The organism is Janthinobacterium sp. NKUCC08_JDC (assembly GCF_019345575.1).
GTDB lineage: Bacteria > Pseudomonadota > Gammaproteobacteria > Burkholderiales > Burkholderiaceae_D > Janthinobacterium > Janthinobacterium aestuarii.
Map to the genome: position 1 here is coordinate 1 of NZ_JAHKQW010000005.1, position 115343 is coordinate 115343.

The window sequence follows — 115343 nt, forward strand, 5'->3', positions numbered from 1 at the left end:
CCCTGGCGCCGGCGCCGCGCCATGCCGCCGGCCGCCGGCGCGCCCTGCAACTGCTGGGGCTGATCGCGGCGGGCGGGGGCACGGCCCTGCTGGCGCACGAAACGGACTTGTGGCAGAGCGCCGCCAGCGACTACCGCACGTCGGTCGGCGAGACGCGCACCATCGTGCTGGCCGACGGCACGCAAGTGGTGCTCGACACGGCCAGCGCCATCGACGTGCGCTACGGCGCTGGCGAACGGCGCATCGTGCTGCGCGCGGGCGCCATCCTCGTCACCAGCGCGCATGAAACAGCGCCCGTCTACCGTCCGCTGCTGGTGCAAACGCCGCAAGGCACGGCCACGGCGCTGGGCACGCGCTTCAGTGTGCGCCTCGATGATGGCGAGAGCCGTGTCGCCGTGTTCCAGGGTACAGTCGCCCTGCAGCCGCTGCAGCCGATGCAGGACGGCGCCCCCTCGCTGCACCTGCAGGCGGGCCAGCAGGCTGGCTACACGCGCCTGGAAGTACAAGATGTGACGAACGTCGAAAACAGCGCCGCCGCCTGGACCGATGGCAGCCTGGTGGCAGAGCGCATGCGCCTGGACGAGCTGTTGGCCGAGCTGGGGCGCTACCGCCACGGCGTGCTGCGCTGCGACGAATCGATCGCCAGCCTGCGCGTGACGGGCGTGTATTCGCTGCGCGACACGGACCGCTCGCTGGCCAACCTGGCCGCCAGCCTGCCCGTGCAGCTGGTTTACCGCACGCGCTACTGGGTCAGCGTGGGGCCGCGCCAGGCCAGCTGAAAAAATAAGTGAAAAAACGTTGAGGGTTTTGGCTTTTCGTTCGGAATACGGGAAGAACCGATTTTTTCCCGCCACTTTCCAAGGATTTGCACCATGCCCCCTCGCCTGACCGCACCTGCGCACAAACTGCGTCCGTTCCCCCTCGCCGCCGCCATCCAGGCCCTGTTCCTCGCAGGCGCCGCCGTGGGCGCCGTCGCCGTCACGGCCCCTGCCGCCTGCGCGCAGACGGCCGACGCGACGCAAGCGAAGCGCCAGTACGCGGTCCCCGCCGGACCGCTGGAACGGGCCTTGACCACGTTCGCCAGCGCGGCCGGCGTGGAACTGTCGGCCGACGCGGCCCTGTTGCAGGGCAAGCGCAGCGGCGGCCTGGCGGGCAGCTACACGGTGCGTCAGGGTTTCGAGGAACTGCTGCGCGGCCAGGGCGTGCGCGTGGTGGCGGGCGCCAACGGCGCGTACGCGCTGCGGGCGGAGACTGCACCGGCAGCCACGCCGGCCCAGGCCAGCACCACCCTGCCGGCCATCACCATCAATGCCAGCAGCGAACGCGAAACGGCGACGGGCCCCGTGCGCGGCTACGTGGCGCGGCGCGCCGGCTCGGCCACCAAGACGGATACGGCGCTCAATGAAAACCCGCAATCCGTGTCGGTGGTCACGGCCGATGAAATCAGCGACCGCAATGCCGAATCGCTCGACGAAACCCTGCGCTACACGGCCGGCGTGACGCCGAACCAGCGCCCGCTGGGCAGCGACGATTCCTCGCTGCTGCGCGGCTTCACCATCGAGACGAACGGCATCCTGCAAGATGGCTTGCGCAACTCGGGCCGCACTTTTGGCGCCTCGATCGAACCGTATGGCCTGGAACGCCTGGAAGTGCTGCGCGGCCCCGCATCCGTGCTGTACGGGCAGATTCCGCCGGGCGGCATGGTCAACGCCGTCAGCAAGCGTCCCAGCGCGGACGCCGTGCGCGAAGTGGGAATTGAGTACGGCAGCTACCAGCGCCGCCAGCTGAAAGCCGACGTGGGCGGCACCATCGACACGCCGGGCGCCTGGACCTTCCGGGTCGTCATGCTGGGCCGCGAAGCCCATACGCGGCTGGACCGCGACCGCGACAACCGCCTGTACTTCGCCCCCTCGCTCACCTGGCAGGCAGGCCCCTCCACGCGGTTGACTTTGCTGGCCCGCTACGAGCAGGACAACCAGCAGTACGCGTTCCCGAACCAGCTGCTGCAGCCTGGCCCGCGCGGCCAGGTCGACCCAAGTGTGAACCTGATGGGCGACGACAACCGCTTCAAGCGCCGCAATACCATGCTGGGCTACGAGTTCGAGCACACATTCAACGATACCTGGTCGCTGCGCCAGAACCTGCGCTATACGCGCCTGAAGAACGACCGCACGGACATGTTCCCCGGCGGTCTGAACGACGACGGTACCGTTGATCGATATTTCTGGCCCGTCGACACGGACTCGAAAAGCCTGTTCGCCGACACGCAGCTGCAGGCGCGGTTTGCCACGGGCGGCCTGACGCACCAGGTGCTGCTGGGCGTCGATTACGCGAACATCCGCAACACGGACGACTACCGCCACCAGCGGGGCTTCATCGAGCCGCTCGACCTGTACCAGCCCGTGTACGGCAAGCAGCCCCTGGTCCCGTCCAAGGCGCCCACGCGCGCCGATGCCCCTTCGCGCCAGCTGGGCCTGTACGCGCAGGATCAATTGAAATGGGACCGCTGGGTCGTCACGGCCGGCCTACGCCGCGACAAGGCCACGCAGTCGCGCGACGTCACGGACCTCAATACCGGCGCCGTCAAACCCGACTACCGCCAGTCGCCATCGGCCACCACGGGCCGCCTGGGCGCCGTCTACCTGTTCGATGACGGCTGGGCGCCGTATGTCAGCTATGCCACCTCGTTCTCGCCCGAACTGGGCACGATGATGGGCGGCGGCGCCTTGAAACCGTCGCGCGGCAAGCAGTTTGAAGCCGGAGTCCGCTACGAACCCGTGGGCCAGCGCGCCAGCTATACGGCAGCCGTGTTCGACCTGGTGCGCGACAATGTCTCCACGTCCGACATCGGCAATCCGGGTTTCCTGCTGCAGACGGGCCAGGTCAAGTCGCGCGGCGTCGAACTGGAAGCGCGCACGGAGTTCGCCAGCCGTCTGAGCCTGATCGCCCAATACACCTACCTCGATACGGAGGTCACAAAGAGCAACAATGGCGACCTGGGTTTGCAGCAAGCGGGCGCGCCGCGCCATAGCGCCTCGGCCTGGGCCCGCCAATCGTTCACGCTGGCCGGCAGCCTGCCCGCGTATGCGGCGCTGGGCATGCGTTTTCTCGGCGCCATGCGCTCGAATTCCGATGGCGAAAACCTGAACATCCGCAATGGCGGCATCACGCAGTGGGATGCGGCGCTGGGCGTGTCGCGCGGGCCGTGGCAGTTTGCCCTCAACGTCAACAATGTGCTGAACAAGCAGACCCTGTATGACTGCGGCTACCTGCCTAACCTGTGCTACCGCAATGCCGAACGCACGGCCAACGTCAGCGCGATGTACCGCTTCTGATGCCATCGCTGCACATGCGCCCCGTCCTGGCGGCGCTGCACCGCTATGCCGGCCTGCTGATGGCCGGCTTCCTCATCGTGACCGGCGTGACGGGCAGCGCGCTCGCGTGGAAGGATGAACTGGAGGCGGCCATGCTGCCCGCCGTCTTCCGCGTAGCGCCGCCAATGCACGACGCCGCGCCGCTCGACGCCCTGCAGCTGCGCGAGACGATCGCCGCGCGCTTTCCCCAGGCGCAGGTCAGCTACGCGCCGCTGTCTGCGCCACAAGGCCACAGCATGGTGTTCTACCTGCGCCAGTCCGGCAATGCACCGCTGGCCAGCGACGAAGTGTTCGTCGATCCCTACACGGGTGCCGTGTTGGGCCAGCGTCGCTGGGGCCAGATCAGCGAGGGTGCCATCAACCTGCTGCCCTTCATCGAGCGCCTGCATTACGCGCTGGCGCTGGGCGACACGGGCTTGCTGATGTTCGGCCTGATCGCCATCGTGTGGACGCTCGACTGCTTCATCGGCGCCGCCCTGACCTTCCCCGCGCGTCTGAAAAAACGCTCGCCGGGAACGAAACCGTGGCTGCTGCGCTGGCGCCCGTCATGGCTGCTGCGCCGCCATGGCGGCAGCTATAAACTGGTGTTCGACCTGCACCGCGCGGGCGGCCTGTGGCTGTGGGCCATGCTGCTGGTGTTTGCGTGGAGCGGCGTCGCCTTCAATCTGTACGGCGCCTATGCGGCCGTCATGCATCCGCTGTTTGCCCACCAGGGTGCCGAGGAAATCGTCGCGCGGCACACGCCGTCGCCGGGGCCGCAGCTGGACTGGCCTGCCGCGCGCACGCAGGGCCGCCAGTTGATGGACGCGCTGGCGCGCCAGCACGCATTCACCATCATCGAGGAAAACGCGCTGGCCTACGAACGCGCGCTGGGCGTGTACAGCTACAACGTGCGCAGCAGCCGCGACGTGCGCGCCCACAAGGGCCTGACCACCGTCTTTTTCGATGCGGCCAGCGGCCGGCAGCTGGCCACCTGGCTACCCACGGGTGCAGCGAGCGGCGACACCATCCGCAGCTGGATCAGCGCCCTGCACATGGCCTCGATGTGGGGCTGGCCTTTCAAACTGTTCATTTGCGCCATGGGCGTGCTGGTGGCGGGCCTGAGCGTGACGGGCGTGCTGATCTGGCGCCGCAAGCGCCAGGGACAAGCCAGGGCCAAAGCGCTAAGCCATTAATCAGGGGAAGCCGAGGAAGGTCACCGGCACGGTCTGCGTCAGCCACACCCCATTGTCGGACACGTAAAACACGTAGCCCTGCGCCTGCATGGCGGCCGCATCCACCGTCAGCACGACGGGCTTGCCGTGGCGCGCACCGACCGCCACGGCCGTTTCGCGGTTGCTGGACAGGTGCACGTGGTTGCGCGATCCCGCCAGCAAACCGCCGGCGCGGATCGCGTCGACAAAGCGGCTGGCCGTGCCGTGGAACAGCATGGCGGGCGGCGTGGACGCCGGCAAGGCGATATCGACGGCCGCCAGCGAATGGCCCTGGTTGGCACGGATGCGCAAGCCGTCGGCACTGATGGCGTAGCGCGTCTTGCTGTCGCGCATCACCACGTCATCCAATTGTTCACGGGAAAGGCTGCGGCCATGTTGGGCCGCCAGCGCCAGCAGCTGGCCGATGTCGGCCCAACCCTGGGGATCGAGCGCGAGGCCGATTTTTTCGGGCGCGTGGCGCAGTATGAGGGAAAGGAATTTACTGGTATTTACCAAATGATCTGTCATGCCCCAGTGTAGCCTTGTCAGAACGCATATGCCAAGGTCAAACGCACGGAACGCGGCTCCACCGGATGGAAATGCCGGTCATTCACCCCTTCCGCTGCTTCCCCAGGCAGGCGCGACGCATAGTAATAATCGATGTCGCTGGCGCGCTTGTCGAAGAGGTTGAATACGTCGAGCGAGACGCGCGTCTTGCGGTTGAGCTGGTAAGCCACTCTTGCATACGCAAGGGTGGTCGAGGCCGAGCGCACGCTGTTGTCCTCAATCAGGGGACGAGGGCCGAAGTAACGTAGCTGGAAGGCGCCCGACCAAGGCCCCTGGTCCGTCATGGTCACGCCGAACGACGCCACCTTGTCGATCGAACCGGGTATATAGTTGCCGGCGGGGTCGTTTTCCGTGTAGCGCGAGCGCGAAGCGGCCAGGTCCAGGTCGAACAGCAGCCACGGTGCGGCAATATAATGGTTGTTCCATTCGATGCCGTGGCGGCGGCTGGCGCGGCTGGCCTCCGTTTCGCCCGCGTCGCCGACGAACAGCAATTCCGACGCGATATCGAGGCGCCACAGGGCCAGCGAACTTTGCAGGCCCGGCAGCCATTCCGTGCGCGCACCCAGTTCCATGCCTTTCGTCGGCACCAGCGGCGTGACGGGCGTGGATGGCGTGCCGTCGGGCAAGCGCGTCTGCGTCGTGCCGCGCGCATCGTTGCTGTGGAATCCCTTGCCGTAGTTGACGAAAAATTCCGTCTTGCTCCACGGCCCAAGTATCAAGGACAGCTTCGGCGACACCACGTGATCGTTCGCCGCGCCACTGTTGCCGTCTATGCTGCTGTCCACTTTGAAACGGTAAGCGTCATAGCGCACGCCCGCCACGGAACGCAGCCACGGCAGCCATTGCACCGTGTTTTCGCCGTAGAGGCCGATGCTGCTTTCGCGCACCCGGTCTTCGCGCACCGTGCTCTGCCGCACGCGCTCCACCGTGTTGTACAAGCCCACGGGCGACAGCCGGTCAAAACGCGCCTGCACGCCCAGCTTGTTGCGCAGGGGAAGGCCGAACAGCTCCATGGTCCAGCTTTCGCTGGCGTTCACGCCGGCCACCGTGCGCCGCTCGCTTTGCTGGAACTGGTCGTCCTGTTCCGGATCGGCAAGGAAATACGTGAAGTCGCTGTTGAGTTCCAGCTGCGAGCGGATCAGGTAGGCGTCGAGCTCGAACAGCCGGTTGTCCGTGCGCTTGCGCATCGCGTAAGACAGGCTGTAGCGCGAGGTGTCGCCGCCATCGCTGGGCGCGAGACTGCCAAAACGGCCGATCTGGCCCGATTCCACGGCGCGCAGCGGCACTTGGTCGGTGGCGTTCCAGCTGTTTTTATAGGCCATGCCCGTCACGCTGAAGCCGTCGTCCGGCGTGCCCTGGCTGTAGCGCAGCACGCCGCTGTATTTACGCACGCGCTCCGGCACGTCCCAGGGACCGTTATTGCGGTGCACTTCCAGGCCGACCAGCAAGGTGCCTGGCCCGGCAGACAACGAATCGGCGACGACGCCGCGCACATAACCGTGCTGGCCGACGGAGACGCTGGCCTGCCCCTGCGGCAATTTGTCGGCCAGGCGGATGCGCGCCGCGCCCGCCGAGGCGAAATCGCCTTCGCCGGCGAAATACGGTCCCTTCTTGTAATCGATGCGCTGCACCAGTTCGGGAATGAGGAAATTGAGGTCGGAATAGCCTTGCCCGTGCGCATGCGTGCGCATATTGACGGGCATGCCGTCGACGTAAGTGGCGAAATCCGTGCCATGGTCAAGGTTAAAGCCGCGCAAGAAATACTGGTTGGCCTTGCCGTCGCCGCTGTGCTGGGTGACGATCAGCCCGGGCACGAATTCCAGCAATTCGCCCGTACGCAAGGCGGGCCGGTTGACAATCAATTCAGTAGTGATGACGCCCTGGCTGGCCGCATCCGACGTGCCGACGGCGTTGTCGTAATGGCCAGTCACGCGCACGGTGCGTGTTTCATCGGCAACTGGCGCCGCATCGGACTGGGCCTGGGCCGCCGCCTGGCGCCCCAAGCCCAGCAATGCCAGCGCACAAGCTGCTACCAGTTTGCGTTTTCTCAATCGCATCGCGTCTCCAGTTTTTATGATGTCAGTATGGGTCCAGGGCTGGATTTAGCCTACCGTATATATACGCGGCCGGCTGCTTGTTTGGATTCAGCATTTTTCAAGGAGCGACCGTGGACCTGAGCGACAGTGCCGGCAAGGCAACAAAAACCGCCGCCGCGGCCGTGCGCAAACGCGATGTGTTGCCCTACATCCTGTTGTTCATCCTGCTGGCAGGCTTGCTGGCTGTGATGGCGGGCGCCCTGCTGCCGCCCTACTACCAGGCCGTGCCGGCCCTGCTGTGGAGCCTGGGCTTTTGCGTCAGCGGCATGCTGCTGGGCTTTTTGTTCGGCATCCCGCGCAGCCTGCCCTCGGGCACCGTCAGCGCCGCACCGCCCGATGAGCGGAACAATGGCAAGAGCCGTCCCACGGACGAACCACCGGCCGCAGGGACCGACACGGCGGCCGCCGCCCCCAGCAATACGCTGTTCCTGGGCACGCCCACGCCCATGGAGATCAATTCGAATCTGGTGGAAGTGTCGGACTGGCTGACGAAAATCATCGTCGGCGTGGGCTTGATCGAACTCAAAAGCCTGCCCGGCAGCGCACGCAGCATGGCCGCCTTTATCGCGCCCAGCCTGGCCACGGATACGGCCACGGCGATGGCGGTGGTCGGCGGCATCATGCTGTTCTTTTCCGTGCATGGTTTCCTGATCGGCTACCTGCTCACGCGCATCTACCTGTCCATCATGATCAAGCGGGCCGACAGCATGGTCAAGAACGAATCCGTGCGCCTGGAGAGCGGCAAGGAAATCGAGGTGACGGAACTGAGCCGCTTGCAGCAAAAGTCGCTCGATGACATGCAGGAAGCCGTCACGCAGTTGCTGCTGGCCTACCCGCCCGATGGCGGCGCGCCAGTCACGGCCCTGGCCGGCGTGCCAACGGGGCAAAAGCCGGCCAGCCTGGTGCTGTGGCTGGACGACCATCCGCGCAACAATACCTTGCTGGTGGAACAGCTGGAACGGGAAAACATCAAGGTGGACCAGGCCGTGTCGACGCGGCAGGCGCTGGCCATGCTGCAACAGAAACCGTATGCGCTGCTGATCACGGACATGGCACGGGTGGAAAACCGCCGGCGCATCAAGGATGCGGGCGTGCGCACGGTGCGCGAAGTGCGCCAGACCTTGCCGGAACTGCCCATCGTCGTATATTGCAGCAAGGATACGGTCGCCAGCTACGGCACGGAAGCGCAGGCGGCAGGCGCCCGTTTCATCACCACGTCGGGCACCAGCCTGCTGGCGGCAATCAACAAGTTACTGCATGAGCAACGCGAGGATGGCGCTCAGCCACCGGCGTAGGCGTAGCTGCCCACGTAATGCAGCGAACTGCGGTGGGGGTGCGCCAGCTGGTTCGGCGCAAACACGCAGACGGCCGTGTCGGCCAGCACGCCCTGCCCATCCGCGTCCGCGCACGCCTGCGCCAGCCAGCTGTCGGGGTACGACACGCCATCGAGCAACTGCGCCAGCGGCACTGGCGACGCCAGCATGGCGCTTTCAAAACAGGCCGGCTCGTAGCACGTGAGGCCCGTTTCCAGGATGAATGGCGATGGCATGGCATCGCCATCCTCCGTGTACGTGGGCGACAGGTAGGCCTGCAGCGCCTCCCAGCTGGGGAAACGGCCGCTGCAGGCAAATACGTGGACGATGGGCAAAGTAGTGGCCAACTACAGTTTCTCCATCTTTTGCCGCACGGCCGGCGCCGTGGCCGCCGTCGGCGCCAGTTCCAGATAGGTTTTATAGGCGGCTTTCGCCTTGGCCGCATCGCCGGCCTTGGCATACGCGTCGCCCAGATTCAGATAGGCGATGGCGCGCGACGGGTCCATCTTGACCGTGTTTTCAAACCAGCGGGCCGCTTCGCGGTATTTTTCCTGCTTGTAGAACACAAAGCCCAGGTTGTTGGCCGCCAGCGCGAAATCGGGACGCAGTTTCAGCGCTTCCGTAAATTGCGCTTCCGCCGCCGCATACTGTTTCTCCTTGTACAGCTGCAAGCCGCGGTCGTTGGCCCGCTGCGCCAGCTGACGCGTCGAGCTCGGCACGGCGCCCGGCGTGACGATCTTCTGTTCGCCGCCTTGCAAATCCTTGACCGTCACGCTGGCCGCCGCCGGCTTGGCGTCGAGCTTGCTGTTCAGGGCGATGGCTTCCGTCGACAGCTGTGTCGTGTTCGGGCTGAGGAATTCCGTCTCGCCTGGCAGTTCAAAGACGAAGTCGCCCCCTTCCGATCCCGGCAAGCTGCCAAACGCGGGCGTCTGGTTTGACACGCTGGACACGGCCGGCGCCACGTAGGCCGCCAGTTCCGTCGCCGTGATCAGGCCGTCGCCGTTCAGGTCGCCCTTGCCCGCCAAACCTTGCAGCAGGGTCCACGTGAACACGGAGTGGCCGTTCGGCCCGCCATCGGCCACCAGCTGGTCGCCGCCGCCGGCCGTCAGCATTTGCCGGCCGATGCGCTTGGCGTTGTCGCGCAGGAAGGAACTGGAACCGGCGCCGCGCGTCAGGCCCAGGCCGCTATAGCAGGCGTCCATGACGAAGAACGCATGCTTGGCCGTGAGGCTTTCCGCGATATTCTGGATTTCCGTCATCGGGATCGCATCCGTGGCGAACTGCGCCGGGTCGGAATCGACGGGCACGATATAGCCGAGGTCGCGCCCCGAGCTCAACTTGCGCGTGGCGCCGTGGCCGGCGAAGAAGACGAAGATGCGGTCATTCTTTTGCACGCCGCCATGGGCCAGCTTGTCATGGAAGGCGGCCAGGATGTTGTTGCGCGTCGCTTCGCCATTCTTCAGGGTGACGACACGCTCGGGCGCGAACGCAAACTTTTCGATCAGGGTTTCGCGAATGCCTTGCGCGTCGCGCACCGCATATTGCAATTTCGGCCATTTCGCATAATCGTCGATGCCGATCACGACGGCCCAGGAATTGGCGTAACCGGTGGTGACGGGCACTTTTTCCGGCGCGGGCGCCGAGCTTTTCGCTACCTGGAAACTCGTGCCATCCCAGCCGGCGAATTGATAGCCTTCGGCGATCAGCTTGTCGAGCACGGCCGGCAAGGCTTTGACCGTGCGTTCGTGGATGTCGTGGAACAACACGATGCCGCGTCCCGCCTTGTCGACGGACGCCAGCACCCGGTTCGTGATCGAGCTGGGCACGGGATCGGCCCAATCCAGCGAATCGATATTCCACATCACGGATTTCAAATGCGCATCGGCCAGCGCGGCCATGCCTTCGCTGTTGCGCGCGCCATACGGAAAGCGGAACAGCGCGGCCCGCTCGGGGCTGATGGCTTTCAATAAAGTGTCGGTGCCGAGGATTTCGCCTTTCAGCTTGTCGCCAGTCTGCTTGGATAACTGTGCGTGGCTGAAACTGTGGTTGCCCACGGCATAGCCATCTTTCATCAGCTTGCGGCTCACTTCCGCGCCCGCGTTCAGCTTGGCGTGACCGTCCGCATCGAGCGAACCGAGATTGCGGCCCACGTTGAAGAACACGGCGGGCACGCCATATTGTTTCAAAATGGCGCTGATTTCTTCCGTATAGCGGCGGTGCGGGCCGTCGTCAAAGGTCAGCACGATGGTTTTCTTCGGCAAACCCAGGCCGAAGATTTCCGCCTCATCTTTTTTTGGCGCCGGCTTGGCTTCCGGAATGGAACCGGCCGGTGGCACGGTGTAAGGCACGACGATGCCGTTTTCCTTCAAAATCTGTTCGCGGCTGTAGAGCTTTTTCAGCTGCGCCACGTAATCGTCCCACCGTTCGCGCTTGAGCTCGATGGCGCGCTGGCCCAGGTTGCCGAAGATTTGCCGGATTTCCTTCTCGTAATTGCGCTCGATCTCGCCCAGCGCATCGAGGTCTTCGGAAATGCGTTTGTGCAGCTTGATCGCCGGCAAGGACGAATCCTTGGCCACGTCGGCCAGCATGCTTTGCAGCAGCTCGCGGAACGCCAGGTGATCCGCATCGTACAGACCGGGATCGGACTCGATATACGTCAACAGGCTGTCGAGCGCCTCGAAGCGGCCCGGATTGGTGGGCGCCGTCAGCTGATCGAGCGCCGCATCGAGCTTGGCGATGCGTTCCTGGTTTTCATGGAACAGCGCCTGCCCCACTTTGCGGGCTTCGTCGCGCGCGCCTTCGGGCAAGCTTTGCTCGTCGGCCAGCAGCACGATAATCTTGCGAAAATTGCCCAGCAAGTCGCGGAACTGGCTGGCTACGGCGGCCGTATCGACAGTGGACTGGGGCGCGGCGGCCGGGCTGCCCGAGGCCGGGGCGCCTGGCGTGGCGGTGGCTGCGGGACGGGTGTACGTATAAATGCCGGCCCCAGCGGCGAGAGCCACGACGACGGTGGCGGCGATTTTGATCGGCTTGGAAGTCACAGGCTTGTCATTCCCTTCACATACTATGCATAGAATTCGGATGGCGCGGATGCGCACGATGCATAATTGTAAAGCACGCCCGGCACTTGCTCAGCCCGCACGGTGAATTTCGGCAATAATATCGCTGAGCACCTCCATAGATAGTGAAAACGGAAAAGACGATGCACAAGAAACTCTGCGCCGCGGCGCTGATGCTGGGCGTGGCCCTGATGCTGCTGCAACTGCGCGCGCATGCGGGCGACGACGTGGTCAATGTGGCCGGGCGCGTGTGCTTGCCGCACTGAGCCACGCCCCAACCTAGCACTACACCTTGGCCGGCTCCCAGTAATTGGCCAGCCCCAGCTTTTTCAAGCCTGCCGCGACAAAACGCGGTTCCAGCAATTCCTCCGCCGTCAAAGGCTGGCGGATCAGCTTTTGTTCCTGCGCAAACGCCAGCACCCGGCGGTAATGGCGGTAGACGGCGTCGTCGTACAGGGGCGACCAGCGTTCTTTCCACTGCAAGCCCGGATCGTCATAGCTGCGCCGCACCACACTGTCGGGCGTGCCGTTGCGCGTGCCATCCTTGATGATCGCTTCGCGGTTGCCATCGAGCGCCGCCCAGTGCTGGGCCCGCAGCCAAGCCGTGGCCACCAGTTCGGCGATGTCGGGATGGGCTTGCGTAAAGTCGCGCCGCGCCCACAGTTCCGCCCGCATCTTGCGTTCCGGCTGCCCCTTGCTGGACCAGATGATGCGGCCGATACCCTTGTCTTCCAGCGGATAGCCATTGATCATGAACAAGGCGTCGACGGCGCCCGTGGCCAGCGCGGCCGTGCCAGGCTTCAAATCCATATTGATCAAACGAAAATCCGTGGGCGACATGCGCTGGTCGGCGATCAGCTGGCGCAAGCCCAGTTCCCACGGCCGGCCCCGGTGCACACTGATGCGCTTGCCCTTCAGCTCGGCCAGGGACGTCGCGCGCGAACCGCTGGGCACCAGCAGGAACTGGTCCGTGCCCCGCCCCGCCGGCACGATCACCTGCGTGCGCACGCCGCCCGCGTTGAGGATGACGGACGGCAAGTCGCCGTACGCCGCCATGTCGATGCGCCCGCTGGCGAACGCCTCATTCATGGTCGCGCCCGTGTCGCCCGTGACGGGCAGCCATTCCAGCCGCACGCCCCGCTGCTTCAGTTCGCGCGCCAGCCAGCCTTCCTGCTGCACCCGGTAAGCGATGCCGCCCAGTTCCGCCTTGCCGTTTTCCGCAAAGCCCGTCGAGGCGATGCGCAGGGCCGCAGGCGGCGCCCCCGCCCCTTTCGCTGCCGACACTGCCGACACCGCCTGTCCCGCCAGGGGCAGCAAGGCCAGCCCGCCCATCACCGTGCGTCGCCGCATCGCATTCTCCTCATCATCGAACATGGCCACTGTTGACGTGCTTCCCGCTCAAGCCGCCCGGCGCGTCTGCGCCAGCGCCGCCTCGAAAGGACGGGGGTCGATCCATGCGCGCACGTCGACCTTGCTGGGCAAAAAATTCCAGCGGAACAAAAAGTCGCTGAAATCCTGCAAGCCGGCGACCGACGTTTCCGCCAGGTCCGTGTCCAGCCGCAGATGGGCATCCTTGCCGTACGCCACTTGCACCCAGTGCTCGCTGGCATTCGATTCGCGCGCGAGGAAACGCCGCGTCTCGTCCGCATGGCCGCGCGCCCACGCTTCAGCCCGCAACACCTGGTCGACCAGGGTCACGGCGGAATTGAAATGATTGTCGAGCAGGTGCGCATCGACGCTCAAGGTGCGCGGCGTGCCGTTGTTGGCGCGGATCAAGGGTTCCGGATGAATGCCCGTGTCGATCACCGTGTGCAAGCCGAATTGCTGCGCCAGCAGGGCCGCCGACGCGCCTTTCAGGAAGATGGCGTCCACCTCGCCCCGCAGCAGTCCCAGCAGTTCGGGGCTTTGGCCGCCGCGCCGCGCGCCGCTGAACAGATTCGTCGCCGCACTTTTCTCCGGCGCCGCTTCGCTCTGGCCGGTGTTGACCACATAATCGACCAGTTCCACGTCGGACACAGCCAGCCCTTCCAGGCTCAGCGCGTTTTCCAGCCCGCGCAAGGCTTGCGCGCGCGCAAAGTCGATCTGCGCCTTGGCCCATAAGGGCAAGCCGAAGCGCCGCCCTTTCAAGTCGCGCACGGTCTGGATGCCGCTGTCGGGCAGGGTCAATATCAGCTGCGTCTCGTCCGACCACGACAGGCCGATCACGCGCGTCTCGCGCCCCGCCGCGCGCGCCCACAGGGCAGGAATATTGCCGCCGTGACGCACGGAATTTTGCAAGGTATGGTCGAAATGCGATTCGCGCACGGCTTCCTGGTCCGATTCGCGCAGCGAGCGCAAGCTGGTGCCGTCGGCGCGCAACGCTTCTTCCAGCCAGCCTTGCTGCAGGGCTATCCCCAGGCCCGTCGGAACGGGGCAGCGCGTGTACCACAGGGTGTCGAGAGTGTCATTGCTCATGGTGTATCTCCAGAGTGGGTGGACCAGTCAAAAAGGAAACTACAGCGCCATCCTGCGCGCCCATTCATTGCCATCCCACAAGCTGCTGGGGTGTTCTTCCTGCGTCACGGGCGCATGCGATTCGTCAAGGTCGCTGAAATCCGCATGCAAGCCATCGCGGATGGCGACAAAACCTGGCGAACCGCGCTGGCGCGGGTGGGCCAGCGGCACGTCCTGCACCCGGCACACCTTGCCGGGACGCGCGTCGAGCACGACGATACGGTCGGCCAGATAGACGGCTTCATCGATGTCATGCGTGACCATCACCATGGTGATGCCTTCGTCTTGCCACAATCGGCGCAGTTCCTGCTGCAAGCGCAAGCGGGTCAGCGCGTCGAGCGCACCGAGCGGCTCGTCCAGCAGCAGCACGTCGGGCCGCCCCACCAGGGCGCGGGCAATGGCGGCGCGCTGCGACATGCCGCCCGATAACTGATGCGGGTAGGCATCCGCATAGCCATCGAGGCCCACGCGCGCAATTTCCGCCGCCACACGCGCTTCGCGCTCGGCCAGCGGCACCCTGGTATTGCTGAAGGCCACGGCCACGTTCTGCTGCACCGTCAGCCAGGGAAACAGGCGGTGGTCCTGGAACACGAGGCCCCGATGCAGATCCGTGCCCCGAATCGGCACGCCATCGTGCAGCAGCAAGCCCGTGTAATCGGTGTCCAGGCCCGCCAGCAGGCGCAGCAAGGTGGACTTGCCGCAACCGGACGCGCCCACGATGGCGACGAATTCGCCAGGAGCAATCGTCAGGGAAATATCGTCGAGCACCAGCAGCGGCGCGCCTTTCAGCGAAAACGACTTGCTCACGTGCTGCACTTGCAAGCCGCCGCTCAGGTGCTGCTGTTGCGGCGACAAGGCCGAAGGGGAAACGAAATCATTCATGGCGCACTCTCTGCGGTGGGGGCGATGGAAGGAATGGCGGCGGGCGGCGCCCGGCGCAGCCAGCGGCTGCCGTGGAAAACCAGCCAGGCGGCCAGCCACGGAGCCAGCCAGATCAGGAACACATTGCGCAAGCCCGTCAGGTCGGCCAGGCGGCCCGCCGCCAGCGCGCCAGCCGTGCCGCCCACCATGCCGAACAGGGTCAAATGGGCCGAGACCCTGGCCTTGTCGACGGGCGCGCGGGCGATATTGTCCGTGTTGACGAGGTTATTCACGCCCAAGCCCAGGCCCAGCAGCACGGAGGCCGCCAGGTAGGCGATGCTGTCCGGCCACAGGCCGAGGATCAGCAAGGCGGCCATGATGGCCAGGTGGGCGCCACCATACAGTTGCTCGCGATGACGGCTGGCCAGCACGAATCGCCCCAGGAACAGCAGCACGAGCACGCAGCTGAGTCCCTGCACGGCCATCAGCCAGACGGAGTGATGTGCAGGCCAGTGCAAGACGCGGATGGCCAGCAAGATGGAAAACACGCCCACGCTGGACGCCGTGAAGCTGGCGAGGATCTCGAACAGGTACGTCACGCGCACGACGCGCAGGCGCAGCAGTTCGCGCAGGCTGGCCGCGCCGGGCACGGCAACGTGCCCCTCCTGCTTGCGCGGTGCCGTATTGCTTGGCAACACTTGCCAGCCCAGCACGGCCAGGATGGCGAACATCAGGGCGGAAATCAAGAAGCCTGCCTTCAACCCCAGCTGCGCGATCAGGTAATTGCCGCACAAGGGTCCGAGGAACTGCATGCCCAGGATCAATGTCCCCTTGTACCAGCCCGCCTTGCCCTGCCCCAGTTCCGGCAGGCGCACAAGGAAGACCGTACTCATGGCAACAATGCGCAGCGAGATGCACAGGCCCACCAGAAACATCAGCAAGGCCACCCATTGCCAGCCGGGCAGCCACGGCAGCACGCAAAAAGCCAGCGCCAGGCTCAGGCTGACTCCCGCATACAGATGCTTGGGGTTGCCGCGCGACAAAATATAGCCGGCCGGTATGGTACCGAGCGCCATGGCCAGGGTTTCCGCGCTGCTGATCGCGGCCAGCTGGAAATTGCTCACGTGCAGATGTAACCCCAGCAAGGTGGCCAGCACTTTGTTCATGCCGATGGTCACGCCCGACAGCAGGGTCAAGCCGATAAAGCGCAGCAAGAAGGCGCGCAGCTCGTCTTCGCGCGCGCTGACGGCCGCGTCTGGCTGGAATGGCAACGATTCACTCACTGCTGCGCCCCTTCACCAGCAAACGCGCGAGGCGCGCAAACGCCACGTTCATCGCTTGCGCCAGCAAGGCGATCACGAGCACGGCCAGCAGGACGACGTCCATGCGGCCCGACACTTCGCCGTTGAGCAGCAAGGAACCCATGCCGGGGCCAGCCGAAAACAGCAGTTCGCCGCCCAGGCAAGCGAGCCAGGCAAACGCCAGCGCATGCGTAACGCCCGTGACGATGGCCGGCATGGCGCCCGGCAGCAAAATCTGGCGCAGGGTCTGCCAGCGCGTCAGGGTCAGCACCTGCCCCACTTCGCGCAAGCGCCCTTCCACCTGCCGCATGCCCGCATACGTGTTGAGCACGGTCGGGTAAAAGGCGGCGATGGCGATCACCAGCAGCTTGGCGCCATCGCCATTGCCTACCCACAAGCCCAACAAGGGGATCAGACCCAGCAGCGGGACTTGGCGGATGCTGTGGAACAGCGGACCGATCAGCCGGTCCGCCAGCGGCGACTGCGCCATCAGCGCGCCCGTGACGATGCCGGCGCTGCCGCCCAGCAGCAGGCCGGCCAACGTCCTGCCCAGGCTGGCGCGCAAATGCACCCACAGTTCGCCCGTCAAGACCAGATCGCGCAAGCTATGCGCCAGGTCACCCAGCGACACGAAAATGTAGGCGGCCGCCGCACCCTGGCCGGACGCCCATTGCCAGGCGCCCAGCAAGGCCAGCGGCAACAGCGCGCCCTTGATGATCAGTATCAAACGCTGCTTCATGCTGCGCCTCCCTTACCATCTCCGCTACGTTTCCAGCGCATCAGCCGTGCTTCCAGCGCGTGGCAGAGCCGGTCCAGGCCAAAGCCGATCACGCCCGTCAGCACCACGCCCACCATCACTACGTCGAGGCGGAACATTTGCCGGCCCATTTCCATCATCTGGCCCAGGCCGCTGTCGGCGGCCAGCAATTCCGCGCCCACCAGCACCATCCACGAGCGCGACAGGGCGATGCGCATGCCCGTCAGCGCGGCCGGCACGATGGCGGGCAAGACGATCAGGCGGATGCGCTGCCAGCGCGAGAAGCAATACACTTGCGCCACTTCAAAATAGCGCGCAGACAGGTTGCGGATGGCGTCATGCACGGCCAGCGCGACGATAAAGAAGCTGGCCTTGGCGACGATAAACACCTTGAAACTCTCGCCTATGCCGAACAGTAAGATAAACAGGGGAATCAAGGCCACCGTGGGCAGCTGGCGCAAGACATTGAAGGTCGGGTCGACATAGCTGCGCAAGCCAGGCGACAGGCCCAGCACGACGCCAAACGCCAGGCCCGCGCTGGCGCCCAGGCCGAAACCGGCCAGCAGGCGGAACAGGCTGATGCCCAGGTGCTGTCCCAGTTCGCCGCTCTCGGCCAGGTCGCGGGCCGTCAGCAGTACTTGCCATGGCGACATCAAGATGTGCGCAGGCATCCATTCGAAGGTGGTGGCCGCCGTCCACAGCAGCAGCAAGGCCAGCGGCGAGGCCCACACGGACCAGGGCGAGCGCACGAAGCGCTGCAGCCGGGGAACAGAGGCCGCACGCGCTGGCGCAGGGGCGCGCGGTAAGGCGATAGTCAAGGAAGTCATGGCGCCCAGTAAGTTTGCAATTTCAGCTGCGCCAGCGCCTGGTTGACGAACTGGGGCGCGAACAGGCTGTCGACCTGCAAGGGCCGCGCTATCAGGCCCGCGCTCTTCGCATACGCCGCCTCGCCCACGTAATGCTGGCGCAGGCTGGCCGTAAACAGGGGCGACCAGCGCGCCTGCCACGGCGTATGGTCGCCCGCCAGTTCGCGCCGCACGACGCTTTCCACCTGGCCCGCAGCCGCCTCGGCGCGCACATACTCATCTTCGCCGCCCGCGCCGGCGGCCCGGTGGTGCTCGCGCACATAGGCCGTCACCACGAGCTGGGCCAGCTGCGGATAGCGTTGCAGGAAACCGCTGTCGGCCCACAGCTCGGCGCGCATCTTCCAGTCCTGCGGCGGCGCCTTGCTGGACCAGATGATCTTTCCGACCTTTTTATCCTCGAGCAAAAAGGCGTCGCTGAGGGTGAAGAAGGCATCCGCGCCACCGGTCGCCACGGCCGCCGCGCCCGCCTGCGGATTGAGATTGAGGATTTTCACATCGCGCAAGCTCATGCCGTTCGCTTCCAGCAAGCGCGCGAACGGATATTCCCACGGCCGGCCACGGTGTAGCGCGATCTTCTTGCCCTTCAAGTCCTTGATCGACTTGGCCGTGGAGCCGTTCGGCACCACCAGATAGGTGTTATTGGCGCTGCCGCCGGGCAGGATCAGCCGCGTCTGCAAGCCCGAGGCATTGGCGATAATCGATGGCAGATCGCCGTACTGGGCCAGGTCGATCGAGTGGTTGGCAAACGCTTCGTTGACCTGCGTTGCCACGGAATTGGTCGTGACGGGCACCCATTCCAGCTTCACGCCCAGCTTGCCCAGCTCGGCCGCCAGCCAGCCTTGGGATGCCACCTGGGCGGCCGAGCCGGCAAATACGGTCTTGCCGGACGGCGCCGTGCGGGCCACGACGGCGATGCGCACGGCGGCCGGCAGCGGATCGGCGGCAGCCGCAATCGAGGGCGCCAGCAGGCTGGCCGCCAGGGCGGTAGCGAGTACTTTGCGCCAGTTCAAACGTAAGAATTGCAATGACATCGGGGGCCTGTTCTTGAAAGGGTTACACGAGGTCGGTGGCAGGCAGCAGAGAGAGAGCGCGCGCCGTGTCGATCAGCTTGCTCATCTTCCATTGCTGCAGCAGCACGCCGGGGCCGAAGTCGCGCGAACCGCCGATGGCTTCGGCGGCGATCTGGATTTGCGCACCCTCTTCCAGCAGCAGGATGAACTCGGCCAGCTTCAGCAAGCCCTGCTTGCCCCACACGGTGGCGCCGCCATTCGCTTCCAGGATGGCCGTCGCATGCGTATTGCGCGCGATTTCGTCGAGGATGAAATCGACTTCCGGCTGGCGGCGGTCGATATAGATGGGAATTTCGCGGATCAGCTGAAAGCGCTGCACGGGCACGTAACGAATCGGCAGGGTGCGGTGCGTCTGCGCCCACGCGCCCAGGGACGGCGAATGCACATGCGAGATCGACGTCACCTCGGGCCGTTCGCGGAACAGTTTTAAGTAACGCGCGCCGCCGTTGTTCGCATCGCCCACGATCACCGTGCCATCGAGCGCCAGCACGGCCGCCTTCAATGCCTGGCCGCGGCGGAACGGACCCGGATCGTTGACCACCACGACCTTGTCGCCGCCAGGGGTGCGCTCGACAAAGCCCACCGTACCGTTGGCCGTCAGGCTGCCTGTCTCGCGCAAGCCGTCGAAGGCGATCTGCGCGTCGCGCCGCACCTGCTCCACGAAGGCCAGTTCGGCCGCCGTCAACTCCTGCACCTGTACTTGTTGTGCTTCCGCTTGTGCCACGTCCGTCATGTCATGCTCCATTTGGTTGGGTTGGAATACGGGTCAGTCATGCCTCTACTTTCGCAAGACGCGTGCCAGCGCCGGGGCCGCGAAAATGGTGGGGCGCTGCTGCCTGCGCAACAGCGGTTGCTGGCGTGGCAGCAGCGTTGTGGAAGCGCGCTGTCGGCAAGCCAGCAAGCGGCGCGGGCACGTTTCCTGCACGGTTCAAGGCTCCACCCATCACCAAGGAATCCCATGACTACCGCACCATCTCCCGCTGCCGATACCGTCTGGTTCACCCGCTGTCCCGTGCCCACGGCCACGGGCCTGGCCTATAAACTGGGCTGGCTGGACGAGGAATTCTCCCGCGACGGCATCGCCTTGAAAACCCTGCAGGAAGTGGGCGGCGAACTGGCGCGCCACCATTACGACCACGGCTTGTCCACGCTCGTGCGCGAAGGCGGCAACCTGCTGGCCCTGCCCGCGCGCGCGCAAGGGGCGCCCACGCGCCTGATCGGCCTGACGTGGATCGATGAATGGCAAGCCATCCTCGTGCGCCCCGGTTCCGGCATCACGACACCGGCGCAGCTGCAGGACAAGCGTCTGGCGCTGCCAGCGTTTCGCGCCGAAGACTTGCGCGAAAACCGGCGCGGGCGCAGCATCGCGCGCGGCATGAGCCTGGCCGGCTACAAGGGCGTGCTGGCGTCGGCCGGCCTCACCTTGGACGATGTACGGCTGGTGGAAGTGGGAGGCGACGCCCAGGCATCGGCCAATCTCGGCGCGGGACTGTGGCAAGGCATCGCGCCGCTGCTGCGCGGCGAAGTCGATGCCGTCTACGTCAAAGGCGCGGCGGCGGCCGAAGCGGCCCGCGCGGCGGGACTGGAAGTGGGGATCGACATCGACGCCCTGCCGGACCGGCGCTTCCGCGTGAATAACGGCACGCCGCGGCCGATCACCGTGCATGAAACAATGCTGGAGCAGCATTTCGAACTGGTCGTGCGCTTTTTGACGCAGACACTGCGCGCCGCGCACTGGGCCCGCAGCCACCAGGCCGACGTGCTGGCCATCCTGCAGGGCGAGACGCGGGCCGGCGCCGACGCCGTGGCGGAAGCCTACCGCGACGGTTTTCATCTGACCCTGGCGCCCGACCTGTCCGATGACAAGGTGGCGCTGTTCCGCCAGCAAAAGGATTTTCAGCTGCAGCACGGTTTTCTTGACCGCGACGTGGATATCGAGAGTTGGATCGACCGGCGGCCGCTGGAGGAAGCGCAGCGGCGGCTGGAGGCGCTGCTGCGGGTGGCGGCCTAGTTTGGTGTTGTCGGCTTACGCTGCGCTAAGCCGACCTACGGGAAAACGCAAAGGCCGGCGAATTCGCCGGCCTTTCTACATCAGGCAGTCAAGGTCAGAACTGGATCGTGTAGGACGCACCCACCGTGCGGCCCTGGCCGATGATGACGGTGTCGCCGTTGACGGCGCCCGGCACGAAGCTGGTCAAGGTGTGGTTGCGGTAGACCTTGTCGGCCAGGTTGTTCGCATACGCCGTGATGCGGTGCTTGCCGCCCGGGAGCACATACGACAGGCGCGCATTGGCCAGCGCGAAGCCGCCCTGGTTCAGCAGGTCGCGCGCGGCGTTTTGCGGGTCGACATAATAGTATTGCTTGGACGTGTAGCGCACGTCGCCGCTGAAGACCAGCTGCGCGCCATTGCCCAGCGGGTAGCGGTATTCGGCCGCCAGCAAGGCCGTCACATGGGGCGAGCGCACGAATTCATTGCCGGAGCGGTCGCCGCCATTGTTCTGGATGGCGAAATCGTCGAATTCCGTGCGCAGCAGGCCGATATTGGCGTTGATGTGCAAGTTGTCCGTCGGCTGCGCCTCGATCTCGAATTCCGCGCCGTTCACGTGAGCCTTGCGCACGTTTTGCAGGTAATTGACGCTTTGCGTGGGGTCGCCGTTGTACACGCCCGTGATATTGACCTGCACGTTCTTGTAGTCATAGTGAAAAACGTTGGCGTTGAAATTCAAACGTCCATCCAGCCATTCCGACTTGATGCCCGCCTCGAACGAGTTCAGGGTTTCGGGCTTGACCGTGTTCAGGGCCCGCACGTCCGTGGCGCTCGTGTTGTAGCCGCCCGACTTGATGCCATGCGCGTATTTCAGATAACCGCGCAAGGTGCGGCTGAAGCGGTATTCGGGTGTCACGTCGTAGGTCAGCGCGTTCCACGTGGTCGAGGGATTCGACGTGAAGTTGTTGTTGGCGACTGAGGCGGCAGCGTAATTGCCGCCCCGGACCGTGTTCCACCAGTTGGCTGCGTCGCCAAACGTCACCGTATTCGATGCGGCCTGCACGCGCTGCAAATCGAGGTCCTTGGTTTCCGTCGTCCAGCGCAGGCCAAAGGTGGACAGGAACTGTTCGCTGAAGTTGACGGTCGTGCTGCCGAAGATGGCCGCGCTGCGCGCCTTGTGCTGGTAGATGGTGCGGTTGTAGCCGACGGGCTGCGTGCTGCCCGCCAGCGCCGGCACGGTGCCGTTGGGCAGGCGGGCGCCGGCCGAATCGGAATCGATCTTTTCATTGAAGTAGAACAGGCCCGCCACCCAGCTCACGGCGCCGTTTTGCGGCGACGTCAGGCGCAGCTCCTGCGACACTTGCCGGCTGCTGGCCTTGGAGCGGCTGCGGCCCACTTCCAGCGGCGTGTTGTCGCTGTCGCCCGTCGCTTCGTTCCTGAAATTTTCATAGCCGGTGATCGACGTCAGTGTCAGCTCGCCCAGCGCATATTCCAGGTTCAGCTGCGCGCCGCCCTGTTTCACGTCGCTGTCGGCCGGTGCGTTCGTGCTCACGTCATCGGGATTGGTGCTGGGGATATAGCCATTGCGATAGACGCCATTCGCGCCATAGCTGGCCACCGTCGTCGTGGCGCCCTTGGTCGTGTAGTCGCGGTAATGCAGGTTCAGATTGGCCGTCAGGTCGCGCCCGATCAGGGCCTTGAGCTGGCCGCGGATGGCGCTGTCCTTGAGTTTTCCATCGCGCTCGCCCGTAAACTGGTTGTGGAAGCGGCCCTTGTCCTGCTGCTCCGTGTGGAAAGACAAGCGCCCCGCCAGCACCTCGTCGACCAGCGCGCCGCCAATGGCGCCTTCGGCCAGCTTGGTGTCGTAGCTGCTGTAGTCAAGCTTGGCGTAGCCGCTGGACTTGAACGAGGGCTTGCGCGAAATGACGTTGATGGCGCCACCCGTGGTGTTCTTGCCCCACAAGGTGCCTTGCGGGCCGCGCAGCACTTCCACCCGGTCCAGGTCGAACAGGGGAAAGCCCGTGGCGCTGGAATTGCTGATGTAGACGTCGTCGAGGTAAAAGCCGACGGGATTCGGGAAATCGATCTGCTGCTGGCCCGCGCCGACGCCGCGTATCCACCAGCGGGGGCGGCCATGCTGCTGCGTGCCGGCCGAGGCGTTCGGCACATAATTGAGGATTTCGCTGGCCGAGCGGCCGATGCCCGTGTCGAGCAGCTCCTTGCCGCCCAATACCGTGATCGCGCTCGGCACTTTTTGCGCCGATTCCTCGCGCTTTTGCGCCGTCACCGTCACCGATTGCAGGGAGGCGCCCTCGCCCCCGCCATTCGCGTCGACGGCGGCAATGGCATCGGCGGTCGGCGCTTCGGCATGGGCCATGCTGGAAGCGAGCATCAGGCCGCCGATGGCGAAGGCCGAGCGCAGCGCGCGGCGCACCGGCGTCAAATGAAAGGGGAAAGAAGAAACGGCGGTGGGGGCAGTCGAACGGCGCATGGGTGATTATCCTTGAGTAAAGTCAAAACGCGAGATGGTGATGACCTGCATTGCAAGGCGCATGCCCGCTGCCGCAGCGCAGCAAAATCGTGCTCAAGTGATTGATTTAAAAGGAAGACTATCATCATGATAGTGCTGTTGATTTGGCAGCAGCGGCGCCGCCGCGTGCTGCCTGCGCGACAGCAGGCGGTGATGCTGCTGTCGCGGCAACAGGTGATACTCAGGCGGCGCGCAATAGTGCCGACGTGTGTCCGCGCACGAGCGGCAGCACTTCCTCGCCCACCCGGTACGCTTCTTCCAGGTGCGGCGTGCTGGCCAGGATGAAGGCGTCGGCACCCAGCTGCACCAGTTCGTCCAGGCGCTCGGCCACCTGCTGGTAGCTGCCGACGATGCCCTGCGTCTGCCCGCCGCGCAGCAAGTTGAAACCGGACCAGATGTTCGGCGCCGTGATCAAATCCTTGTAGCTGTTCAGGGTGCTCGGACGGTTGCCCCGCTGGCGCGCCGCGCCCACGGAATCGCCGCCATCGGCACCGAGGAACTGGCGCAAGGTGGCGGGGTCCACGGCGTCAAAGCCCTTGCGCACTTCGTCCCACGCTTCTTCTTCCGTGGCGCGGGCCACGATGTCGACGCGCACGGCGCATTTGATCTTGCGGCCCAGCAGCGCCGTCTTTTCATGCACGCGGGCGAATTTCTCGCGCAGCTGCTCGAACGGTTCCAACCACGTCAGGTAGTAATCGGCGTGTTTCGAGGCCGACCCGAGGGCCGCGTCCGAAGATCCCGAAAAATAAATCTCGGGGAAGTCCTGCTCCGACAGCGGCGTGGCCAGGCCAGCATCTTCCACCTGGTAGAACTTGCCCTGGTAGGAAAACGGCCCGCCACGCCACACGCCGCGCACCACGTCGAGAAATTCCGTCGTGCGCGTGTAGCGGTCGTCGTGGCCGGCCGAATCGCCCCACCACAGCTGCGCCGGACCGCCGCCGCCCGTGATCACGTTGTACAGGGCGCGGCCGCCCGTGGCCCGCTGCAGGCTGGCCGTCATGCGCGCGGCTACCACGGGGTTCAGGAAGCCGGGCTGGAACGGGATCATGAAGCGGAAGGTGCTCGTCTCGCGCGCCAGCAGCGCGGAGATGGCCCACGGTTCGTCCGTCATGGGAAACGAAGGAATCAGGCCGCCCTGAAAGCCCGACAGCTCGGCCGCGCGGGCGATTTCCGCCAGATAGTCGATATACGTAAAACCGTCGGCACCGCCTCCACCGAGGCCGGCCTGGCGCAGGTTGTCATTGCCGGGAAACCAGTCGCCGCGAAACGGCGTGCGGGCGCGGTGCGAACTCGGTTCGCCATGCGTGGGAATGCGCCAGAAAAAATCGATTGCCATATAGTGGTACTCCTTCAAATAAGGGGATTCAGGCTGCTTGCCGTTGCGTGTATAAAGCTGCCCGCACGCGGGGCAGCACGTGTTCACCGATGCGGTAGGCTTCCTCGAAATGGGGGATGGCTGCCAGCACGAAGCTGGAGACCCCCGCCTGCGCATACGCTTCAAGCGCGGCGCTGACCTGCTCGTAGCTGCCGACCAGGGCGCCGTGGGCGCCCGTCTGCGCTTGCGCAAAGCCGGGCCAGAAGGCAGCGGTGCCGCCATCAAACGCACTATCGTCGGGCAGCCCCGCGCCACTGCGGTAGCGGCGCGCATCGCGCAGTGCTTCCTCGGACGTTTCGCGGGCCAGCACGTCGATGCGCACGCCTGCCGCCACCGTGCGGCCCAGCTGGCGCGCCTGCGCTTGCAGGCTGGCGATAGCCGGCTGCAAATCCGCGAGCGGCGCCGCATCGAACACGTGCACGTCGGCCTGGCGCGCCGACAGGGCCAGCGCCTCCGGGCTGTCCCCATTCAGGTAGATGGTGTTAATGGGATGGTTCGCCAGCGGCCCCTTGAAGCCGCCGTCCTGCACCTCGAAGAACTTGCCCTTGAAGTTGAACGGTGATGTGCTTTGCACGCCGCGCGCCACCGTGATGAATTCATCGATGCGCGGCAAGATATCCGCGTCCGGCACTGCGTCGCCCTGGCGCCGGCGCGCTGCCGCATCGCCGCCGTGGCCGATCTGCCAGGCGAAACGCCCGCCCGTAAAGCGCTGGAAGCTGACGGCGTTCTTCGCCGCATACACGGCCGAACCCCAGGCCGCGTCGAATTCGGCGATCAGTTTCAGATGCCGCGTGCTGCGCGCCAAATACCCCGCGACGATCCAGCTTTCATCACCCTGCGTATCGTGGCGTATCTGGATGCCGTCGAAGCCGGAAAGGTCGGCCGCGCGGGCGATCTGGTGCAGGTAATCGAAATAATTGAAGGGCGGACGCACGCCGCGCGGGTCACTCACGCCCGCCTGTAAGGGACTGGGCGCGCCAGCGGCTCGCTCGCCCCGGCGAGAAATGCCGGGCGCCGCGTAACGGCCATCGCCGCTGGTGGGCAATTGCCAGATGAATTCGATGGTCATGCATGGACTCCTGTCGTGGGTCAAAGAAAAGGTCGCGGCGCATCGTGCGTGGCGATCTGCCCTTCCCTCCTCGCAGAAAACATGCCATGCGCTGGCTACCCATCGGCGCCCGAAACTGCTGCTTGCGCAGCAATCGGCTGCAGCCACGGCAGCAATGTGTTGCGCGCGCAGCAGCCATGAAAAAAGCCGGAGCCGCATCACTGCGGGGCCGGCTCCGGGAAGTCCATCGAGCGCCTAGTCGATGGCGCCCGCCTTTTTCAAAAAGGTGCGCAAGATGTTGCGGCTCAGGTTCAAGTGCCTGGCCGTGCGTACCTGGTTGCGCTCGTTGCGCTCCCACGCGGCGCGCACCAGTTCCTGCTGCATGGCTTCGAACTCCACGGCTTCGCCCGAGTCGAGCAAGGCTTGCCAGGCGCGGGCAAAACGCTCGGCGGCCAACAAGTCGTCCTGGCCGGCCGCGCCATGGGCCGCATACGCGATATCGGCGCCGCCGGCCCACGCATCTGGAACAGGTACAGAGACAGGTGCGGCGGCAGGCGCGCGGTGCCAGCCAGACAAACTCAAGTCCTCGTCCCGCACGACGCCGCTGCGGCAGACGAGCAGCGCGCGGTGGATGACATTTTCCAGTTCGCGGATATTGCCCGGCCATGGATAAGCGAGCAAGGCCTGCTGCGCATCGGGGCCCAGTTCCACCTCGCCCAGGTGCAATCGCTGCGCATAGATGGCCATAAAATGGCGCGTCAGCGGCATGATGTCGCCCGGACGCTCGCGCAAGGGGCGCAGCGGCAGGCCGATCACCTGCAGCCGGTAATACAGGTCTTCGCGGAAGCGCCCTGCCCGCACGGCTTCGGCCAGGTCCACGTTGGTGGCCGCGATCAGGCGCACGTCGATGGGGATGGCGCGCCGCGCGCCCAGGCGCACCACTTCGCGCTCCTGCAGCACGCGCAGCAGCTTCACCTGCATCGCCAGCGGCAAGTCGCCGATTTCATCGAGGAACAGGGTGCCGCCGCTGGCCGTCTCGAACCAGCCCGGCTTGCCCTGCTGCGCGCCCGTAAACGCGCCTTTTTCATAGCCAAACAGTTCGCTCTCGACGAGGGTTTCGGAAAACGCGCCGCAGTTGATCGCCACAAAGGTCTGCTCGGCGCGCCCGCTCAAGCCGTGCACGTGGCGCGCGATCAGTTCCTTGCCGGTGCCCGTTTCGCCCGTGATCAGCACCGTCGCCTCGCTGGGGGCGATGCGCTCGATCAGCTCGTGCAACTGGCGCGAGCGGGGATCGGCAAAGACAAAGGCCGTGGCGCGCACCAGCAAGCTCATTTGCTGCGGGTCGCGGAAGGCGACCAGCGCCTCGCTGTCGCCGTCATCGCCGGCGCCACGGGCAAGGTGGGCGCTGCGCGCGAAATCGCTGCTGAAGTTGTGGGCTAAGAGTTCCATGGGCCGACTATACCGCGCTCCATCCGCAGGCGTGAACGAATGGTGCCGCGCTAGCTTATCCGGATTTTGCATATGCGGCGTGGGCCCGAACCTTGCTGCGGCAAGGAAGCAGGCAATGCGGCCTGCCCAGCAACCCGCACACGCTGGCGCGGGCCGCTTGAGCGCCGTTTGACTATGCCTGGTCGGGATCGAAATGCTTGCGCAAGCCTTGCCAGCACTCGAAATAGTCATTCTGCAGCAGTTCGCCGTTCAAGGCGAATGGCGTCGGCTTGAGGATGGTGCGCGTCTCGAACATGAAGGCCATGGTATCGGCCACCTTCACGGGCGTGCTCGTGTCGCTGTGCGAGGCCTTTTCAAACGTCTGCGCATCGGGACCGTGGCCGGACATACAGTTGTGCAGGCTGGCGCCGCCCGGCACGAAACCGGCCGCCTTGGCGTCGTACACGCCGTGGATCAGGCCCATGAATTCGCTGGCCACGTTGCGGTGGAACCAGGGCGGCCGGAACGTATGTTCGGCCGCCAGCCAGCGCGGCGGGAAGATGGCGAAGTCGATCGCGCCCAGCAGCGGATTTTCGCTCGGTGCCTGCAGCACGAGGAAGATCGACGGGTCGGGATGATCGTAGCTGATGGAACCGATGACGTTAAACCGGCGCAAATCGTATTTGTAGGGCGCGTAATTGCCATGCCAGGCCACCACGTCCAGCGGCGAATGGTCGAGGGTCGTGCGCCACAGATGGCCGCCGAACTTGGCCACCAGTTCGCACTCGCCATCGATGTCTTCGTAGGCCGCGTGCGGCGTGAGGAAGTCGCGGCTGTTGGCCAGGCCGTTCGAGCCGATGGGCCCCATGTCGGGCAGGCGGAAGGCCGTGCCGAAGTTTTCGCACACATAGCCGCGCGCGGTGCCGTCCGGAAGGGTCACGCGGAAACGCACGCCGCGCGGGATCACGGCGATTTCCTGCGGTTCCAGCTCGATCAAGCCCAGTTCCGTGGCGATCGCCAGCCGGCCTTCCTGTGGCACGACCAGCAATTCGCCATCGGCCGAGTAAAAGAAACGCTGCATGGAGCGGTTGGCCGCATACACGTGGACGGCGCAGCCGCTCATCGTTTCGGCGCTGCCATTGCCGGCCATCGTTTGCCAGCCGTCGATGAAGTCCGTTGGCGTCGCGCTGTCGGGCAGCGGCAGCGGATCCCAGCGCAGCTGGTTGGGTGGCGTGGGCGGCATCGCATGGAAATCGCTGACGATGCGGGTGTTTTCCACCAAGGTGAATGGCGGATGCTGGCTGGCGGGACGGATGCGGTACAGCCACGAGCGCCGGTTCTGCGCGCGCGGCGCAGTGAAGGCCGTGCCCGACAATTGCTCCGCGTACAGGCCCAGTGGTGCCCGCTGCGGCGAATTCTGCCCCTGTGGCAAGGCGCCGGGTACGGCTTCCGTGGCAAATTCGTTGCCGAAGCCGCTCTGGTAGCCGGCGCCTATCATGCCGGCTCCGCCAGGCCATCGGCCGCGTCGCGCAGCAAGCCTTGCACCACGTCGGCATTGCCGATGGCGCCCATGGCCAGCAAGGCAAAGCGTGCCAGGAACAGGGGTGAGCGCTGTTCGCCCAGGCCACCCATGGTGTGGCATAGCTCGGTGTAAAGATTGTCCAGTTCGATGTCGGTCATGCTATCTCCTTAATAACTTTTACTGACCCGCTGCGCAAAGTGCTGGGGTCAGACCCGGCGGGGGTGCACGCCCCAATGGGGCGCGTACCGCTCCCGAAGGGACTGACCCCGGATTTAGCCAGCGCTGCTGCCACCTGCTCCGCCTGCACTTGCCGCCAGCGCCCCAGCACATGCCCATCCGGCCGCACGAGGTAAAAACTGCCTGGCAAGGCATCGAACAGCGGGAATACCTGCGCCGTGTGGTCCCACGCGTCCCCTTGCGCCCCGCTACGGGCGATCGCCACGGTCGTCAAGGGCAATGTATCGCACAGCGCCAGCAGTTCGGCAGGCATGGCGCCATCGTCGCTGAAATACAGGCCCGTAAAATTGCCATCAGTGCGGTTCACCAAATCGGTAATATACCCCGCTTTTTGCCCACCGTTGTGCCGCAGCGCCAGCGGACACTCGGGCAAGACTGTGCCCGGCGCGGGGCCGGCTGCAAACACATCCGATTCCAGCGCATTCAAGGGCGACTGCGCATACGCGATGGCGCTCGTCTGGCGCGGATTGATCAAGGAGCGCACGTGCGCGTGCTTGCCCGCCAGTCCCAGCACGGCTGTGCGCATGAGATCGAAGGCGAACGTGGGCGGCGCCATGAATTCCGTGCTTTTCGTGCCGTGGCGCAGGTTTTCATGGGCGGCGTACACGCGCTCGTCCGAATAGCTGTCGAGCAAGGCCTGCGGCGCCTGGCCCTTGACGACGTAGGCCAGCTTCCAGGCCAGGTTATCCGCATCATCGATGCCGGAATTGGCTCCGCGCACGCCAAAGATGGGCACCAAATGGGCCGCATCGCCCGCGAACAGCACGGGGCCGTGCCGGTATTTTTCCAGGGTCAGTGCATTGGCTTTATAGATGGTGATCCACACGGGATGCCACGGCGCGGTTTCTCCCATCATGGCCAGCAGGCTGTCCACGCGGGGCGCCACGTTTTCCAGCAGCACGGCCGCCTGCGCATCCTCGTCGTCGCGCAACTGGTAGTCGATGCGCCAGATATCGTCGGGCTGCTTGTGCACGAGCACGGTGGAGCCAGGATTCGACGGCGGATCGAAATACGCGAGGCGCTCCGTCGGGCGGTCGCTCTTCAGGTGGATATCGACGATCACATAGCGCCCTTCATAGCTGGTGCCCTGCAATTTCAAGCCCAGCGCCTCGCGCACGACACTGCGCCCGCCATCGGCCGCCACCAGCCAGTCCGTGTCGATCCGGTAAGTGTCGTCGGGCGTGGCCACAGTGACCGTGGCGCCATCGACGCGCCGATCCACGCCAGTGACCCGCGTTTGCCAGCGGATATCGATCAGCTCCGGCAGGCGTTCGGCCGCATCGAGCAGGAATTGCTCGATATGGTATTGCGCCAGGTTGACCATGGGCGGCAGCTTCTGGTTCGCGTCTTGCGGCATCGTGAAGTGCAGCACTTCCTCGTCGCGGTAAAAACTGCGCCCACCGGCCCACGGCAATCCTTTGCTGATAAAGCCGTCGAGCGCGCCCAGGCGTTCGATGATTTCCAGGCTGCGCCGCGAGATGCAGATGGCGCGGCTGCCCGTGCAGACGCCATCGTCCGCTTCGATCAGCACACTGCGTACGCCGTGGCGGGCCAGGCCCAGCGCCGTGGCCAGGCCGACGGGGCCGCCGCCGACGATCAGGACAGGGACGTGCTGGATGCCAGTGCCCGCCGGCTTGCCGGGTGGATACACCTTCGGCACATGGGGATAAGGGTGGAACGTGTCGCTCATGATGGCGTCCTCTTCAATCAAGATTGTTCTTTGCCGCCACGGGCGATGGGCAGGGTCAGCACGATGGCCGCGCCCGCCACCAGCAGCACGCTGGCGTACAGCAAGCCCGTGGCAAAGCTGTGCGTGAAATCCTTCAGCCAGCCCACGACGACGGGATTCAGGGCCGAGCCGATATTGCCCGTCGCATTGATGACGGCGATGCCGATGGCGCGCGCCCCCAGGCTCAGGGCACGGTCCGGCGTGGTCCAGAAGACGGACATGGCCGTGTACGCGCCCGTCGATGCCATGCATACGCCCAGCAACTGCACGATGGGATTGGCCGAATACGCGGTGAAGAGCCAGCCGGCGGCCGACAGCAGCATGGGCCAGACGATGTGCCAGCGGCGTTCCTGCAAGCGGTCCGAGCGGCGGCCCCAGGCAATCATGCCGATGACGGTGCATACTTGCGGAATGGCGGCCAGCAGACCGATCTGCGTGTTGCTGGCATTGCTGTTAAAACTTTTCACGATCAGCGGTGTCCACACGGCCACCATGGCCAAAGTATTCACCAGGCAAAAATAAGCGACGCCGAATTTCAATACCGTGGGCGACAGCATTTCCGCCAGCACCGAGGTGTTCTGCCGCGGCGCCACCGGTTTGTGCTCGGCCGCCAGCATGCGCTCCAGCACCTGCTGTTCCAGCTTGCTCAGCCAGTTCGCCCTGTTGGGCGAGTCGTCGAGGTAACCATACACGGCCAGCCCCAGGAATACGGATGGCATGCCTTCGAGCAAGAACAGCCATTGCCAGCCCTTCAAGCCCCAGTGACCGTCGAGCCCCAGGATCAGGCCCGACAAGGCCGAACCGATGGCGGCCGTGACGGGCATGGCGATCATGAACAGGGCATTGGCGCGCGCCCGGTAGGCGCTGGGAAACCAGTACGTCAGGTACAGCAGCATGCCGGGCAGAAAGCCAGCCTCCGTCACGCCCACTAAAAAGCGCAGCGCATACAGGCTGACAGGGCCGCTGGCGAACAGGGTCGCCGTCGAGGCCAGCCCCCACGCGATCATCATGCTGCCTATCCATTTACGCGCGCCGATGCGGGCCAGCACGATGTTGCTGGGGATGCTGCAGGCGATATAGGCGATGTAAAACAGGGTGGTGGCAAAGCCGAACTGGGTGCCGGACAGGCCCAGGTCCTGCATCATGGTCAGGCCGGCAAAGCCGATATTGATGCGGTCCAGAAAGGAAAACACGAACAGCAGGAACAGAAATCCCAGCAGGTGGCGCGATACCTTGCGCATCACCTGCTGTTCCAGTTGATTGGCGGCCACGTCAGGAACGGGCGCGGTGGCGGCGGGGGTGGCGATGGTCATGCTTGTCTCCATAAGGTGTCGCCCTCCCCTTGTTATTGTTCTTGGGTGAGAGCGGCCGGGTGATCCCGGCTTGAAACACAGTATGCAGACGGCGATGCCGCCGGCTGTCCCCATTTTGGGGACATTTTGCGGCCAAAACAGTCAGAAAGGCGGAGCCATTGCTACATCGAAGGAACTAGACAGGCGCTGGCGCCATGCACAGGGCGAACAACTGGCGCTGGCTGGAAATGCCCAGGCGTTTATAGGCGCGCTTCTGGTAAGTCGTCACGCTGGACGGCTGCACGCCCATGATCTCGGCGATTTCCACGGCCGTGAGACCTTCGAGCACGCAGCGCAGCACATCGAGTTCACGCTTGCTCAAGGCCGGGCAATGTTGGCGCAGCCTTGCCAGCATCATGGGCGCGACGCCTTGCGTATTCTGGCCGTTCAGGCTGTAGTGATGCTTGACGGCATGGGCAAACAGCGGTGACAGGGTTTCGATGCCGGCCACTTCACCGGCCTGGAACTGGCCCTGGCTGCTGTCGCGGTAGAAATTGACGGATAGCCAGATATCGCCGGCCGGCTGCACCAGCAGGGATAGCCGGTCCGACACATTCGGTTTTTGATAGCAGGCGGCGCGGTAGCCGGGATGGTCGATCTCGTCGCTGGCCTGCTGGTGCAGCACGATGGAGGGATCGATTTTCCGCCCCGGCGCCGGCGCGATCACGCGCTGGTTGCCGTCGAGCGCGTAGTAATGGCGCGCGTAGCTGTCGGCAATATCTTGCAGGAACCGTCCACCGCGCCGGTCAGCCACGGCGACAGTCCGTGGCCGGTTGCCGAATTCATAGGCAAAGATCGTGCACTGGGCAATCGGCGCGACCGTGCTGACCGTCTTCAGGATAGCCCCGGCGACCGCATTCACGTCGGCATGGCCGAGGGCAGCCATCAGCTCCAGGGTACGCCCGAAGTCCAGCTGCCCTTCCGCCTGCCGCCGCTCGACGCGCCAGTAACGCATATCTGCGTCCTTACTGCCCGCGCTGCGGCAAGACCCAGTCCGGCCGGATGTAATGACAGGTGTAGCCGTGCGGCAAGCGCTGCAGGTAATCCTGGTGCTCGGGTTCCGCTTCCCAGAACGGGCCGGCCGGCGCCACTTCCGTCACCACCTTGCCGGGCCACAGGCCGGAGGCGTCGACGTCGCGGATGGTGTCTTCGGCCACCTTTTTCTGCTCGTCGTTCGTGTAATAGATGGCTGAGCGGTAGCTGGTGCCGCGGTCATTGCCCTGGCGGTTTTCCGTGCTGGGGTCGTGGATCTGGAAGAAGAATTCCAGGATCTTGCGGTAGCTGATGGTGTTCGGGTCGAAAATGATCTCGATCGCTTCCGCATGCGTGCCATGGTTGCGGTAGGTGGCGTTGGCCACGTCGCCGCCGCTGTAGCCCACACGTGTTGCGATCACGCCCGGATAGCGGCGCAGCAAGTCTTGCACGCCCCAGAAGCAGCCGCCGGCCAGGATTGCCGTTTCATTGTCTTGTGCCATGGTGTCTTTCCCGTTCTAGTCAGAAGCAGCTATCTTACCCTGTCACGCGACTTTCTTCAGCGGGCCAGCAAGCGTTTGAGCTGCGCCGCCTGGTAGGCGCCGATGGCGTCGTTGAACAGGCAGCGGATCAGCGGGTCGTCGACGATGTCGGCCTCGTCCAGCTCCACCCGCGCCTCGGCATCGAAAGGGCCATCGTTGATGCGCATGTACATCGACGTCAGCGATTCACCGAGCACCAGCGCCGCATGGCATTTCACCAGCGGCACCTCGGTCGTCCAGCCGGGGGCCTCGTCCGTCTCCGGTACGAGGTCGATCAAGTCGCCGTGCGTGCGGTAATGCAGGACGGTGGCCGCACCGTTATGGCCGTACAGCGACAATCGCCACAAACGCGGTTGCTGGAAGTAGCTGTCCTCGGACAGCTCCATGTCACGGTAGCGTTCAAGCAAACCGTGGCGGCAGAAATCGAACACCAGCGCCGCGTCGGCATCGCTCAAGGGCGCGAAGTGGCGCGCGATGTCCGCCGTGGCGGGCGGCGGCGCCTCGGGGCGGTAGTCGAAATCCACGTCTTGCGGCCCCGCGGGGATGACCCAGGGCAGCGGCGTGGCTGGCGTCACGCCGTGCGCGTCGAGCAGCACCGAGGTGGACGGATCAAGGCGGAAGATGTGCGCCTCGGGCAGCGCGGCGCCGATTTCATCGGCAAAGCGGCGGTAGGTAATCGGGAACATCGCGTGGTTGTACCAGGACCAGTCTTCCTGCACGAACTGGCAAGAGCTGGGCACGATGTACCGTGGCGCCAGCGCGCGCAGCTGCGGCACCCAGTCGTCGGGAAGCTCGACGGGGCCAGGCTGCGCCTGCGATGGCGCGATGACGGCGATTTCGCGCATGGTCTGGAATGGCCACAGCACCATGTCCCACGGCGCAAAGGCGGCCAACTGTGCCAAAGTCTCGGGGCCGATCCAGGAATCGACGACGTTCAGCACGTTCAGCCCGTCCGCGCGCACCTGGAACAGCGAGTCGACATCGTCGTCCAGCGCCCGACGCGGGATCACCTCGATGCTGCCCACCTGCACGGGCACGTCCACGTGCAGGCGCCGCACCTGCGTAAACCCCAGCGCGCGCAGCATCGCGAACAGTTCGTCGAAGACGCAGTACAGATAGATGGGCGTGGCGCGGTCGAGCACATCGAGGCTGTCGAGCGAGCAGTGGTCATCGTGGAAGTGCGAGATGAAGACGGCATCCCAGCGCAGCCGGCGCACGGCATCGAGGTCGAAGCGTACGGGCGGAAACGCGTGGCAGTTGCGGCTGAACGGGTTTTCGACGATGGGATCGAAGGCGATGGCCGTGCCTTCACATTCGAAGACATAGCCGGCGTGCAGGATGCGGGAGATTTTCAGGGGCATGGGAGGCGGGGAATGCAGAAAGAACCCCAACAGCGTAAATGCTGGGGTCAGACCCGCCGGGTCTGACCCCGGAATTTGCTTTCGGGGTGAGAAAAACGCCGGGTATGCTCAATTCGGATTATTCAGCACATCCATCGCAAAATACGTAAAGATCATGTCCGCGCCCGCGCGCTTGATGGCGCCCAGGGTTTCCTGCACCACGCGGCGCTCGTCGATGGCGCCGGCTTGCGCGGCGAACTTGATCATCGCGTATTCTCCGCTGACCTGGTAGGCGCCAATCGGCAAGCGCGTCACTTCGCGCAGGTCGCGGATGATGTCCAGGTAGGCGCCTGCCGGTTTGACCATCAGCGCATCGGCGCCTTCGGCTTCGTCGATCAGGGACTCGCGCACGGCTTCGCGGCGGTTCATCGGGTCCATCTGATAGGTCTTGCGGTCGCCCTTCAGGGTGCTGCCGGCCGCGTCGCGGAACGGGCCGTACAGGCCGGAGGCGAACTTGGTCGAATACGCCATCACGGGCGTGTCGTGGAAACCGGCCGCATCTAACGCGCTGCGGATGGCCGCCACCTGGCCATCCATGGCGGCCGATGGCGCGATGATGTCGGCGCCCGCCTGGGCCGCGATGACGGCTTGCTTGCCCAGGTTCAGCACCGTGCTGTCATTGTCGACCGTGTCGCCATGCAGGATGCCGCAATGGCCGTGGTCCGTGTATTCGCAGAAGCAGGTGTCGGACATGACCACCATTTCCGGCACGGCGTCCTTAATGATGCGCGACATACGCGCCACCAGGCCGTCCGGGTTCAGGGTGTCCGTGCCGTGGCTATCCTTGTGGTGCGAAATGCCGAAGGTCATGACGGAGCGCAGGCCGGCGCGCGCGTAGCGCTCCACTTCCTGCGCCAGCTTTGCTTCGGGAATGCGGCGCACGCCGGGCATGGACTTGATATCGATGAAATCGCTGCTGCCTTCGTCGACGAAGATCGGCAGGACCAGGTCGCGCGGATTGATCTCGGTTTCGCGGAACAGCTCGCGCAGTTGCGGGGTCGCGCGCAGGCGGCGCATGCGCGAAGTGGGGAATTGTGCTGGCATGGGGTGACTGGCTTCAGGTTAACAACGCCGGTAAGTATACGCCGATCACGCCAGTTGCGCCGGACCGCCCGGCAAAAAAGCCGCACAGGTCAAAAAACCCGCCCCGCGCCGTCATTGTGCGTGCAGCAGGGCCGCCACTTGCCAGCGCATGTCGGCCGCCAGTTGCACCAGCATGGCGCTGCGGCGGCGCGCATCGGCCCGCTTTTTCGACGGCACCAGGGCCAGGTCCGGCATCCGGCAGGGGCCGCATGGCAGGCGGAAATTGCCGTCGCTGACGGGCTGCGCATGCAGTTCACGCCACGCCAGGTCGTAGTCGCACAAGATATGGCGGCGCCGGCGCCAGTTCAGCGCGATGCGGTTGGCGTTGCTGACCAGTTCCAGATGGCCGCAGCCGAAGAAATCACCGAAGTCGCGCAAGGCGGCCACCAGCAGGTTTTTCGGCCGGCAGCCATGCAGCGCCCGCGTGGCCTCTTTCACCGCCTGCGCGCCAGCGGGGGAACGCAAGCCCTGCAAGGCGCCCAGCTGGATGACGGCGCCGCCAAGCTGGGGGCGGAACAGGAAACTGGCCAGGTACAGCGGCACGCCGTCGCGTGTCAGGCGCAGGCACAGTTCCCCTTCGCGGTGGCTGTCGCGGATGGCCGTCAATTTCAGGCGGTAGGTGGCGCCATCCTTGCCTTCGATGGCGGCCAGCACCAGCGCGCGCCGAGCCGCGTACTCCACCAGCGGCCGCGCGCCCGCCTGCCACAGGAAGCGGTAATGCCCGCGCAGCAGGTCCACCCGCGCCGCGCAGCCGAAATGGCGGTTGGCGTAGGGACGATAGATCTTGTACAGCAGGCTGGGATGGGCTTGCGCCAGCGCCGGCAGTCCCGGCGTCGCGGCGATGAACGCTTGCCAGCGCGCGCGCTGCCGGGGAAAGACGATGGCCCCCAGCGCGGCCTTGATGCGGTGGCCATGCTGGCGCAGTGGCGCCTGCTGTGGCGCGGCGTTGTCGCCGGTGGCGATAAAAGTACGCATGCGAACGGCTCTATGACGGGTCTGATGAACGGGACACGGCGACGGCCGCAGGCAGCCCGGAACAGGCGGCTGCACGCTGGCAGCCGCTCCACGCCGGGTAGAGCGGATGATAGGGGGAGGTGAAAATGAAGGGGGTTACAAGTTGGTAATGTCAGCTCGGCGCCTCGCGCGCAATTACCTCACCGGATCGAGCCCGCTGCGGGCCCCATGACGTCGCGTTTGAGCCGTTTCAGCAGCCAGCGCCGTGCCGGTACTTCCAGCAAGCGATAACTCATGCTGCTGACAAAGAGCAGAATGGTGGTGAAAATCACTGCCTTCATCATGTAAGCCGATATGCCCGTTCCCGGAAACATCAGGCGCAGCGGCTTTTGCAGCATCATGGCCAGCGGCACGTGCAGCAGGTAGATGGCATACGAACAGTCACCCAGAAAGGCCGCTGTACGGCCTTCGAGCATCGCAGGCCGCAGCTTGGCGGCAAGCCATACCGTCGCCGGCATTACGCCCATCACGAAGAGACCCAGCGGTATGACATCTGCGGTATCACCACCAGCGACAAAGGATGCCAACACGCCAAGCGCCAGGACCGCAAAATAGGCCAATATCCAGGCATGCATCCGGCATTGGAACAACAGCAAACCACCTGCAAATCCCAGCAGACCACGCAGCAATCCTTCATGTACATCATCGGACTCATGCCCGGTCAGGTAGCGGTTCACCCATACGGCGAATCCCCAAAGCATCAGCGCTGAGAAAAAGTGCAGCGCGAGCTTCCAGCGCAAAGTGTGCATGCCCACGCGAACGGCGAAGAACCAGATCAGGTTGATGGCTACCTCTACGAAAATAGACCAGCTTGGTCCATTCAATGGGAAGGAAGGGCCCTCATCCTGCAAGCAGGGCAGCATCAGTGCATTGGGCAAGAAGCACGCGATGTTTGCCGACGTGGTACCAATGCGGCTCTTGATCAGGGTGGCGCCAAGAGCCAGCAACAGCGCTACGGCGTATAGCGGATACAGCCTGGCAAAACGGTTGTGCAGAAATTCCCTGAATGGCATGCCAAGCCGGATGCGCTCTTCGTAACTATACGCCATGACCCAGCCGGAAAGGATGAAAAAAAAGTCGACCGCCAGGTAGGCGTGCGTGATCTTGAAACCGAATATGGCCGGCAGATGATAAACGGCGACCAGCATCGCGGCCACGCCACGCAAACCATCGAGGGAAACAATACGGCCACTGAAATGACCACTCTTCATGCCAGCACCAGCCATATTTACTCCGGGTATCGGTCTGTCGAACTGACGCACCGCGCCAGCAATGAGAACCAGGCAGATATGGCGATCACTCGATGCGACCAGCCGGCAACGGGCACGAGCTGCCGCGTATGGGCTTGCCACAAAAAGTGTAAAAATTATATCATGATGTTTTATTAAGAAGCAAATAAGACAATATTACGCCTTCAATAAGCTGGCAGCTGGTAAAGCAGGTTTAGCGGGCCGCAAGTCCGGCGAGCCTGAATCGCAGCCGCAAGCCCGGCGCCGCATCCTCGATCTCCAGGCTGCCCCCGTGCAGCGCCGCGATGGCCGCGACGATGGACAGGCCCAGGCCATTGCCAGGCAGGTGGCGGCTCTTGTCCAGGCGATAGAAGCGCTGCGTCAGTTTTGGCAGTTCTTCCTTTGGTACACCGGGGCCGTTGTCGCGCACGGCCAGCCAGCAGCCGCGCTCATCGCTGCCGGCCGACACTTCCACCGTGGCGCCCGGCCCCGCATATTTGATGGCGTTGTCGACCAGGCTGGCCAGCGCGCTGCCCAGCAGGTTGCGGTCGCCGCGCGCCGGTACGCCCTCGCCATACATCTGCACCAGCAGCACCTCCTGCTCGTCGGCCGTGGCCTCGTACATTTCCACGATATCGGCGCCGATCTGGTGCAGGTCGATATCGTCGAAATTCTCGGGACGCATGCCCGATTCGGCTGCGGCGATCTGCAGCAGCTTGTCGAACACGCGCGTGAGGTCGTCGATGTCGTCGATGGCCGCCTGCGCCGCGCTCTCGTAGCCTGCCACGCCCTGCTGCTGGCGCAAGGCGCCATCGAGCTTGTTGCGGATGCGGCCCAGCGGCGTGCGCAGGTCGTGCGCGATGGCGTTCGACACGTGGCGCACGCCTTCCATCAGGTGTTCGATGCGGTCGAGCATGCGGTTGATGTCGCGGCTCAGCAAGCCGAATTCATCTTCGCTGAAGACGGGAATGCGCCGGCTCAGGTCACCCGCCTCGATTTCGCCCGCCGTGCGGCGGATCTGCCCGATGCGCGCCTCGAGCTGGCGGCGGAACAGCCAGGCCCCGGCCACCACGAGAAGGATGGCTGCCCCGCCGCCATAGGCCAGCGAGCGCAGCACGAGGGCGCGGATCGACCTGCCCTCCTCCATGTCGCGCCCGACGAACAGGCGCGCGCCGCCATCGAGATCGCGGATCAGCATGCGCGCCGGCACCCTGCGCCCTTCGCGCGTGACGTCGCGGTGCAGCAGGTGGCCCACGGGGCTGCCCACGTCGGGCCAGGACGTCAGATTGCCCGCCACGCGGCGGCCATCGGCATCCACCAGCAAAAAAATCTCCGTGTCGCTGTCGGTGCGGTCGGTCAGCAAATGGGCGATTTCCGCCGTCGTGCGGCTGCTGCCGCCCTGTTCGTACAGCGCGGCGAGGCGCTCCGAGAGCAGGGTCAGCTTGCGGTCCACGCTGCGATCGAGCACACCGATGGTGCCGAAATAGAACACGGCGCAGACGATGCTGATCGACACGACCACCAGCACGCCATAGCCGAGCGCCAGGCGGGCCGCGATCGAACGGTGCAAATTACGCACTGTCGATCACGCCCAAGGTGTAGCCGACGCCGCGCACCGTATGGATCAGCGGCGGCGAAAATTCCTTGTCCACCTTGGTGCGCAAGCGGCTCACCTGCACGTCGATGACGTTCGTCTGCGGGTCGAAATGGTAGTCCCACACGGCTTCGAGCAGCATGGCGCGCGTGACGGACTGGCCCTGGTGGCGCATCAGGTATTCGAGCAAGCGGAATTCGCGCGGCTGCAGTGCGATCTGCCGGTTGGCGCGCGTCACGCGCATGGTGCGCATGTCGAGTACCAGGTCGGCCACCTGCAGCTGCGTCGATTCGGGCACGGGCGCGGCGCGCCGCAGCAGCGCCTCGATGCGCGCCAGCAGTTCGTCGATGGCGAACGGTTTTGACAGGTAATCGTCGCCGCCGCTGCGCAGGCCACGCACGCGCTCGTCGACGCTGGACAGGGCCGACAGCACCAGCACGGGCGTGTTGCGGCCCATGCCGCGCAGGCGCGCGACGATGGCCAGGCCATCGATCTCGCCGGGCAGCAGGCGGTCGAGCACCAGCGCATCCCAGTCTTCGCCGCAGGCCAGGCGCATGCCGTCGATGCCATTGTCGCATGCGGTAACGTCGTGGCCCGCCTCGCGCAGGCCGGCACAGATATAGCGGGAAGTTTCGGCTTCGTCTTCGATGACCAGGCAGCGCACGGGGAATTCCTTGTAAAGATCAGGCAGCAAATAGGCGCAGCATACGCCAGGCGCGCGCCACTTGCCAGCCCCGCCGCGTGCGACGCGCGATCACAGGGTCGGGTACAATACAGCCTCGACAATGTTTGGCCGCGCCCGCGCGCGCATTTTTTATCGGCGCCTCCCGGCTTGCCGCGGCCTGCAAACCATCACTGCCACTAACGAACATCAGGCGCGCCTGGCGCGCGCCACAAACCGATACAGCCATGAAATCGACCCACTCTCTCGCACTGGCGCTGGCCATGGCCATCACTTGCGGCAGCGCCGCCGCAGCAGATACCAAACAAAGCATGCTGTTCGATGAAATCCCCATCGGCAGCTGGAGCACTTCCGCCGAACTGGGCGCCATCACCACCTCGGGCAACACAGTCGGCACTTCCGTCACGGGCAAGATCGACGCGCGCCAGGAACTCGATGACTGGAGCAACCAGTACATCTTCAGCGGCTATTTCAAGGAAGACGAAACGACGAACGACGATGGCGAGAAAGTGCGCGAACGCTCGGCCGAACGCTTTTCCGCCTCCGCCAAGGCGGCCTACAAGCTGATGGCCGACCATGAAAAACTGTTCGTGCTGGCCTCGCACGTGAACGACAAGTTCGGCGCCTACACCAAGTACTCGACCCTGGCCGTCGGTCATGGCTCGCGCTGGTACCAGTCGACAGACAAAAGCGTCGACGTGGAATTCGGTCCTGGCTACTTCAGCGGTACCAACGACGCGGGTGAATCGGAACACGGCCTGACGGTGCGCGGTGCGGCCGCCATGAAGTGGAAGATCAGCCAGTCGGCCATGTTCACGCAGACGGTCAGCGTGGAACGGGGCACCTCGAACACCCACTCGATCGCCGAAACAGCCCTCAGCACGAAAATCAACGGCACCATGCAGATGAAGGCCGCCTTCAGCGCCCGCAACGACACGCGCGTGCCGGACGATAAGAAGAACACGGATACGCAAACCTCGCTGACCCTGGTCTACTCGTTCTGACATGCGGGCCACGCTGATGCGGCGCCTGCGCCTGGGCGCCCTGCTGTGCGCGGCGGCGCTGCTGAGCGGCTGCGCCGCCGTCACCGTCAGCTCCATTTCACCGGCCGACTATCTGCAGCAGCGGCGCGGCGACATCCTCACCACGGGCAAACTCAGCGCCTCGGCCAGCGAGGTGCTGCGCATCATCGGCAGCGACATCGCCGCCTGCGAAGCCAATACGGGCAGCTGCCGCGCCGACCTGGCCCGCTCCGAACTGCTCAGCGACGAACAGCGCCTGGCCACCCTGTCCGAATTGTGGCTGGAAAGCGCGCTGGCGGAAGAAAAACAGGGCGGCCATCCGAGCGCCGAAACGCTGGCCGCATGGCTCGAATCGGCCCGCTACGCGTATGCCTACCTGTTCTACACGACGCGCACGCCGGGCCAGCGCGCCTTCGAGGAACGTCAGACGCAAATCCGCGACTACTACAACTATGCCGTGCAAAAGGCCGTCGGCAATCTGTTCCGCCACCGTGGCGAGTACCGCCCCGACGGCAATGTGATCCGCGTCGCCGGCTGGCAGATCGACAGCGAACTGTCTGCCCTGCGCCTGCCCGATGACGGCACCCTGCCCGACGAACTGCTGCCGGCCACCTCGCTGTCGTTTTCCGGCCTGCGCAATGTGTACCGGCGCGACGGCTTCGGCGCCGACCTGGTGGCCGTCATGCCCAAGCCCCGGGCGCCGAAAGGCGAGTATGTGCCATACCAGGAGACGCGTTTCCCCGTCGTCACGGCGCTGATCCGCTTCGACGGCAACAGCCTGCAGGAGGTATTGGCCACGCAGCAGCTGCTGGTGATGCTGGTCGATCCGACGCGCAGCGAATCGACGCGCATGGCGGGACAGGAACTGCCGGTGGCGGCCAACTTCACGGCCGGCTATGGCCTGTGGCTGGCCCGCTCCGGCTTCGGCGTGCAGGCGCTGCGCACCCTGTTCGGCAGCGCCGACGGCATTTCGCGCCCGCAGGTGCATCTGATGCAGCCCTACGATCCGAACAAGCGCACCATCGTCATGCTGCACGGCCTGGCCAGCAGCCCGGAAGCGTGGATCAACGTGGCGAATGAACTGATGGGCGACGAACAGCTGCGCCGCCGCTACCAGATCTGGCAGGTGTACTACCCGAGCAATGCGCCGCTGGCCGCCAACAACGCCGCCATCCGCAAGGCGCTGAACGCGACCCTGGCGCAGTTCGACCCTGCCGCCAAGGCCGACGCGGCCAACGACATGGTCTTGATCGGCCACAGCATGGGTGGCGTGCTGGCGCGCTTGATGGTCTCCGACGCCAGCAACACCCTGCTCGACGCCATCACGGAAGAATACAATTTGAAGGGCAAGAAGGCGGAAAAAGTCCGTGCGGGACTGGCCCCCTATCTGAATTTCACGGCCATGCCGCAGGTAAACCGCGCCATCTTCATCGCCGCGCCGCACCGCGGCACCTCGTTCGCCAACCACAAGGTGGCGCGCTGGATCGCCAACCTCGTCACGCTGCCCATCACCATGCTCGACCAGTTGTCCGACGCGGCCGGCAGCCTGGCGCAGCTCGACACGGGCAGCAGCGAGCCGCTGCGCATCCCTAACAGCATCGATAACCTCAGCGACAAGGACCCGTTCGTGCGCCTGGTGGCCGACCTGCCCATCAGCCCGAACGTGCGCTACTACTCCATCATGGGCAACGACACGCCGGACCTGCCGCTGGCGGAATCGAGCGACGGCGTCGTGCCCTACGCCAGCGCCCACCTCGACGGCGCCCTGTCGGAAAAAGTCATCCCCTCGTGGCACAGCGTGCAGGAAAGCCCGCAGGCGATTCTGGAGATACGGCGGATTTTGCGGCTGGCGGATTAACAACCGTAGGTCGGATTAGGCGAAGCCGTAATCCGACAACATTATCAGCTTCACTTTGGGCAGCGCCAACAGCGTTGTCGGATTACGCGGGGCTTTGCCCCGCTAATCCGACCTGCCAGCCTGCCGTGCTGCCAGCATCACACCGGCTCGCGCCACTTGTCCTTGATCTCCAGCATGGCCGAGGCCGCAGGCGGTAATCCGACAACATTATTGGCCACGCCCATGGTGATGTCGGCTTACGCGCTCCGCGCTAAGCCGACCTACCCGACTGGTGCCCATGGCTGGGCTGGCAATCGTAGGTCGGATTAGGCGAAGCCGTAATCCGACAACATTGTTAGCTTCACTTTGGACAGCGCCAACAGCGTTGTCGGATTACGCGGGGCTTTGCCCCGCTAATCCGACCTACCAGCCTGCCGTGCTGCCAGCATCACACCGGCTCGCGCCACTTGTCCTTGATCTCCAGCATGGCCGGCAGCTGCTCGATGAACAGCGCCAGCAAGTCCGGGTCGAAGTGGGTGCCGCTGTCGCGCTGCATGGTGGCGATGGCTTCGTCGATCGTCCAGGCGCGCTTGTACGGGCGTTCGCTGGTGAGGGCGTCGAAGACGTCGGCGATGGCGACGATGCGGCCTTCATGCGGGATTTCCTCGCCCTTCAAGCCTTGCGGATAGCCGCTGCCGTCCCATTTTTCGTGGTGCGTCAGGGCGATGGTGCGCGCCATTTTCAGCAAGCCGCTCGCGTGCTCGCCGATGATGGCCGCGCCGATTTCCGCGTGGCGGCGCATGACTTGCCACTCGTCCGCATCGAGCTTGCCCGGCTTTTGCAGGATGGCATCGGGGATGCCGATCTTGCCGACATCGTGCATGGGCGCCGCATTCAATAGATCTTCCGCCCTGGCCGCGCTGTAGCCGGCCGCCAGCGCCAGCTGGCGCGCGTAATAGCTCATGCGGATGACGTGCATGCCCGTCTCGTTATCCTTGTATTCGGCGGCCTGGCCCAGGGTCTGGATCACCTGCAGGCGCGAGCGGCGCAATTCCTCGGCGTCCACCAGCGACAGATGCGTGCGCACGCGGGCGCGCACGATGGGCGGGCTGACGGGTTTCGTGATGTAATCGACGGCACCCGCGTCAAAACCGTCCGCCTCGTCCTTCACGTCGCACAGGGCGGTAACAAAGATGACGGGAATGGGCGCGGTGGCCGGCATGGCCTTCAACTGGCGGCACACTTCATAGCCTGTCATCGCGGGCATCATGATGTCGAGCAGGATCAGTTCGACGGGGTTGTTTTGCGCCAGCTCCAGCGCCTTCTCGCCATCCTTGGCGTACAGCAGGCGGTAATCGTCCTGCAGGATCTGGCGCAGCACCTGCAGATTCGTCGCTTCATCGTCGACCAGCAGCAGGATCGGTTTGTCTTCGTGTAAGGTCATCGTAAGCCCAATATCAGGAAAGGTCGGCCGGCATAGGCGTTTCCAGCCACGCCAGCAGCTGGCGCAGCACGCCCGCGGCACGCGCAAATTCAAAGTCGTCGATGGCGCTGGCCAGCGCCTGCAGTCGCTGCTGCTGGCCGTGCGGCGCCAGCATGGCGGCGATCTGCGCCATCAGGGCGTCGTCGAGCTGCCCGCCTTCCAGGCTGGCGATGGCTTGCCGCAGCAAGGCACCGGCGGCGTCGGCATCGAGTGGCGCGCCGGCAGCCGGTGTACCCACTGCCACGGCCGGCATGCCCGATTCTTCCAGCTCGCCGGCCAGCGCCATGAAGGCGGCGGCCAGCTGCACCAGCAATTCAGTCGCCGGCAGCTGGCGCGCGATCGCCTGTTCGATGCGGCCCAGCAGGCTTTCGACCTGCACCAGGCACAGGTTGCCAGCCGCACCCTTGATACGGTGCAGCAGATGGCCCGCCACGCTGCTGCCGCCGCGTTCCAGTTCGGCCGCCAGCATGGCGGCGCAGTCGCCATTGGCCTGCACGAAGCGGCCAATCGCCCGCTGCAAGGCTTCGCGGCCGCCCCACAGGGCGATGCCGCGCTGCCAGTCGACCTGGCCGGCGGCCGCACGCGCCGCCGCGCCGGCCGCCGCCGGCGGCATGGACACGGCGATATCGAGCAGGCGGGCGATTTCCGCCGTCAGCTTGTGCATTTCCAGCGGCTTCGAAGCAAAACCGTTCATGCCTGCCGTCTGCGCGGCGCGCCGGTCCTGTTCCAGCACGCTGGCCGTCAGGGCGATGATGGGCGTCGCCTTCAGACCCTGTTCGCGCTCATGCACGCGGATCAGACGCGTCGCTTCCAGGCCATCCATGCGCGGCATCTGCACGTCCATCAGGACGACATCGAAGCTGCCCTTGCTGAACTCGCGCACGGCGCTCTCGCCATCGCTGGCGGCGATCACCTGGTGGCCGGCCGCGCCCAGGCTGATCAGGAGCAGCTCGACGTTCTGCGGCACGTCGTCGGCCGCCAGGATGCGCAGCGGCGGCAAGGCAACCACGGGCTGCTCGCTGCGGCGCGACACGGCCTTGCCCGGCGCCAGCGGCAGTAGCACGTGAAACACGCTGCCCACGCCCAGGGTGCTTTCCACCGTGATGGTGCCGCCCATCAGTTCGACCAGCTGCAGCGAAATCGTCGTGCCCAGGCCCGTGCCGCCAAAGCGGCGGCTCATCGAGGAATCGGCTTGCGTAAAGGGCGCGAAGATCTTGTCCAGGCGGTCGGCCGGGATGCCGATGCCCGTGTCGTGCACGGCGATATGCACCTGCTCGCCCTGCATGCCGACGGCCACGCGCACATGGCCCACTTCCGTGAACTTGACGGCGTTGCCGATCAAATTCGTCAGCACCTGCTGCACCCGGCGCGCGTCGCCCAGGAAGAACTGGCCCATGCCGGGATCGACGTCGACATGCAGCACCAGGTCGCGCGCATGCGCCGTGATGCGCAGGGACGCGGCCACGTGGTCGACCAGGTCCGGCAGCGAAAAGTCCACCAGTTCCAGCTCGGTGGCGCCTTTTTCCAGCTTGGCCATGTCGAGGATGTCGTTGAGCAGCTCGAGCAGCGAACGGGCCGACTGGCGCACCGTGCCCAGGTGGCGGCGCTGCAGGCTGTCCAGGGCAGTCCCCAGCAGCACTTCCGTAAAGCCGATGATGGCGTTCATCGGCGTGCGGATTTCATGGCTCATGTTGGCCAGGAAGCTGGTCTTCGATTCGGCGGCCAGCTCGGCGCGGTCTTTTGCCGCGCGCAGGTTTTCCTGCATGGCGCGCCGCTCGCTCACGTCGGTGGCCAGCTTGACCACCTTGAACGGCTTGCCGTCCGTGTTGAAGATCGGGTTGTACGAAGCCTGTATCCACACTTCCTTGCCATGCTTGCCGATGCGCTTGTATTCGCCCGTATTGAATTCACCCTGCGCCAGCTGCTGCCAGAACGCGCTGTAGTCGGGCGAGGTCACGTAGCCCGGCTCGCAGAAGATGCTGTGGTGCAGGCCCAGCACGTCGTCGAGCTGGTAGCCGACCAGGTCGAGGAAGTTCTGGTTGGCCGCCAGGATGCGTCCCTGCAGGTCGAACTCCGCGACGGCCGTCGCGCGCGAGATCGCCGTCACCTTGCCCTCGTATTCCGCGTTGCGCAATTCGCTTTCCGTGATATCGAGGATGACGCCGTCGATCCAGCGCACCACGCCGTCGTTATCGAGCACGGGACCGCTGCTTTCGCGTACCCAGCGCTCGCGCCCGTCGCGGTGGATCATGCGGTAGACGTTCTCGAAATCGCGCCGTTCGCCGGCCGCCTGCACGCAGGTGTCGTTGACGCGCTGGCGGTCGTCTGGATGCACGAGGTCGAACAGCCTGACCCGCCCTTCGGCGAAGTCCTGCGGCAGCCAGCCCGTCAGGTTGAAGACGGCGTCGCTGATGAAGATCATCTTCCATTCGGGCGCGAAGCTGCAGTGGAAGGACACGCCTGGGATATTGCGGATCAGGGTGCGGTACTGGCGCTCGCTGTCCTTGAGCGCCTGCTCCATGCTGCGCGACGAGCGCATGTCCGTGACAAACGCCACAAACAGGGGCTGGCCCGGCGTATCGATCTTGCCGATCGCCACGCGCATGGGCAGCACGGCGCCATCCTTGTGGCGGCCATCGAGTTCGCGTCCGCTGTCGAGGATGCGCGAGGCGCCCGTTTCCAGGTAGTCGCGCAGATAGCCTTCGTATTCGGCCGCATCGGCCGGCTGCAGCAGCACGCTGGCGTCGCGCCCCACGATTTCCGCTTCGCGCCAGCCGAACAGGCTTTCCGCGGCGGGATTGAAGGAGCGCACCTTGCCCTGGCCATCGATGGTGATCAAGCCATCGGCCGCCGTATCGACGATGGCGCGCAGGCGCGATTCGCTGACGCTGGCGTGGCGCAACAGCTGGCGGTAGCGCAACAAGCCGTTCGCGGCCGCCACGAAGACGGTCAGGGTGACAGTGATCAGGGCCACGGCCAGGGCCACGAACGAAGCTTGCACCGTAATCGTGTTCTCGCCTGCCGTGGGCGTGCCGGAAAAACGCGCGGCCAGCATGCCTGTGTAGTGCATTCCGGAAATGGCCAGGCCCATCACCACGCTGCTGAGCAGCAAGGAGGCCAATGGGCTCAAGCGCTGGCGCATGGCGCTCAGGCCGAAGCGTACCCACAGCGCCAGCATGGCCAAGGTCACGGCCACCAGCAGCGACAGGGCGAACAGCCAGGGTTCGTAGCGCAGGGCCAGCGACATCTGCATGGCGGCCATGCCGCTGTAATGCATGGAGCCGATGCCCACGCCGACGAGCACACCGCCCACCACCAGTTGCCGCCAGTTGATGCTCGGACGCGCCAGCAAGTGCAGCGCCACCCACGAAGCGGCCATGCCGGGCAGCATCGACAGCAGGGTCAGGCCCGGATCGAAGGACACGCGCGTGCAGATATCGAAGGCCAGCATGCCGATGAAGTGCATCGACCAGATGCCGCCGCCGAGCGCGATCGCGCCCGTGATGATGGCCGTCTGGCGCTGGAAGCCGCGCTCGCTGCTGCGCGCCATGCCGGCGATCTGCAAGGCCATGAACGAGGCAAAGATGGCGATACCGATGGAAAACAGCACCAGCCACGCATTGTGCGTGCCATAGATGTACTGCATGGTATCGGTTGATACGGCGAAGATGGAACTAAACATACTGTCGTGGCATAAGAGAGTGAAACCTAACGTCGCAAAACATGACGGCACACCGCGCGCCGTCGCCAGGCTTTTTACTAAAGCGGCAATACAGCGGAAATGACAACGGTAGCAGTCGACCAGGGCAAGGCTCGGTCATCACGCCCGCGCCTGCCGCGCGGGGGAAAGGTGCCCGTTCAGAGAGAACAGGCGGAATGCGTACGAACTCTGGCGCGGATGTCTGGCCGCCAGCGTGACGATGATTTTTTAAAGAGCCATGAGTATAGTTGCTTTGCGAAAATATTCATAGGACTTCAGCAATATAGTTGCCAAAAGAAAACTATTCTGCGGCCGCGATGCGACAGGCTCAGTAAAGCAGGCGCTCGGCCATCATCTCGCCATCGCCGTCGAGCCCTGTTTCGACGAAACCGGACTGCGCATACAGTTGCCGGGCACGCGCGTTGGCGGGCACGTAGTAGAGCACCACCCTGCCCGCCCCGCGCGAACGCATCTCGTCCAGCAGCAGGGCCAGGGCCGCCCTGGCAAATCCCTGCCCCTGCCACGGCGCCGCGATCATCAAGCGGTACAGCACGTGCGTATCCTGCCGCCCCGTACTGCCCGGCAGCGCATACATGGCAAAGCCGATCAGTTCGTCGCCGGCATAGATGGCGCGCGGGTCCATGTTGGCGTGGCTGGCGGCCAGCGCCAGCGACTCGGCATTGCTGGCAATAAAATCGCGTTGCGCCGCATGCAGCGGCAGCCCGATGACGGCCTCGGCGTTGGCGGTGCACACGGGACGCAGGGTCAAGGCAGCGTTGACGGTCATGCTTTTTTTATTGCGCTCAGGCGTTCTGCCCCAGCATGCGGCGGAACCATGCCAGTTGCTCGCGCGTCAGGTAATTGGCGCCATCGCCGTGCAGGATCACGATTTCGATCTCGGCGGGAATCGAGGCGACCAGTTGCGCGCCCGTCACGGGAATCTTCGGAAACGCGATGCCGGCCAGGAAGGCCAGGTCTTCCGCCACCGTCACGCACTGGCGCTCGGGATTGGGCGACGGCACGAGGAACAGGTCGATCTGCTCGCTCTGCCCACCGATAACGACGTGCAATTGCGCGGCCAGCAGTTCGGGCAGGATCAGCTCGATGTTATTCTCGGTGCGCGATTGCTGGAAAGCGCTTTTCAGGGGGGTGAGGACAGGAGTAGCGGTCATGGCAAAGTGAAAAGATAAAGACGGCGGCAGTGTAGCAGAGGCGCCGCAAGGGACGCGCTCTGCTGGCGCAGCGGCTACATCTTGTAGTGCAAGGACAGCAGCACGCTGCGCGGCGCGCCGTAGCGCTCCAGCCCGCCCGACCACGCATAGCCGAGCGCCTGGTAGTAGCGTCGGTCGAGCACGTTGTCGATATTCAGGCGCAGCTGCAGCTGCTCGCTGATCCGGTAGCCGGCCGTCAGCCCGACGATGGCGTAGCCGCCCTGCCGCGTCAGGTAAGCCGCGTCACGGCGCTCAATCTTGTCTTGCGCATACACGGAAGCGCCCACATTCCATTGCGCCAGGCTGCCGCTCAGCTGTACGTTCGTCATCAGCTTGAACAGCTGCTTCGGTTCGTCCGTGGCGATGCGCTGGCCGATGTTGGCGGCCACGCTGTCCTTGGTGTACTTGGCCAGTACATAGGTGTAGCCGCCCGCGATCTGCCAGCCCGGCAATGGCGAGCCCGACAATTGCAGATCGATGCCTTCGCTCCGCACCTGCCCGGCCGCGCGGGCGCAGTAGATGGTGCCGCCCGTGGGACAGTTGAGCTCATCGGCCATGGCGCGATTATTCTGCTTGATGCGGAACAGCGCGCCGCTGGCATTGAGGCGGCCGCCGAAATACTCGCCCTTGACGCCCACCTCCAGGTTGGTGCCGCTCAACGGCGGCAAGGTGTTGCCATCCACATCGAGTGAACTTTGCGGCTCGAAAATCTGCGTGCCGCTCGCATACACGGAGTGATGCCGGTCCACATCGTAGACGAGGCCCGCGTAGGGCGTGAATTTCGCATTTTCCGTCAGGCCGCGGCGCCAGGTCGGATTGATGGAATACCAGCCCGTGACATCCTGCGCATACCAGCCGAAGCGCCCGCCCAGCACCAGGCGCAGCGGATCGGCCAGGCTGAAGTTGCCGGCCGCATACACACCCTTCTCGTCCGTCTTGCGGCCCCAGTTGTAGGGCTCGAACGGCGCGCCGCGCATCGGGTAGGCGTAGGGATTCCACTGGCGGATATCGATCACGCGCGTGGCAGCGCCTTCCCAGCTCTGGCCCGCGTCCGAATCGTCGTGGCGGTAGCTGGCGCCGACGATCACGTCATGCTGGCGGCCGAACCAGGTGACGGGGCCGCTCAGGCGCCAGTCGGCCACGACTTGCTCCGTGTTGTACTTCCACCCCGTTTCCGACTGGTTCAGCTTGTATATTTCACCATCGATGCGGCTATTGGTGGTATTGCGCGTGCTGGAAGAAGCGTCGATACGCGTGATGGCGAAGCGGCTGCGCCAGCCCTGCTCCAGCTTTGTTTCCAGGTCGGCGAAGACGACGTTGTTGTCGCGCTTCTGGAACGAGTCGGCATTGTTCAGGAAGGTCGAGCGGGGCAATTCCATGTGACGGCCGTCAAGCATGGTCGGCAAGCCGACAAACACGCCGTCCGTGCGGCTGTGCTGGCGCGAAAAGCCGATACCGGCCGTGGTCGACGGCGTCAAGTCCGCCTCGACGATCGCATACACGGTGCTGTTCTTGTTGTTGACCACATCGACGAAGCTGTCACTGTCGCGCCAGCTGGCCGCCACCCGCCCCCGCACGCTGCCCGATGCGTTCAGGGCATTGCTGGCGTCGACCGTCAATTGCTTGTCCTTCCAGCTGCCCAGGTGTGCCGAGGCGTTCAGCAAGGGCGTGGCCGTGGGCCGCTTGCGTATCATATTGATGCTGCCCGAGGGCGCGCCCGCCCCTTCCATCAGGCCCGTGGCGCCGCGCACCACTTCCACCCTGTCATACATCAGCATGTCGGCCGAGACGTTGCGTTCATTGAAACCCGTGACGTCCAGCGGCAAGCCATCGACGTTGACGTGGCTCAAGGCAAAGCCGCGCGCGAAATACGTGGTTTCCTGGTCGGACACGCCTTGCGTCTTGCCATAGATGCCAGGCGTGGCGCGCGCCACGTCCTGCAAGGTGGTCAGATCGAAATCTTCCATTTGCTGGCGCGAAATGACGCTGACCGTTTGCGGCGTGTGGCGCTGCGACAAATTCAGTCCCGTGGCCGTCGACATATTCCTCGACGTGTATAAACCCGTGCCTTCCGTGGCGCGGTCCGCCTCGGCGCTGACGACGACGGCCGGCATGCTGGCCAGGCCGCCATCGGCCATGTTGGCATTGATCTTGCGCAGCAGGTAATTGCCATTGCCGCCATCCGCCGCTTCCAGGCCACTGCCCTGCAGCAGTTTTTGCAAGCCGGCCGTGACGCCATGGCGGCCTTGCAAACCCGGCGTGGCCAGACTTTCGAGCGCCACGCCCTGGGTGGACAGGTTGATTCCGGCGGCGATGGCAAACGCGGCCAACGCATCGCGCAAGCTGCCGGCGGGAATGCTGTACTCGCGCACGGTGGCGGCCGGGCTGGCCTCGGCGGCCACCGCCATGTGCGGCAAGACGGCGCCGGCCGCGCCCACGGCAAGCAACAGGACCAGCGCGGCGCGCACGGCGCCGGTGGTGGGATGGAGCGTCATGCGTGCTGCGGTAAAGTTACGGTGCTGCAAAGCCATGTGGACCCTTTCGATGGTTCGGATTGTTCGTTCTCTACCTTGTATGACGAAGCAATCCGGAAAAAGGGACAGGGGAAATGCAAAATAAGCGGCGCGCGTCGGCTTGGCGGAACATCGTAGGTCGGCTTAACGGGGCGCAGCCGCGCGTAAGCCGACAAGGCCAGCCAACGTTGCCTGTCGGCTTACGCCCTGCGGGCTAAGCCGACCTACACAAGCACGCCAACCAGGCAACTTGGCATATCCGCACAAACCGTAGGTCGGCTTAGCGGGGCACAGCCGCGCGTAAGCCGACAAGGCCAGCCAACGTTGCCTGTCGGCTTACGCCCTGCGGGCCAAGTCGATCTACACAAGCACGCCAAACTGCCCATATCCGCACAAACCGTAGGTCGGCTTAGCGGGGCGCAGCCACGCGTAAGCCGACAAGCTCAAGCCGCCTCGACACTGATCCAGTAACGCGTGCGGTACGCCAGCCGGATCGGCAAGGAGCGCTGCAGCAACAGCAGGATGTTGTCGGGGTCGCTCAACTGGAAGATGCCGTCCACGGGCAGGGCCGCCAGCGCGGGATCGCAGCGCAGCACCCCATAGCGATAGCGCGCCACCTGTTCCAGCAGCTCGCCCAGCGGCATGCGTTCGGCGATCAGCACGCCCCGCAGCCAAGCGTCCGCATGCGGCGCCAGCGGCGTCAAGGCAGAAACGGCACCGTCATCGAAACTGCCCTGCCGGCCCGCATCGATCCTGCGCAAGGCGTCGCGAGCTTCGCCGGGCTGGATTTCGACGGCACCCTCGCTGACGCTCACCTGCGTGCGTGGCGCCAGCATGTTGCCAAGGTGGCGCACGCTGAAGTGCGTACCCAGCGCACGCACGGCGCCATTGCTACTGCGCACGAGGAACGGGCGCGCGGGCACGGCTGCGTCGTGCGCCGTGGCGACGTGGATTTCCCCGGCATGCAAGTCCACCAGCCGCGCCGCGCCGTCAAAACGCACGTCGATGGCCGTGTCCGTATTGAGCACCAGTTGCGTACCGTCGGGTAATGTCATGTGGCGGATTTCCCCCCTGGCCGTGCGGATGCCGGCGCGCCACGCTTGCCACGGTGCCGACTGGCTGGCCAGCCACAGGGCCGGTCCGGCCGCAATCAGCCCGGCCAGGCCGTAAAGCACGGCGCGCCGCTGCGGCGAATGCGGCGCCGCGTCCGCCGTCTGGCGCAGAGCGGGCGGCACGCTGGCCAGGGTGCTGCACACCAGCTCGGCCCGCTGCCACGCCAGTTCATGCGTGGGATCGCTGGCGCGCCAGGCCTGGAACGCTTGCTGCTCGTCGGAAGTCAAAGCGCCCCCGTGCAGGCGCACCAGCCATTGCGCCGCCGCCCGGGCCGCGCGGGGATCGATGGCCACGTTCACAGGATCAACAGAATGCAGCGCTCGAACGCCTGCACCATATAGCGCTTGATGCTACGCTCGCTCACGGCCAGGCGCCGGGCGATTTCCCCGTAGCCGAGGCCATCGACATGCGCCAGCAGGAAGGCGCTGCGCACGAGCGGCGGCAAGCCGTCGAGCATGGCATCGATGCGCTGCAAGGTTTCGCGCACGAGCAGCCGCTCTTCCGGCGACTGCATCAGCAATTCAGGCTGTTGCGCCAGCGTTTCCAGCCAGGCCTGCTCCAGCGAGAGGCGCCGGTAATGGTCGATCAGCAGGCGCTGCGCCACGGTCGTCAGGTAGGCGCGCGGCTCGCGCAAGCTTTGCCGGTTCTCCGGCGGCGCCATCAGCAGGCGCACGAAGGTATCGTGCGCCAGGTCGGCCGCATGGTCGGCGCACTGCAGCTTGGCGCGCAGCCAGCGCATCAGCCAGCCGTGGTGGCTGCTGTAGATGCCGGCTATCGACTCGCTGGACTGCGCAATGTTCACTGGGACTCCGATGCGCGCAAGGCAAGGCGCGGCTAATTGATAATAATTCTCATTATCACAAATCATTGCCTCCGGCGTCAATGCCGGCGCCCGCCTATCCCTGGAAACTGTTGTTTCAGCGTGGCTGCGCTCTTCTAGCGGTCGGTATACAAGCTCTTCATCACCATGCCGCCGCGCATTTTCTTCGCGCCCGGCGCCAGCCCCGCCGGACAAGCGCCCTGGAACACGGCAGCCAATTCCGTGCGCTGCACTTCGCTCTTGCCATTGACTTGCACGGTGGTGTCGGCGCTCAGGGTATATGCCTTGGCCAGGTCTCCCTTGAAGGTGCCGGCCAACCTGGCGTCCGGGCAGCTGGACGCGAATTGGTAACTGTCGCCCTGACGGCTTTGCGACTCGATCTTGCATTCCTGCTCGAAGCCGGACCACAGGTCGTCGTCGATCAGGCGGTCGCGCGCGTGGTCAACGCAGATTTCCCAGGAAAATGGCGAGGTGGCAGGCGTCACCTTCCACAGCCCCGTGGCGCGCTGCAAGCGCTGCGCAGGCTCGGCCGCCGAAGCGAACGTGGCCGCGCACAGGGAAAAAATAGTCATCAGGAGCAAGGTCGCGCTGCGCTTCATGGGCATTCCTCTAACTAAAAGTTTGAATATAGCAAAGAGGAATGCGCGCAGGCCACACGCTTAGGCGTACATCCCGGGCTTTGCCGCCAGCGCGAAGGGAATGGCAAACGGCCCCAGGAAAGTCACCAGGATGGCACGGATGGCCGTTATTCGTAAGGCGCGGCGTTTGGCAATGAAGAGGCAGGCGAAGGCCGACAGCGACCAGATCAAGGCAGGCAGGTACTCGGTCATCATGAACTCCGGAGGTGCCCTGGAAGGACAGAAAACCATGCTGACACGGAAATGCGGCCACCGCAATGGCAGATTGGACATCTGCCTTGCGGTGGATAGGGTCGTAATACGATCAGTGCTGGCCGATCTTCATGATTTTCAGCGCGTTCGTGCCGCCGACCTTGCCCATCGGCTCGCCCCAGGTCAGCACGACGGTGTCGCCCTTGGCCACGACTTTATGTTCGACCAACAAATCTTCCGCCTGCTGCAAGACCTTGTCGCGGTCCGTGCCGGACGTCAGTTCCAGGGTACTGACGTTGCGGTACAGGGCCAGCTTGCGGCGCGTGCCCACGCTCGGGGTCAGGGCGACGATCGGGATGTCGATGTTGCAGCGGCTCATCCACAAGGCTGTGGAGCCCGATTCCGTCAGGGTGGCGATGGCTTTCACGCGCAGGTGATGGGCCGTAAACAGGGCGCCATACGCGATCGACTGGTCGATGCGCGAGAACGTGGCGTTGAGGAAATCGGCGTCCAGCTTGCAGGTATCCCACTTTTCCGCGTCCAGGCAGATGGCGGCCATCGCTTCCACCGTTTCGATCGGGTAGCGGCCCGACGCCGTTTCCGCCGACGTCATGACGGCATCCGTGCCATCGAGCACGGCATTGGCCACGTCGGACACTTCCGCGCGGGTCGGCACGGCGTTGACGATCATCGATTCCATCATCTGCGTGGCCGTGATCGCCAGCTTGTTCGATGCGCGCGCCATCTTGATCATGCGCTTTTGCAAGGCCGGCACGGCCGCATTGCCCACTTCCACGGCCAGGTCGCCACGCGCCACCATGATGCCGTCCGATGCGTCGAGAATTTCTTGCAGTGCAGGAATGGCTTCCGCGCGTTCGATCTTGGCGATCATCATCGGCTTGTGATCCCACGCTTCGCCGGCGATATTGGCCAACTGGCGCGCCATGACCATGTCGGTGGCGTTTTTGGGGAAAGACACGGCCACGTAATCGGCCTGGAAGCTCATCGCCGTTTTCACGTCTTCCATGTCTTTCGCCGTCAGCGCGGGCGCCGACAAGCCGCCGCCCTGGCGGTTGATGCCCTTGTTGTTCGACAACTCCCCGCCAATCTTGACGGTCGTATGGATTTCGCTGCCGACGACTTTGTCGACCGTCAGCACGATCAGGCCATCGTTGAGCAGCAGCACATCGGCCGTGCGCAAGTCGCGCGGCAATTCCTTGTAGTCGAGGCCGCAGCGCTCGATGTTGCCCAGTTCGCCGTTCTCGCCCCATTTCGCGTCGAGGATGAACTTGGCGCCGTTTTCCAGGAAAATCTTGCCTTCTTCAAACTTGCCGACGCGAATTTTCGGGCCTTGCAAGTCGGCCATGATGGCCACTTCGCGGCCGCACAGGGCTGCCGCTTCGCGCACCATGCGGGCGCGGTCGATATGGTCTTGCGCCTTGCCATGCGAAAAGTTCAGGCGCACGACGTCGACGCCGGCCTTGAACATGCGGACGAGGGTATCGATATCGTTCGAAGCGGGGCCGATGGTGGAAACGATCTTGGTGGCGCGTTGCTGTACTTGCATGGTCATGGTTGCTGCTTTCTAAAATAAGTTGCTACAAGGGCCAGCCTTGTGGGCCGGCCGTCCTGGTGCGCTGGATCAGCGGTACTACGTTCTTACTTGGCCGCCATCAGGGCGACCGTCGTATCGAGCATGCGGTTCGAGAAGCCCCACTCGTTGTCGTACCACGACGACACTTTCACGAGGCGGCCCGAAACCTTGGTCAGGGTCGAATCGAAATTCGACGAGGCCGGGTTGTGGTTGAAATCGATGGAAACAAGCGGTTCCGTCTGGTACGTCAGGATGCCCTTCAGCGCGCCTTCCGACGCCGTTTTCAGCAAGGCATTCACCTCTTCCACCGTCGTATCGCGCTTGGCGATAAAGGACAGGTCGACCAGCGAGACGTTGATCGTCGGCACGCGGATGGCAAAGCCATCGAGCTTGCCATTGAGTTCCGGCAAGACGAGGCCGACGGCGGCAGCGGCGCCCGTCTTGGTGGGAATCATCGAATGCGTGGCCGAACGGGCGCGGCGCAAGTCTTCATGCATCACGTCGGACAGCACCTGGTCGTTCGTGTAGGCATGCACGGTGGTCATCAAGCCCGATTCGATGCCGATGGCGTCGTTGAGCGGTTTTACTAATGGCGCGAGGCAATTCGTCGTGCACGAGGCATTCGAGATGACCGTGTCCGTGGCTTTCAGCACCTGCTGGTTGACGCCGAACACGATGGTGGCGTCCACGTCCTTGCCGCCCGGCGCGGAAATGATGACTTTTTTCGCCCCGCCCTTCAGGTGGGCCGAGGCCTTTTCCTTGGTCGTGAAGAAACCCGTGCATTCGAGCACCACGTCGACGCCGAGTTCGCCCCACGGTATCAGGGCCGGGTCGCGCTGCGCGAAGACGCGGATGCGGTCGCCATTGACGAGCATATTGTCGCCGTCGATGGTGACGACGCCGGGAAACTTGCCGTGCACCGTGTCGTAGCGCGTCAAATGCGCATTCGACTTGGCGTCGCCCAGGTCATTGATGGCGACGATCTCGATATCCTGCTGCTTGCCGCCTTCATAAAACGCGCGCAAGACGTTGCGGCCGATGCGGCCATAGCCATTGATGGCAACTTTGATGGTCATGCTGTCTCCTTGATGTTTTCTGCTGAGTTCATAAAGCCAACCCAAGTGCAACTGCTGGGGTCAGACCCGGCGGGTCTGACCCCGGATTTTCGGCGGCTCTGCCCTAAAAATTAACCGCTGTTACGCAACCCTGCCGCGATACCATTGATCGACAAATGAATCCCCGTGCGCGCCGCCGCATCCTGCTTGCCCTCACGGAAGCGCTTCAACAGCTCCACCTGCACGTGATTGAGCGGGTCGATGTAGGGGAAACGGTTGCGTATCGAACGCTGCATCAGCGGATTGGCTTGCTGCAACTCTTCCTGGCCCGTGATCAGTTTCAAGGCGTCCAGGGTGGCCGCGTACTCGGCGCGGATGCGGGTAAAAATGGCGTCGCGCAAGGCCTTGTCCTTGACCAGTTCAGCATACTTGCCGGCAATGGCGATGTCGCTCTTGGCCAGGACCATATCCATGTTCGACAGCAAGGACGTGAAGAATGGCCAGTCCGTGTACATGCCGCGCAGCACGTCCGCGCCATCGGCGGGATGGGCGGCCAGGTAGGCTTGCACGGCGGAACCGAAACCGAACCAGCCCGGCAGCATCAAACGGCATTGCGCCCAGCTCAACACCCACGGAATGGCGCGCAAATCTTCGATGGACGTGGATTTCTTGCGCGAAGCGGGACGGCTGCCGATGTTCAGTGCGGCAATCTCCGCAATCACCGTCGATTCCCAGAAATACTGTTCGAAGCCTTCTGTGCCGTAGACCAGGTCGCGGTAGGCGTTCAGTGCCGTGCCTGACAGCTCTTCCATCGCGGCCAGATGGCCCGCGCCGGCCGAAGCCTTCGGTTGCAGCTGGGCCTGCGGCAACAGGGTCGACTGGATGGTGGCGGCCACCAGCACTTCCAGGTTGCGGCGCCCCACTTCCGGGTTCGCATACTTGGCCGTGATGACTTCGCCCTGCTCCGTCAGCCGGATCTGCCCTTGCACGGCGCCAGCCGGCTGGGCCAGGATGGCTTCATAGCTGGGGCCACCGCCGCGTCCCACGGAACCGCCGCGGCCGTGGAACAAGCGCAGCTTGATCTGATACTCCTTGAAGACGGTCACCAGCTCGATCTCGGCCTTGTAAAGTTCCCAGCCCGAGGTCAGGAAGCCGCCGTCCTTGTTGCTGTCCGAGTAGCCGAGCATGACTTCCTGCTGGTCCGCGCGCGAGGCAAGCAAGCCACGGTAGAACGGCAAGCCGAACGCGCGCGCCATGATGGCGGGGCCGGCGCGCAAGTCGTCGATGGTTTCAAACAGCGGGATGATATTGACGTCCACTTCGCGGCTATCCTGGCGCAGCAAGCCCACTTCTTTCAGCAGCAAGGCCACTTCCAGCAAGTCCGACACGCTGGCTGCCTTCGAGATGATGCAGTTCGGTACCGATTCACGGCCGTATTTGACGTGGGCTTCGCGCACGGCGCGGAAGATGTCGAGTTCGGACGTGGTTTCTTCCGAGTATTGCGCATACGGCGACGTCAGCAGGCGTGGCGATTCCAGTTCGGCCAGCAGCAAGCTGATGCGCTGCTCTTCGTCGAGGTCCAGGTAGACGAGGCCCGGCTGGGCGCCCGCGAACAGTTCGCCCACGACGCGCTCATGCACGTCGGAATTCTGGCGCAAGTCGAGCGGCGCCAGCGAGAAACCGAAGACCTTGACGGCGCGGCGCAGCTGGCGCAAGCGGCCCCGTGCCAGTGCGCGCAAGCCATTGCTGACAAGCGAATGCTGGACCACGTCCAGGTCGGCCAGCAGGTCCGCAGCCGCGGCGTAGGGCTGCACGCCATCGGCTTGCTTGCCCTTGCCGGAAAGCACCACGCGCGTGGCGTCCAGGCGCGCATGGATGCCATGCAGGGCGCGGCGGTACGGCTCGTCCACGCGATGCGGCGAGGCATCGGCCGAGCGTTCGGCCAGCGCCCGCAACGGCTCGCTGCAGGCGTTCAGTATTTGCGCCAGCGACAGTTGCGAAGCGAGCTTGCGCAATTCGCCGAGGTAAAAGTCGAGCACCTTGTCGGCCTGCGTTTGCAGGGTGCTGCGCAGGATGTCGGCCGTAACGAAGGGGTTGCCGTCGCGGTCGCCGCCTATCCAGCTGCCGACCTTCATGAAATTCGGTAATTCCGCATCTTCCCAGCGCGCGTCGCGCTGGGCCAGCATGGTTTCCAGCGAAGAATACAATTTCGGCAATTCTCGCAAGATCGTATGGTCGTAGAACGACAGGCCATTGGCCACTTCATCCATGACGGACAGCTTGCTCGTACGCAGCAAACGCGTCTGCCAAAGGGTGACGATGCCGCGGCCCAGCGCTTCTTCGTTTTGCTCGGCTTCTTCCGGCGTCATCTGCACGCGGTCGCGCTCGCTCAACAGGCGGGCAATGGCCATCTGGCAATTCTGGATGCTCTTGCGCTGCACTTCCGTCGGATGCGCCGTGAAGACGGGGCTGACGAACGCATCTTCGAAAAACGTTTCCAATGCATCTGCCTTGCCCGCGTCAAACACGTTGCCGACGGCATGGCTGAGGCTACCCTGGCGCGGCGGCGAGCCGGCGATCAAATGGGCGCGCGTGCGGCGGATGTGGTGCTGGTCTTCCGCAATATTGGCCAGCAGCGAGAAATAGCTGAAAGCGCGCGTCAATTGCGTGGTTTCTTCCTGCGACAGCGCTTGCAGCGCGTCCGACAGCTGCGCGCGCGCCGCTTCATCATTGTCGCGGCGGAAACGGATGGCCAGCTGGCGCACATGTTCGATGCGCTCGAAGGCGGGGTCGCCCAGATGGTTGCGGATGGCGTCGCCCAGCAGACGGCCCAGCTGGCGGATATCGCTGCTCAGCAGCTCGTCTTTCACTTCATTCATTTGCATGGTATGTATTTCCTGGGGCGGCCACGGCGGCACCGCACAGATTGCGTAGTTCGCGCTTCCCGGCCCGGGAAACGCCCATCGTCGAATTTGTAGTAAATTTACCTTATTGCTTCACCATCCTCTTGATTTCCATCAAAAAAAATCCTACTCAAAGGGCCAACAAGGGCTTACGAGCTATTTACCAGGGCAACAATATGAAAATTTACTACGCATTTAAGCGAAAGGCAATCAACTTTTGTCTTTCGAAGCGGAAAAGTGACGGCGCAACACACACGGCCGGCGCTCTCCTGTATGCTGCGGATGAAACAAGGATGTAATCCACATCTTTCACACACCTGACAAAAACGTAGCGAGCGGATGAGAGTTGTGGCCGAGAAGCGCAGCTGTGCGGATGCACAGTGAGCATCGCAGGCCGCAAATCGCGATGCGCAGTAGCTTTGTCGGGTGTTTACTCTCTACTCCCATGCGACTGACTGCCTATACCGACTACACCCTGCGCACCCTGATGTACCTGGGCGTGCACCGCGACCGCCTCGTCACCATCCAGGACATCGCCGACCTGCATGCCATCTCGAAAAATCATTTGATGAAGGTGGTGCACCAGCTGGGCCTGTCCGGCATCGTGGAAACGGTGCGTGGGCGCAATGGCGGCCTGCGCCTGGCGCGCGATCCGGCCGAGATCAATATCGGCACCGTCGTGCGCGAGACGGAAAACGATTTTTTCATGGCGGAATGTTTTAACAAGGAAAACAATACCTGCCCGCTGACACCCGATTGCCTGCTGAAAGCCAAGCTGGGCCAGGCCACGGCCGCCTTCCTGGCCGTGCTCGACACGGTGACCCTGGCATCGATACTTGAAGCGACGCCGGGCGCGCCGGCGCTGGCGGCCGGTGTGATCCCCCTGCGCGTGGCAAAGTAAGCGCGCCAAAAACAACAATGCCCGGCGAACCGGGCATTGTTTCCTGCAGCGACTATCTAAAACATCAATGCGCGCTGGCGCCTGCCGCGCCGATGCCCGTTTCCGAACGCATCTGCTGCGCTTCGTAGCCGGCGCGGTCGATGCGCGCACGCGGGCTCTTGTCGAGCACCGAGAACAGCCAGATGCCGACAAAGCCTGCCGTCATCGAGAACAGCGCCGGCGAGGCGTAAGGAAACAGCGCTTCGCCATGGCCGAGCACGTCTACCCACACGGACTTCGACACCACCGTCAGCGCGACGGCCGTGGTCAAGCCGAGGAAGCCGCCGATGGTGGCGCCCCGCGTCGTGCAATCCTTCCACAGCACCGACATGAACAGTACGGGGAAGTTGGCCGAGGCGGCAATGGCGAATGCCAGCGAGACCATGAAGGCGATGTTCTGCTTTTCAAAGGCGATGCCGAGGACCACGGCGATGATGCCCAGCACGATCGTCGTCATGCGCGATACTTTCAATTCATTGGCGCCCGTGGCCTTGCCCTTCTTGATGACGGTGGCATACAGATCGTGCGACACGGCCGACGCGCCCGACAGGGTCAGGCCCGCCACGACGGCCAGAATCGTGGCGAACGCGACCGCCGACATGAAGCCGAGGAAGACGTTGCCGCCCACGGCCTTGGCCAGGTGCACGGCCGCCATGTTGTTACCGCCCAGCAGCTTACCGGCCGCATCCTTGAACTCGGGATTGGTGCTCACCAGCACGATGGCGCCAAAGCCGATGATGAAGGTCAGAATGTAGAAATAGGCGATCCAGGTGGTGGCCCAGAACACGGATTTGCGCGCTTCCTTGGCGCTCGGCACCGTGAAGAAACGCATCAAAATGTGCGGCAAGCCGGCCGTGCCGAACATCAGCGCCATGCCGAACGAGATGGCCGAGATCGGGTCCTTGATGAAGGACCCGGGACCCATGATGGCTTCCTTGGTGGCGTGCACGTCGACCGACTTGGCGAACAGCGCTTCCGGGCTGAAGTTGAATTGCGCCAGCACGGCCACGGCCATGAAGGTGGCGCCGCCCAGCAGCATCACGGCCTTGATGATCTGTACCCAGGTGGTGGCCGTCATGCCGCCGAACAGCACGTAGATCATCATCAACGTACCGACAAGGACGACGGCGATCCAGTATTCGAGGCCGAACAGCAGCTTGATCAGCTGGCCCGCGCCCACCATCTGCGCGATCAGGTAGAACGCCACGACGACGAGGGTGCCGGACGCGGAAAAGATGCGGATCGGCGCCTGCTTGAAGCGGTAGGCGGCCACGTCGGCAAAGGTGAAGCGGCCCAGATTGCGCAGGCGCTCGGCCATCAAAAAGGTGATGACAGGCCAGCCGACGAGAAAGCCGATGGCGTAGATCAGGCCATCGTAGCCGTTCAGGAAGACGGCGGCGGAAATGCCGAGAAACGAGGCGGCCGACATATAGTCGCCCGCGATGGCCAGGCCGTTCTGGAAGCCCGTGATGCCGCCGCCGGCCGTGTAGAAATCGGAGGCCGACTTGGTCTTCGCGGCCGCCCACTTGGTGACGAACAGGGTGAAGATGACGAAGGCGGCGAACATGATGATCGCCGTCCAGTTGGTCGGTTGCTTGACTGCCTGGCCCAGGTCGGCACCGGCCGCAAACGCGGCGTTGCTGGCACCCAGCAGGGCCAGGGCGCTCAGACAGGACGCTCCGCGCAGCGCATGCTTGGCGGCGCTCATGCTTGCACCCGTGCCTGGATGGCGTTGCTCAGGTCGTCGAATTGCTTGTTGGCGCGGCGCACATAGATACCGGTGACGAGCACGGTAAACACGATGACGAACAGGCCGATCGGCATGCCCCAGGTCATCACGCCGGCGCCCGTTTTCGTGGCCAGGAATTCCTTGTTGAAGGCGATGAGCAGGATGTAGCCGTAGTACACGAGCATCATCAGGCCCGTCAGCGCCCAGCCGAAGCGGGAACGCACCTTGACCAGCTGATGGTAGCTGGGGTCGCTCTTGATTTTTTGAACCAGATCGTCATGCATTGTGTTGCCTCCTGTTATGTAAAAGCGTGCTCTTTTGTGCGAGCTTGGATTCACAGTACAGCGCGAGGCTTACCCGCCCCTTACGGCAGCGTTTTTTCTCGCGGGGGCAACACAAGGCAGGAAGAAAAATCAGTTCAAGGCGGCAGCCGGTCCGAAGAATTCATGGTGCGTCTGCTGTTCCGGCACGCCCAGCTCGCGCAAGTATTGCTTGACGGCCCGCATGAATGGCTGCGGCCCCAGGAAATAGGCATCGACGTCACGCGAGGCCGGCAGCCAGTTTTTCAGCTGCTCTTTATTCAGCAGGCCGACGGCGTCCGGTGCATCGTGTTCACCACCATGTTCCGCATAGCAGTAATAGCGCTGCAGCTGCGGGTGCTGCGCGGCCAGCTCGTCGATCTGCGCGCGGAACGCATGCACGCCGTGGTTGCGCGCCGCATGGATGAAATGCACGGGACGCTTGCCGCGCAGGGCCGCCGTCAGCATGGCCAGGGTCGGCGTGATGCCCACGCCGCCGCTGATCAGCACCAGCGGCTTGTCGCTGTCTTTCAGCACGAAGTCGCCCGATGGCGGCGTCAGCTGCACAGTGTCGCCCGCCTGCACGTGGTCGTGGAAATGGTTCGACACCTTGCCGCCCGCTTCGCGCTTGACGCTGATGCGGTAGGTCTGGCCATTGCTGGCGGCCGACAGCGAGTATTGGCGGCGCATGGGCACGCCATCGACGGTGGCCAGCACGCCGATATACTGGCCTGGCGCGAAGTCGAGCACGGGCCGGCCATCAACGGGCGCCAGCAGGAAGGATGTGATCTCGCCGCTTTCCACTGTCTTGCTGCGCACGGTAAAGTCGCGCGCGCCGCTCCAGCCGCCCGGTGCGGCCGCCTGCGCCTTGTAAATGCGCCCTTCTTCGCCGGCCAGGATGTCGGCCAGTTGTCCGTAGGCCGCGCCCCAGGCGTCGATGACGGCGTCGCTGGCGACCTCTGCGCCCAGCACTTCGCGGATCGCCTGCAGCAGGCTGGCACCGACCAGCGGATAGTGCTCGGCGCGAATTTGCAGGGCCACGTGCTTGTTGACGATGGTCGACACGAGGTCGCCCAACGCATCCAGTTTATCGATATGTTTGGCATACATCAGCACGCCATTGGCCAGTGCGCGCTGCTGGTCGCCGCTGTGCTGGTGCGCCTGGTTAAAGTACGGCAGCACTTCCGGATGGTCGCGGAACAGATTCTTGTAGAAGTGGCGCGTCAGCGCTTCGCCGCCCTGCTCGAGGATGGGGACGGTGGCCGTGATGATGGCGCGTTGTTCTTGGGTCAGCATGTAAAACTCCTGTGTGGATATGGGTAAGCGGTCTCAGGCCAGCGTCTCTACAGCTGGATATAACTCATGGTCTTCGCGGCGCATGCGCTGGAACAGCGCGTGCAGCACGGTATTGGCTTCGCTGCGGAAGGCTTCCGGTTCGGCTTCCAGGCGCACGGGCGTATTCCAGCGGCCGGCGAAATCAAGGTAGGCGCCGGCGATGCCGTGCATCTCGTTTTCGTACTGGCGCCCCAGCTGGGCCACTTTGGCCACGCCGGACGCTTGCGCGGCCGGATACAGGTAGCGCTGCTCGACGGCCAGGTGCAGCTTGATCAAGCCGCTCATAGCGATGATCTGTTCGGCAATGGCCTGCGCCTGCGCGGCCACACCGCCGCGCGCCAGCTGGCGCAAGTCGTCGATGGCGGCCAGGATGGCCAGATGCTGCTGTTTGAATTTGTCGATATTCATGGCGTTTTTCTCTTGTTGAGTGTAGCAAGTGTAGCGGAATTGGCATAAACATGCAAATTACATGCATCTTTAAAGCTTCAACGTTTCCTGGAGGAATGTAAATCGACATGTGCCACTATGTGCGGCACAGAACACAAGCTTCCGCGATGCCTGCCTATAATTTGCTCATCACAGCGCGGGCCCGTTTGCGGCCGTGCCGCACCCTCCACTCAAGCCAAGGATGAGCATGAAAAACAAAACGGGCACGGGCCAGGCGCAGCAACTGGCCGGCATCATCAACGAACACCACACGGAACTGCTGGATGGCTGGATGGCCGGCCTGATCGCCCGCCTCGTGCGGCGCGACAAGATCGCGGAAAACGAGCTGCGCCAGCAGGCATCGCAATTGCTGCCGCTGCTGGCGGGCGCGCTGGAAAGCGGCGACTCGTTCGACATCGAAGGCGGCGCCTGGGACGATACGCGCCAGCTGATCGCGGAAATATCGCAGTCGCGCGTGCGCCAGGGCTATTCGCCGATCGACACGGCCAGCTTCATGTTCGCCCTCAAGGAACCGCTGTTCGGCTACCTGCGCAAGGCGATCACGGCGCAGCCGGAGCAGCTGGGCGACGCCATCGTCAGCACCAGCAAATTGTTCGACGAGCTGGGCCTGCTGACCATCGCCATCTACCAGAAGGCGCGCGAACAGGTGATTCTGCGCCAGCAGCAGGAATTGCTGGAACTGTCCACGCCCGTGGTGCAGCTGTGGCAAAACGTGCTGGCCCTGCCCCTGATCGGCACCCTCGACAGTGCGCGCACGCAGGTGGTGATGGAAAGCCTGCTGCAAAAGATCGTCGATACGGGCGCCCTGATCGCCATCATCGACATCACGGGCGTGCCGACAGTCGACACCCTGGTGGCGCAGCACCTGCTGAAAACCATCGCCGCCGCGCGCCTGATGGGCGCCGACTGCATCATCAGCGGCATCCGCCCGCAGATCGCGCAAACCATCGTGCACCTGGGCGTCAACCTGGAAGACGTGATGACCAAGGCCACCCTGGCCGACGCCTTCGTCGTGGCCCTGAAACGCACGGGCTCCAGCATCAGCTACCAGCAGCAAGCACACTGAGGAGCCTATGGAAAGAATCCCCATTTTACGCATGGGCCGTCTGCTGCTGGTGACGATACAGGTGGACATGCACGACCGCCTGGCGATGACCTTGCAGGACGACCTGACCACCCGCATCGTGACGGACCGTGCCACGGGCGTGCTGATCGACATTTCCGCGCTCGACATCGTCGACTCCTTCATCGGCCGCATGATCAGCAACACGGCGGCGATGGCGAAAATCCTCGACGCGCGCACCGTCGTCGTCGGCATGCAGCCAGCCGTCGCCATCACCCTGGTGGAACTGGGGCTGACCCTGGAAGGCGTGAGCACGGCGCTCAACGTGGAGCTGGGCATCAAGATGCTGGAACGGGGCGGCGCATGCGCATGACGGGGGCGCCATGCTAGGCGCGCAGGCACAGGAGCGGACGCAGGCGGGAGGGCCGCAGACGCAGCAGATCCTGCCCCTGCACAGCGACGAAGACGTCGTGCGGCTGCGCAAGCAGGTGCGCGACAGCATGGTCGCCATGGGGTTTGGCCTGATCGAACAGACCAAGATCATCACGGCGGCCAGCGAGCTGGCGCGCAACACCCTGCGCTACGGCGGCGGCGGCGAAGCGCGCATCGCGCGCGTCTGCGATGGCGCGCGGCAGGGACTGGAACTGCGCTTTGTCGATGCGGGACCGGGCATCGACGATATTCCCCTGGCGCTGACCGATGGCTACACCAGCGGCGGCGGACTGGGACTGGGGCTGGGTGGCGCCAAGCGCCTGGCCGACGCATTTCACATCGACACGGCGCCCGGCGCGGGCACCACCGTCACCATCGCGAAATGGAAGCTGTTTTGAACCACCAGGAACCACAGCCTGACATTCTCAGGCAAAGAAGTTTTTCCATCGGCGAACCGAGCGAGATCGCTGCGGCCCGCCGCGCCGGCAACGAACTGGCGCGTCGCATCGGCTTCGACGACGTGCGCACGGGCCAGCTGGCCATCATCATCAGCGAAGCGGCGACCAACATCGTCAAGCACGCGCAGCGCGGCGAAATTCTGCTGCGCAAGGTGCTGCGAGGCGGCACCAGCGGCATTGAAATGCTGGCCATCGACAACGGCCCCGGCATGGCCAATGTGCGCCAGCACATGGCCGATGGCCATTCCACCACGGGCACCTACGGCGTGGGGCTGGGCGCGATACGCCGCCTGGGCCAGGAATTCGACCTGTACACGGCGCCCGGCAAGGGCACGGTGCTGATGGTGGTGGTCTGGGGGCAGCACGCCAGCAGCGCCATTCCCGCCCATCCGAACTGGCGCATCGGCGCCGTGTGCCTGCCGCTGGCGTCGGAGCAGGTGTGCGGCGACGCCTGGAACGTCGTCTGCGAAGGCCATGAACTGAGCCTGATGGTGGCCGATGGCCTGGGCCACGGCCCGCTGGCGGCGCGCGCCTCGGAACGCGCCAGCGCCCTGCTGGAAACCGACACGCCCGGCTTGCCGCCCCTGCCCGCCCCCTTCATCGAACTGGCCCACGGCGCCCTGCGCACGACGCGCGGCGCGGCCATGGCCGTGGCGCATATCGACAGCGCACGCCGCGAATTGCGCTATGCGGGCGTGGGCAATATCGCCGCCTGCGCCTTCGATGCGCAGCAGCGCCGGCACCTGCTGTCGCATAACGGCATCGTCGGCAGCAACCTGCGCAAGGTGCAGGAGTTCTGCTATCCATGGCAGCTGGGTGCAACCTTGATCATGCACTCGGACGGCTTGCACACGCGCTGGGACCTGGAACAGTATCCGGGCCTGGCGCAATGCCACCCCAGCCTCGTCGCCGCCGTGCTGTACCGCGATTTTGCGCGCGGGCGCGACGACGTCACGGTGGTGGTGCTGCGCGAACATGAGGAATGCCAGGCCGTCACCGCGGAAAGGAGCGAAACAGCATGACGCAACGCATATTGACGGCCCATATCGGCAGCGAACTCGATGTGGTGGGCGCACGCCAGCGCGCGCGGCAGATCGCGGCCCTGTGCGGTTTCGGCGTGCAGGACCAGGTGCGCATCGCCACGGCCGTGTCGGAACTGGCGCGCAACGTCTACAACTACGCCGGCAGCGGCAAGGTGCATTTCGCCATCGATGGCCAGACGGCGCCGCAGGTGCTCAGCATCCGCATCGAAGACCAGGGCCCCGGCATCGCGCAGCTCGACAAGATATTGGCCGGCACCTACCGCTCGCCGACGGGCATGGGCCTGGGCATCCTGGGCGCCCAGCGCCTGATGGACCGCTGCCATATCCACAGCACGCCCGGCGAAGGCACGCAGATCACGCTGCACAAGCTGTTCCCGCGCGACGCGCGCCTGCTCGACGGGAGCATGATCGGCACGCTGTCCGGCAGCCTGCAGGCGCTGCCTTCGGATATCACGCTGTCCGAAGTGCAGCAGCAGAACCGCGAACTATTGACCACCCTGGCCGAACTGAAGACGCGTCAGGACGACCTGCTGCAGCTGACGCGCGAACTGGAAGACACCAACCGCGGCGTGGTGGCGCTGTTCGCGGAACTCGACGAAAAAGCCGACCACCTGCGCCGCGCCGACCAGATGAAATCGCGCTTCCTGTCGAACATGAGCCATGAATTCCGCACCCCGCTCAGCTCCATCCGCGCCCTGTCCAAGCTGCTGCTCGACCGCATCGACGGCGAGCTGTCGGAGGAACAGGAAAAGCAGGTGATGTTCATCCTGCAAAGCGCGGTCAGCCTGAGCGACCTGGTGAACGACCTGCTGGACCTGGCCAAGATCGAGGCGGGCAAGGTCGACGTGCACGCCAACAGCTTCCAGGTGGCCGACCTGTTCAGCGCCCTGCGCGGCATGCTGCGCCCGCTGCTGGTGTCCGAGTCGCTCACCCTGACCTTCATCGACCCCGACCCGGCGCTGCACATCCATACGGATGAAGGCAAGCTGTCGCAAATCCTGCGCAACTTCATCTCCAACGCCCTCAAGTTCACCGAGGCCGGCGCCATCGTCGTCAGCGCCACGCCCTTGCCGGAGCAGGACGCCATCCGCTTTTCCGTCTCCGACACGGGCCTGGGCATCGATGCCGAAGACGTGCAGCTGATCTTCGAGGAATTCAGCCAGGTGGAAAACCACATGCAGCGCAAGGTCAAGGGCACGGGCCTGGGCCTGCCCCTGTGCCGCAACCTGGCCACCCTGCTCAATGGCACGGTGTCCGTGGAAAGCACACCGGGCCACGGTTCGCTGTTTTCCGTCGTCCTGCCCACCAGCTACCATGCGCCCGAAGGCAGCCTGCCGCCATGCGCGCCGGCCAACGACAATGGCAACGACCAGCGCGTCGCCGTGCTGGTGGTGGAAGACAATCCGCCCGTGCGCCTGCTGTATGAAAAATTTTTGGCCGGCAGCGAGTTTCGCGTCGTTCCCGCGCGCAGCGTGCGCGAAGCACAGGAGCGCTGGGAACAGCAGCGCCCCGCCGCCGTCATCCTCGACATTATGCTGCACGGCGAAACGGCCTGGCACTGGCTGGCCGAGCTGAAAAACGACCCGCTGCGGCGCCAGGTGCCCGTCATCGTCGCCACCGAGATCGACGACGTGCGCAAGGGCCTGGCCCTGGGCGCCGAGGCCTACTACATCAAGCCGCTGTCGCGCCAGCAATTGCTGGCGACCCTGCGCGCGCTGATCGGCAATACACATCACCGGCAAGAGCCGGCTCCGCCGCAAGGCACAACCACATGGGACAATGCGCATGCTACCGGATAACAACAGCGATGCTCTGATCCTGAACGTCGATGACAGCGACGGCGCACGCTACGCCAAATCGCGCATCCTCAAACGCGCCGGCTTCAAGGTCATCGAAGCGTCGAACGGCGGCGACGCGCTGCTGCGCGCCCGCCAGGACCGCCCCAACCTGATCCTCCTCGACGTCAAGCTGCCCGACATCAACGGCCTGGAAGTGTGCCGCCAGCTGAAGGGCGGCGCCGAGACGAACACCATCCTGGTGCTGCAAACGTCCGCTTCCTGCATCGGCACGGCCGACAAGATCCGCGCCCTTGATGGCGGCGCCGACAATTACCTGGTCGAGCCGATCGAGGCCGATGAACTGATCGCCAACGTCAAGGCGCTGCTGCGCCTGGGACGGGTCGAGCGCGCGCTGCGCGACGTGGACCGCCGCAAGGATGAATTCCTGGCCACCCTGGCGCACGAATTGCGCAATCCGCTGGGCCCCATCCGCACGGCGCTGGCCCTGCTGTGCAAGCTCGACCCCGTCGTGCCGGCCGTGCAGGACAACGCACGCCGCACCATCGGCCGCCACACGGACCACCTGGTGCGTCTGGTGGACGACCTGCTCGACGTGTCGCGCATCTCGCAGGGCAAAATCTCGCTGCAATGGGAAAGCGTGAGCCTGGCCAGCGTCATCCGCAGCGCGCTGGAAACGAGCTCGCACAGCGTCGAAGCGCGCGGCCATGCGCTGGACGTGAACCTGCCCAAGGAAGAACTGTGGGTCTGCGGCGACGCCGTGCGCCTGTCGCAGATCGTCGCCAACCTGCTGCTCAACGCGGCCAAGTTCACGGCGCCGGGCGGGCGCATCGCCATCACCGCCGTGCGCGAAAGCGACAATGTGCGCATCAGCCTGAGCGACAACGGCATCGGCATCGCCGCCGCCAGCATCGACAGCATCTTCGGCCTGTTCGAACAGAGCGGCCACTCGCCCGACCGGGTGCAGGACGGCCTGGGCATCGGCCTGTCGCTGGTGCGCAACCTGGTGACCTTGCACGGCGGCCAGGTCAGCGTGCACAGCCCCGGCGTGGGGCTGGGCAGCACCTTCGAAGTCATCCTGCCGCTCGACGCCAACCTGCCGCAGCCGGCCGCGCCAGCGCCGGAGGCGGCCGCCGGCGGCAGCCAGCGCATCCTCGTCGTCGACGACAACTGCGATGCGGCCGACACCCTGGCCGAATTGCTGGAAATGTATGGCCACACGGTGCGCACGGCCTACACGGGCACGCAAGCGACCGAGCGCACCCTGGAATTCAAGCCCGACATCGTCTTTCTCGACATCGGCCTGCCCGACATGAGCGGCTACGACGTGGCCATCAAAATGCGCCAGCTGCCGATACCGCAGCAATTCCTGCTCGTGGCGCTGACCGGCTATGGCCAAGAACACGACCGGCAGGCAGCCCTGGCGTCGGGTTTCAACGAACACTTCGCCAAGCCCGTCGATTTCGGCAAGCTGGCCATGCTGGGATTGCATATCGCACCATGAGCGGGGGTGGCGGCTGCGTGTTGCCAGGGCGTCCGCTATAATCGGCGGCCGCCTCACCTCTGGAACCATGACATGAAAACCCGCACGCCGCTGCTGCGCATCACCATGATACTGGGCGCCCTGCACGCCATTTTGGGCTGGCTGCTGCTGCCTGCCCTGCCCGTCGGCCTGGCCGGCTGGCTGCTGGGCGGCGCCGTCTTGCTGGCCTCGACCATGCTCATGCCGATGACCATCTTCGCCCGCGCCGTCACCAACGATGGGCGCCTGGCCGACCGCTTGAGCTGGGCCGGCTCGCTGTGCATGGGCTTTTTTTCCTCGCTGTTCGTGCTCACCGTGCTGCGCGAACTCACCCTGCTGATTCCCGCCGCCCGCCAGCACGCGCAGGCGTCCGCCGTGCTTGTCCTGCTCTTGGCACTGCTGGCCACCGCCGTCGGCTACCTCAACGCCCGCAGGGTAGCGCGCGTGCGCGAGGTCGACGTGCCCATCGCCGGCCTGCCGGCCGCCTTGCAGGGCTTGACCATCGTGCAGCTGAGCGACATCCACGTGGGCGCCACCATCAAGCGCGCCTACGTGGAAGCCATTGTCGCGCGCGCCAACGGCCTGCGGGCCGACATCGTCGCCATCACGGGCGACGTGGTCGATGGCACGGTGGCGCAGCTGGGCAGCCATACGGCGCCGCTGGGCGAGCTGCGTGCGCGCCATGGCGTCTTCCTCGTGACGGGCAACCACGAATACTATTCGGGCGCCGCGCCGTGGGTGGCGGAGTTCCGCCGCCTGGGCTTGCGCGTACTGATGAACGAGCACACGGTGCTCGAACACGACGGCGCACGCCTGGCCCTGGCCGGCGTCACCGATTTCAATGCGGCCAGTTTCGACCCTACCCAGAAAAGCGACCCGCAAGCGGCCATCGCCGGCGCCCCCGCCGATATCCCCCGCATCCTGCTGGCGCACCAGCCGCGCAGCGCGCCCGAGGCAGAAGCGGCCGGCTACGACCTGCAATTGTCGGGCCACACGCACGGCGGACAATTCTGGCCCTGGAATCTGTTCGTGCCGCTGCAGCAGCCGTATGTGGCGGGCCTGCACCGGCGCGGCCGATTGTGGATTTATGTGAGCCGCGGCACCGGTTACTGGGGCCCGCCGAAACGCATCGGCGCGCCGGCGGAGATTACGAGACTGAGGCTGGTGGCGGCGTAGAACCTAATCGGCCCAGCTGGCCATCCACGCCGCGAAACGCGCCACCACGGCCGGCGGATTCAATCGTTCCATCGCGCCTTCCACCGCCTCGCTGTCGCTGACCTCAAACAGCAGCACGAAATCGTCACGCTGCGCGCCCGCACCAAAACAGCGTTCGGCATCAAGCTGCGCCAGCGCCGCAATGCAGGCGTCGAACACGCCGCTGCGGAAGGTGTCGAAATCGACGTCGAAGGGCAAGTCGCGGTGCGCCTGCAGCAGCAATCGGTAGGCGCTGTCGAAATACGCGACCCCGTCCTCAAACGCCCATTCCGCCGGATTCCACAGCATCTCTTCGCCGTACTCCGAGGCGGCCAGCGCTTCGCGGCTGTTGGCCGCCGGGCCGATGGTCATGGCGCTGTCGTCGCTGACGAGCGCGAAAGCGTCGATGTGCTGATCAGGATGGGCACGGCGCACGGCAGCGAAAGCACTGCGCGCGGCATCCGCAACCAGTGTTTGCAGCAGCGCGAAATCAAAGACGGCCGGGTCGATGAGCATGGCGCGCGCCAGGGTATGGCCATCGGCGACAGCCGCATCGCAATGGGACAGATAGGCAGCCTGCGCTTCGGCGACGCTCGCATACTGCGTGCGCGTCTCCGCGCCCCAGGTCATGGCCGCGCCGCTGGCCGTCCACACGGTGGTGCCGAACGCGCGCGCTTCCTGGAAGCGGGCCGGCTGGTCATGGTCAAAGGTATAAAACAGGCTGTAATTGCTATGCATGAGAATTTTTCATTGATTAATCGGGCCGTATCTGCGCGGCGAAATCGCGCTGGCGGAACTGTTCCAGCAAAAAATCGACGAACACGCGCGTCTTTGCGGGCAGCAGCTTCTTGCTCGGATAGTACACGGACAGGGGGCCGGAATCGGCATGCCAGCCGGGCAGCAAGCGGACCAGGGCGCCGCTGCGCAAGTGGGCCAGCGCGTGCGGCATGGGCAGCAGCGCCACGCCAACGCCAAGGATGGCCGCCTGCGCCATCGCTTCCGGATCGTCGAAGATGGCGCGCGGCCGGCATTCGGCCACGCCTTCGCCGCCCGCGCCATCGCGCAGTATCCAGCTGCGCAATCGGCCGCTGCCGGCCGAGCGGCGCGCCACGCCGTCGAAGTGCGCCAGGTCCGAAGGGTGCGTCGGCATGGCCTTGCCCCGCATGAAGGCGGGCGACGCCGTGGCGACGATGTGGGCGTGGCCCAGTTCGCGCGCCACCACACCCGGCGTCAATTCGATACCGCCGCCGATGGCCACGTCAAACCCTTCGCCGACCAGGTCCACTTGCCGGTTGTCGAAATGGCAGTCGGGGATGACGCCGGGATAGCGGGCGATGAAGTCGCCCAGCAAGGGCACCACGTAGCTGCGCCCGAACGACGGCGCCATGCTGATTTTCAGTATGCCGGCCGGCTGGCCGCCCTCTTCCGCCACGCCGGCAATCGCTTCGCGCAAGGTGGACAGGGCACCGCCGATCTGCTGCAGGAAGCGCTCGCCCCCTTCCGTCAGGGTCAAACGGCGCGTGCTGCGCTGGAACAGCCGCAACCCCAGGCTCGCTTCCAGCCGCGCCACGTTCTTGCTGACGGCCGCCGGCGTCAGCCCTAGGCGGCGCGCGGCCGCCGAAAAGCTGCCCAGCTCGGCAGACAGCACAAACGATTGCAAGTGATTGAGGGCTTCCATATGCCTATTCTACCCGCTCATTTGATACCAATGGTTGAAAGTGATTGTAGCGATTCATGGCTAGCGCGGCAGGAATGAAAGGCAGATACTGAATTCCTCGACTCCCCACTCAGAAAGCTCATCATGCAAACCCAAGCCACCATCAGCACCTCCCTGCCACTGCAAGACAAGATCGCGTTCGTGACGGGCGGCTCGCGCGGCATCGGCGCCGCCATCGTGCGCCGCCTTGCCAGCCAGGGCGCCAACGTCGTCTTCACCTACCAAAGCTCCGCCGCCGAAGCGCAGGCGCTGGCCGCCAAAGTGGAGGCGGCCGGCGGCAAGGCTCTGGGCGTGCAGGCCGATGCGGCCGACGCCTCCGCCCTGACGGCCGCCATCGCCAAGGTGGCGGCGCAGTTTGGCCGTGTCGACATCCTCGTCAACAATGCGGGCGTGTTCCTGCCTGGCGCCATCGACGATTTTTCGCTGGAAGACTTCGACAAGACCTTGAACGTCAACGTGCGCGCCGTCTTCGTCGCCATCAAGGCGGCCGTGGCGCACATGCCGACGGGCGGGCGCATCATCAATATCGGCAGCACGAATGCGCACCGCATGCCGTTCGGCGGCGCGGCCGCCTACTCCATGAGCAAATCGGCGCTGAGCGGCCTGACGCAAGGCCTGTCGCGCGACCTGGGCCCGCGCGGCATCACAATCAACAATGTGGAACCGGGCCCCGTCGCCACGGACATGAACCCGCCGACGGGCGACTTTGCCGACCTGATGCACGGCCTGATGGCCCTGCCCCGCCACGGCACGGCCGATGAAATCGCCGGCATGGTCGCCTATCTGGCCAGCGCGGAAGCGGCGTTCGTCACGGGCGCCGGGCTGAAGATCGATGGCGGTTTTGCCGCCTGATCGAGTCCGAACATCAGCGAGCGGTGCGCCGCCACGCCCGCCATGGCGCCATCGGCCACCGCAAACGCCACGCTGCCCGCCATGCGGCCCGCGTCACCGCAGCAAAAGACGCCAGGCACGCTGCTGGCCTTTTGCTCGTCGGTGCGCACGAACGGTCCCATGAGCCCCTCTTCCAGCGCGCAGCCCAATTCGCCGGCCAGGGAACTGGCCAGGCGGGTGCGGGTCGCCACGAACAGGCCGGCCATCGCGTGGCGGCTGCCATCGGCCATGACCACGTCTGCCACGCCGTCGATCCGCGCCACGGCCGTACGCACCAGCTTGACGCCGCGCGCCTCGAGTTGCGCCAGCTGCGCCGCATCAGGCTCGAACGCGCCATTCAGGAAAAAAGTGACCGTGCCCCAGTCGGGCAGCATCAAGGCATGGTGCATGGACAGGGGGCCGGTGGCCAGTACGCCGATGGCGCCCTGCTCCAGTTCATAGCCGTGGCAATACGGGCAGTGAAAGACGCTGCCGCCCCAGCGCTCGGCCAGGCCATCGACGGGCGGCAGTTCATCGATCATGCCGGTGGCCAGCACGAGGCGGCGGCCGTGCACGACATGGCCATCCGCCAGGGTCACATCGAAGCCATCGCCATCGCTGCTGGCCGCGGCCTGCACGGCCATGCCGTCCCGCCAGGTGACGGTGGCATACTCCATCAGCTGCGCCTTGCCATCGGCCGCGATGGCGGCCGTGCCGCTGCCGTCCTGGGTCAGGAAACCGTGGGAATGGCTGGCGTAACGGTTGCGGCGCTGGCCGCCGTCGATCACCAGCACGCGGCGGCGGGCGCGCGCCAGTTGCATGGCGGCGGACAGACCCGCGTAGCTGCCGCCAACGATGATAGCATCGAACGGGATGCCAGGCGATTCAGGAATGTGCATGTGGTGCTCCTTTGTGGGTGGCGTATTGTTGGCTGAAACGGTCGGCCAGGTCAGCCAGGGTGACGGCGCCAAAGCGCTGGATCAGCAGCGCCTCGGCTTCATCGAAGGCGCCGGCCAGCGACTGGTTGACAACCTGCTCGACCAGGCAGCCCGGCTGATCGACACGGTTGCCCATGGCGAAGATGGTGGGCGAACCCACGGCCACGTAGATGTCTTGCAGGGTCACCTGGTGCAGGTCGCGGACGATGCGCCAGCCGCCGCCATGGCCCTTGTCCGACGCCACGTAGCCGCGCTCGCGCAAGCCGGCCATCACGCGCCGCACCAGCACGGGGTTCGTATCCAGGTAGCCGGAGAGTTCCTCGGACGTCATCGGGCGCCCCGCATGGGCCATGTGCAGCAGCACATGGAGGATCGATGATAGTTTGCTGTCGCGTCTCATGTAACTAATGATAGTACATAATTCACGCAGATGCAAACCAGTTGCAAAATCCTGCATAAAAAAAGGGGCAGACCTTGTCGGGTCTGACCCCAGCCTTTGCTTCAGGGTGTCTTTTTACGCTGTCGATGTTTCCTTGCGCCGCCGACCCCGCCACCACAGCAGCAAGGCCAGCAGCACCAGCACGCCGACGATGATGCCCGCTCGGGCCAGGCCGATCAGGTTCGACGGTGCGCCGCCGTTGCGCAAGGTCGTCACCTGCTCCGCCGTCACCTTGATGGCGGGATTGCCGTACATCCGCTGCACGTAATTGCCGAGGGTGACGATCTGCTCGTCCGACAGAGTCTGGCGAAACGCGGGCATCAGGTGGCCGGCATGGCTACCCTTGCCGTCCTGGCGCTCCACGCCATCGAGGATGGCCATCACCAGGTTGTTACTGTTGCCGCGGCCCGTCGCCGAGTTGTGGAACAGCGGCGGCAAGCTGCCGTCGAAACTGCCCTCGCCCTTCGCCTGGTGGCAGCTGGCGCACTGCGCATCGTAGAGCTGCGCACCCGACATCGTGTTCAGGTTTTGCGGCAGCGGCACGCCGCGGATGCTGCTCAACTCGTCGCCAGCCTGGCCCCATTGCGTCACCGGTTTCACGTCCGCCTTGTCGCGGATGGCAGGCACGCTCTTGATGTAGTGCGCGATGGCGTTCAAGTCCGCGTCGCTCAGGTGCTTGAGGCTATGGTCGATGGCCTCGGCCATCGGGCCTGCCGCCTGGCCCCGGTGCGCGGCGCGGCCCGTGCGCAGGTAGCCGGCCAGTTCCTGCTGGCTCCAGCCTCCCACGCCGCTGTTGACGTCCGACGTGATGTTCGGCGCATACCAGGTGCCCAGGTCGGCGCCGCCCAGCTCCTTCGACAGCTGCTCGGCCATCAGCGCGTTGCGCGGCGTGTGGCACGTGGTGCAGTGGGCCAGGCCTTGCGCCAGGTAGGCGCCACGGTTCCACTCCATGCTTTTCGACGCATCGGCCACGAACGGTTTTTTATCGAGGAAGAGCAGATTCCAGCCCGCCATCGACAAACGGATATTGAACGGGAATGGCAAGTCCGTCTTTTGCGCCGGCGCCGTGTCCACTGCCGCCACGCCATGCATGAAGTAGGCGTACAGGGCGGCCGTGTCGTCATCCGTCACCTTGGCGTAGGCCGTGTAGGGCATGGCCGGGTACAGATTGGCGCCGTCGGCCCGCACGCCGTGGCGCACGGCGGCGGAAAACTGCGCCAGCGTGTAGTTGCCGATGCCATGCGTTGTCGACGGCGTGATGTTGGTGGCGACGATGGCGCCCAGCGGCGTGGCCAGGGCCAGGCCGCCCGCCATCGGCTTCCCGCCAGGCACGCTGTGGCAGGCGATGCAGTCGCCGGCCGTGGCCAGGTAGCGGCCGCGTTCGATCGCCTGCACGTCCGCGCCCGGCGCTTGCGCCGCCAGCACGGGCAAGGCCAGGGACAGCAAGGCGGCGCCGGCCGCCAGTCTGAAGACCGTCATCATGCCGTGCCTCCCTGTTGTTCGTCGAGGATATGCTTGACGGTGCGCAGCGCCACGGCCAGGCCGTTTTCCGTCGAATTGCAAGTGCCGGACGTGGGCAGCACGCCCGTGCTGCACAGGAACAGGTTGGCATGATCAAACGTGCGGCCCCACTGGTCGCACACGGCCTTGGTCGGATCGGAACCCATCGACAGGGTGCCGCAGATGTGCTGGTTGTTGGCGAACACACCTTCCTTGCTGTGGCGCAGATTGGTGCCGCCCATCAGCTTGGCGATCTGTTCGAAATCCTGCTTCGAACGCTCGTGACCCCGCTTCGTGTACTCGTCGATCGCGTAATGCGCCTGCGGTTTGGGAATGCCCATGGCATCTTTCTCGCTGCTGAGGGCGATGCGGTTTTCCGGGTTCGGCAGCACTTCCAGCACATTCTTCAAGCTCATTTCACGGGCCGAGCGGAAACGCAGCTGCTGTTCGAATGCTTCGCCAAACACACCCTTGCCGATCAATTCCCTGGTGGCGCCATCGACTCTCGAGATGTTCGTGAAGTCCAGGCGGTACGGCGAATGCCGGCTGCGGAAATCGCCATCACGCATGGTGTTGATGGAATTGGGGCTTTGCGGGCCCCGGCCCAGCCACAGGTCTTCATCGGCGTCGAAGGTGATCGAGGTGCTCGGGTGGTCCATCAGGTTGCGGCCCACCATGTCGCTGCTGTTGGCCAGGCCGTTCGGGTATTTGTCCGAAGCGGAAACGAGCAGCAAGCGGGGGCTTTCGATGCCGTTGGCGGCCAGAATAAACGTCTTGGCCGTGACCCGGTGGCTGTTCTTGTCGACGTCGTAGTACAGGGCAGCCGTGATGCGGCCCTGCGCATCGTGTTCCAGCTTGTAGACGTTGGCGTTGCAGACGATCTTGACACCCGCTGCTTCCGCCTGCAGCGCGGCGATGCCGCCATGGTATTGCGCGTCGATGGGGCAGATCGGCTGGCAGCTGTTATTGCCACAGCAGGCCGGGCGGCCATCGTAGCTGACGCTGTTGCGCGCCACCGTGTTGCCCACCACCTTGAACGACGGGTCGAGGCGCTCGCGGATACGGCGCATGGCGTACGGTTCCGTCACGGAGTCCATTGGGAATGGCTGCTTGCGCGGCGAACCCGTATTGTCGGCACCCGAGACGCCCATGATCTCTTCCGCTTCCTGGTAAAACGGTTCCAGGTCTTCATAGCTGATCGGCCAGTCGACACCCACGCCATACAGGGTATGGATGCGGAAGTCGTTCGGCACGTTGCGCCACGCCTGCGCGGCCCAATGCCACGAAGTGCCGCCGAACTGGCGGATGTATTCGGCCGGATACGGATACGGACCGGCCTGCACCAGGTAGCCGTTGTCCTTCGGCTGGTAGATCGGGTGCGGCGCCGTGGCCACCGACGGATACGGCGACATCCAGTCGCTGCGGCGCGTCGTGTTGCGGAAACGGGCGACGATTTCACCGCGCGACACGCGCGGGCCCGCTTCCAGGATCAGCACCGAGGCGCCCGCCAGCGCCAGCTTGCGCGCGGCCAGGGAGCCGATGATGCCGGAGCCGATCACGAGGTAATCGGCGGAGAGTTCTTCAGCCATGATGGCTCCTTAAATTGGTTTTCTGGCCCAGCTGCCGTAGGCGCCGTAGGAATACGTGGGAGGTTTGAGCACGTCGGCGACGACGGCCGCGTTCAAGGCCTGCTCGTAGGCGACGCAGACGGCCGCCTCACCCGTGCCGACGATGCCCAGGTACCAGGCGCTTGCGATCTGGCGCGGCAAGGCAGCCAGCGGCGACTGGGCCGGGTCCAGTGCGTCGAGCGCTTCCTGCAGGCCGGCCGCCTGCAAACCCTGCGCATTGATCAGCGCCAGCAGCGCGCGCACCTTCGCGGGGAACGCGGCGTCCTGCTCCACCAGCGCGTCATACAGGCGTGTGGCCAGCACGGGGTCGAGCACCTGGCGCCCGACCAGCATGGCCGACACGCCGAGGAAAGCGCCCTGCTCCGCATTGGCGACCGGTTCGGCCAGCGCCCAGGGAATCAGCGCCGCGGCCGAAGCCGACAGCAGGCCGGCCAGCACCATGCGGCGACCGGGATTCAGGGGGCCGCGGCCCTCCTTATTATGTGTAGCGTCCAATTGAAGCTCCCGTGAGTTCAGCAACCGTTCAGAAAGAATGCTTGAGACCGACCATGACCACCGTCTGCCCGCCGTTCGACGACGGCGTGCCGTTTTGCGAATCGCCGACCGAGGCGACGGCGTTGACGATGCCGCCGTCCTGGCCCAGGGTCTGGCCGCGCGCCAGCTGGCGCGCTTCGATCAGATAGATCGCCGTGCGCTTCGACAGCGCGTAATTCTGCTCGAACGACAACTGGCGGTAGCGCGCGCGGTCGGCGATGCCGTTGGCGTGGCTGGCGAAGGTATCGCTGTAGCCGGCGGACAGGAACCACTGCGGCGTCAGCTGGTAGCTCGAGATCAGGCCGGCCGTGTTGAAGATGGCCGTGTCGCGGAAGGCCGAGCGGCTGCCCGCCTGGTATTGCACGTTGCTGGCATTGGCGCCCACCATCCACTTGCCCATGGTGTAGCGCGCGCTGGCGGCGATGAATGTTATGCTTTCGGCCGAGGCGTAGCCTTGGTTGAGGGCGGAGATACCGAAGCTGCCCGATGCGTTGTCGCTCCAGCCGGCGCCATTCTGTCCATTTTTCAGTTTCAGGTAGCCGAGCGCGAATTCGGCTGGCGACGTGCTGTACTTGACGGCGGCGCTGAAGCTGCTGCCCACGGCATTGCCGTCGGCTGCCTCGCCAAAGCCGTATTGCGCGCTGGCTTGCAGGCCGCGCCAGGCTGGCATGCTGTAGGTGACGGAATTGCTGATGCGCACGGTTGTATCGAGGCCGTCGATATCGCCCGGGTGGGCGCCGGTGGCGCCCGTCAAGACATTGCTCGATGCCAGGGAACCCACGAGCAGGTAGTACGGCGTGTACTGGCGGCCCGCCGTCACCGTGCCGTAGGCTGCCGATTGCAAGCCCACATAGGCCTGGCGGTTGAACAGCGAGCTGGCCGAACTTTGCGCGCCTGTATCGCTTTCAAAGCCGTTTTCAAGCAGGAACAGCGCCTTCAGGTCGCCGCCCAGGTCTTCCACGCCCTGGAAACCGATCTTGCTGGCGGACAAGCTGCCGCTGCGCATATAGGTAGTCGACTTGCCGCCCTGGTTGCTCGCGTACGCGGTGGCCGCGTCGACCACGCCGTAGATGGTGACATTGCTTTGGGCGCAAACGTTTGCGCCGACGAGCGTGGAGACGGCCAGCGCCGCAGCGCGCATGCATGGTGTGTTCATTTTTTTCCTGACTTTCCTGTTTTATCTGGCGAAATACGGGCGTGGCGCCGCGTTGCAGTCCCCTCCCGCGAGAGGAGCGTCCGCTGTACTTCTTGATTTGGATCAAGTGAAGTAAATTATACGCTTATTTACTCACATGTAAGTGATTGACTGTAGGGATTAGTCTTATAGCAAATCCGGCAGGCGTGCGGGCGCACGCCCCGCAGCACGGGGAAATCACGGGGAAAGGCATGGGAAAAGCAGCGGCGGCGCATGCTGAAAAACACGCGCCCGATGAATAGCCAGGCAGGCAGAAAAACGGGAGAGGCTGGGAAAATCAGCGCAGGATGGCGGGCGCCACCGGCAGGGTTTCGAGAGCAATAAACGCTTCCAGAGCGCGGCGCATGTCTTCGAACACTTGCTTGCCGTAAGCCGCTTCCAGATGCGCATATTGCAGGTCGATCAGCTTCCCCATCTGCATCAGCAGGCTGGCGCCCGCCTCCGACAGGTGCACCTTGCGGCGGCGCTGGTCGCCTTCGAACTTGCTGCGCCCGATCAGGCCGATCTCTTCCATGCGCGCCAGGATGCCGCTCATGCTGGGGCTCGAAATCTGGCAGATCTCGCACAGCTCGCGCGGCTCCAGGGTCGGGCTTTCATTCAGCGCGCGCATGATGCGCCACTGCTGCTCCGTCACGCCGAAGTGATTGAGGATGGGGCGGAAATGCTGGAGCAGGCTGTCGCGGGCCTTCAGCAGCAGTTGCGGCATATTCGGATAACGGATCGGTAGCTGCAAGTGGAACTCCTGGGTGGGCCAGCACAATGAGCGTCATTATACGGCTGGCCCGGGGACAATAGCGGCAAAATTCCCCTTCCCTGCCGCTCCCGTGCCATGGCGTCAGCTTTTGGCCTTTCTCTGCTCGGGGATGAAGTGTTCGCGCACGGCCTTGGCCAGCAGCTCCGGTGGCAGCAAGCCCTGCCCCAGCAGGAAGTTGTTGAACGCCAGACGGTCGAATTTCTCGCCCAGCGCCAGCTCCGTTTCCGCGCGCAGCTGCAGGATGCGCGTATAGCCATAGAAATAGCTGCCCGCCTGGCCCGGCATGTTGAAGGTGTAGCGGTCCAGCTCCTGGCGCGCCATCGGTTTCGACAGCATCACTTCATCCGTCAGGATGCGCCCCGCTTCCTCGCGCGTGACCTGCCCCAGGTTCAGCATCGGGTCGAGCATGGCGCGCGCCGCGCGCAGCATGCGGAATTGCAGCGCGATGAACTGGCCTTCGGCTGGCTCGTACGGAATCATCTCCGCTTCCGCGTACAGCGCCCAGCCTTCCACGTTGACGCTGTTGAACGCGTACAGGCTGCGCGCCTGCGATACGCCGCGCTCCACCATGGCGCTGAACTGCAGCTCGTGACCTGGGCGGCCTTCGTGCGCGCTCAGGGTCCAGGCGGCGCCCGCGAAATTGAAATCGTCATACGCTTCGCCCTTGCCGCTGGCGGCCGGATTGCTGACGGGGAGGACGAACTGGCCGTGCTCGCCCGTATTGCCGATCAGCGGAGGCGGACGCATATGCGGCGCCGGCTGGGCCGCCGATTCGGCGGCGGACGCCAGGCGCATGGTCATGGCGCGCGCAGGAATATCGACCACGCGCTGCCGGGCGATGCGCTGTTCCAGCTGCGTATTGACACCCTTGTAGTGCGCTTCGAGCTGCTCGTTGGGGATGGAATCGGCCTTCAGCGCGCGCATCACCTGGCGGTAGTCCGTGCCGTCGACGCCCTTCAAGGCCAGCTTGGCCGCCACCACGGGCGCCAGCGCCTGCATGGCGGCGCGCGTTTCCAGGTAAGCCACCTGCGCCCGTTCGACCAGCGCGCGCGGCTCGATGTCGATGCCCACCTGTTTCAGGCGGAATGCATACAGCTCGGGCGCCATGCGGAAATCCGTGCGCGACAGGGGCAGCACCACTTGCTTTTCCCATGCCGCATACTCGTTCAGCTGCTGCTCCATGGCCGCCAGTGCGCTTTCTGCCCCCGTGATCTTCATGTCGGCAAACAGCTTGCGGATGCCGGCGATATACGTCGGCACGTTTTCCAGCGACTGTTCCACCTGCAGGCGCACGGGGCCCGCCAGGCCAGGCTGGCCGATCTTTTCCGTGAAGCGCGCCTTGGCCTGCGCCGTGATCGGCGTGCTGCCCGGGAACTGGCCCACGTAGCGTTGCAGGCGTTCGAGCGCCTTGGCCCGGCGCGCTGCCGGGCGCTGCTCCTGCAGCAGGCTTTGCATGCTGCCAAAGACCATTTGCGGCACATCGACCCACGGCAGGGTGTATTTGGCTTCCAGCTGCGTGCCCATGATTTCCTGGTCGACGGCGCCGATCAGGATTTCCAGGTCCTGGCGTATGCGCTCGTCGCGTTCCAGTTCCAGCTTTTGCTGCAATTGCGCGCGCGCCTTCTGCATGGCCGCCACGTGGCGCTCGGTGATGTTCGGCCCCAGGTCGGCAGCCAGGCCGTCGTACTGGGCCAAGCCCGTGTCGGAGGCGTCTTCGGGCGAAAACTGCGCCTGCGCCGCCAGCACGATGGCCGCGTTGCGGTTGCTCGCTTCAACCCAGGCCGATGAAGCGCCGACAGTTGCAGGGGCGGCGGCCATGGCGGGCATGGTAAACGCGATGGAGAGTGCGACTACCAGCACGGTCTTGCACAATTGCGGAGTGACGGACATCGGGGGATTCCTTCCTGAGGTGAGCGATGAGCGAAGCGGCGAGTATCGGCCAGCCCCGGGTAACTGTCAATTCACCCCGTTCAGCGCGGGCAGGTTCCATGGCGTGACGATCTGGATGGCGGACAAGGGCGGCACCTGCGCCAGGGCCGGCAGCGCGCCCTGCGCCCGCAGTATCTCTTGGCAGGCGCGGCGCATGTCCTGGCCCAGGTCATGGTGCAGCACGGCCTGGATGGCGCCCGACTTGAGCAGCGCCACGTTGTCCGTATCGAGGTCGTGGCCGATGAAGACCTGGCACGGCCGGCCCGCCTGCGCGAATGCCTGCACGATAGCGGCATTGCCGCCGCCGATCGAATACACGGCGGCGATGCCTGGATGCGTAGCCAGTGCTTCACGCACCAGCGCCCCCGTGGCGCCATCGATGCCGTGGCCTTCGCTCACTTCGACGATGGATAAATGGCGGTGCCGTTCGCGCAGCGCGCGGCGAAAGCCGATCTCGCGCTCTTCCTCGCCATGAAAACGGTTGCTGCTCAGGGTGACCAGCACTTGCTGTTTCCTGGGCCGCTGGCCCGCGCCCAACCACTGGCCGATCAGGCAGGCGGCCGTCTCGCCCGCCGCGCGGTTATCCATGCCCACGTAGCCGCGGCGCGCGGAGGATGGCAAGTCCGTCACCAGGGTCACCACGGGAATGCTGGCCGCCGCCAGCCGGTCCACCGCCTCGGCCACCGACGGCAAGTCCGGCGCTTTCAGCAGCACGCCGTGGCTGCCGTTCTTGCGGATGCGTTCCAGCTGGTCGACGATGCCGTCCACTTCCAGGGTTTCATGCAGGTGAAAGCGCGAGCGCAGCACGGCCGGATGCAGGGACGGCAGTTCCGCTTCCAGCGCGGCGCGCACGGCATCCGTAAAACGGCGCGGCGCCACCATCAGCATGTCGAGCATGAACTTCCTGCCGGCCAGGCCCACCTGCGTGCTTTGCCGCGCCAGTTCATCGAGCGCCTGCATCACGCGGCGCACGGTATTGGCGTGCACGCCCCCACGCTGCTTGATCACGCGGTCAACGGTCGCCACGCTGACGCCGGCCTGCAGCGCCACGACCTTGACGGGAAACGGATGCGCCATGCCATGTCCATTCCATTGATGGTTTTTTGATGGATTTTCTGATGAAAAATGCCGATTTTCATCCCTATACTGATTCTACAACGTAAAACTCAGGAGACACCGCATGACCACCCAAGACGCCGCGCCGCCCGCCCCCTTCTGGCTGTCGCAGCAAGATTGCCGGATCGATGATTTCATCCGCACCGTCAGCCAATGCACGGCGCTGGTCGACTATCCGCACGCCGTTGCGGTGGAAGACAATATCCTCGTCTACGATTGCGACAGGGTGCGTGCGCTGGCCACCAGTACCGCGTCGCTGCGCGCGCTGCAGGCAGAATGGGGCAAGGCGCTGATGGATGGCCCCGGCGTCATCGTGTTCCAGCGCGCCGTCGACGACACGGCGACCCTGGAACAGGTCAGCGGCGTCTTTCGCGCGCTGATCGCCGAACAGCATGCGAGCGGCCGGGCGGGCGGCGACCATTTCGCCAAACCGGGCGCGAACGACCGCATCTGGAACGCCCAGCAAAAACTGTGTCTGCGCGCGCCCGAAGCGTTCGCGCGCTATTACGCCAATCCCGTGTTTGCGTGGATAGCGGAGGCGTGGCTGGGACCCGCCTACCAGATGACGGCACAAGTCAACGTCGTCAACCCGGGCGGCGCCGCCCAGGCGCCGCACCGCGACTATCACCTGGGCTTCCAGAGCGCCGCCAGTTGCGCCGCCTATCCCGCTCCCGTGCACCAGATGTCGGCCTTATTGACCTTGCAGGGTGCCGTCGCCCACTGCGACATGCCGGTCGAATCCGGTCCCACCCTGTACCTGCCGTATTCGCAGCGCTACCAGGCCGGTTTCCTCGCCTGGCAGCAACCGCCCTTCCGCGATTATTTCGCCCGGCATTGCGTGCAGCTGCCGCTGTCCCAAGGCGACGCCGTCTTCTTCAACCCCGCCCTGTTCCATGCGGCGGGCCATAACCGTTCGCCCGACATCCGCCGCATGGCGAATCTGCTGCAAGTGTCGTCGCCGTTCGGGCGCGCGATGGAAGCGCTGGACCGCCGCGCCATGAGCGCCGCGCTGTATCCGGTACTGCAGGCGCTGCGCGACCAGGGCGCCCTGTCCGACGACGGCATCGGCCACGCGATTGCCGCCTGCGCCGAAGGCTATGCCTTCCCCAGCAACCTCGATCGCGACCAGCCCATAGACGGCATGGCGCCTCCCACGCAGCAGCAACTCATGCACGAAGCGCTGGCGCAAGACTGGCCCGCCGCCCGCTTCCTCGACGCCCTGGGCAGCCAGGCCTGGCGCCAGCAAGCCTGAATCCCCTACCGCGACAACCTCGGAGACTCCCTATGCAAGACATCAACATCGGCTTGATCGGCGCTGGCTACATGGGCAAGGCGCACACCATCGCCTACAAGGCCGTGCGCAGCATTTTTCACACGGCCTTGAACCCCGTATGCGAATGCATCAGCACCAGCAGCGCGGAAGGCGCCGCCCGCAGCGCGCAGGAACTGGGTTGGAACCGCTCCACGGGCGACTGGCGCGCGCTGGTGGGAGATCCCGCCATCGACGCCATCATCGTCGCCACGCCGCCGGCCACGCACAAGGACATCGTGCTGGCCGCGCTGGCTCTGGGCAAACCCGTGTTTTGCGAAAAACCGCTGGGCATGACGGCCGCCGAATCCCTGCTGCTGGCGCAGGCGGCCGAAGCGGCGGGCGTGGCCAACATGGTCGGCTACAACTACATCCGCACGCCGGCCAGCCAGCTGGCGCGGCAGATCATCGAATCGGGCGAAATCGGCGAGATCATCCACGTCGCCGCCGAACATGTGGAAGACTATCTGCACGACCCGCGCGCGCCTGCCTCGTGGCGCACGCGCGAAGCGACGGCAACGCGGGCCGGCGCGCTGGCCGACGTGGGCTCGCACCTGCTCAACCTGGCCCTGCGCCTGGGCGGCCCCGTCGACTCGCTCGTGGCGGACATGAATACCGTGCACGCGCAGCGGCAAGGGCCCACTGGCATGGAAGCGGTGGAGAATGACGACCAGGGAAATGTGATGCTGCGCTTTGCCAGCGGCGCGCTGGGCGCCCTGACCTTCAGCCGCGTGGCGGCCGGGCGCAAGATGGGTTACACCTACCGCATCACGGGGACGAAAGGCGCGCTCGCCTTCGACCAGGAAAACCAGAACGAATTATGGCTGTACGACGCCGGCCGCCCCGCGCAGCGCCAGGGTTTCCAGCGCCTGCTGATGGGCCCCGTCCACCCCGACTACCTGGCGTTCAGCCAGGGCGCCGGGCACGGCACCGGCTACAACGAGCAGATCGTCATCGAAGCGCGCGACTTTCTGCAGGCGATCGCCGGCGGCCAGCCGGTCTGGCCCACCTTCCGCGACGGCTACGAGGTGGACCGGCTGATAGCCGCCGCGCTGCGCTCCGCCAAAGAGCGCAGCTGGATTTCCCTGCGTTGAACGGCGTTTAGTAGGCCAGGCCGTAACCGAACTTGTACAGCGGACGGGCCGTGTCATACGGCACGTCCGATTTCTGCACTTGCACTTCGGCCATCGACGATGGCAGTTCGAACGGCAGCTTGCCTTGCGGCTTGGCCTTGCCCGTCAGGACATCGAACAGCGCGCCGTCGCTCACGCCAAAGTTGGCGACGATGGCGCTGGCCTTGTCCTGCACGTTGCCGAGGATGGCCGGGCGGTCCAGGTACACGGTAACCACCGTCTTCGGCGCGTATTTGGCCGCGTTCTTGATCGCCTCGTAGTCGGCGTCGCCATCGACATAGTTCAAGCGTCCTTCGTGCTGCATGCTGCCGAAGATGTAGTTCGGGTGCAGGGTTTCATACGGCGCGGCCACGCGCAGCAGGGCCACGTCCGCTTCCTGCGGCGTGGCGACCACCGTGTAGCCATATTGCCTGGCCACGGCCGCATCGATGCCGTACAGGTAAACCTTCTTGACGGTAGCCGCCAGAGGCAAGACCTTGTCCTTGTTTTCCAGCAAGACCAGCGAGCGGCGCTGCGCGTCCAGGCCAGCCTCGATGAAGTCCGCCTTGCCCACCGTGGTGGCCGCCTTGGCCGCATCGACGAACGGATGCTCGAACAGGCCCTGCTTGAATTTCTGGATCAGGATACGCCGCGCCGACGCGTTGATGCGCGCTTCCGTCAGTTGGCCGCGCTGCACGGCTTGCGTCAGGTATGGCGCTTCCGTCACGCCGCCAAACTGGTCCATCCCCGCCGTCACGGCTTTCACATAACGCTCGGCCTTGGTGGCGTCTTCCATGCCCCACGGCGTGCCAAAGCCCATGAAGGAAGGCGCGACGCCAGGCGCCGTGCCGTTGCGGCAGTTGGCGTCGCAGTCGGACGTGATGCCCCAGTCGGACAGGATCACGCCTTCGAAGCCGTACTTGCCGCGCAGCAGATCCGTCAGCATGGTCTTGCTGAAGCCGGCCGCCACCTGTTCCAGGGTGATGCCGTCGATCGTGATATTGCCGTCCGGCAGAGCGTAGGTGGGCATAACGGAAGCCGCCTTGGCCGTGAAGGCGCCTTCGAACGGTTTCACGTGGTAGGCGAAGTTGTTGCCCGGGTAAGTCATGTAGCGGCCATAGTAATTGTGGCCGTCGTAACCCTCTTTCGTGGCGCCGTAGCCGACCCAGTGCTTGACGACGGCCACCACGCTGCCGTCATGCAAGCCCGTGTTCCCATCCTGGAAGCCTTCGATATAGTGCTGCACCATGCGCTTGGCCAGGTCCGCGTCTTCGCCAAAGGTGCCGTTGATGCGCGACCAGCGCGGCTCGGTGGCCAGATCGGCCTGCGGCGACAGGGCCTGCGTGATGCCGACGGCCAGGTATTCCTGGCGCGCGATGTCGCCGAAGCGGCGTACCAGCGCATCGTCGCCGATGGCGGCCAGGCCCAGGGTTTCAGGCCATTGCGAAAAACCCTTGGTGCCGGCGCTGGCGCCCACCGTGTACTGGAAATGGTGGCGCGGGTCCGTGCTGATGGAAACAGGGATGCCGTGGCGCGACGTTTCGCTCAGCGCTTGCACCTTGTTGTACTGGGCCGCCATATTGGCCGAGTCGCCCGCCATGCGCGTGATGAAGGTGTTGACGTACTGCTTGACGATCAGGTCCTGCAGGGCTGTCAAATCGTACGCGCCGCCCTGGCCGATGCCGGTGGGGTCGGCCACGGTGGGCGCCGTGCCGTGCATCATCAGGCCCGCTTTTTCATCGAGGCTCATGCGCGACAGCAGATCGTCGGCGCGCACCTCGGCCGGCAGGCGCCAGTCTTCGTATCGATCGATCTTGCCGTTGCGGTTCATGTCCTTGAAGGCATAGCCGTCGACCTGGATCTGGCTGTAGGTGGTGGCGCCGAACACGGGCTGCTTGTATTCCACGCTGCCGTTATTGCCGCAGGCGGCCAGGGCAAGCGTGGCGACGCAGCCGGCGACCATGCGGGCCATCGGTTTCAAAGTGCAATTCATCATTATCTCCAAGACTGTTTTTGTAGGTATCAAGGCGCGGCAGCAAGGCCGGCCGAAAACAATATAGCGTGAGAATGCGTGAGTTTCTTGACCGCGCAGCACGCGTTTTATACCCGCGAGAACAATTTTTGGTTAGATGGCACAACAACCAACAATCTCCTACAAAGTGCTAATATTTGTGAAAAATTACTACAACAAGCAGGATAAGCAGGAGACAGCCTTGCACAAACCCGACACGCGCACGGTTTCGAACCGGATCGCGCAGCAATGCGCGCGCGCCATGCAGGCCGATGGCCACGACCCCGCCGAGTTTTTTCAGCGCACGGGCATCACGCCGGCGCAGCTGGACGAACCGGGCGGCCGCATCAACGCCGAGCGGCACCGCCGCATGACGGCCTATGCCCAGCAACTGCCGCAGCACCGCGGCTTGCTCGACCTCGACGTGACGCACTGGTTCGCGCATTACTCGGGCATCGCCCATGTTTGCTTCAACCGCCCCACCCTGCGCAGCGCGCTGCACGAGCTACTGCACTTACGGGGATTGATCGGCGAATTCGATTTCATGCTGATGAGCGAAAATGGCACGCGCATCGAGATCGAATACCTGTCCGAGTTCTGCCCGTCGGGCGGCGCCATGCAGGCGCTGGCCAATTTCCGCATGCTGTCGCTGGTGGCGCGCGCCTACGACGATGGCGCGCCCACCGCCTTCCGTGCCGGCTTCCAGGGCAAGGCGCCATGGTTCGCGCCGGCCATTTCCGAGTGCTTCGGCGCCGCCGCCACCTTTGGCCAGGCGCGCAATACATTGACGTTCGACGCACCGGCGCTGGACCGGCCCTTCGCCCAGTTCAACGCCATGCTGGCGCCGCACGCGCTGCGGCACGCGCAGGGGCAATTGCAGCAGCTGCAGGGAGCGCAGCTGTTTTCGGCCCGCGTGGAGCAAGCCATCATCGATCTGCTGGGCCGGCAAGGCGCGGGCGACGCCGATAGCGCCTCGCTGCTACCGGCCCTGTGCGACGGCCTGGCGATGAACCGCTGGACCCTGCAGCGCCAGTTGCAGCAGGAGCAGACCTCGTTCCGCGCACTGGAACTGCGCGCCAAGAGCCGCGAATCGCGCCGTTTGCTGCGCGAAACAAGCCTGAGCGTGGCGGAAATCGGCGACCGCCTGGGCTTTTCCTCGCAAAGCGCGTTCACCCGCTTCTTCAAAAACCAGTTCGAACTGCCGCCAGCGCGCTACCGGCAGGATGCCACAGGCGCCTAGACGTTCAGTTGCCGGTTCATGGCGACGATGTCGTCATGGCTGGCATGCGCGCCCAGCTTGGCGAACTGCGCCGGCATCCGGTCGCGTATCGCGGCCGCCTTGCCGGGAACCGCCGCGGCAAGCGCCCTGGCCATGGCGGGCGCCTCAAGGTCGCAGCAGTAGGCGGGGGTACAGGGCTGTTGGCGCCAGGACTGCGCCAGGGTGCCGCCATCGACCGCGTCAAATCCGGCCTGCTCCACCAAGGTCATCGCCGCCTGCATGGCCATCGGGTCATCTCCGGCGACGGCAATGGCGAGGCGGCCCGGCGTGCCTGCGGGCTGGCCCAACGCGGCCAGCGTATGCGCGAGCACATTGTTGAAGGCCTTGACCACCGGACGCCCCAGCTGGGCTGACACCCAGACGCTTTCGGCCATGCCCGCATCGATCTGCGCAATCGCCGCGTCACGCATGCCAGGGTAATAATTACTGGTGTCGATCACGGTGACCTGCGGCGGCACGCCGTCGAACAGGCCGGCAGGCAGGCTGGCCATGGCCGGCAGCGGTATGGCCAGCACCACCACGTCCACGCCATCGACGGCGCCATGCACATCGGCCGGCACAGCGCCGATGTCGTCGGCCACGCTTTGCACGCCTTTGACGCCGCCGGAATTGGCTATCTTCACCTCATGGCCGGCGGACAGCAGCTTGCGCGCCAGGGTTGCGCCGATATTTCCCGTTCCAATAATTCCTATCTTCATGTTCATGAGCTCCGTGTCGTTGATCGTCCAATCTGCTGTGATTTTAGGAGCCTTATGCAATAATGGGAAGTACCCACCAAAAAGTAAGTAACCCACATATCATGACAGAACAACGGGAATGGAATTGTGGCGATCCGCAAAATCGCCGAGACTGGGCCGACGCCACCACCGAGACCTTGCGCGTACTCGAAGGCAAATGGAAGATCATCATCCTGTGCCAGCTGTTTGCGGCCAAGGCGCCTTTGCGCTTTTCCGACCTGGAGCGCCTGATCGAGGAAGTCAACCAGAAAATGCTGATCCAGCAGCTCAAGCAGCTAGAAAAGGACGGTATCGTCGTGCGCAAGGTCTATGCGCAGGTACCGCCCAGGGTGGAATATGCATTGAGCGAGATCGGCCATGCGCTGGGACCGTCGATGCAGGCGCTGATCGAGTGGGCCGAACTGCGGCGCGCACGCCTGGCGCACGCCGCTGCCGATCCTGCCGCGCCAGATTAAACCTGCGGCGCAGCCCTTGCCTGCGGCCGTATCCGGAACCAGATCGCATACATGGCGGGCAAGAACACCAAAGTCAGCACCGTGCCGGCAAACGTGCCGCCGATCAGGGTATAGGCCAAGGTACCCCAGAATACCGAATGGGTCAGCGGGATAAACGCCAGAATGGCCGCCAGCGCCGTGAGGATCACGGGACGCGCGCGCTGCACGGTCGCTTCCACCACGGCGTCGAACGGCGCCAGGCCGGCCGCCTCGTTCTGGTGGATCTGGCCGATCAGGATCAGGGTATTGCGCATCAAAATGCCCGACAGCGCGATCAGGCCGACCAGCGCATTGATGCCGAACGGCTGCTGGAATAGCAGCAAGGTAGGCACCACGCCGATCAGGCCCAATGGGCTGGTCAGGAACACCATCACCATCGCCGAGATCGAACGCACCTGCAGGATGATCATCAGCAAGGTCAATGCCAGCATGATGGGGAACAGCGGCAGCATGGCTTGCGTGGCCTTGGCCGATTCCTCGATGGAGCCGGCCTGCTCGATGCGGTAGCCGGCCGGCAGCTTGTCGATGACCGTTTGCAGCTGTGCCGTGATGGCGCCCGAGACGTCGGGCGGCTGCATGCCGTCAGCGATGTCGCCGCGTACGGTAATCGTCGGCTGGCGGTCGCGCCGGCGCATCACTGGTTCTTCCGAGCGCACCTCGACGCTGCCCACCTGCGACAGCGCGATGCGTTCGCCATTCGCGCCGGCCAGGGTCAGGTCGGCGATGCGCGCCGGATCGAGCCGCACGTCGCCGGCCGCGCGCGCCACCACCTGCACCGTGCGGATATCTTCGCGCACGGCCGTGACAGGCACGCCGCTGAGCAGGAACTGCAGCTGCTGCGCCACCGCAGCCGACGTCAAGCCCATCGCCTGCAAGCGCTCCTGCTGCAGGCTGAAATGCAGGGTAGGCGTGCGCGTGCCCCAGTCCGTGTTCACGGTACGCATCAATGGGCTGGCCTGCATCACGGCTTGCACCTGGCCGGCGATGCCGCGCAACACCTCAGGATCGGGGCCGCTGACCCGGTAGGTGACGGGGAAAGGCGAGTAAGGGCCGAACACCAGTTGCGTGACGCGCACCCTGGCCTCGGGCGCCAGCCCGGCGGCCACCGCCACACGCAAGCGCTGCTTCAGGGCGTCGCGCGCCTGCTGGCTGTCGGTGCGCACGACGATCTTGGCAAACGACGGGTCGGGCAATTCCGGTCCCATCGCCAGGTAAAAGCGCGGCGCGCCCTGGCCCACATAGGCCGTGACGATCTTCGCCTCGCTCTGGCGCGCCAGCCACGCTTCCACCTTGGCCGCCGCGCCGCTGGTCTGCCCGATCGCGCTGCCGTAGGGCAGCTGCACTTCGATCAGCACTTCAGGGCGGTCCGAGATGGGAAAAAACTGCTTCTTGACGATGGCCATGCCCAGCACGGCCAGCAAGAACAAGCCGATCACGGTGCAGAACACCAGCCATTTGCGGGCGATCACGCGCCCCAGCAGCCGGCGAAAACGGTGGTAGCGCGGCGTGTCGTACAGCGCATCATGGCCGCCGGCGACGTGTTTGAGTTCAGGCAGCAGCTTCACGCCCAGGTAGGGAGTGAACACCACCGCCACCACCCACGAGGCGATCAGGGCGATGCCGACGATCCAGAACATATTGCTCGTGTATTCACCGGCGCTGGAACGGGCAAAGCCGTTCGGCATGAAGCCCACGGCCGTGACCAGGGTGCCGGCCAGCATGGGCGCGGCCGTGTGGCTCCAGGCATAGGCGGAGGCGGCGATGCGGCTGTAGCCCTCTTCCATCTTCACGACCATCATTTCGATGGCGATGATCGCGTCATCCACCAGCAGGCCCAGGCCCAGGATCAATGAACCCAAGGTGATGCGGTCGAAGTTCTTGCCCGTCGCCGCCATCACGATGAACACCACGGCCAACGTCAATGGCACGGCGGCGGCCACCACGATGCCGACCCGCCAGCCCATGCTGATAAAGCACACCAGCATCACCACCAGCAATGCGGCGAGGAACTTGAGCATGAATTCGTCGACGGCCGCGCCGATATTGACGGCCTGGTCGGTAACCTTGACCAGGCTCATGCCCAGCGGCATGGCGGCGCCGATGGCCGTCACTTCCCCGTCCAGCGCCTTGCCCAGATCCAGCCCGTTCCAGCCGTCGCGCATGACCACGCCCAGCAGCAGCGCCGGCTCGCCGCCATTGCGCACCATGAAACTGGCCGGATCTTCCTGGCCACGGCGCACGGTGGCGATATCGGACAGGGTCAGGGTGCGCCCCTGCGCCGCCACAGGCGTATCGCGGATCTTTTGCAGCGCGTCGAGCGCGCCGTCGAGGCGGATGAATACCTGCGGCCCGCGCGTTTCAACGGAACCGGCCGGCGTCAAGGCATTCTGGCCGTTCAGCGCGGCAAACACGTCCTGCGCCCGCACGCCCAGGGTGGCCAGGCGCTCCTGCGAAAACTCCACGTAGATGCGTTCGGCCTGCTCGCCGATGATATTGACCTTTTTCACCCCCGGCACGTGCAGCAGCCGCTGGCGCAGGGTTTCCGCCTCGCGCACCAGCAGGCGCTGCGGCTCGCCCTTGGCTTTCAGCGCATACAGGGCAAAGGTGACGTCGGCGTATTCGTCATTGATCATGGGGCCGATCACGCCGGCCGGCAAATTGGCCGCCTCGTCGCCGGCCTTCTTGCGCGCCTGGTAAAACTCGGCCTGCACCTGGTCGGGCGGCGTGCCGTCGAGCAGGGTCAGTGTCGTGAAGGCCAGGCCCGGCGTGGTATAGGTCTCGGCCCGTTCGTACCAGCGCAGCTCCTGCAGGCGTTTTTCGATCTTCTCGGCCACCTGGTCCTGCATTTCGCGCGCGCTGGCGCCTGGCCAGGCGGTGACGATGGTCATCACCTTGACCGTGAACGCCGGGTCTTCCGCGCGCCCCAGCTTGAAGAACGACAGCAGACCAGCCAGCGAAATGAGACAGATCAGGAACAGGGTGACGGAACGCTCGCGCACGGCCAGCGCGGACAGGTTGAATCGGGTCGCGCTCATGGACGCGCTCCCGCGGCGGCGGCCACTGGCGCCTGTTCGACCCTGACCTGCTCTCCCTGGTGAAGCAGATGGGCGCCCAGCGCGACGATGCGTTCGCCCGCCTTCAGGCCATCCACGTCGGCGCCATCCTCGTGCAGCCGCAGCAACCTGACGGGCCGCCAGCTGACCTGCGACGGCGCGCCGCCGATCACCCACACGCCCTGCCCCTTGCCCGCGTCATGCAGGGCCGCCAGCGGTACTTGCACGCTGGCGGCGCCAGCTTGCGCGCCGGGCAGGCGCAAGGTGACGGTGGCGCCCAACGGCGCGCTTGACAGCGCCGCGTCGAGCACATAGCGCGCCTCGAAAGTGCGCGTTTGCCGGTCCGCCGTCTGCGACAGCTGGCGCAAGGTGGCCGGCACGCCGGCACCCGGCCTGCCGAACAGGGTAGCCTGGCCCGTGGAGCCGAGCGCGGGACGCAAGGTTTCAGGCAGCTGGATCGCCGCTTCGCGCCGGCCGTCATGGGCCAGGCGCACCACCACCTGCCCGGCCGCGACCACCTGGCCCGGTTCGGCCAGGGTGTCCATCACGACGCCGTCGGCGTCGGCCAGCAGCACCGCGTACTGCAGCGCATTGCGCGCCACCCCGGCCTGGGCTTCGGACGCCTTGAGCTGGGCGGCGGCCGCGTCAGCCGCCGCCTTTACCTGGTCGTAGCTGGATGCCGAGATGGCGCCCGTACCGCGCAAGTCGCGGTAGCGCGCTTCTTCATCCGCCGCCTGACGCGCGCGGGCGCGGTCGGCGATGACTGTTTCGTGGCGCGCTTGCGCCAGCAGTTGCAAGTCGTCGGCGTCGAGGCGCATCAATGGCTGGCCACGGCGCACGGCCTGGCCGGCGTCGACCAGCCGTTCGCGCACCTTGCCGGCCACGCGAAAACCGAGATCGCTCTGCACGCGCGGCGCGACCACGCCCGTGAAGCTGCGCGTGCCCGCCTCGGCGCCCTGCACCGTGACGGCGCGCACCAGCGGCGTGGCCGTGCGCGGATCGGCCTGCGCCTTGTCGGCACAGGCGCTCAACACCAGGGGTAAAGTGGAAATGACAACAGATGAAGCGAGGCGGCGCCAGCGCATAGGAATTCCATGAATGAGTGATCAGAGCCCTCATTCTGGTACTAGTGACCAATTAAGTCAATCGTCACTTATCATTGAAGCGCTTACGGGGACAAACTGCGCAACACCAGACTGGACAGCTGCACCACGGCCGTTTCGCTGCTGTCGACACTGTGTTGCAGCAGCAAGGGATTGACGTAGGGGCGCATCACCAGGTAGATCGCGCTGGCCGTTTCGTCGAGCGGCGTCTTGCGTTCGAAGTCGCCCGTCTTGCGCCCCTGCTGCAAGATATCCTGCAGCAAGGCGCCCATCACCAGCTCGTAGGCCTGCACGGCCGGCCAGCGTTCGGTTGCGGCCGAAGCGGCGATGTCGTACAGCTTGCGGTCCTGAAAAAACAGCCGCAAGCTGGCCTCGACGCTGGCCCTAAACATGCGCCGCAGCTGCTCTGGCGGCCGCCCGGCCGCCGCGACAGCCGCCTTCACCTCGGTCTCGATCTGGCGCAGGCAGTTGCCGCAGATATGCTCGCCGATGGCTTGCTTCGATTCGAAGAACTTGTAGATATAGGCCTTGGAAAAGCCGATCGCCCTGGCCAGGTCGGAGACGGTCGTCTTTTCATAGCCGTAGCGGCTGAAGTAATCGGTGGCGGCGGCAACGATCTGGTCGCGCACGTCGTGGCCGGCGGGGCCGCGTGCTGGGCTGGGTGTGTCGGGTGTGGTGGAATTCATGGCGACAGCTTAACGCGCCGCGCCGGAATGCACAATAAGTGACCAATATGTATTATAGTCACACATTATTCTCATTTGAACAGGAAGACCACCATGCCACTGCCACGCCTGCGCCTCCCCTTTCTGCTGATCGCCGCCGGCCTGGCCGCCACCGGCTGCACCGTCGGCAACGATTACCACCAGCCAGAGCTGCCGCAAGCGGCGCAATACCTGCACCAGGCGGCGCTCGGCGCGCGCCAGGACGCTGACTCTGCCGAACTGCGGCAGTGGTGGACGGCCTTCGGCGACCCGCGCCTGACCCGCCTGGTGACGGTGGCGCTGGCGCAAAACCTCGACCTGGCGCAAGCGCAGGCCAGGGTCAGCCAGGCGCGGGCGGCCATCGGTGCGGCCGACGCCGCGCTGCTGCCGTCGGCCAGCCTTGGCGGCCAGGCGGCGCGCGCCTACCAGTCCGTGCAAACGCCGCTGGGCCAGGTCTTGAACGCCACGCCAGGCTATGAACGCGCCGGCAGCGCGCGCGAATTGAACCTGCAAGCATCGTGGGAACTCGACCTGTTCGGCGGCCTGCGCCGCGAACGCGAAGCGGCGCGCGCCGATTACGCAGCCAGCGAAGCGGGATGGGCCGCCACGCGGCTGGCCGTAGCGGCGCAAACGGCCGACCTGTATCTGACGATCCAGGGGCTGCAGGCGCGGCTCGACCTGGCGCGCCGGCAGGTCGGCACGGACGCGGCGCTGCTGGAACTGGCCACGCTGTTATATGACAAGGGATTGGCGAACGAGCCGGCGCTGCGGCAGGCCGAAGCGTCACTGGCGCAGGCGCGCGCCGTCGTGCCCGGCCTGGACACGGCACGCGAAGTCGCGCTGCATGCGCTCGACGTGATGCTGGGCGCGGCGCCAGGCACTTATGGCGATGACATGGCAGCCGCCGGCGTGATGGCGCGCGCGCCGCGCATCACGGCCGGCGGCTCGCCGGGCGAACTGCTGCGGCACCGGCCCGACCTGATCGCCGCCGAACGGCGCCTGGCCGCCGCCAGCGCGCGCACCGGCGCGGCCGTCGCCGAGTATTACCCGAAACTGAGCCTGGGCGCGCTGTTTGGCAGCGCCGCGGCCGGCGGCGCCCTGTTCGGCAGCGGCTCCGGCCAGGCCGCCGGCATGCTGGGCCTGCGCTGGCGCCTGTTCGATTTCGGCCGCATCGACGCGCAGATCGAAGCTTCCCGTGGCCAGGAATCCGAGCTGCTGGCGGCCTACCGGCTCGCGGCGCTGCACGCCGCCGAAGACGTGGAAAACGCCGGCTCGGCCCTGCTGCGCCACGAAGAACAGGCCAGCTTGCTGGCGCAAGGCGTGCATGCGCTAGAGCGCGCCCGCGCCGCCGCGCTGGCCGCCTACGAGAAAGGTGTGGTCAGCCGCCTTGACGTGCTGCAGGCCGACTCCCGGCTGCTGCGCGCAGCGGACGCGCGCGAACAGGCGCAAACGGCATCGGCGCGCGCTGCCGTCGCCACCTACCGGGCGCTGGGCGGCGGCTGGCAGGCGCCGCAGGCGGGGACGGAGGCGGTGGTAGCCCGGTAAATGCGGATGGCAGCCATTGTTCCACCGCTGTCTGGCGCAGGCGATGGAACAACATTGCCTTTTAAGTAAGTTTTCCGCATACTCGTACGCCCTACCTTTTCATTGCCTTTGAACATGACCATCAGCCTGCGCGCCGTCACGGCCGACAATTTCGACATCATCAGCGAACTGCCCCTGCTGCCCCAGCAGCGCGACTATCTGGCCAGCAACGACTATTCCGTCGCGCAGGCCAGCTTTTACCCCGCCACCATGCATACGCGCGCCGTGTATTGCGCCGAGGAGGTGATCGGTTTCCTCATGTTCGTCTCGCCTGACGACGACGATCCGCCCGGCCACTATCAGATCTGGCGCTTCATGGTCGACCACCGGCGCCAGGGACAAGGCCATGGGAGGGCTGCGCTCGCCCTGGCGCTGGCGGAAATCCGCGCCCGACCGGATGCGCGCAGCATCGAGATTTGCTACAAGCCGGGCAATGCCAACGCTCAAAAATTCTATGCCAGCATGGGCTTCGTGGAAAAAGGCCTGGATGCCGATGGCAACGACATGCTGGCAGTCATCGAACTGGCTTAACTGTCCTGCGCTGCGTTCGCATCGACCCTGGCATCGAACGCCAGCCGCGCCGCATCGATGGCGTCGCGGTGGCCATGCGCCCAGGCGCCCAGCGCGCTGATGGGGACTAATAGCGAGCGGCCCAGGTCCGTCAAGGCGTAGTCGACGCGCGGCGGCACGGTGGGAAACACGGTACGCGTCACCAGGCCATCGCGCTCGAGCCCGCGCAAGGTCAACGTCAGCATGCGCTGGGAAATGCCGCCGATCAGGCGGCGCATCTCGTTGAAGCGCTTGGTGCCGTTGCCCAGCAAGATCACCACCATCACGCTCCATTTGTCGCCCACGCGCGTAAGGATGTCCGTGATCGGGCGGCAGGAAGCGGCCACGCCCGCATGGCCGCCCTCGTCGCGCATGCGCCGTTCCAGCTCCGCCCCTTGCGCGGCGGCGTCGCCAATAGTCACATCCGTGTGCCCCAGTGTGGAAAAAGTGCCTTCTTGTGCGTTCATTTGATAGTCACTATATTTAACTCGGTTACAAAAACATACCACCCGATCATACCACCCAAGAAGGCCCATATGAACATCCTGCATATCGATTCCAGCGTCCTCGGCGAACATTCCATCAGCCGCCAGTTGTCCGCCGCCATCGTGGCCCGCCTGCAAGCGGCCGCGCCTGGCGCCGCGGTCCACTACCGCGACCTGGCTGCGCAACCGTTGCCGCAATTTACGGCCGCGCCCAGCGACGCCGACGGCGCGGCGCTGGCCGGCGCGCTCGAGCAAGTGCTGGCCGCCGACGTCATCGTCATCGGCGCGCCCATGTACAACTTCGCCATCCCCAGCCAGCTCAAGTCGTGGCTCGACGCGCTGGCCGTGCCAGGCAAGACCTTCCAGTATGGTGCCAACGGTCCCGAAGGTTTGCTGGGCAGCAAGCGCGTGATCATCGCCTCGACGCGCGGCGGCTATTACGGCGCCGACACGCCGATGGCCAGCCTGGAACACCAGGAAAGCCATCTGCGCGCCTTCCTCGGTTTCCTCGGCATCACGCAGATCGAGATCGTGCGCGCCGAAGGCGTCAAGGTCAGCGACGCAGCCAGGGCGCAGGCATTGACGGGCGCTTTCGAGCAGATCGGCGCGCTGCAAGCGGCCTGAGCAATGCCAACTGCGCCGCACGCCGTTGCGGCGCAGTCCATGGTGGCCGGCCGGCAAGGAAGCGCCAGATGCGCTAAGCTGCGGAACCCCAACCACAAGGACCACCATGACCCTGATCATCGTCGCCACCATCGATGCCCAAGCGCAACATATCGACGCCGTGCGCGCCGCCCTGGAAGCCGTCGTACCGCCGAGCCGCGCGGAAAGCGCCTGCCTGCGCTACGAACTGCACCTCGACAACAAGATTCCCACGCGCTTCATCATGCTGGAAGAATGGACCGACAAGGCAGGCCACACGGCGCATGAAGCGACGCCGCACTTCAAGACGCTGGTCGCCGCCGTGGGCGACAAGGTCGTCAAGATCGACATCGCGGAATTGAGCAAGCTGAAGTAAGGCCGGCGCGCCGCGCTAGCGCGTGGCCGTATTAGAAAGTTGCCATCTATAATATGGCAACTTTTCTTTATGGCCATCATGACTCCATTTTCCTGCATACGCGGCGCCGCAGCGGCTGCCGCCTTGACGCTCTGCATCAGCGCCTCGGCGCAAGCTCCCCTTCCTCTGACCAAGCTGGTGGGCGAATACAATCTGGCCTCGTCGGCGACCGTGCCGGCCAGCACCTGGGGCTATTCCAAGGGACGCATTTTGGTCAAGCAACTCGATGAGCGGCATCTGATGATCGTCCTGTCCTGCGAGTGGAAACGCGAACCGAAGGCCGTCTGCGGCGATTATTTCTATGCCCAGCAACGCGACGACGGCCTGTATCTGCAGGACATGAACACCTTCGCCATGCGCCTGTACTTCGATCCCGCCACGCGCAAGCTCACCATCATTTCGCGCGGCGCCGACGCGAAACAGAGCGTGCGGCATGACGTATTCGCCACCACCACCGCGCCGCTCACGGACCCCGCCCTCGTGCGGCGCATGAAGCGCGAACTGTCGAATGCCGACAGCAAGGAAAACCGGCGCGTGTTCGGCCCCTACACCAAGTGGGACTACCAGGAAAACCGCATCGAATTCCAGCGCCAGGACTTGACGGCGCCGTGATGGCGCGCCTGGGCGGGTTTCAGACGCGATACGGTCTGGCCCGCAATGGGCCTGGTCGGCCGACGATGGACCTAGCGTTTTTCAATTCCGATCATTTTTGGCGGCGATGGATCTTTTCTGCGCTCGCATACCAATACGCGCAATGCGACAGCTAGCGACACGCCATTTGTGTGCAAGTATTTTGCCGCCACAGCTGTGCCAAGCATTTCCTGGAAGATAATCGCCACATCTATTTTTTGTGCGGTCAATGCGTCGATCCGCCTGGGATGATCAAGCTCCAACTGCACGAGGCCACCGATGTAATTTTTATTTACCATGTAAATTGATGTCAAGTATGGAACAGGCACCGTAACCTCCCGCTTCGGGACTACCGTAGTTCGGCAGCCCCCCTCATTGATCCTTTTCCAGCATCTTGCGTATCTCTGCCCTTACTCTGTGGATACGGCTTCGCACCGTTCCCATCGGGCATCCCATCCTTATTGCAATCTCGTCATAGCGCATACCTTCATCCTCGCGCAACAATAATGCCTTTTTCAAGGGCGCCGGCAAATTGGCGATTAATCGAATAATTTCCATCCCTGTTTCCATTGCACTGCATATCTCTTCCGGATTATCTTCATCAACCAAGTCCAATGCATCAACGACATTATCTTCGCCATCAATCAAATCAACCGAACTTGATTTAACTTCGCCGCCACCAAAATAATGAGACCTTATACAGCGCATGGCCATTGAATATAACTTCGGATAAAACATCGAATGCCCACAACCTCTTTTAAACCATAGAAAAACATTGAAAAATATAAGCTAAACCATGTCATCAATATCTTCCTCGCGAGGAATGGACTGACTTACCAAATTTCTTATGCGGATACGATATCTGATATACAGCGCATGAAATGCCGATGCAGTATTCACACAATTAATTTCTAATGAGAAATTTTCATTTCCATCGGACATGCATCACTCACTGTAGCCCAAGTTGATCTCATATCCTAGCAGCAAGAATATATCCTCAAGCTAACACCCAAAAGAACATTGATTTATATCAATACATGCAATACAAGATATTTAATATTATAAAAAAATAAATCTATATTCCATCAAGAAATAATTAACCAGGAAATGTTTTTTATGCACGTAAAAATAACACTGTTCCAGACTCAATTAAATCTATTGAGGTAATTAATGTTTCCTTATAGAAATTTTCTATTGATAGCTTATTGACGTGTTCGCCTTCGTGCGCAAGGATAAATGTTTATGTAGTAATATTAAAAAAAATATTCAAAGCATTTTGGGTGAGCATTCCTGATGAGTAAAAAAACAAGCACTTCATACGTCATCGAGTTTACGCAGCGAACGACGCGGGTATTGAGGTCGCTCAATGTGGAGTCTGGACGAATGAAGATTGACATCAAAGATACGGCGATGCCGTTCGACACCCGAATAGTCGATGCCTGGATCAGCATCGAAGACGGCATCCTGTGGCTGGAGCATGAAACGGGAGATGAGTATACGGTGAGAATCAGGCTTGCCACGGTGCTGCGCTGGTCGCGTCAACCCAAATGGTAGCCAGGCTGCCGGCGCCACGCGGCAGTTTTTGCCACCTTCTCTGCTACAGTTTCTTCATGCCACCCTGCTGAAAGCGGGGTCGGGCGCAATACCCTCCGAGCAGGTCGCGGGCCATATTGCCTGGCGTTACAGGGAATCGAGCCTGGCCAGCATCGTGGCAGCCTGCTGCCGGAAAGCCGCGATTGTCGCCTCGTCCATTTTCTCCAGCTGGCGATACGCCATGCCTATGCGGGGATTGCGCTCCAATGTGTCCGCGTTGCGATGGAAAAAATCCCAGTACAGGGCATTGAAGGGACAGGCGCGCTCGCCGATGCGCGCCTTTTTATCGTAATGGCAGCCTTTGCAATAGTCGCTCATGCGGTCGATATACGCGGCGCTCGAGACATACGGCTTGGTGGCCAGCAGCCCGCCATCGGCGAACTGGCTCATGCCGGCGGTGTTGGGCAGTTCCACCCATTCGAAGGCATCGATATAAATGCCCAGGTACCAGCCATGCACCTTGGCCGGATCGAGGCCGGCCAGCAGCGAGAAATTGCCGATCACCATCAGGCGCTGGATGTGATGCGCGTGCGCCTGTTCCAGCGACTGGGTAATCGCCCGCGACAGGCAATGCATCTTCGTCTTGCCATCCCAGAACCATGACGGCAGCGGGCGCGCATGACCAAAGAAATTCTTCTCGGCATACCCTGGCATCTGGGCCCAATACACACCGCGCACATATTCGCGCCAGCCCAGGATCTGGCGTATAAAGCCCTCAACCGCAGCCAAGGGGGCATGGCCGGCGTGATAAGCCGCTTGCGCCCTGGCGACGACTTCGCGCGGATTAAGCATTTTCACGTTCAGCGCGAACGACAGCAGGGAATGAAACAAGCGCCACGCCTTGACGCTCATCGCATCCTGGAAGTCGCCAAAATGCGGCAAGGCCCGCTCGATGAAGGCATCGAGCTGCTGCAGCGCCTCATCCCGGTTCAGCGCCCACGCCAGCCGGTCCGCACGCGGCGCGCCGAAGCTTTTCACGCCGGCCGCGACGATGCTTTCCCATAACCGAGAATGGTCATGCACGGTGCGCGGGTCTTGCGGCTCGGCGGGCGTGCCGCGCCAGGGCTTGCGGTTATCGTGATCGAAGTTCCACTGCCCGCCGACGGGTTTTTTCGCGTCCTCCATCAGCACTTGGTGCGTGCTGCGCATCTGGCGGTAGAAGAACTCCATCAGCCATTGCTTGCGTCCGGCGAAAATATCGGCTGCCTCGTGGCGGGCCGTATAGAAATGGTCGCTGTCGACCATCCGCCATGGAATGCGCGAGCGGCGCCCGGCCTGGTACAACTGCTGGTCGAGGCGCCACTCGTCTGGCGCCTGGTATTCGAAGGCGCAAGCGTCATAGCGAAGAATCAGCGCTTCGATATTCTCCGGTATCGAGCGCGTGCTCGCCACCTCGTCGATGGCGATGTAATGCACCGTGTGGCCGCGCTGGCGCAACTGGCGCGCCAGTTCGCGCATGGCAGCGAAGATCGCCAGGATTTTCTGCGCATGGTGCAGCACATAATCGGTTTCCTGCCGCACTTCCATCAAGACATAAATGGTGGCGTCATCGACTTCGGTGAACCAGCGGTGCTGGGCATTGAGCTGGTCACCGAGTATCAGGCGCAGCGTGGGCTTCGGTGAGGTCATGGTCATTCTTTGCAACGGTTGCATTCGCCATGGCGGCGGCGTTTATCCCTGCGGTGCCGGCACCGGCTGCGGTACGGGAGCTGGCGCGGGCGCAGGAGCAGGAGCAGGCTCCGGCACCGCCTTGCCATGCGATTCCTGCCCGCCATCGCCTTCGGCCGGCATGGCCAGCGGCGCCGGCGGCGCGCCCTCTTGCAGCAAATCTCCGGGCTCTTCCACCGGTTCATCCTGTGGTTCCTCGACCGGTTCCACGTGGCGCAGCGGCGGTGGCGGCTTGCCGCCGGGGAAGATCGCGTCGCGCGACAGTTTTCCTGTGTCGAGCGCCGTCTTGAAGAAGTCGCCCACCACCAGCACGGCGTTGTGGCCGCCCTGGCCCCAGTAATTGCTGCGCATGGTGACGCGCGCGTCGTTGAATCCGACCCAGGCGCCGCCCACCAGTTCCGGGTGCATCAGAATGAACCAGCCGTCCGCATTGTTTTGCGTCGTGCCGCTCTTGCCGGCCACGTCGGAGCGGATGCCGAAACGGCTGCGGATGGCCGTGCCCGTGCCGCGGTCGATCACGCCGCGCATCATGTCCGTCAGCGTGGCGGCCGATTCGGCCTGCATGGCGCGCTTGGGCTTGTCTTCGCCGAAACGGGCGATGACCTTGCCTTCGCGGTCCGTGATATGCGTGACGACAAACGGCAGGCGCGCTTCGCCCTGGGCCGCGATGCTGGCGTAGGCGTTGACCATTTCCAGCAAGGTGACGGGACTGGTGCCCAGCGCCAAGGACGGCACTTTTTCCAGCTTGCTGTCGCGGATACCGAGCGAGCGCGCCAGCTTGATGATCGGCGGCAAGCCGACGTCCTGCATCACTTGCGCCGTGATCGTGTTTTTCGAATACACGAGGCCGTCACGCATGGTCATGTCGCGCCCCGTCGTGCCGCTCATGTCCGTCGGGCGCCATTTCGTGCCGTCGGCCGCCTTGATATCCATCACTTCATCGCGGTAGACGTGTTCAGGACTGAGACCTTTTTCCAGCGCCGCGCCATATACGATGGGTTTGAAGGTGGAACCGGGCTGGCGCGCCGCCTGCGACACGTGGTCGAACTGTTCGCGCGCAAAGTCGCGGCTGCCCACCCAGGCGCGCACGGCGCCCGTGGCCGGGTCCATGGCCGTAAAGCCCGCTTCCAGGCGCGTCTTCGACTTGCGCAGGGCCGCCATGAAGGCGCGGTCGCCCTTCAGCTGCGCCAGCGCCGCTTCCGGCGTGTCGCCAGCCGCCGTCAGCTTGCGGTAGTCGCCCGACTCGCGCACGAAGGCGTCGAGCAAGGCCGGATGCGACTTCCAGAAATAATCGAAGGCCACGCTGCCGCCCTGCATGCCCGCGTACATGCCCGTCGAGGTGGACGAGGGCACGCCGGCGCGGCTCCATTCCACGTCGGCAATCGCCTGCAAGGCATTCGCCTGGCGCTCGACCGCGCGCTCGGCCGCCTGCTGCAAATCGTAATCGAGCGTGGTGTGCACCACGAGGGCGTCCAGTTCCAGGTTGTAATCGTTTTCGTCAGCCCACTCGATCAGCCATTTGCGCACGTAGGCCGTGAAGTGGCTGTCCGATTGCGCCCGCTCGCTCTGGCGCTCGAAATGCAGGCGCAGCGGCCGTTTCACCAGCTGCTTGTAGCGCGCCTCGTCGATGACGTCGTGCTTGCGCATCTGCCCCAGCACCACGTTGCGGCGCTGCAGCGAGCGTTCTGGATTGCCGACAGGATTGTAGTAATTCGTGCCCTTGAGCATACCGACCAGGGTGGCGCTTTCGAGGATATCGAGGCGCGACGCGGGTTTGTCGAAATAGGTGCGGGCCGCCATCTCGATGCCGTAGGTGTTGTACAGGAAAGGCACCGTATTCAAATACGCTTCGAGGATTTCCGTCTTGCTGTAGGTGGCCTCGATTTTCAGGGCCGTGATCAGCTCCTTCAGCTTGCGGTTCAGGTTGCGCGAGCGGCCGATTTCCTCGGGGAACATATTGCGCGCCAACTGCTGCGTGATGGTGGAGCCGCCCTGCGGGTTGCCGCTCGCCGTGTGCAAGATGGCGCCCGCCGTGCGCGTGAAATCGACGCCGTGGTGTTGGTAGAAACGGTGGTCTTCCGTCGAGATCAAGGCGCTGATCACGTTCGGCGAAATCTGTTTTAACGTGACCCGTTCCTGCAAGCCCTGGTCGAAGCGGGCCAGTTCCTTGCCGTCGGCGCTGACCATGGTGCTCGGCGCGGCCGCGCGCGCCTGGCGCAAGTCGTGGATGCTCGGCGTCAGGGGGATCAGCAGCAGCATGTACAAGGTCAGCAGCGCCAGCACGGCCAGGAAAGACCATAGCCCCAGCACCAGCGCGCGCCGCACCGGCGGCAAGGTCATCAAGTGCGCGTGACCACGCCGGTACAAGGCCACCGCCCTCACCCACGCCGCACTTCCCACGCGCAATGCCTGCGCGCGCGTCCATATCCATGCCTGCCTTGCTTTTTCCTGAAACTGCTCCATGCCTGATGCCATGCCTGTAACCTTGTCTGATGCCGGAAAATCCGTTTCAGCAAGTATATAGGGCGGGCAACAAAGCGGGCCGGAATTTACGCCAGGCAAGCATCGAGGCGCACCACAGTGACGCCGACATACGCGCCCACGCAGCGCGCATCATGCGTCGTAAACGGGTTTTCCAGTTGCAGCAAGCCGCAATCGCAGATGACGGGGTCGACCTGGGTCACGACGCCCAGCGCCAGGTAGCGCCAGCCGTCAAGCCGGCGCAGGCCCTGCTCCCGGCCAGGGTTGGCGCGGAAAATGGCGTCCCAGTCGTCCAGCTCGCCGGGCATGGGCCACAGTTCGAGCTGGACTTGCGTGCCGGCGGCCAGCTGCGCACCGCCGAACTCGTCCATCACGTGCAGGCGCTGGCCGCCCACCTCGATGACGGCTTCCAGGTAGTCGCCATCGGAGGCGATGAAGGTGGCGGCAACGATGCTGGCCGTCACTTCTGCGCCTGCTCCAGCAGGGCCGGCAATTCCTTCAGCATCGCTTCGCGCGTGCGCAGGCCTGCCGACTGCTGGCCCTTCTGCTCGTCCTGCACCAGGCGCGCGAACACGATGCTGCGTTCGCCCTTGCTGGCCCAGCCCACGAACCAGCCGTAGCCATGCGCCTCGTCGAAGCTGCCGTCGGCCTTGCGCGGGAAAGCCGCGCCCGTCTTGCCGTGCACTTGCCAGCCGTCCACATCGGCCAGGCGCGTCAGGCGCCGCGTCTGTTCCATGGCCTGTTTGGACACGGGCAACTGATCGTTGACCAGCTTGCGCAGGAAGCCCAGCTGCTCGAGCGGCGAAATCTTCAGCGAGGAGCTGATCCACGAGCGTTCCAGGCTATTGTCCTTGCCCTTGTCGCCCGACACGTCCGCATTGCCATAGCGCAAAGCCTTCGCGTATTTCTGGAAGCGCTCGGCGCCCAGCGCCTGCGTGATCTGCTGCGAATACCAGACGACGGAATACTGCATCCAGCGCGACGGGTCCGTATCCTGGCGCCAGGCCTCGCCGCCCCAGTCCACATAGCCCTGGCGATATGGCAGGCTGGGCTTGTGCTCGTCCTTGAGGAAGCCGGCGTCATAGCCCATCAGGCTGAGCGCGATCTTGAACGTGGATGCGGGCGTGACTCTGTCGAGACAATTACCCTCTTGCAGCAAGACCGTGCCTGTTTTGGCGTCGGCCATGGCCGTGCAGATGGTGGCGGCCTGGGTTTGCGAGGCGGCCAGTACGGCGCCTGTCAGGCCGAGGATGAACTGGAAGAATGCGCGATATTTCATGAGCCTCCGGGGTTGGGGGAGTAGGACAAAGCGAAATTGTACCGGGCAGCACGGCGCGAGGCCAGCGCTGATAACATTGCCTTGACGCTAGCGCCCTGCCGGTGCGCCAGGCTGGTGTTCCCTCTTCAGCCGCTCCTCTTCCAGCTCGTCCATACCGAGCTTTTCCTCGTCGATCAGCGCATGCTCGCGCCGCTCTCGCTCCACTTGCTCTTCCAGGCTGTCTTCGTCAGGCTCCTGCGCGATTTTCTCCGGCATGCTGTCTACCTCCACGGTGGTTGAGTGAAAAGCTCAGGCAAGCTTGCCCGCTTGCGCCACGGCATCGTGCGGATGCAGGCTCTCCATATGCCGTACGGTAACACGCGCCTGCGCACAGTATGGCGCCAGCGCCGCCTGCACGCGGCGGGCCGCGTCTTCCACATACATCAGATTAGCACCATTCAAGCGCGCGAACGCCTGCTCGTCGGCCCGTTTCACGGCCGTCTGCAGCGGCGTCGCCAGCGCCGCCTCCACCAGGTCGATCAGGGGAAACAAGTCCAGCTCCGCCTGCTGCGTCAATGGTACGGTGACCGTCGCCGTGCTGCGCTGGCTGTGCGGCGTGGCCAGGCTCGCGTGTTCCTGCAGCCAGGCGCGCGCGGCCGCGCCATCGATCTCGCCCGCGCCAAACCGCGCCGCAAAGGCATCGGCAAGCAGTTGCCGCGCCAACGCCGCCGAACAGGGGCAGGTCGCCGAGTAGCCGACCTCCACCGTCAGCGACAACGTGAAGCCCTGCGGCGAGCAGCTGGCCTGCAGGCGGACGGGATACGATTTCCAGCCCGCCAGCCCCGCCGTCAGCAGCGCCGGCTGGCGCCGCAGCACGGGAAACGCCAGCGCCAGGCGCGCCTGCGTGCTACCGCAATCGGCGTGGCTGTCCACCATGCGCCGCAACACGGCGGCCAGCGCGCCCGCATCGAGCGGCTGCGCGGCCGCAAACGCATCGAGCAGCAGATACAGGCGTGACATATGGATGCCCTTGACTGTCGGATCGAGCAAATCGACTTGCACATCGGCCCAGGCATGCACTTGCTGCGCCTGCCCGCCCTCTTCCAGCCACAAGGGCAAGGCGATGCCCTGCATGCCCACCCACTCGAGCGGCAAGGGACTGCCCAGATGGGGGCCGGCCGCCACGTCGGGCAAGGGAGAGGAAATTGAATCGCGCTTCATGGTCATGGCTCCATATGCAAACAAGTTGCATATCATGGAGAAAAGCCGCCATATTTGCAAGTATCTTGCATTAAAACGTGAGCATGATTTTTCTTGACTAGCTAACACATGTCAGATAATGTTGACACATGACAGATATCAACACACCACTGACGGGCGAGCGCTTGCTGCTCATGCTGGCGGCGCTCGACAACCCGCACCGGCTGCGCATCATCGCGGCGCTGGCCAGCGGCGGGCGCAATTACATCAGCCAGCTGGCGCGCGACCTGGGCATCAGCCGTCCCCTGCTGCATTTGCACCTGCAAAAGCTGGAACACGCGGGACTGGTCACCAGCCAGCTGGAGCTGTCGCACGACGGCAAGGCCCTCAACTATTTCGAGGCCAGCCCATTTGAATTGCGGCTGACGCCGGCCAGCATCGCCGCGGCGGCATCCTCGCTCACTCCCAACCCGGATCAATCCTGAACTGTAGAGGTCATCATGTCTGAAAATATCTTTTTTGCCGCCTTCTTCTTCCCCTGCACGGCCGCCGTCATCATCTTCGCCCTCAAATACACGTCCGGCATCGTGCAGGCGCGCGCCAGGCTGGCGCAGGACGGCGCCTACCAGGAGCTGGCCAAGTCGATGGCCGCCGCACAGGTGGAAACGGCAGCGTCGCTGGCCGCCTTGAGCGCATCCGTGGCGCAGATCCAGGCGCGCCTGGGCAGCCTGGAAACCATCCTCAAGGAAGTCGAATAAAGCCCTTCATCGCCCCCCCATGACCAGGAGACCGCACCATGAATACCGTATCGACCGCCCGTCTGTATGCGCTGCGCGCCATGTATCTGCTGGTCGTCCTGGGCCTCGGCAGCGTGCTGTGGCCCGGCATCGTCACGCCGCACGCGCCGTGGGAACTGATGCGCGGCACCGTGAACTGCATGCTGGCCGCGTTTTCATTGCTGTGTTTGCTGGGTTTGCGCTATCCGCTGCAGATGCTGCCCGTGTTGCTGTGGGAAGCGCTGTGGAAGACCCTGTGGCTGCTGCTCGTGCCGCTGCCGCAATGGCTGCACGGCGGGGTAGATCCCGCCACCATGCAATATGTGTTTGAAATATCGTTCGTCGTGCTCGTCTACCTGGCCATTCCGTGGCGCTACGTGCATGCCCAGTACGTACGCAAGCCAGGTACGCCATGGCGCCAGCTCAGGCAGCCTTGCGAAACGTCAAATTGATGCGCTGCGCGCCCAGCACCGCGTGTTCGCCTTCCTTCAGCGGTGCCACGCCGTGGAAGCGCAGGCGGTCGGCGCCGCCCCACACCACGACGTCGCCATGCAGCAGGCCGATGCGCGCCGCCTTGTCGGCCCGCTCGGCGCCGCCGAACAGGAAAATAGCGGGTAAGCCAAGCGAGACGGAAACGATGGGCGCGTTGAAATCGCATTCATCGCGGTCCTGGTGCAAGGCCATGCGCGCTCCGGGCGCATAGCGGTTGACCAGGCAGGCGTCGGGAACAAAACCAGGATAGCCGGCGGCCAGCGCCGCCTCTTGCGCCAGGCGCAGGAATACGGGCGGCATGGGAGGCCAAGGCAAACCACTGGCCGGATCGAGGCGCGCATAGCGGTAGCCGCGCCCATCCGTGACCCAGCCCAAGGGGCCGCAATTGCTCATGGCGACCGACATGCGCAAGCCGCCCGGCGTGGCCATGTGGCGCAGGGGCGCGGCCAGCACGATGGCGTCCAGCGCCGGCAGCACTTCGTCCAGATAAGGCAGCGCAAAACCGCGCAGCAGGATGGACGCGGACGAGCCTGGCACCAGCGGCACGGGGCCGGCCGGGATTTGCTCTTCATCGGCGAACAGGGACAGGTTCATGCCGCCTATTTTAGCCGCGCCACACAAAAAGCGCGCGCGGCTGTCCCGTGGTGCGCTACAGTAGCGCTTCCAGCCACTACCGCCCTCTTTCACGATGGATCATTACGCCGATTTGCTGCAAACCCTGGCGCAACAGGAAGAATCCCTGCAATTCGAACGCTTCGACAACGATGCCGCGCTGGCCGTGGGCCTGTGGATCGTCGAAGAAGTGCGCAAGCGGGGCAAAGCCGTCACCGTCAACATCACGCGCAATGGCCAAGTGCTGTTCCACCACGCCATGACGGGCGCCACGGCCGACCAGGCGGACTGGATACGCCGCAAGAACAACACGGTACAGCGCTTTTGCCGCAGCTCCTACTACATGGGTATCTCTTATAAAAGCCGGGGCAGCACCTTTGAAGACGTGAAATACCTCGACGACATCGAGTACGCGGGCCACGGCGGCGCTTTCCCCCTGCTGATACGCGGCGTGGGACTGGTGGGCACGGTGACCGTGTCCGGCCTGGCGCAGGCCGACGACCATGCGCTCGTGGTGGCCGCGCTGCAGGCGCAGCTGGAACGCTAGGTTTCCAGCGCCCGGCGCAAGGCCGCGCGCGCCAGCAACCTTGTGGAATCGAGGGTCGGCAGCGGCGAATTGGCGTCGCTGATGATCAGCGGGATTTCCGTGCAGCCGAGGATGACGGCGTCGCAGCCCTGCTCCCGCAAGCCGCCGATGATGGCCTGGAAGCGCGCCACGCTGCCCGGATTGACCACGCCCGGCACCAGTTCTTCCATGATGATACGGTTGATCTCGCTGCGTTCGTCCTCGCCGGGCCGCACGCAAGCGATGCCGCGCGCGCCCAGCTTGTCCGGATACACGGCGCTGTCGACCAGCCAGCGCGTGCCCGTCAAGCCCACTTTCTGGAAACCACGCGCGGCCGCTTCGCTAGCCACCACGTCCGCGATATGCAGCCACGGCAGCGGCGAACGGGGCGCCATCAGCTCGAACGCCTGGTGGATGGTGTTGTCGGGGCAGATCAGGAACTCCGCGCCGGCCGCGTGCAGCTTGCGCGCCGACGCCAGCATCAGCTCGGCCACGCCGGCCAGGTCGCCCCCGTTCAGGCACTCCACGTAGCGCGCCAGCGGCGGCGTATGCATCGATACTTCCGGGTGTTCATACGCGCCCAGCGCATGCGCGCCCTCTTCGCAGATCGTGCGGTAGCACAGGGCCGCGCCTTCGGCCGAACAGCCGACGATGCCGATATGTTTTGTCATGCTCTTCCTCCTCCTTAAATGCGCTGGCCGCCGTCGATGGGAATTTCCGCGCCCGTGATGTACGAGGCGCGCTCGCTGCACAGGAACTCCACCAAATCCGCCACTTCGGCAGTCGTGCCCAGGCGGCGCAACGGGATTTGCGTGTCGACGATGTGCGAGGTGCCCGGCGACAGGATGGCCGTGTCGATCTCTCCCGGCGCGATGGCGTTCACGCGCACGTTCAGCGGCGCCATGTCGTTGGCCATTTCGCGCGTCAGCGACGCCAGCGCCGCCTTCGAACTGGCGTAGGCGGAACCGGCAAACGGGTGCACGCGGTAGCCGGCGATCGAACACAGGTTCACGACGGAGCCATGCGCGTTCGACAATTCCTGCGCAAAGCCGCGCGTCAGGGCCAGCGGCGCAAAGAAATTCGTGTTGTACATTTCCTGCCACGTCTGCATGTCGGTGGTCAGCGAATTGACGCGCGAGCCACCCGGCCCCTTCGGCGACACGCCCGCATTGTTTACCAGCGCGTGCAATTTGGAGTCGCCCAGCATGGGGCGCAGGGTGTCGACCATCTGCCCGATCTGGCTCAGGTCCGACAAATCCATGCACACATGCGTGTTGTGCTCCTGGCTGCGCGGGCAGCCGCCGGGAATCGGGCTGCGCGAGACGGTGATGACCCGCCAGCCCAGGCTGCGGAAGCGCTCGGCCACCGCATGACCGATGCCGCGGCTGGCACCGGTGACGATGGCGGTTTTCTGTTCAATTTTCTGTTCAGTCTTGTGCTTCATGTTCTTCCTCGTCCTTTTCTTTCTGTGTTGCCCCGGCGTGCATGCGCTCCTGCCGCATCACATACGCGAGCATCTGCGTCCCGCCGTCGAGAATGTCCTGTTCGATGGCGCGCCGCGCGGCCGCGCCGTCGCGCTGGCGCAGCGCGCTGATGATGGCGTGGTGGTGGCCCACCCGCATGTCGGGCGAAAAGCTCGCGTAGCCGGCGGCGATCAGGGGCGCCGTCTGCATCCATAAATGGTCGACGAAGCGTTTCAATGTCGGCATGCCGGCCGCCTGCGCCAGGCCCAGGTGAAACGCCTGGTTGCATTGCAGGGCCGCCGGCAAGTCGTGGCGCGCGATGGCCTCTTCGTTCGCCTGCAGCAGGCGCTCGAGGTCGGCCAGGGTGGCGTCGTCGATGCGTTGCGCCGCCTCGAACGCGCCCAAGCCTTCCAGTTCCAGGCGCAGCGCGCGGATTTCCAGGTAGCGCGCCACGCTGAGCACGGGCACGCGAAAGTCGCGCGGCGAGCGCAGCACCAGCGCCTCTTCCTGCACCAGTTGCAGCATGGCGTCGCGCACGGGCGTCACGCTCGTGCCCAGCTGCAGCGCCAGTTCGCGGATGCGCAGCCGGTCGTTGGGCTGGAAGCGCCCGGCCGCCAGCGCGTCGCGCAGCGTTGCATATACGGACTTGCCCAGATTGACGTGCACCAGGCTGTCCAGGGGATGATTCATAGTGGTTTTTAGATTCAAACAATTATGATGCATCATACATCAAGAGATAAAACAGTGTTTTTGCACGCGTGCGTCGCAGACAGGACGCAGCGCAAGCACGTACAATCAGCCGCCACCGTATCGAAAGGATTGCAATTGAACTGGGATTATCCGCACGCCCACACCCTGCCCGTCACGCCAGAACCTGGCGACATCGACGGCTTGCAGCACACGAACAACGCCGTCTACGTGCGCTGGTGCGAGCATATCGCCTGGCACCACTCGGCCACCCTGGGGCTGGACCTCGACGATTACCGGCGCCTGGACCGGGCCATGGCGATACGCCGCGGCGAATACGACTACCTGCTGCCGACGCGGGCCGGCGAGGCGCTGACCCTGGCCACCTGGCTGTGCGCCAGCGATGGCCGCTCCAGCATGGAACGGTGCTTCCAGCTCGTGCGCGACAGCGACGGCGCCACCGTCGTGCGCGGACGCTGGGACTTGATCTGCATCGAATTGAGCAGCGGCCGCGCGCGCCGCCTGCCGCCCGAGTTTTTGGCCGTGTACGAACCGGCCATCGTCGCGGCCGGCGCGCTGCGCGCAGACGACTAGGCCATTGTTTTGCGCGCCGTTCGGCGAAGATGCGGGCTTTTCTTGCGCCCCCGCAGTGCAACATGCATTTCGCTCCTGCTTTGCCCGTCCATGCTTTAGAATCAGCGACCTCAGCCCCGTAAAAACAGGATAAAACATATGACGGCAGTCGGGAATACCGAACCACAAGAGCTCAAGCGCGGCCTGAAAAGCCGCCACATCCAGCTCATCGCCC

Annotated in this window: 106 protein-coding genes (1 of these 106 running past the window's edge); 33 read left to right on the forward strand and 73 right to left on the reverse strand. The window is 64.6% G+C overall.

The genetic code is table 11. From position 1 onward, the window contains the following. The 3 genes from KO538_RS14380 to KO538_RS14390 form a co-directional block, all read left to right on the forward strand. The coding region (locus tag KO538_RS14380; RefSeq protein ID WP_219328688.1) for a FecR family protein at positions 1-779 on the forward strand (779 nt) is incomplete at its 5' end. Positions 780-872: 93 nt separating this feature from the next. Further along, complete coding sequence (locus KO538_RS14385) at positions 873-3335, forward strand: TonB-dependent siderophore receptor (RefSeq protein ID WP_219328690.1); 2463 nt, start codon at positions 873-875, stop codon at positions 3333-3335. Further along, positions 3335-4549: a PepSY domain-containing protein gene (locus KO538_RS14390; protein ID WP_219328691.1), complete on the forward strand. Its 1215-nt coding sequence runs from the start codon at positions 3335-3337 to the stop codon at positions 4547-4549. The genes KO538_RS14385 and KO538_RS14390 overlap by 1 nt, the downstream gene beginning before the upstream one ends. On the opposite strand, the gene KO538_RS14395 is transcribed toward KO538_RS14390, so the two are convergent. Continuing rightward, positions 4550-5095, reverse strand: a complete 546-nt coding sequence (locus KO538_RS14395) for an RNA 2'-phosphotransferase (RefSeq protein ID WP_219328692.1) — start codon at positions 5093-5095, stop codon at positions 4550-4552. 17 nt (positions 5096-5112) lie between these two features. After that, the gene (locus tag KO538_RS14400; protein WP_219328693.1) at positions 5113-7191 is read right to left on the reverse strand and encodes a TonB-dependent receptor; all 2079 of its coding nucleotides are present in this window, start codon (positions 7189-7191) and stop codon (positions 5113-5115) included. Between the two features lie 110 nt (positions 7192-7301). On the opposite strand from KO538_RS14400, the gene KO538_RS14405 reads away from it, so the two are divergent. Then, positions 7302-8525 carry a response regulator gene (locus KO538_RS14405; protein ID WP_219328694.1) on the forward strand — a complete coding sequence of 408 codons (1224 nt, stop codon included), beginning with the start codon at positions 7302-7304 and terminating at the stop codon, positions 8523-8525. Here the strand turns inward: KO538_RS14405 and KO538_RS14410 are convergent. Together KO538_RS14410 and KO538_RS14415 are read right to left on the reverse strand one after the other, a co-directional pair. Then, entirely contained in the window at positions 8510-8890 is a 381-nt protein-coding gene (locus KO538_RS14410; RefSeq protein WP_139089267.1) for an immunity 22 family protein, read from the reverse strand. The two genes, KO538_RS14405 and KO538_RS14410, sit on opposite strands and share 16 nt — an antisense overlap. Next, complete coding sequence (locus KO538_RS14415) at positions 8891-11584, reverse strand: polysaccharide deacetylase family protein (protein WP_219328695.1); 2694 nt, start codon at positions 11582-11584, stop codon at positions 8891-8893. 161 nt (positions 11585-11745) lie between these two features. Between KO538_RS14415 and KO538_RS29395 the strand changes: the two genes are divergently transcribed. Then, entirely contained in the window at positions 11746-11868 is a 123-nt protein-coding gene (locus KO538_RS29395; RefSeq protein ID WP_256267169.1) for a hypothetical protein, read from the forward strand. Between the two features lie 19 nt (positions 11869-11887). On the opposite strand, the gene KO538_RS14420 is transcribed toward KO538_RS29395, so the two are convergent. Genes KO538_RS14420 through KO538_RS14455 form a run of 8 tightly spaced genes read right to left on the reverse strand, consistent with a single transcriptional unit; the run spans position 11888 to position 19683 of the window. Next, entirely contained in the window at positions 11888-12952 is a 1065-nt protein-coding gene (locus KO538_RS14420) for an ABC transporter substrate-binding protein (RefSeq protein ID WP_070302795.1), read from the reverse strand. Positions 12953-13000: 48 nt separating this feature from the next. After that, positions 13001-14056, reverse strand: a complete 1056-nt coding sequence (locus KO538_RS14425; RefSeq protein WP_219328696.1) for an ABC transporter substrate-binding protein — start codon at positions 14054-14056, stop codon at positions 13001-13003. 39 nt (positions 14057-14095) lie between these two features. Further along, positions 14096-14977: an ABC transporter ATP-binding protein gene (locus KO538_RS14430; protein ID WP_219328697.1), complete on the reverse strand. Its 882-nt coding sequence runs from the start codon at positions 14975-14977 to the stop codon at positions 14096-14098. Further along, on the reverse strand, positions 14974-16239 hold the full coding sequence (locus KO538_RS14435; protein ID WP_219328698.1) for an MFS transporter: 1266 nt from the start codon (positions 16237-16239) through the stop codon (positions 14974-14976). The genes KO538_RS14430 and KO538_RS14435 overlap by 4 nt, the downstream gene beginning before the upstream one ends. After that, positions 16232-16996, reverse strand: a complete 765-nt coding sequence (locus KO538_RS14440; protein WP_034755835.1) for an ABC transporter permease — start codon at positions 16994-16996, stop codon at positions 16232-16234. Before KO538_RS14440 ends, KO538_RS14435 begins: the two co-directional genes overlap by 8 nt. After that, positions 16993-17841, reverse strand: a complete 849-nt coding sequence (locus tag KO538_RS14445; protein ID WP_219328699.1) for an ABC transporter permease — start codon at positions 17839-17841, stop codon at positions 16993-16995. The genes KO538_RS14440 and KO538_RS14445 overlap by 4 nt, the downstream gene beginning before the upstream one ends. Then, positions 17838-18911, reverse strand: coding sequence for an ABC transporter substrate-binding protein (locus KO538_RS14450; protein ID WP_219328700.1), 1074 nt, complete (start codon positions 18909-18911; stop codon positions 17838-17840). Before KO538_RS14450 ends, KO538_RS14445 begins: the two co-directional genes overlap by 4 nt. Before the next feature lie 22 nt (positions 18912-18933). Then, positions 18934-19683: a class II aldolase/adducin family protein gene (locus KO538_RS14455; protein WP_219328701.1), complete on the reverse strand. Its 750-nt coding sequence runs from the start codon at positions 19681-19683 to the stop codon at positions 18934-18936. A gap of 225 nt (positions 19684-19908) precedes the next feature. Here KO538_RS14455 and KO538_RS14460 point away from each other — a divergent pair, with 225 nt between their 5' ends. Further along, positions 19909-20961, forward strand: coding sequence for an ABC transporter substrate-binding protein (locus tag KO538_RS14460; RefSeq protein WP_219328703.1), 1053 nt, complete (start codon positions 19909-19911; stop codon positions 20959-20961). 94 nt (positions 20962-21055) lie between these two features. Here KO538_RS14460 and KO538_RS14465 read toward each other — a convergent pair whose 3' ends face one another. From KO538_RS14465 to KO538_RS14540, 16 genes are all read right to left on the reverse strand, one after another. Then, complete coding sequence (locus KO538_RS14465; RefSeq protein ID WP_219328704.1) at positions 21056-23428, reverse strand: TonB-dependent receptor; 2373 nt, start codon at positions 23426-23428, stop codon at positions 21056-21058. Positions 23429-23648: 220 nt separating this feature from the next. After that, positions 23649-24803: an LLM class flavin-dependent oxidoreductase gene (locus KO538_RS14470; protein WP_219328705.1), complete on the reverse strand. Its 1155-nt coding sequence runs from the start codon at positions 24801-24803 to the stop codon at positions 23649-23651. Positions 24804-24831: 28 nt separating this feature from the next. Then, positions 24832-25911 (reverse strand): LLM class flavin-dependent oxidoreductase, encoded by a 1080-nt coding sequence (locus KO538_RS14475; protein ID WP_219328706.1) that lies wholly within the window; start codon positions 25909-25911, stop codon positions 24832-24834. A 234-nt stretch (positions 25912-26145) separates the two neighbouring features. Further along, entirely contained in the window at positions 26146-27339 is a 1194-nt protein-coding gene (locus tag KO538_RS14480) for a sigma 54-interacting transcriptional regulator (RefSeq protein WP_219328707.1), read from the reverse strand. A gap of 172 nt (positions 27340-27511) precedes the next feature. Next, positions 27512-28816, reverse strand: a complete 1305-nt coding sequence (hmgA, locus tag KO538_RS14485) for a homogentisate 1,2-dioxygenase (RefSeq protein ID WP_219328708.1) — start codon at positions 28814-28816, stop codon at positions 27512-27514. Beyond that, the gene (locus tag KO538_RS14490; protein WP_219328709.1) at positions 28813-28998 is read right to left on the reverse strand and encodes a hypothetical protein; all 186 of its coding nucleotides are present in this window, start codon (positions 28996-28998) and stop codon (positions 28813-28815) included. Before KO538_RS14490 ends, hmgA begins: the two co-directional genes overlap by 4 nt. Beyond that, a complete protein-coding gene (locus KO538_RS14495) occupies positions 28995-30767 on the reverse strand; it encodes an FAD-dependent oxidoreductase (protein WP_219328710.1) in 1773 nt (590 codons plus the stop codon). Before KO538_RS14495 ends, KO538_RS14490 begins: the two co-directional genes overlap by 4 nt. 17 nt (positions 30768-30784) lie before the next feature. Continuing rightward, a complete protein-coding gene (locus KO538_RS14500; protein ID WP_219328711.1) occupies positions 30785-32119 on the reverse strand; it encodes an MFS transporter in 1335 nt (444 codons plus the stop codon). A 175-nt stretch (positions 32120-32294) separates the two neighbouring features. Next, entirely contained in the window at positions 32295-33113 is an 819-nt protein-coding gene (locus KO538_RS14505; protein WP_219328712.1) for a helix-turn-helix transcriptional regulator, read from the reverse strand. Positions 33114-33123: 10 nt separating this feature from the next. Beyond that, on the reverse strand, positions 33124-33633 hold the full coding sequence (gene msrA / locus KO538_RS14510; protein ID WP_219328713.1) for a peptide-methionine (S)-S-oxide reductase MsrA: 510 nt from the start codon (positions 33631-33633) through the stop codon (positions 33124-33126). Between the two features lie 56 nt (positions 33634-33689). After that, positions 33690-35033, reverse strand: a complete 1344-nt coding sequence (locus tag KO538_RS14515) for an MBL fold metallo-hydrolase (RefSeq protein ID WP_219328714.1) — start codon at positions 35031-35033, stop codon at positions 33690-33692. A gap of 108 nt (positions 35034-35141) precedes the next feature. Then, complete coding sequence (gene hemB / locus KO538_RS14520) at positions 35142-36116, reverse strand: porphobilinogen synthase (RefSeq protein WP_219328715.1); 975 nt, start codon at positions 36114-36116, stop codon at positions 35142-35144. 111 nt (positions 36117-36227) lie between these two features. After that, positions 36228-37130 carry a DUF535 family protein gene (locus KO538_RS14525; RefSeq protein ID WP_219328716.1) on the reverse strand — a complete coding sequence of 301 codons (903 nt, stop codon included), beginning with the start codon at positions 37128-37130 and terminating at the stop codon, positions 36228-36230. A 179-nt stretch (positions 37131-37309) separates the two neighbouring features. After that, entirely contained in the window at positions 37310-38395 is a 1086-nt protein-coding gene (locus KO538_RS14530; protein ID WP_219328717.1) for an acyltransferase, read from the reverse strand. 217 nt (positions 38396-38612) lie between these two features. After that, positions 38613-39977 carry a HAMP domain-containing sensor histidine kinase gene (locus KO538_RS14535; protein ID WP_219328718.1) on the reverse strand — a complete coding sequence of 455 codons (1365 nt, stop codon included), beginning with the start codon at positions 39975-39977 and terminating at the stop codon, positions 38613-38615. Next, on the reverse strand, positions 39970-40656 hold the full coding sequence (locus KO538_RS14540) for a winged helix-turn-helix domain-containing protein (protein ID WP_034755791.1): 687 nt from the start codon (positions 40654-40656) through the stop codon (positions 39970-39972). The genes KO538_RS14535 and KO538_RS14540 overlap by 8 nt, the downstream gene beginning before the upstream one ends. Before the next feature lie 245 nt (positions 40657-40901). Between KO538_RS14540 and KO538_RS14545 the strand changes: the two genes are divergently transcribed. Beyond that, positions 40902-41678: a YdiY family protein gene (locus KO538_RS14545; RefSeq protein WP_034755788.1), complete on the forward strand. Its 777-nt coding sequence runs from the start codon at positions 40902-40904 to the stop codon at positions 41676-41678. A gap of 1 nt (position 41679) precedes the next feature. Then, positions 41680-43554 carry a triacylglycerol lipase gene (locus KO538_RS14550; protein ID WP_257620372.1) on the forward strand — a complete coding sequence of 625 codons (1875 nt, stop codon included), beginning with the start codon at positions 41680-41682 and terminating at the stop codon, positions 43552-43554. A gap of 427 nt (positions 43555-43981) precedes the next feature. Here KO538_RS14550 and KO538_RS14555 read toward each other — a convergent pair whose 3' ends face one another. The 12 genes from KO538_RS14555 to ppc all read right to left on the reverse strand — a co-directional run bounded on the left by KO538_RS14555 (position 43982) and on the right by ppc (position 60737). After that, positions 43982-44977: an HD domain-containing phosphohydrolase gene (locus KO538_RS14555; RefSeq protein ID WP_219328719.1), complete on the reverse strand. Its 996-nt coding sequence runs from the start codon at positions 44975-44977 to the stop codon at positions 43982-43984. Positions 44978-44990: 13 nt separating this feature from the next. Further along, a complete protein-coding gene (locus KO538_RS14560) occupies positions 44991-48698 on the reverse strand; it encodes a PAS domain S-box protein (RefSeq protein WP_219328720.1) in 3708 nt (1235 codons plus the stop codon). Between the two features lie 346 nt (positions 48699-49044). After that, positions 49045-49503 (reverse strand): GNAT family N-acetyltransferase, encoded by a 459-nt coding sequence (locus KO538_RS14565; protein WP_219328721.1) that lies wholly within the window; start codon positions 49501-49503, stop codon positions 49045-49047. Between the two features lie 16 nt (positions 49504-49519). Beyond that, positions 49520-49888, reverse strand: coding sequence for a hypothetical protein (locus KO538_RS14570; protein WP_070302650.1), 369 nt, complete (start codon positions 49886-49888; stop codon positions 49520-49522). A 74-nt stretch (positions 49889-49962) separates the two neighbouring features. Then, positions 49963-52422 (reverse strand): TonB-dependent receptor, encoded by a 2460-nt coding sequence (locus KO538_RS14575; protein WP_219328722.1) that lies wholly within the window; start codon positions 52420-52422, stop codon positions 49963-49965. Between the two features lie 461 nt (positions 52423-52883). Then, on the reverse strand, positions 52884-53846 hold the full coding sequence (locus KO538_RS14580) for a FecR domain-containing protein (protein ID WP_219328723.1): 963 nt from the start codon (positions 53844-53846) through the stop codon (positions 52884-52886). 2 nt (positions 53847-53848) lie between these two features. Beyond that, a complete protein-coding gene (locus tag KO538_RS14585) occupies positions 53849-54355 on the reverse strand; it encodes a sigma-70 family RNA polymerase sigma factor (protein WP_374106852.1) in 507 nt (168 codons plus the stop codon). A 134-nt stretch (positions 54356-54489) separates the two neighbouring features. Continuing rightward, positions 54490-54972 carry a DUF3617 family protein gene (locus tag KO538_RS14590; RefSeq protein WP_219328725.1) on the reverse strand — a complete coding sequence of 161 codons (483 nt, stop codon included), beginning with the start codon at positions 54970-54972 and terminating at the stop codon, positions 54490-54492. A 60-nt stretch (positions 54973-55032) separates the two neighbouring features. Beyond that, positions 55033-55206, reverse strand: a complete 174-nt coding sequence (locus KO538_RS14595) for a hypothetical protein (protein WP_219328726.1) — start codon at positions 55204-55206, stop codon at positions 55033-55035. A 109-nt stretch (positions 55207-55315) separates the two neighbouring features. After that, positions 55316-56776: a pyruvate kinase gene (pyk, locus tag KO538_RS14600; RefSeq protein WP_080698726.1), complete on the reverse strand. Its 1461-nt coding sequence runs from the start codon at positions 56774-56776 to the stop codon at positions 55316-55318. Between the two features lie 86 nt (positions 56777-56862). After that, a complete protein-coding gene (gene gap / locus KO538_RS14605; protein WP_034755750.1) occupies positions 56863-57873 on the reverse strand; it encodes a type I glyceraldehyde-3-phosphate dehydrogenase in 1011 nt (336 codons plus the stop codon). Between the two features lie 110 nt (positions 57874-57983). Further along, positions 57984-60737, reverse strand: coding sequence for a phosphoenolpyruvate carboxylase (ppc, locus tag KO538_RS14610; protein ID WP_219328727.1), 2754 nt, complete (start codon positions 60735-60737; stop codon positions 57984-57986). Between the two features lie 463 nt (positions 60738-61200). Between ppc and KO538_RS14615 the strand changes: the two genes are divergently transcribed. Beyond that, a complete protein-coding gene (locus tag KO538_RS14615) occupies positions 61201-61656 on the forward strand; it encodes an Rrf2 family transcriptional regulator (RefSeq protein ID WP_070291511.1) in 456 nt (151 codons plus the stop codon). Between the two features lie 64 nt (positions 61657-61720). On the opposite strand, the gene KO538_RS14620 is transcribed toward KO538_RS14615, so the two are convergent. The 4 genes from KO538_RS14620 to KO538_RS14635 form a co-directional block, all read right to left on the reverse strand. Next, a complete protein-coding gene (locus KO538_RS14620) occupies positions 61721-63403 on the reverse strand; it encodes a cation acetate symporter (protein WP_219328728.1) in 1683 nt (560 codons plus the stop codon). Continuing rightward, a complete protein-coding gene (locus KO538_RS14625; RefSeq protein WP_034755744.1) occupies positions 63400-63708 on the reverse strand; it encodes a DUF485 domain-containing protein in 309 nt (102 codons plus the stop codon). Before KO538_RS14625 ends, KO538_RS14620 begins: the two co-directional genes overlap by 4 nt. Positions 63709-63837: 129 nt before the next feature. Further along, a complete protein-coding gene (hmpA, locus tag KO538_RS14630) occupies positions 63838-65019 on the reverse strand; it encodes an NO-inducible flavohemoprotein (protein WP_219328729.1) in 1182 nt (393 codons plus the stop codon). 33 nt (positions 65020-65052) lie between these two features. Then, positions 65053-65466 carry a hemerythrin domain-containing protein gene (locus KO538_RS14635; protein WP_070302663.1) on the reverse strand — a complete coding sequence of 138 codons (414 nt, stop codon included), beginning with the start codon at positions 65464-65466 and terminating at the stop codon, positions 65053-65055. Between the two features lie 226 nt (positions 65467-65692). Here KO538_RS14635 and KO538_RS14640 point away from each other — a divergent pair, with 226 nt between their 5' ends. The 7 genes from KO538_RS14640 (at position 65693) to KO538_RS14670 (ending at position 72995) form a co-directional block, all read left to right on the forward strand. Then, entirely contained in the window at positions 65693-66571 is an 879-nt protein-coding gene (locus KO538_RS14640) for an STAS domain-containing protein (protein ID WP_034756446.1), read from the forward strand. Between the two features lie 7 nt (positions 66572-66578). Beyond that, entirely contained in the window at positions 66579-66941 is a 363-nt protein-coding gene (locus tag KO538_RS14645) for an STAS domain-containing protein (protein ID WP_034755734.1), read from the forward strand. A 10-nt stretch (positions 66942-66951) separates the two neighbouring features. After that, the gene (locus tag KO538_RS14650) at positions 66952-67398 is read left to right on the forward strand and encodes an ATP-binding protein (RefSeq protein WP_051991706.1); all 447 of its coding nucleotides are present in this window, start codon (positions 66952-66954) and stop codon (positions 67396-67398) included. After that, the gene (locus tag KO538_RS14655) at positions 67395-68480 is read left to right on the forward strand and encodes an ATP-binding SpoIIE family protein phosphatase (protein WP_257620373.1); all 1086 of its coding nucleotides are present in this window, start codon (positions 67395-67397) and stop codon (positions 68478-68480) included. The genes KO538_RS14650 and KO538_RS14655 overlap by 4 nt, the downstream gene beginning before the upstream one ends. Next, positions 68477-70300, forward strand: coding sequence for an ATP-binding protein (locus KO538_RS14660; RefSeq protein ID WP_219328731.1), 1824 nt, complete (start codon positions 68477-68479; stop codon positions 70298-70300). Before KO538_RS14655 ends, KO538_RS14660 begins: the two co-directional genes overlap by 4 nt. Next, the gene (locus KO538_RS14665; protein WP_219328732.1) at positions 70287-71801 is read left to right on the forward strand and encodes a response regulator; all 1515 of its coding nucleotides are present in this window, start codon (positions 70287-70289) and stop codon (positions 71799-71801) included. Before KO538_RS14660 ends, KO538_RS14665 begins: the two co-directional genes overlap by 14 nt. Positions 71802-71873: 72 nt before the next feature. Continuing rightward, a complete protein-coding gene (locus KO538_RS14670; protein WP_219328733.1) occupies positions 71874-72995 on the forward strand; it encodes a metallophosphoesterase in 1122 nt (373 codons plus the stop codon). A gap of 3 nt (positions 72996-72998) precedes the next feature. Here KO538_RS14670 and KO538_RS14675 read toward each other — a convergent pair whose 3' ends face one another. After that, a complete protein-coding gene (locus KO538_RS14675) occupies positions 72999-73751 on the reverse strand; it encodes a DUF4303 domain-containing protein (protein ID WP_219328734.1) in 753 nt (250 codons plus the stop codon). 16 nt (positions 73752-73767) lie between these two features. Next, positions 73768-74691, reverse strand: coding sequence for a LysR family transcriptional regulator (locus tag KO538_RS14680; protein ID WP_219328735.1), 924 nt, complete (start codon positions 74689-74691; stop codon positions 73768-73770). Positions 74692-74814: 123 nt separating this feature from the next. On the opposite strand from KO538_RS14680, the gene KO538_RS14685 reads away from it, so the two are divergent. Next, positions 74815-75582 (forward strand): SDR family oxidoreductase, encoded by a 768-nt coding sequence (locus KO538_RS14685; RefSeq protein WP_219328736.1) that lies wholly within the window; start codon positions 74815-74817, stop codon positions 75580-75582. On the opposite strand, the gene KO538_RS14690 is transcribed toward KO538_RS14685, so the two are convergent. From KO538_RS14690 to KO538_RS14730, 9 genes are all read right to left on the reverse strand, one after another. Next, the gene (locus KO538_RS14690) at positions 75510-76499 is read right to left on the reverse strand and encodes an NAD(P)/FAD-dependent oxidoreductase (RefSeq protein ID WP_219328737.1); all 990 of its coding nucleotides are present in this window, start codon (positions 76497-76499) and stop codon (positions 75510-75512) included. The two genes, KO538_RS14685 and KO538_RS14690, sit on opposite strands and share 73 nt — an antisense overlap. Next, positions 76486-76938, reverse strand: a complete 453-nt coding sequence (locus KO538_RS14695) for an Rrf2 family transcriptional regulator (RefSeq protein WP_219328738.1) — start codon at positions 76936-76938, stop codon at positions 76486-76488. The genes KO538_RS14690 and KO538_RS14695 overlap by 14 nt, the downstream gene beginning before the upstream one ends. Before the next feature lie 114 nt (positions 76939-77052). Continuing rightward, positions 77053-78459, reverse strand: coding sequence for a cytochrome c (locus KO538_RS14700; protein ID WP_219328739.1), 1407 nt, complete (start codon positions 78457-78459; stop codon positions 77053-77055). Continuing rightward, positions 78456-80066: a GMC family oxidoreductase gene (locus tag KO538_RS14705; protein ID WP_219328740.1), complete on the reverse strand. Its 1611-nt coding sequence runs from the start codon at positions 80064-80066 to the stop codon at positions 78456-78458. Before KO538_RS14705 ends, KO538_RS14700 begins: the two co-directional genes overlap by 4 nt. 9 nt (positions 80067-80075) lie before the next feature. Then, positions 80076-80600, reverse strand: coding sequence for a sorbitol dehydrogenase family protein (locus KO538_RS14710; RefSeq protein WP_257620374.1), 525 nt, complete (start codon positions 80598-80600; stop codon positions 80076-80078). 28 nt (positions 80601-80628) lie between these two features. Then, positions 80629-81795 carry a porin gene (locus KO538_RS14715; protein WP_257620375.1) on the reverse strand — a complete coding sequence of 389 codons (1167 nt, stop codon included), beginning with the start codon at positions 81793-81795 and terminating at the stop codon, positions 80629-80631. Positions 81796-82111: 316 nt separating this feature from the next. Beyond that, entirely contained in the window at positions 82112-82567 is a 456-nt protein-coding gene (gene hpaR / locus KO538_RS14720) for a homoprotocatechuate degradation operon regulator HpaR (protein WP_223278727.1), read from the reverse strand. Between the two features lie 102 nt (positions 82568-82669). Then, entirely contained in the window at positions 82670-84478 is a 1809-nt protein-coding gene (locus tag KO538_RS14725) for a DUF885 domain-containing protein (protein WP_219328741.1), read from the reverse strand. A 66-nt stretch (positions 84479-84544) separates the two neighbouring features. After that, positions 84545-85594: a LacI family DNA-binding transcriptional regulator gene (locus KO538_RS14730; RefSeq protein ID WP_219328742.1), complete on the reverse strand. Its 1050-nt coding sequence runs from the start codon at positions 85592-85594 to the stop codon at positions 84545-84547. A 103-nt stretch (positions 85595-85697) separates the two neighbouring features. Here KO538_RS14730 and KO538_RS14735 point away from each other — a divergent pair, with 103 nt between their 5' ends. Continuing rightward, positions 85698-86885 (forward strand): phytanoyl-CoA dioxygenase family protein, encoded by a 1188-nt coding sequence (locus KO538_RS14735; protein ID WP_219328743.1) that lies wholly within the window; start codon positions 85698-85700, stop codon positions 86883-86885. Between the two features lie 32 nt (positions 86886-86917). After that, positions 86918-88036: a Gfo/Idh/MocA family protein gene (locus KO538_RS14740; protein ID WP_070302685.1), complete on the forward strand. Its 1119-nt coding sequence runs from the start codon at positions 86918-86920 to the stop codon at positions 88034-88036. A 7-nt stretch (positions 88037-88043) separates the two neighbouring features. Here KO538_RS14740 and KO538_RS14745 read toward each other — a convergent pair whose 3' ends face one another. Further along, positions 88044-90050: a glycoside hydrolase family 3 protein gene (locus tag KO538_RS14745; protein WP_219328744.1), complete on the reverse strand. Its 2007-nt coding sequence runs from the start codon at positions 90048-90050 to the stop codon at positions 88044-88046. 217 nt (positions 90051-90267) lie between these two features. On the opposite strand from KO538_RS14745, the gene KO538_RS14750 reads away from it, so the two are divergent. After that, positions 90268-91305 (forward strand): AraC family transcriptional regulator, encoded by a 1038-nt coding sequence (locus KO538_RS14750; protein ID WP_219328745.1) that lies wholly within the window; start codon positions 90268-90270, stop codon positions 91303-91305. On the opposite strand, the gene KO538_RS14755 is transcribed toward KO538_RS14750, so the two are convergent. Then, positions 91302-92138, reverse strand: a complete 837-nt coding sequence (locus KO538_RS14755; RefSeq protein WP_072453431.1) for an NAD(P)-binding domain-containing protein — start codon at positions 92136-92138, stop codon at positions 91302-91304. The genes KO538_RS14750 and KO538_RS14755 overlap by 4 nt on opposite strands. Positions 92139-92143: 5 nt before the next feature. Here KO538_RS14755 and KO538_RS14760 point away from each other — a divergent pair, with 5 nt between their 5' ends. Beyond that, positions 92144-92536, forward strand: a complete 393-nt coding sequence (locus tag KO538_RS14760) for a helix-turn-helix domain-containing protein (RefSeq protein ID WP_092709055.1) — start codon at positions 92144-92146, stop codon at positions 92534-92536. Here the strand turns inward: KO538_RS14760 and KO538_RS14765 are convergent. The 3 genes from KO538_RS14765 to KO538_RS14775 form a co-directional block, all read right to left on the reverse strand. Further along, the gene (locus KO538_RS14765) at positions 92533-95610 is read right to left on the reverse strand and encodes an efflux RND transporter permease subunit (RefSeq protein WP_219328746.1); all 3078 of its coding nucleotides are present in this window, start codon (positions 95608-95610) and stop codon (positions 92533-92535) included. The genes KO538_RS14760 and KO538_RS14765 overlap by 4 nt on opposite strands. Beyond that, entirely contained in the window at positions 95607-96713 is a 1107-nt protein-coding gene (locus KO538_RS14770) for an efflux RND transporter periplasmic adaptor subunit (protein WP_219328747.1), read from the reverse strand. Before KO538_RS14770 ends, KO538_RS14765 begins: the two co-directional genes overlap by 4 nt. A gap of 83 nt (positions 96714-96796) precedes the next feature. Beyond that, on the reverse strand, positions 96797-97417 hold the full coding sequence (locus KO538_RS14775; RefSeq protein WP_219328748.1) for a TetR/AcrR family transcriptional regulator: 621 nt from the start codon (positions 97415-97417) through the stop codon (positions 96797-96799). A 93-nt stretch (positions 97418-97510) separates the two neighbouring features. On the opposite strand from KO538_RS14775, the gene KO538_RS14780 reads away from it, so the two are divergent. Together KO538_RS14780 and KO538_RS14785 are read left to right on the forward strand one after the other, a co-directional pair. Next, positions 97511-98980: an efflux transporter outer membrane subunit gene (locus tag KO538_RS14780; protein WP_219328749.1), complete on the forward strand. Its 1470-nt coding sequence runs from the start codon at positions 97511-97513 to the stop codon at positions 98978-98980. A gap of 114 nt (positions 98981-99094) precedes the next feature. Continuing rightward, positions 99095-99550 (forward strand): GNAT family N-acetyltransferase, encoded by a 456-nt coding sequence (locus KO538_RS14785; protein WP_219328750.1) that lies wholly within the window; start codon positions 99095-99097, stop codon positions 99548-99550. Here the strand turns inward: KO538_RS14785 and KO538_RS14790 are convergent. Further along, the gene (locus tag KO538_RS14790; protein WP_034755682.1) at positions 99547-99942 is read right to left on the reverse strand and encodes a helix-turn-helix domain-containing protein; all 396 of its coding nucleotides are present in this window, start codon (positions 99940-99942) and stop codon (positions 99547-99549) included. The genes KO538_RS14785 and KO538_RS14790 overlap by 4 nt on opposite strands. A 162-nt stretch (positions 99943-100104) precedes the next feature. Here KO538_RS14790 and KO538_RS14795 point away from each other — a divergent pair, with 162 nt between their 5' ends. From KO538_RS14795 to KO538_RS14805, 3 genes are all read left to right on the forward strand, one after another. Then, a complete protein-coding gene (locus KO538_RS14795; RefSeq protein WP_219328751.1) occupies positions 100105-100677 on the forward strand; it encodes an FMN-dependent NADH-azoreductase in 573 nt (190 codons plus the stop codon). A 106-nt stretch (positions 100678-100783) separates the two neighbouring features. Then, on the forward strand, positions 100784-101071 hold the full coding sequence (locus KO538_RS14800; RefSeq protein WP_166447263.1) for a putative quinol monooxygenase: 288 nt from the start codon (positions 100784-100786) through the stop codon (positions 101069-101071). Positions 101072-101149: 78 nt separating this feature from the next. Continuing rightward, positions 101150-101722, forward strand: a complete 573-nt coding sequence (locus KO538_RS14805) for a hypothetical protein (RefSeq protein ID WP_072454118.1) — start codon at positions 101150-101152, stop codon at positions 101720-101722. 71 nt (positions 101723-101793) lie between these two features. Here KO538_RS14805 and KO538_RS14810 read toward each other — a convergent pair whose 3' ends face one another. Beyond that, positions 101794-102039 (reverse strand): hypothetical protein, encoded by a 246-nt coding sequence (locus tag KO538_RS14810; RefSeq protein WP_070302697.1) that lies wholly within the window; start codon positions 102037-102039, stop codon positions 101794-101796. Positions 102040-102112: 73 nt separating this feature from the next. Next, positions 102113-102478 (reverse strand): sigma factor-like helix-turn-helix DNA-binding protein, encoded by a 366-nt coding sequence (locus tag KO538_RS14815; protein ID WP_219328752.1) that lies wholly within the window; start codon positions 102476-102478, stop codon positions 102113-102115. Positions 102479-103123: 645 nt separating this feature from the next. Here KO538_RS14815 and KO538_RS14820 point away from each other — a divergent pair. After that, on the forward strand, positions 103124-103294 hold the full coding sequence (locus tag KO538_RS14820; protein WP_161781518.1) for a hypothetical protein: 171 nt from the start codon (positions 103124-103126) through the stop codon (positions 103292-103294). 126 nt (positions 103295-103420) lie between these two features. Here KO538_RS14820 and KO538_RS14825 read toward each other — a convergent pair whose 3' ends face one another. The 6 genes from KO538_RS14825 to folE2 form a co-directional block, all read right to left on the reverse strand. Next, positions 103421-104962, reverse strand: a complete 1542-nt coding sequence (locus KO538_RS14825) for a cryptochrome/photolyase family protein (RefSeq protein WP_374106853.1) — start codon at positions 104960-104962, stop codon at positions 103421-103423. 42 nt (positions 104963-105004) lie between these two features. Beyond that, positions 105005-107476 (reverse strand): penicillin-binding protein 1A, encoded by a 2472-nt coding sequence (locus KO538_RS14830; RefSeq protein ID WP_219328754.1) that lies wholly within the window; start codon positions 107474-107476, stop codon positions 105005-105007. Positions 107477-107550: 74 nt separating this feature from the next. Next, a complete protein-coding gene (locus tag KO538_RS14835) occupies positions 107551-107946 on the reverse strand; it encodes a hypothetical protein (protein ID WP_219328755.1) in 396 nt (131 codons plus the stop codon). Then, on the reverse strand, positions 107943-108761 hold the full coding sequence (gene blaOXA, locus KO538_RS14840; protein WP_219328756.1) for a class D beta-lactamase: 819 nt from the start codon (positions 108759-108761) through the stop codon (positions 107943-107945). The genes KO538_RS14835 and blaOXA overlap by 4 nt, the downstream gene beginning before the upstream one ends. A gap of 87 nt (positions 108762-108848) precedes the next feature. Further along, on the reverse strand, positions 108849-109016 hold the full coding sequence (locus tag KO538_RS14845; RefSeq protein ID WP_161781517.1) for a hypothetical protein: 168 nt from the start codon (positions 109014-109016) through the stop codon (positions 108849-108851). A gap of 33 nt (positions 109017-109049) precedes the next feature. Further along, the gene (folE2, locus tag KO538_RS14850) at positions 109050-109967 is read right to left on the reverse strand and encodes a GTP cyclohydrolase FolE2 (protein WP_257620377.1); all 918 of its coding nucleotides are present in this window, start codon (positions 109965-109967) and stop codon (positions 109050-109052) included. Between the two features lie 122 nt (positions 109968-110089). Here folE2 and KO538_RS14855 point away from each other — a divergent pair, with 122 nt between their 5' ends. The 3 genes from KO538_RS14855 to KO538_RS14865 are packed head-to-tail and all read left to right on the forward strand — an operon-like array spanning position 110090 to position 111168. Beyond that, on the forward strand, positions 110090-110425 hold the full coding sequence (locus tag KO538_RS14855; RefSeq protein ID WP_034755664.1) for a winged helix-turn-helix domain-containing protein: 336 nt from the start codon (positions 110090-110092) through the stop codon (positions 110423-110425). Positions 110426-110440: 15 nt separating this feature from the next. Further along, the gene (locus tag KO538_RS14860; RefSeq protein WP_046682902.1) at positions 110441-110698 is read left to right on the forward strand and encodes a hypothetical protein; all 258 of its coding nucleotides are present in this window, start codon (positions 110441-110443) and stop codon (positions 110696-110698) included. 38 nt (positions 110699-110736) lie between these two features. Further along, a complete protein-coding gene (locus KO538_RS14865) occupies positions 110737-111168 on the forward strand; it encodes a hypothetical protein (RefSeq protein WP_034755659.1) in 432 nt (143 codons plus the stop codon). Here the strand turns inward: KO538_RS14865 and alkB are convergent. Beyond that, on the reverse strand, positions 111140-111802 hold the full coding sequence (gene alkB, locus KO538_RS14870) for a DNA oxidative demethylase AlkB (protein ID WP_070302704.1): 663 nt from the start codon (positions 111800-111802) through the stop codon (positions 111140-111142). The genes KO538_RS14865 and alkB overlap by 29 nt on opposite strands. Before the next feature lie 94 nt (positions 111803-111896). On the opposite strand from alkB, the gene KO538_RS14875 reads away from it, so the two are divergent. Further along, entirely contained in the window at positions 111897-112367 is a 471-nt protein-coding gene (locus KO538_RS14875) for a heme-degrading domain-containing protein (protein WP_046682905.1), read from the forward strand. Here KO538_RS14875 and KO538_RS14880 read toward each other — a convergent pair. The 3 genes from KO538_RS14880 to KO538_RS14890 are packed head-to-tail and all read right to left on the reverse strand — an operon-like array spanning position 112364 to position 114538. After that, on the reverse strand, positions 112364-113056 hold the full coding sequence (locus tag KO538_RS14880; RefSeq protein WP_034755651.1) for an aspartate/glutamate racemase family protein: 693 nt from the start codon (positions 113054-113056) through the stop codon (positions 112364-112366). The two genes, KO538_RS14875 and KO538_RS14880, sit on opposite strands and share 4 nt — an antisense overlap. A gap of 14 nt (positions 113057-113070) precedes the next feature. Then, a complete protein-coding gene (locus KO538_RS14885; RefSeq protein ID WP_034755644.1) occupies positions 113071-113829 on the reverse strand; it encodes an SDR family NAD(P)-dependent oxidoreductase in 759 nt (252 codons plus the stop codon). Next, positions 113813-114538 carry a GntR family transcriptional regulator gene (locus KO538_RS14890; protein WP_070302809.1) on the reverse strand — a complete coding sequence of 242 codons (726 nt, stop codon included), beginning with the start codon at positions 114536-114538 and terminating at the stop codon, positions 113813-113815. The genes KO538_RS14885 and KO538_RS14890 overlap by 17 nt, the downstream gene beginning before the upstream one ends. Positions 114539-114673: 135 nt before the next feature. On the opposite strand from KO538_RS14890, the gene KO538_RS14895 reads away from it, so the two are divergent. Together KO538_RS14895 and KO538_RS14900 are read left to right on the forward strand one after the other, a co-directional pair. After that, positions 114674-115129 carry a thioesterase family protein gene (locus tag KO538_RS14895; RefSeq protein WP_219328757.1) on the forward strand — a complete coding sequence of 152 codons (456 nt, stop codon included), beginning with the start codon at positions 114674-114676 and terminating at the stop codon, positions 115127-115129. Positions 115130-115267: 138 nt separating this feature from the next. Next, positions 115268-115343, forward strand: partial view of an amino acid permease gene (locus tag KO538_RS14900; RefSeq protein ID WP_219328758.1) — the beginning only. It continues 1289 nt past the right edge of the window; 76 of the gene's 1365 nt are visible here — the first part of the coding sequence; it begins with the start codon at positions 115268-115270; its stop codon lies off the right edge, out of view.

Excerpts from the sequence above, each read along its gene's own strand:
- KO538_RS14385 (WP_219328690.1), top strand. The coding sequence starts at position 873 with ATGCCCCCTCGCCTGACCGCACCTGCGCACAAACTGCGTCCGTTCCCC.
- KO538_RS14390 (WP_219328691.1), top strand. The coding sequence starts at position 3,335 with ATGCCATCGCTGCACATGCGCCCCGTCCTGGCGGCGCTGCACCGCTAT.
- KO538_RS14395 (WP_219328692.1), bottom strand. The coding sequence starts at position 5,095 with ATGACAGATCATTTGGTAAATACCAGTAAATTCCTTTCCCTCATACTG.
- KO538_RS14400 (WP_219328693.1), bottom strand. The coding sequence starts at position 7,191 with ATGCGATTGAGAAAACGCAAACTGGTAGCAGCTTGTGCGCTGGCATTG.
- KO538_RS29395 (WP_256267169.1), top strand. The coding sequence starts at position 11,746 with ATGCACAAGAAACTCTGCGCCGCGGCGCTGATGCTGGGCGTGGCCCTG.
- KO538_RS14420 (WP_070302795.1), bottom strand. The coding sequence starts at position 12,952 with ATGCGGCGACGCACGGTGATGGGCGGGCTGGCCTTGCTGCCCCTGGCG.
- KO538_RS14425 (WP_219328696.1), bottom strand. The coding sequence starts at position 14,056 with ATGAGCAATGACACTCTCGACACCCTGTGGTACACGCGCTGCCCCGTT.
- KO538_RS14430 (WP_219328697.1), bottom strand. The coding sequence starts at position 14,977 with ATGAATGATTTCGTTTCCCCTTCGGCCTTGTCGCCGCAACAGCAGCAC.
- KO538_RS14440 (WP_034755835.1), bottom strand. The coding sequence starts at position 16,996 with ATGAAGCAGCGTTTGATACTGATCATCAAGGGCGCGCTGTTGCCGCTG.
- KO538_RS14445 (WP_219328699.1), bottom strand. The coding sequence starts at position 17,841 with ATGACTTCCTTGACTATCGCCTTACCGCGCGCCCCTGCGCCAGCGCGT.
- KO538_RS14450 (WP_219328700.1), bottom strand. The coding sequence starts at position 18,911 with ATGTCATTGCAATTCTTACGTTTGAACTGGCGCAAAGTACTCGCTACC.
- KO538_RS14455 (WP_219328701.1), bottom strand. The coding sequence starts at position 19,683 with ATGACGGACGTGGCACAAGCGGAAGCACAACAAGTACAGGTGCAGGAG.
- KO538_RS14460 (WP_219328703.1), top strand. The coding sequence starts at position 19,909 with ATGACTACCGCACCATCTCCCGCTGCCGATACCGTCTGGTTCACCCGC.
- KO538_RS14465 (WP_219328704.1), bottom strand. The coding sequence starts at position 23,428 with ATGCGCCGTTCGACTGCCCCCACCGCCGTTTCTTCTTTCCCCTTTCAT.
- KO538_RS14470 (WP_219328705.1), bottom strand. The coding sequence starts at position 24,803 with ATGGCAATCGATTTTTTCTGGCGCATTCCCACGCATGGCGAACCGAGT.
- KO538_RS14475 (WP_219328706.1), bottom strand. The coding sequence starts at position 25,911 with ATGACCATCGAATTCATCTGGCAATTGCCCACCAGCGGCGATGGCCGT.
- KO538_RS14480 (WP_219328707.1), bottom strand. The coding sequence starts at position 27,339 with ATGGAACTCTTAGCCCACAACTTCAGCAGCGATTTCGCGCGCAGCGCC.
- hmgA (WP_219328708.1), bottom strand. The coding sequence starts at position 28,816 with ATGATAGGCGCCGGCTACCAGAGCGGCTTCGGCAACGAATTTGCCACG.
- KO538_RS14490 (WP_219328709.1), bottom strand. The coding sequence starts at position 28,998 with ATGACCGACATCGAACTGGACAATCTTTACACCGAGCTATGCCACACC.
- KO538_RS14495 (WP_219328710.1), bottom strand. The coding sequence starts at position 30,767 with ATGAGCGACACGTTCCACCCTTATCCCCATGTGCCGAAGGTGTATCCA.
- KO538_RS14500 (WP_219328711.1), bottom strand. The coding sequence starts at position 32,119 with ATGACCATCGCCACCCCCGCCGCCACCGCGCCCGTTCCTGACGTGGCC.
- KO538_RS14505 (WP_219328712.1), bottom strand. The coding sequence starts at position 33,113 with ATGCGTTACTGGCGCGTCGAGCGGCGGCAGGCGGAAGGGCAGCTGGAC.
- msrA (WP_219328713.1), bottom strand. The coding sequence starts at position 33,633 with ATGGCACAAGACAATGAAACGGCAATCCTGGCCGGCGGCTGCTTCTGG.
- KO538_RS14515 (WP_219328714.1), bottom strand. The coding sequence starts at position 35,033 with ATGCCCCTGAAAATCTCCCGCATCCTGCACGCCGGCTATGTCTTCGAA.
- hemB (WP_219328715.1), bottom strand. The coding sequence starts at position 36,116 with ATGCCAGCACAATTCCCCACTTCGCGCATGCGCCGCCTGCGCGCGACC.
- KO538_RS14525 (WP_219328716.1), bottom strand. The coding sequence starts at position 37,130 with ATGCGTACTTTTATCGCCACCGGCGACAACGCCGCGCCACAGCAGGCG.
- KO538_RS14530 (WP_219328717.1), bottom strand. The coding sequence starts at position 38,395 with ATGGCTGGTGCTGGCATGAAGAGTGGTCATTTCAGTGGCCGTATTGTT.
- KO538_RS14545 (WP_034755788.1), top strand. The coding sequence starts at position 40,902 with ATGAAATCGACCCACTCTCTCGCACTGGCGCTGGCCATGGCCATCACT.
- KO538_RS14550 (WP_257620372.1), top strand. The coding sequence starts at position 41,680 with ATGCGGGCCACGCTGATGCGGCGCCTGCGCCTGGGCGCCCTGCTGTGC.
- KO538_RS14555 (WP_219328719.1), bottom strand. The coding sequence starts at position 44,977 with ATGACCTTACACGAAGACAAACCGATCCTGCTGCTGGTCGACGATGAA.
- KO538_RS14560 (WP_219328720.1), bottom strand. The coding sequence starts at position 48,698 with ATGTTTAGTTCCATCTTCGCCGTATCAACCGATACCATGCAGTACATC.
- KO538_RS14565 (WP_219328721.1), bottom strand. The coding sequence starts at position 49,503 with ATGACCGTCAACGCTGCCTTGACCCTGCGTCCCGTGTGCACCGCCAAC.
- KO538_RS14570 (WP_070302650.1), bottom strand. The coding sequence starts at position 49,888 with ATGACCGCTACTCCTGTCCTCACCCCCCTGAAAAGCGCTTTCCAGCAA.
- KO538_RS14575 (WP_219328722.1), bottom strand. The coding sequence starts at position 52,422 with ATGACGCTCCATCCCACCACCGGCGCCGTGCGCGCCGCGCTGGTCCTG.
- KO538_RS14590 (WP_219328725.1), bottom strand. The coding sequence starts at position 54,972 with ATGAAGCGCAGCGCGACCTTGCTCCTGATGACTATTTTTTCCCTGTGC.
- KO538_RS14595 (WP_219328726.1), bottom strand. The coding sequence starts at position 55,206 with ATGATGACCGAGTACCTGCCTGCCTTGATCTGGTCGCTGTCGGCCTTC.
- pyk (WP_080698726.1), bottom strand. The coding sequence starts at position 56,776 with ATGACCATGCAAGTACAGCAACGCGCCACCAAGATCGTTTCCACCATC.
- gap (WP_034755750.1), bottom strand. The coding sequence starts at position 57,873 with ATGACCATCAAAGTTGCCATCAATGGCTATGGCCGCATCGGCCGCAAC.
- ppc (WP_219328727.1), bottom strand. The coding sequence starts at position 60,737 with ATGCAAATGAATGAAGTGAAAGACGAGCTGCTGAGCAGCGATATCCGC.
- KO538_RS14615 (WP_070291511.1), top strand. The coding sequence starts at position 61,201 with ATGCGACTGACTGCCTATACCGACTACACCCTGCGCACCCTGATGTAC.
- KO538_RS14620 (WP_219328728.1), bottom strand. The coding sequence starts at position 63,403 with ATGAGCGCCGCCAAGCATGCGCTGCGCGGAGCGTCCTGTCTGAGCGCC.
- KO538_RS14625 (WP_034755744.1), bottom strand. The coding sequence starts at position 63,708 with ATGCATGACGATCTGGTTCAAAAAATCAAGAGCGACCCCAGCTACCAT.
- hmpA (WP_219328729.1), bottom strand. The coding sequence starts at position 65,019 with ATGCTGACCCAAGAACAACGCGCCATCATCACGGCCACCGTCCCCATC.
- KO538_RS14635 (WP_070302663.1), bottom strand. The coding sequence starts at position 65,466 with ATGAATATCGACAAATTCAAACAGCAGCATCTGGCCATCCTGGCCGCC.
- KO538_RS14640 (WP_034756446.1), top strand. The coding sequence starts at position 65,693 with ATGAAAAACAAAACGGGCACGGGCCAGGCGCAGCAACTGGCCGGCATC.
- KO538_RS14645 (WP_034755734.1), top strand. The coding sequence starts at position 66,579 with ATGGAAAGAATCCCCATTTTACGCATGGGCCGTCTGCTGCTGGTGACG.
- KO538_RS14650 (WP_051991706.1), top strand. The coding sequence starts at position 66,952 with ATGCTAGGCGCGCAGGCACAGGAGCGGACGCAGGCGGGAGGGCCGCAG.
- KO538_RS14660 (WP_219328731.1), top strand. The coding sequence starts at position 68,477 with ATGACGCAACGCATATTGACGGCCCATATCGGCAGCGAACTCGATGTG.
- KO538_RS14665 (WP_219328732.1), top strand. The coding sequence starts at position 70,287 with ATGCTACCGGATAACAACAGCGATGCTCTGATCCTGAACGTCGATGAC.
- KO538_RS14670 (WP_219328733.1), top strand. The coding sequence starts at position 71,874 with ATGAAAACCCGCACGCCGCTGCTGCGCATCACCATGATACTGGGCGCC.
- KO538_RS14675 (WP_219328734.1), bottom strand. The coding sequence starts at position 73,751 with ATGCATAGCAATTACAGCCTGTTTTATACCTTTGACCATGACCAGCCG.
- KO538_RS14680 (WP_219328735.1), bottom strand. The coding sequence starts at position 74,691 with ATGGAAGCCCTCAATCACTTGCAATCGTTTGTGCTGTCTGCCGAGCTG.
- KO538_RS14685 (WP_219328736.1), top strand. The coding sequence starts at position 74,815 with ATGCAAACCCAAGCCACCATCAGCACCTCCCTGCCACTGCAAGACAAG.
- KO538_RS14690 (WP_219328737.1), bottom strand. The coding sequence starts at position 76,499 with ATGCACATTCCTGAATCGCCTGGCATCCCGTTCGATGCTATCATCGTT.
- KO538_RS14695 (WP_219328738.1), bottom strand. The coding sequence starts at position 76,938 with ATGAGACGCGACAGCAAACTATCATCGATCCTCCATGTGCTGCTGCAC.
- KO538_RS14700 (WP_219328739.1), bottom strand. The coding sequence starts at position 78,459 with ATGATGACGGTCTTCAGACTGGCGGCCGGCGCCGCCTTGCTGTCCCTG.
- KO538_RS14705 (WP_219328740.1), bottom strand. The coding sequence starts at position 80,066 with ATGGCTGAAGAACTCTCCGCCGATTACCTCGTGATCGGCTCCGGCATC.
- KO538_RS14715 (WP_257620375.1), bottom strand. The coding sequence starts at position 81,795 with ATGAACACACCATGCATGCGCGCTGCGGCGCTGGCCGTCTCCACGCTC.
- KO538_RS14725 (WP_219328741.1), bottom strand. The coding sequence starts at position 84,478 with ATGTCCGTCACTCCGCAATTGTGCAAGACCGTGCTGGTAGTCGCACTC.
- KO538_RS14730 (WP_219328742.1), bottom strand. The coding sequence starts at position 85,594 with ATGGCGCATCCGTTTCCCGTCAAGGTCGTGGCGCTGCAGGCCGGCGTC.
- KO538_RS14735 (WP_219328743.1), top strand. The coding sequence starts at position 85,698 with ATGACCACCCAAGACGCCGCGCCGCCCGCCCCCTTCTGGCTGTCGCAG.
- KO538_RS14740 (WP_070302685.1), top strand. The coding sequence starts at position 86,918 with ATGCAAGACATCAACATCGGCTTGATCGGCGCTGGCTACATGGGCAAG.
- KO538_RS14745 (WP_219328744.1), bottom strand. The coding sequence starts at position 90,050 with ATGATGAATTGCACTTTGAAACCGATGGCCCGCATGGTCGCCGGCTGC.
- KO538_RS14760 (WP_092709055.1), top strand. The coding sequence starts at position 92,144 with ATGACAGAACAACGGGAATGGAATTGTGGCGATCCGCAAAATCGCCGA.
- KO538_RS14765 (WP_219328746.1), bottom strand. The coding sequence starts at position 95,610 with ATGAGCGCGACCCGATTCAACCTGTCCGCGCTGGCCGTGCGCGAGCGT.
- KO538_RS14770 (WP_219328747.1), bottom strand. The coding sequence starts at position 96,713 with ATGCGCTGGCGCCGCCTCGCTTCATCTGTTGTCATTTCCACTTTACCC.
- KO538_RS14775 (WP_219328748.1), bottom strand. The coding sequence starts at position 97,417 with ATGAATTCCACCACACCCGACACACCCAGCCCAGCACGCGGCCCCGCC.
- KO538_RS14780 (WP_219328749.1), top strand. The coding sequence starts at position 97,511 with ATGCCACTGCCACGCCTGCGCCTCCCCTTTCTGCTGATCGCCGCCGGC.
- KO538_RS14785 (WP_219328750.1), top strand. The coding sequence starts at position 99,095 with ATGACCATCAGCCTGCGCGCCGTCACGGCCGACAATTTCGACATCATC.
- KO538_RS14790 (WP_034755682.1), bottom strand. The coding sequence starts at position 99,942 with ATGCGCGACGAGGGCGGCCATGCGGGCGTGGCCGCTTCCTGCCGCCCG.
- KO538_RS14795 (WP_219328751.1), top strand. The coding sequence starts at position 100,105 with ATGAACATCCTGCATATCGATTCCAGCGTCCTCGGCGAACATTCCATC.
- KO538_RS14800 (WP_166447263.1), top strand. The coding sequence starts at position 100,784 with ATGACCCTGATCATCGTCGCCACCATCGATGCCCAAGCGCAACATATC.
- KO538_RS14805 (WP_072454118.1), top strand. The coding sequence starts at position 101,150 with ATGACTCCATTTTCCTGCATACGCGGCGCCGCAGCGGCTGCCGCCTTG.
- KO538_RS14810 (WP_070302697.1), bottom strand. The coding sequence starts at position 102,039 with ATGGTAAATAAAAATTACATCGGTGGCCTCGTGCAGTTGGAGCTTGAT.
- KO538_RS14815 (WP_219328752.1), bottom strand. The coding sequence starts at position 102,478 with ATGTTTTATCCGAAGTTATATTCAATGGCCATGCGCTGTATAAGGTCT.
- KO538_RS14820 (WP_161781518.1), top strand. The coding sequence starts at position 103,124 with ATGAAGATTGACATCAAAGATACGGCGATGCCGTTCGACACCCGAATA.
- KO538_RS14825 (WP_374106853.1), bottom strand. The coding sequence starts at position 104,962 with ATGACCTCACCGAAGCCCACGCTGCGCCTGATACTCGGTGACCAGCTC.
- KO538_RS14830 (WP_219328754.1), bottom strand. The coding sequence starts at position 107,476 with ATGGCATCAGGCATGGAGCAGTTTCAGGAAAAAGCAAGGCAGGCATGG.
- blaOXA (WP_219328756.1), bottom strand. The coding sequence starts at position 108,761 with ATGAAATATCGCGCATTCTTCCAGTTCATCCTCGGCCTGACAGGCGCC.
- KO538_RS14845 (WP_161781517.1), bottom strand. The coding sequence starts at position 109,016 with ATGCCGGAGAAAATCGCGCAGGAGCCTGACGAAGACAGCCTGGAAGAG.
- folE2 (WP_257620377.1), bottom strand. The coding sequence starts at position 109,967 with ATGACCATGAAGCGCGATTCAATTTCCTCTCCCTTGCCCGACGTGGCG.
- KO538_RS14855 (WP_034755664.1), top strand. The coding sequence starts at position 110,090 with ATGACAGATATCAACACACCACTGACGGGCGAGCGCTTGCTGCTCATG.
- KO538_RS14860 (WP_046682902.1), top strand. The coding sequence starts at position 110,441 with ATGTCTGAAAATATCTTTTTTGCCGCCTTCTTCTTCCCCTGCACGGCC.
- KO538_RS14865 (WP_034755659.1), top strand. The coding sequence starts at position 110,737 with ATGAATACCGTATCGACCGCCCGTCTGTATGCGCTGCGCGCCATGTAT.
- alkB (WP_070302704.1), bottom strand. The coding sequence starts at position 111,802 with ATGAACCTGTCCCTGTTCGCCGATGAAGAGCAAATCCCGGCCGGCCCC.
- KO538_RS14875 (WP_046682905.1), top strand. The coding sequence starts at position 111,897 with ATGGATCATTACGCCGATTTGCTGCAAACCCTGGCGCAACAGGAAGAA.
- KO538_RS14880 (WP_034755651.1), bottom strand. The coding sequence starts at position 113,056 with ATGACAAAACATATCGGCATCGTCGGCTGTTCGGCCGAAGGCGCGGCC.
- KO538_RS14885 (WP_034755644.1), bottom strand. The coding sequence starts at position 113,829 with ATGAAGCACAAGACTGAACAGAAAATTGAACAGAAAACCGCCATCGTC.
- KO538_RS14890 (WP_070302809.1), bottom strand. The coding sequence starts at position 114,538 with ATGAATCATCCCCTGGACAGCCTGGTGCACGTCAATCTGGGCAAGTCC.